Annotated in this window: 108 protein-coding genes and 1 pseudogene (2 of these 109 cut by a window edge); 55 read left to right on the top strand and 54 right to left on the bottom strand. The window is 60.8% G+C overall.

The features are described from left to right. The 6 genes from tusD to Q7C20_RS08515 all read left to right on the top strand — a co-directional run. Window positions 1–174 carry the end of a sulfurtransferase complex subunit TusD gene (gene tusD / locus Q7C20_RS08540; protein WP_375066746.1) on the top strand. Its footprint begins 219 nt before the window's first position, so 174 of the gene's 393 nt are visible here — the last part of the coding sequence; the start codon falls outside the window, past its left edge; its stop codon occupies window positions 172–174. Between the two features lies 1 nt (window position 175). After that, window positions 176–526, top strand: a complete 351-nt coding sequence (gene tusC, locus Q7C20_RS08535) for a sulfurtransferase complex subunit TusC (RefSeq protein ID WP_375066745.1) — start codon at window positions 176–178, stop codon at window positions 524–526. Beyond that, window positions 526–804 carry a sulfurtransferase complex subunit TusB gene (tusB, locus tag Q7C20_RS08530; protein ID WP_348058668.1) on the top strand — a complete coding sequence of 93 codons (279 nt, stop codon included), beginning with the start codon at window positions 526–528 and terminating at the stop codon, window positions 802–804. The genes tusC and tusB overlap by 1 nt, the downstream gene beginning before the upstream one ends. Further along, complete coding sequence (locus tag Q7C20_RS08525) at window positions 801–1,136, top strand: TusE/DsrC/DsvC family sulfur relay protein (RefSeq protein WP_375066744.1); 336 nt, start codon at window positions 801–803, stop codon at window positions 1,134–1,136. Before tusB ends, Q7C20_RS08525 begins: the two co-directional genes overlap by 4 nt. Further along, complete coding sequence (locus Q7C20_RS08520) at window positions 1,133–2,134, top strand: glycosyl transferase family protein (RefSeq protein ID WP_375066743.1); 1,002 nt, start codon at window positions 1,133–1,135, stop codon at window positions 2,132–2,134. Before Q7C20_RS08525 ends, Q7C20_RS08520 begins: the two co-directional genes overlap by 4 nt. Before the next feature lie 88 nt (window positions 2,135–2,222). After that, window positions 2,223–3,218 (top strand): glutathione S-transferase family protein, encoded by a 996-nt coding sequence (locus Q7C20_RS08515; protein WP_375066742.1) that lies wholly within the window; start codon window positions 2,223–2,225, stop codon window positions 3,216–3,218. 300 nt (window positions 3,219–3,518) lie between these two features. Here the strand turns inward: Q7C20_RS08515 and cysG are convergent, their stop codons facing one another. Genes cysG through Q7C20_RS08485 form a run of 6 tightly spaced genes read right to left on the bottom strand, consistent with a single transcriptional unit; the run spans window position 3,519 to window position 11,017 of the window. Beyond that, window positions 3,519–4,913, bottom strand: a complete 1,395-nt coding sequence (gene cysG / locus Q7C20_RS08510) for a siroheme synthase CysG (RefSeq protein ID WP_375066741.1) — start codon at window positions 4,911–4,913, stop codon at window positions 3,519–3,521. Then, entirely contained in the window at window positions 4,914–6,194 is a 1,281-nt protein-coding gene (gene serS / locus Q7C20_RS08505; protein ID WP_375066740.1) for a serine--tRNA ligase, read from the bottom strand. It lies immediately after the preceding gene. Window positions 6,195–6,209: 15 nt separating this feature from the next. Next, window positions 6,210–6,584, bottom strand: coding sequence for a fluoride efflux transporter CrcB (gene crcB, locus Q7C20_RS08500; protein WP_348058656.1), 375 nt, complete (start codon window positions 6,582–6,584; stop codon window positions 6,210–6,212). Continuing rightward, complete coding sequence (locus Q7C20_RS08495; protein WP_375066739.1) at window positions 6,584–7,906, bottom strand: replication-associated recombination protein A; 1,323 nt, start codon at window positions 7,904–7,906, stop codon at window positions 6,584–6,586. Before Q7C20_RS08495 ends, crcB begins: the two co-directional genes overlap by 1 nt. 27 nt (window positions 7,907–7,933) lie before the next feature. Next, window positions 7,934–8,557 (bottom strand): outer membrane lipoprotein chaperone LolA, encoded by a 624-nt coding sequence (gene lolA, locus Q7C20_RS08490; protein WP_375066738.1) that lies wholly within the window; start codon window positions 8,555–8,557, stop codon window positions 7,934–7,936. A gap of 54 nt (window positions 8,558–8,611) precedes the next feature. Then, window positions 8,612–11,017: a DNA translocase FtsK gene (locus tag Q7C20_RS08485; RefSeq protein ID WP_375066737.1), complete on the bottom strand. Its 2,406-nt coding sequence runs from the start codon at window positions 11,015–11,017 to the stop codon at window positions 8,612–8,614. 497 nt (window positions 11,018–11,514) lie between these two features. Between Q7C20_RS08485 and aat the strand changes: the two genes are divergently transcribed. From aat to infA, 3 genes are all read left to right on the top strand, one after another. Further along, the gene (gene aat, locus Q7C20_RS08480; protein ID WP_375066736.1) at window positions 11,515–12,195 is read left to right on the top strand and encodes a leucyl/phenylalanyl-tRNA--protein transferase; all 681 of its coding nucleotides are present in this window, start codon (window positions 11,515–11,517) and stop codon (window positions 12,193–12,195) included. Between the two features lie 56 nt (window positions 12,196–12,251). Then, window positions 12,252–12,959: an arginyltransferase gene (locus Q7C20_RS08475; RefSeq protein ID WP_348058645.1), complete on the top strand. Its 708-nt coding sequence runs from the start codon at window positions 12,252–12,254 to the stop codon at window positions 12,957–12,959. 100 nt (window positions 12,960–13,059) lie between these two features. Then, window positions 13,060–13,278, top strand: coding sequence for a translation initiation factor IF-1 (infA, locus tag Q7C20_RS08470; protein WP_002553999.1), 219 nt, complete (start codon window positions 13,060–13,062; stop codon window positions 13,276–13,278). Between the two features lie 272 nt (window positions 13,279–13,550). Here the strand turns inward: infA and clpA are convergent, their stop codons facing one another. Both clpA and clpS read right to left on the bottom strand, forming a co-directional pair. Further along, window positions 13,551–15,821, bottom strand: a complete 2,271-nt coding sequence (gene clpA, locus Q7C20_RS08465) for an ATP-dependent Clp protease ATP-binding subunit ClpA (RefSeq protein ID WP_375066732.1) — start codon at window positions 15,819–15,821, stop codon at window positions 13,551–13,553. 29 nt (window positions 15,822–15,850) lie between these two features. Beyond that, the gene (clpS, locus tag Q7C20_RS08460; protein WP_005789091.1) at window positions 15,851–16,219 is read right to left on the bottom strand and encodes an ATP-dependent Clp protease adapter ClpS; all 369 of its coding nucleotides are present in this window, start codon (window positions 16,217–16,219) and stop codon (window positions 15,851–15,853) included. A 224-nt stretch (window positions 16,220–16,443) separates the two neighbouring features. Between clpS and cspD the strand changes: the two genes are divergently transcribed. Next, window positions 16,444–16,707, top strand: a complete 264-nt coding sequence (cspD, locus tag Q7C20_RS08455; RefSeq protein ID WP_375066808.1) for a cold shock domain-containing protein CspD — start codon at window positions 16,444–16,446, stop codon at window positions 16,705–16,707. 76 nt (window positions 16,708–16,783) lie between these two features. On the opposite strand, the gene icd is transcribed toward cspD, so the two are convergent. Next, on the bottom strand, window positions 16,784–18,040 hold the full coding sequence (gene icd / locus Q7C20_RS08450; RefSeq protein WP_375066731.1) for an NADP-dependent isocitrate dehydrogenase: 1,257 nt from the start codon (window positions 18,038–18,040) through the stop codon (window positions 16,784–16,786). Window positions 18,041–18,532: 492 nt separating this feature from the next. Here icd and Q7C20_RS08445 point away from each other — a divergent pair, with 492 nt between their 5' ends. The 25 genes from Q7C20_RS08445 to Q7C20_RS08325 all read left to right on the top strand — a co-directional run bounded on the left by Q7C20_RS08445 (window position 18,533) and on the right by Q7C20_RS08325 (window position 46,543). Beyond that, the gene (locus Q7C20_RS08445) at window positions 18,533–20,758 is read left to right on the top strand and encodes an NADP-dependent isocitrate dehydrogenase (RefSeq protein WP_375066730.1); all 2,226 of its coding nucleotides are present in this window, start codon (window positions 18,533–18,535) and stop codon (window positions 20,756–20,758) included. Between the two features lie 203 nt (window positions 20,759–20,961). After that, window positions 20,962–21,408, top strand: a complete 447-nt coding sequence (locus Q7C20_RS08440; RefSeq protein ID WP_375066729.1) for an NUDIX hydrolase — start codon at window positions 20,962–20,964, stop codon at window positions 21,406–21,408. A 59-nt stretch (window positions 21,409–21,467) separates the two neighbouring features. Continuing rightward, window positions 21,468–22,592, top strand: coding sequence for a tRNA 2-thiouridine(34) synthase MnmA (mnmA, locus tag Q7C20_RS08435; RefSeq protein WP_375066728.1), 1,125 nt, complete (start codon window positions 21,468–21,470; stop codon window positions 22,590–22,592). Then, window positions 22,589–23,212 (top strand): high frequency lysogenization protein HflD, encoded by a 624-nt coding sequence (hflD, locus tag Q7C20_RS08430; RefSeq protein ID WP_046068637.1) that lies wholly within the window; start codon window positions 22,589–22,591, stop codon window positions 23,210–23,212. Before mnmA ends, hflD begins: the two co-directional genes overlap by 4 nt. 125 nt (window positions 23,213–23,337) lie before the next feature. Continuing rightward, window positions 23,338–24,708 carry an adenylosuccinate lyase gene (gene purB / locus Q7C20_RS08425; RefSeq protein ID WP_375066727.1) on the top strand — a complete coding sequence of 457 codons (1,371 nt, stop codon included), beginning with the start codon at window positions 23,338–23,340 and terminating at the stop codon, window positions 24,706–24,708. Between the two features lie 84 nt (window positions 24,709–24,792). Next, window positions 24,793–25,962: a JmjC domain-containing protein gene (locus Q7C20_RS08420; RefSeq protein WP_375066726.1), complete on the top strand. Its 1,170-nt coding sequence runs from the start codon at window positions 24,793–24,795 to the stop codon at window positions 25,960–25,962. Continuing rightward, window positions 25,955–26,377 (top strand): GNAT family N-acetyltransferase, encoded by a 423-nt coding sequence (locus Q7C20_RS08415; RefSeq protein WP_375066725.1) that lies wholly within the window; start codon window positions 25,955–25,957, stop codon window positions 26,375–26,377. The genes Q7C20_RS08420 and Q7C20_RS08415 overlap by 8 nt, the downstream gene beginning before the upstream one ends. A gap of 266 nt (window positions 26,378–26,643) precedes the next feature. Beyond that, window positions 26,644–27,381, top strand: a complete 738-nt coding sequence (locus Q7C20_RS08410; protein ID WP_375066724.1) for a secretin N-terminal domain-containing protein — start codon at window positions 26,644–26,646, stop codon at window positions 27,379–27,381. 479 nt (window positions 27,382–27,860) lie between these two features. Then, window positions 27,861–29,186, top strand: coding sequence for an isocitrate lyase (aceA, locus tag Q7C20_RS08405; RefSeq protein ID WP_375066723.1), 1,326 nt, complete (start codon window positions 27,861–27,863; stop codon window positions 29,184–29,186). Window positions 29,187–29,847: 661 nt separating this feature from the next. Further along, window positions 29,848–30,261, top strand: coding sequence for an NADH-quinone oxidoreductase subunit A (locus Q7C20_RS08400; RefSeq protein WP_003219575.1), 414 nt, complete (start codon window positions 29,848–29,850; stop codon window positions 30,259–30,261). Window positions 30,262–30,271: 10 nt separating this feature from the next. After that, window positions 30,272–30,946 carry an NADH-quinone oxidoreductase subunit B family protein gene (locus Q7C20_RS08395; RefSeq protein ID WP_012724951.1) on the top strand — a complete coding sequence of 225 codons (675 nt, stop codon included), beginning with the start codon at window positions 30,272–30,274 and terminating at the stop codon, window positions 30,944–30,946. 72 nt (window positions 30,947–31,018) lie between these two features. Continuing rightward, window positions 31,019–32,803, top strand: a complete 1,785-nt coding sequence (gene nuoC / locus Q7C20_RS08390; RefSeq protein ID WP_375066722.1) for an NADH-quinone oxidoreductase subunit C/D — start codon at window positions 31,019–31,021, stop codon at window positions 32,801–32,803. A 2-nt stretch (window positions 32,804–32,805) separates the two neighbouring features. Further along, window positions 32,806–33,303 carry an NADH-quinone oxidoreductase subunit NuoE gene (gene nuoE, locus Q7C20_RS08385; protein WP_049712670.1) on the top strand — a complete coding sequence of 166 codons (498 nt, stop codon included), beginning with the start codon at window positions 32,806–32,808 and terminating at the stop codon, window positions 33,301–33,303. Beyond that, a complete protein-coding gene (nuoF, locus tag Q7C20_RS08380) occupies window positions 33,300–34,658 on the top strand; it encodes an NADH-quinone oxidoreductase subunit NuoF (RefSeq protein ID WP_375066721.1) in 1,359 nt (452 codons plus the stop codon). Before nuoE ends, nuoF begins: the two co-directional genes overlap by 4 nt. Before the next feature lie 135 nt (window positions 34,659–34,793). Continuing rightward, on the top strand, window positions 34,794–37,508 hold the full coding sequence (nuoG, locus tag Q7C20_RS08375) for an NADH-quinone oxidoreductase subunit NuoG (protein ID WP_375066720.1): 2,715 nt from the start codon (window positions 34,794–34,796) through the stop codon (window positions 37,506–37,508). Then, the gene (gene nuoH / locus Q7C20_RS08370) at window positions 37,505–38,512 is read left to right on the top strand and encodes an NADH-quinone oxidoreductase subunit NuoH (RefSeq protein WP_375066719.1); all 1,008 of its coding nucleotides are present in this window, start codon (window positions 37,505–37,507) and stop codon (window positions 38,510–38,512) included. Before nuoG ends, nuoH begins: the two co-directional genes overlap by 4 nt. A gap of 11 nt (window positions 38,513–38,523) precedes the next feature. Next, window positions 38,524–39,072 carry an NADH-quinone oxidoreductase subunit NuoI gene (nuoI, locus tag Q7C20_RS08365; protein WP_003174725.1) on the top strand — a complete coding sequence of 183 codons (549 nt, stop codon included), beginning with the start codon at window positions 38,524–38,526 and terminating at the stop codon, window positions 39,070–39,072. A gap of 9 nt (window positions 39,073–39,081) precedes the next feature. Then, entirely contained in the window at window positions 39,082–39,585 is a 504-nt protein-coding gene (gene nuoJ / locus Q7C20_RS08360) for an NADH-quinone oxidoreductase subunit J (protein ID WP_016974946.1), read from the top strand. A 2-nt stretch (window positions 39,586–39,587) separates the two neighbouring features. Continuing rightward, window positions 39,588–39,896: an NADH-quinone oxidoreductase subunit NuoK gene (nuoK, locus tag Q7C20_RS08355; RefSeq protein ID WP_003174727.1), complete on the top strand. Its 309-nt coding sequence runs from the start codon at window positions 39,588–39,590 to the stop codon at window positions 39,894–39,896. After that, the gene (gene nuoL / locus Q7C20_RS08350; protein WP_375066718.1) at window positions 39,893–41,746 is read left to right on the top strand and encodes an NADH-quinone oxidoreductase subunit L; all 1,854 of its coding nucleotides are present in this window, start codon (window positions 39,893–39,895) and stop codon (window positions 41,744–41,746) included. Before nuoK ends, nuoL begins: the two co-directional genes overlap by 4 nt. A gap of 39 nt (window positions 41,747–41,785) precedes the next feature. Then, a complete protein-coding gene (nuoM, locus tag Q7C20_RS08345) occupies window positions 41,786–43,318 on the top strand; it encodes an NADH-quinone oxidoreductase subunit M (RefSeq protein ID WP_375066717.1) in 1,533 nt (510 codons plus the stop codon). A 7-nt stretch (window positions 43,319–43,325) separates the two neighbouring features. Then, the gene (gene nuoN / locus Q7C20_RS08340; protein ID WP_348058460.1) at window positions 43,326–44,789 is read left to right on the top strand and encodes an NADH-quinone oxidoreductase subunit NuoN; all 1,464 of its coding nucleotides are present in this window, start codon (window positions 43,326–43,328) and stop codon (window positions 44,787–44,789) included. 238 nt (window positions 44,790–45,027) lie between these two features. Continuing rightward, window positions 45,028–45,378 carry a toxin gene (locus Q7C20_RS08335; RefSeq protein ID WP_122719565.1) on the top strand — a complete coding sequence of 117 codons (351 nt, stop codon included), beginning with the start codon at window positions 45,028–45,030 and terminating at the stop codon, window positions 45,376–45,378. After that, window positions 45,368–45,682, top strand: a complete 315-nt coding sequence (locus tag Q7C20_RS08330) for a helix-turn-helix domain-containing protein (RefSeq protein WP_375066716.1) — start codon at window positions 45,368–45,370, stop codon at window positions 45,680–45,682. Before Q7C20_RS08335 ends, Q7C20_RS08330 begins: the two co-directional genes overlap by 11 nt. A 624-nt stretch (window positions 45,683–46,306) precedes the next feature. Then, window positions 46,307–46,543, top strand: coding sequence for a DUF6555 family protein (locus Q7C20_RS08325; RefSeq protein WP_078743344.1), 237 nt, complete (start codon window positions 46,307–46,309; stop codon window positions 46,541–46,543). A gap of 30 nt (window positions 46,544–46,573) precedes the next feature. Here the strand turns inward: Q7C20_RS08325 and Q7C20_RS08320 are convergent, their stop codons facing one another. Then, window positions 46,574–46,771 (bottom strand): DUF6021 family protein, encoded by a 198-nt coding sequence (locus tag Q7C20_RS08320; protein WP_375066715.1) that lies wholly within the window; start codon window positions 46,769–46,771, stop codon window positions 46,574–46,576. A gap of 14 nt (window positions 46,772–46,785) precedes the next feature. Then, on the bottom strand, window positions 46,786–46,962 hold the full coding sequence (locus Q7C20_RS08315) for a hypothetical protein (RefSeq protein ID WP_348058452.1): 177 nt from the start codon (window positions 46,960–46,962) through the stop codon (window positions 46,786–46,788). Between the two features lie 118 nt (window positions 46,963–47,080). Here Q7C20_RS08315 and Q7C20_RS08310 point away from each other — a divergent pair, with 118 nt between their 5' ends. After that, window positions 47,081–47,602 (top strand): DUF3087 domain-containing protein, encoded by a 522-nt coding sequence (locus Q7C20_RS08310; RefSeq protein ID WP_375066714.1) that lies wholly within the window; start codon window positions 47,081–47,083, stop codon window positions 47,600–47,602. Window positions 47,603–47,695: 93 nt separating this feature from the next. Here the strand turns inward: Q7C20_RS08310 and Q7C20_RS08305 are convergent, their stop codons facing one another. Then, entirely contained in the window at window positions 47,696–49,060 is a 1,365-nt protein-coding gene (locus Q7C20_RS08305) for an MFS transporter (RefSeq protein ID WP_375066713.1), read from the bottom strand. An 846-nt stretch (window positions 49,061–49,906) separates the two neighbouring features. Here Q7C20_RS08305 and Q7C20_RS08300 point away from each other — a divergent pair. Then, window positions 49,907–52,723, top strand: coding sequence for a winged helix-turn-helix domain-containing protein (locus tag Q7C20_RS08300; RefSeq protein ID WP_375066712.1), 2,817 nt, complete (start codon window positions 49,907–49,909; stop codon window positions 52,721–52,723). A 318-nt stretch (window positions 52,724–53,041) separates the two neighbouring features. Here Q7C20_RS08300 and Q7C20_RS08295 read toward each other — a convergent pair whose 3' ends face one another. The 13 genes from Q7C20_RS08295 to Q7C20_RS08235 form a co-directional block, all read right to left on the bottom strand. Next, entirely contained in the window at window positions 53,042–54,088 is a 1,047-nt protein-coding gene (locus Q7C20_RS08295; protein ID WP_375066711.1) for an EscU/YscU/HrcU family type III secretion system export apparatus switch protein, read from the bottom strand. Window positions 54,089–54,091: 3 nt separating this feature from the next. Further along, the gene (sctT, locus tag Q7C20_RS08290; RefSeq protein WP_375066710.1) at window positions 54,092–54,904 is read right to left on the bottom strand and encodes a type III secretion system export apparatus subunit SctT; all 813 of its coding nucleotides are present in this window, start codon (window positions 54,902–54,904) and stop codon (window positions 54,092–54,094) included. A 6-nt stretch (window positions 54,905–54,910) separates the two neighbouring features. After that, window positions 54,911–55,180 (bottom strand): type III secretion system export apparatus subunit SctS, encoded by a 270-nt coding sequence (gene sctS, locus Q7C20_RS08285; RefSeq protein ID WP_078743366.1) that lies wholly within the window; start codon window positions 55,178–55,180, stop codon window positions 54,911–54,913. 36 nt (window positions 55,181–55,216) lie between these two features. Then, on the bottom strand, window positions 55,217–55,873 hold the full coding sequence (sctR, locus tag Q7C20_RS08280) for a type III secretion system export apparatus subunit SctR (RefSeq protein WP_375066709.1): 657 nt from the start codon (window positions 55,871–55,873) through the stop codon (window positions 55,217–55,219). After that, entirely contained in the window at window positions 55,870–56,877 is a 1,008-nt protein-coding gene (sctQ, locus tag Q7C20_RS08275) for a type III secretion system cytoplasmic ring protein SctQ (RefSeq protein ID WP_375066708.1), read from the bottom strand. The genes sctR and sctQ overlap by 4 nt, the downstream gene beginning before the upstream one ends. Next, window positions 56,874–57,320 carry a hypothetical protein gene (locus tag Q7C20_RS08270; RefSeq protein WP_375066707.1) on the bottom strand — a complete coding sequence of 149 codons (447 nt, stop codon included), beginning with the start codon at window positions 57,318–57,320 and terminating at the stop codon, window positions 56,874–56,876. Before Q7C20_RS08270 ends, sctQ begins: the two co-directional genes overlap by 4 nt. 85 nt (window positions 57,321–57,405) lie before the next feature. Continuing rightward, window positions 57,406–58,728, bottom strand: coding sequence for a FliI/YscN family ATPase (locus Q7C20_RS08265; protein ID WP_375066706.1), 1,323 nt, complete (start codon window positions 58,726–58,728; stop codon window positions 57,406–57,408). After that, on the bottom strand, window positions 58,725–59,309 hold the full coding sequence (gene sctL, locus Q7C20_RS08260) for a type III secretion system stator protein SctL (RefSeq protein ID WP_375066705.1): 585 nt from the start codon (window positions 59,307–59,309) through the stop codon (window positions 58,725–58,727). The genes Q7C20_RS08265 and sctL overlap by 4 nt, the downstream gene beginning before the upstream one ends. After that, window positions 59,306–59,920 carry a type III secretion protein gene (locus Q7C20_RS08255; RefSeq protein WP_375066704.1) on the bottom strand — a complete coding sequence of 205 codons (615 nt, stop codon included), beginning with the start codon at window positions 59,918–59,920 and terminating at the stop codon, window positions 59,306–59,308. The genes sctL and Q7C20_RS08255 overlap by 4 nt, the downstream gene beginning before the upstream one ends. Further along, window positions 59,917–60,699, bottom strand: a complete 783-nt coding sequence (gene sctJ, locus Q7C20_RS08250; RefSeq protein WP_375066703.1) for a type III secretion system inner membrane ring lipoprotein SctJ — start codon at window positions 60,697–60,699, stop codon at window positions 59,917–59,919. The genes Q7C20_RS08255 and sctJ overlap by 4 nt, the downstream gene beginning before the upstream one ends. A 4-nt stretch (window positions 60,700–60,703) precedes the next feature. Next, a complete protein-coding gene (locus Q7C20_RS08245; RefSeq protein ID WP_348058426.1) occupies window positions 60,704–61,138 on the bottom strand; it encodes a hypothetical protein in 435 nt (144 codons plus the stop codon). 9 nt (window positions 61,139–61,147) lie between these two features. Then, window positions 61,148–61,381, bottom strand: coding sequence for a hypothetical protein (locus Q7C20_RS08240; RefSeq protein ID WP_078743373.1), 234 nt, complete (start codon window positions 61,379–61,381; stop codon window positions 61,148–61,150). A gap of 15 nt (window positions 61,382–61,396) precedes the next feature. Further along, the gene (locus tag Q7C20_RS08235; protein WP_375066702.1) at window positions 61,397–61,957 is read right to left on the bottom strand and encodes a type III secretion protein; all 561 of its coding nucleotides are present in this window, start codon (window positions 61,955–61,957) and stop codon (window positions 61,397–61,399) included. A gap of 48 nt (window positions 61,958–62,005) precedes the next feature. On the opposite strand from Q7C20_RS08235, the gene Q7C20_RS08230 reads away from it, so the two are divergent. After that, window positions 62,006–62,770, top strand: a complete 765-nt coding sequence (locus tag Q7C20_RS08230) for a tetratricopeptide repeat protein (RefSeq protein WP_375066701.1) — start codon at window positions 62,006–62,008, stop codon at window positions 62,768–62,770. A gap of 569 nt (window positions 62,771–63,339) precedes the next feature. On the opposite strand, the gene Q7C20_RS08225 is transcribed toward Q7C20_RS08230, so the two are convergent. The 7 genes from Q7C20_RS08225 to Q7C20_RS08195 all read right to left on the bottom strand — a co-directional run bounded on the left by Q7C20_RS08225 (window position 63,340) and on the right by Q7C20_RS08195 (window position 69,055). Next, window positions 63,340–63,720, bottom strand: coding sequence for a hypothetical protein (locus Q7C20_RS08225; RefSeq protein ID WP_375066700.1), 381 nt, complete (start codon window positions 63,718–63,720; stop codon window positions 63,340–63,342). A gap of 13 nt (window positions 63,721–63,733) precedes the next feature. Continuing rightward, window positions 63,734–65,014, bottom strand: a complete 1,281-nt coding sequence (locus tag Q7C20_RS08220) for a type II and III secretion system protein family protein (protein WP_375066699.1) — start codon at window positions 65,012–65,014, stop codon at window positions 63,734–63,736. Then, entirely contained in the window at window positions 65,011–67,149 is a 2,139-nt protein-coding gene (sctV, locus tag Q7C20_RS08215; protein ID WP_375066698.1) for a type III secretion system export apparatus subunit SctV, read from the bottom strand. The genes Q7C20_RS08220 and sctV overlap by 4 nt, the downstream gene beginning before the upstream one ends. Then, a complete protein-coding gene (locus tag Q7C20_RS08210; protein WP_375066697.1) occupies window positions 67,146–67,481 on the bottom strand; it encodes a tetratricopeptide repeat protein in 336 nt (111 codons plus the stop codon). The genes sctV and Q7C20_RS08210 overlap by 4 nt, the downstream gene beginning before the upstream one ends. After that, complete coding sequence (locus tag Q7C20_RS08205) at window positions 67,481–67,837, bottom strand: hypothetical protein (protein ID WP_348061942.1); 357 nt, start codon at window positions 67,835–67,837, stop codon at window positions 67,481–67,483. The genes Q7C20_RS08210 and Q7C20_RS08205 overlap by 1 nt, the downstream gene beginning before the upstream one ends. 26 nt (window positions 67,838–67,863) lie before the next feature. Continuing rightward, on the bottom strand, window positions 67,864–68,751 hold the full coding sequence (locus Q7C20_RS08200; RefSeq protein WP_348061941.1) for an FHA domain-containing protein: 888 nt from the start codon (window positions 68,749–68,751) through the stop codon (window positions 67,864–67,866). Window positions 68,752–68,893: 142 nt separating this feature from the next. Further along, window positions 68,894–69,055, bottom strand: a complete 162-nt coding sequence (locus Q7C20_RS08195) for a hypothetical protein (protein WP_016969018.1) — start codon at window positions 69,053–69,055, stop codon at window positions 68,894–68,896. A gap of 679 nt (window positions 69,056–69,734) precedes the next feature. Between Q7C20_RS08195 and Q7C20_RS08190 the strand changes: the two genes are divergently transcribed. Next, entirely contained in the window at window positions 69,735–70,211 is a 477-nt protein-coding gene (locus Q7C20_RS08190; protein ID WP_375066696.1) for a transcriptional regulator, read from the top strand. 102 nt (window positions 70,212–70,313) lie between these two features. Here the strand turns inward: Q7C20_RS08190 and Q7C20_RS08185 are convergent, their stop codons facing one another. Beyond that, on the bottom strand, window positions 70,314–71,189 hold the full coding sequence (locus Q7C20_RS08185; RefSeq protein ID WP_375066695.1) for a Dyp-type peroxidase: 876 nt from the start codon (window positions 71,187–71,189) through the stop codon (window positions 70,314–70,316). A 28-nt stretch (window positions 71,190–71,217) separates the two neighbouring features. Further along, window positions 71,218–71,934, bottom strand: a complete 717-nt coding sequence (locus Q7C20_RS08180) for an ArsR/SmtB family transcription factor (protein WP_375066694.1) — start codon at window positions 71,932–71,934, stop codon at window positions 71,218–71,220. A gap of 128 nt (window positions 71,935–72,062) precedes the next feature. Between Q7C20_RS08180 and Q7C20_RS08175 the strand changes: the two genes are divergently transcribed. The 3 genes from Q7C20_RS08175 to Q7C20_RS08165 all read left to right on the top strand — a co-directional run bounded on the left by Q7C20_RS08175 (window position 72,063) and on the right by Q7C20_RS08165 (window position 76,059). After that, on the top strand, window positions 72,063–73,142 hold the full coding sequence (locus tag Q7C20_RS08175; RefSeq protein ID WP_375066693.1) for an MFS transporter: 1,080 nt from the start codon (window positions 72,063–72,065) through the stop codon (window positions 73,140–73,142). 78 nt (window positions 73,143–73,220) lie between these two features. Further along, window positions 73,221–74,837 carry an NADP-dependent glyceraldehyde-3-phosphate dehydrogenase gene (locus Q7C20_RS08170; RefSeq protein ID WP_375066692.1) on the top strand — a complete coding sequence of 539 codons (1,617 nt, stop codon included), beginning with the start codon at window positions 73,221–73,223 and terminating at the stop codon, window positions 74,835–74,837. 160 nt (window positions 74,838–74,997) lie between these two features. Further along, on the top strand, window positions 74,998–76,059 hold the full coding sequence (locus Q7C20_RS08165) for an FUSC family protein (protein ID WP_375066807.1): 1,062 nt from the start codon (window positions 74,998–75,000) through the stop codon (window positions 76,057–76,059). A gap of 438 nt (window positions 76,060–76,497) precedes the next feature. On the opposite strand, the gene Q7C20_RS08160 is transcribed toward Q7C20_RS08165, so the two are convergent. The 6 genes and pseudogenes from Q7C20_RS08160 to Q7C20_RS08135 all read right to left on the bottom strand — a co-directional run bounded on the left by Q7C20_RS08160 (window position 76,498) and on the right by Q7C20_RS08135 (window position 81,937). After that, window positions 76,498–77,892 (bottom strand): FAD/NAD(P)-binding protein, encoded by a 1,395-nt coding sequence (locus tag Q7C20_RS08160; protein ID WP_375066691.1) that lies wholly within the window; start codon window positions 77,890–77,892, stop codon window positions 76,498–76,500. A 252-nt stretch (window positions 77,893–78,144) separates the two neighbouring features. Continuing rightward, window positions 78,145–78,234 (bottom strand): annotated as a pseudogene (locus Q7C20_RS08155) (ABC transporter ATP-binding protein); the annotation flags it as partial. Window positions 78,235–78,307: 73 nt separating this feature from the next. Beyond that, window positions 78,308–79,687, bottom strand: coding sequence for an LLM class flavin-dependent oxidoreductase (locus Q7C20_RS08150; RefSeq protein WP_375066690.1), 1,380 nt, complete (start codon window positions 79,685–79,687; stop codon window positions 78,308–78,310). Then, on the bottom strand, window positions 79,687–80,013 hold the full coding sequence (locus Q7C20_RS08145; protein WP_375066689.1) for an acyl-CoA dehydrogenase: 327 nt from the start codon (window positions 80,011–80,013) through the stop codon (window positions 79,687–79,689). The genes Q7C20_RS08150 and Q7C20_RS08145 overlap by 1 nt, the downstream gene beginning before the upstream one ends. Before the next feature lie 10 nt (window positions 80,014–80,023). After that, on the bottom strand, window positions 80,024–81,220 hold the full coding sequence (locus Q7C20_RS08140) for an SfnB family sulfur acquisition oxidoreductase (protein WP_375066688.1): 1,197 nt from the start codon (window positions 81,218–81,220) through the stop codon (window positions 80,024–80,026). A gap of 153 nt (window positions 81,221–81,373) precedes the next feature. After that, window positions 81,374–81,937, bottom strand: a complete 564-nt coding sequence (locus tag Q7C20_RS08135; RefSeq protein WP_375066687.1) for a helix-turn-helix domain-containing protein — start codon at window positions 81,935–81,937, stop codon at window positions 81,374–81,376. A 92-nt stretch (window positions 81,938–82,029) separates the two neighbouring features. On the opposite strand from Q7C20_RS08135, the gene Q7C20_RS08130 reads away from it, so the two are divergent. The 7 genes from Q7C20_RS08130 (at window position 82,030) to Q7C20_RS08100 (ending at window position 89,187) form a co-directional block, all read left to right on the top strand. Beyond that, window positions 82,030–82,959, top strand: a complete 930-nt coding sequence (locus Q7C20_RS08130) for a DMT family transporter (RefSeq protein ID WP_375066686.1) — start codon at window positions 82,030–82,032, stop codon at window positions 82,957–82,959. A gap of 188 nt (window positions 82,960–83,147) precedes the next feature. Beyond that, window positions 83,148–86,069: a monovalent cation/H+ antiporter subunit A gene (locus tag Q7C20_RS08125; RefSeq protein ID WP_375066685.1), complete on the top strand. Its 2,922-nt coding sequence runs from the start codon at window positions 83,148–83,150 to the stop codon at window positions 86,067–86,069. After that, window positions 86,069–86,413, top strand: a complete 345-nt coding sequence (locus Q7C20_RS08120; protein WP_003192163.1) for a Na+/H+ antiporter subunit C — start codon at window positions 86,069–86,071, stop codon at window positions 86,411–86,413. The genes Q7C20_RS08125 and Q7C20_RS08120 overlap by 1 nt, the downstream gene beginning before the upstream one ends. Further along, window positions 86,410–88,092 carry a monovalent cation/H+ antiporter subunit D gene (locus Q7C20_RS08115; protein ID WP_375066684.1) on the top strand — a complete coding sequence of 561 codons (1,683 nt, stop codon included), beginning with the start codon at window positions 86,410–86,412 and terminating at the stop codon, window positions 88,090–88,092. Before Q7C20_RS08120 ends, Q7C20_RS08115 begins: the two co-directional genes overlap by 4 nt. After that, window positions 88,089–88,577 (top strand): Na+/H+ antiporter subunit E, encoded by a 489-nt coding sequence (locus Q7C20_RS08110; RefSeq protein ID WP_375066683.1) that lies wholly within the window; start codon window positions 88,089–88,091, stop codon window positions 88,575–88,577. The genes Q7C20_RS08115 and Q7C20_RS08110 overlap by 4 nt, the downstream gene beginning before the upstream one ends. Further along, complete coding sequence (locus tag Q7C20_RS08105) at window positions 88,574–88,852, top strand: K+/H+ antiporter subunit F (protein ID WP_017527140.1); 279 nt, start codon at window positions 88,574–88,576, stop codon at window positions 88,850–88,852. The genes Q7C20_RS08110 and Q7C20_RS08105 overlap by 4 nt, the downstream gene beginning before the upstream one ends. Beyond that, window positions 88,849–89,187: a Na+/H+ antiporter subunit G gene (locus Q7C20_RS08100; RefSeq protein ID WP_375066682.1), complete on the top strand. Its 339-nt coding sequence runs from the start codon at window positions 88,849–88,851 to the stop codon at window positions 89,185–89,187. The genes Q7C20_RS08105 and Q7C20_RS08100 overlap by 4 nt, the downstream gene beginning before the upstream one ends. Before the next feature lie 125 nt (window positions 89,188–89,312). Here the strand turns inward: Q7C20_RS08100 and Q7C20_RS08095 are convergent, their stop codons facing one another. Together Q7C20_RS08095 and Q7C20_RS08090 are read right to left on the bottom strand one after the other, a co-directional pair. Beyond that, window positions 89,313–89,771 (bottom strand): HIT family protein, encoded by a 459-nt coding sequence (locus Q7C20_RS08095; RefSeq protein WP_375066681.1) that lies wholly within the window; start codon window positions 89,769–89,771, stop codon window positions 89,313–89,315. 205 nt (window positions 89,772–89,976) lie between these two features. Continuing rightward, window positions 89,977–90,579 (bottom strand): hypothetical protein, encoded by a 603-nt coding sequence (locus Q7C20_RS08090; RefSeq protein WP_348060420.1) that lies wholly within the window; start codon window positions 90,577–90,579, stop codon window positions 89,977–89,979. Between the two features lie 705 nt (window positions 90,580–91,284). Here Q7C20_RS08090 and Q7C20_RS08085 point away from each other — a divergent pair. Further along, a complete protein-coding gene (locus tag Q7C20_RS08085; protein ID WP_348060418.1) occupies window positions 91,285–91,614 on the top strand; it encodes a winged helix-turn-helix transcriptional regulator in 330 nt (109 codons plus the stop codon). On the opposite strand, the gene Q7C20_RS08080 is transcribed toward Q7C20_RS08085, so the two are convergent. Next, a complete protein-coding gene (locus Q7C20_RS08080) occupies window positions 91,611–92,393 on the bottom strand; it encodes an SDR family oxidoreductase (protein ID WP_348060416.1) in 783 nt (260 codons plus the stop codon). The two genes, Q7C20_RS08085 and Q7C20_RS08080, sit on opposite strands and share 4 nt — an antisense overlap. Beyond that, window positions 92,390–92,716 (bottom strand): nuclear transport factor 2 family protein, encoded by a 327-nt coding sequence (locus Q7C20_RS08075; RefSeq protein WP_348060414.1) that lies wholly within the window; start codon window positions 92,714–92,716, stop codon window positions 92,390–92,392. Before Q7C20_RS08075 ends, Q7C20_RS08080 begins: the two co-directional genes overlap by 4 nt. Before the next feature lie 598 nt (window positions 92,717–93,314). On the opposite strand from Q7C20_RS08075, the gene Q7C20_RS08070 reads away from it, so the two are divergent. Then, the gene (locus Q7C20_RS08070) at window positions 93,315–93,638 is read left to right on the top strand and encodes a DUF6124 family protein (protein ID WP_348060412.1); all 324 of its coding nucleotides are present in this window, start codon (window positions 93,315–93,317) and stop codon (window positions 93,636–93,638) included. Between the two features lie 190 nt (window positions 93,639–93,828). On the opposite strand, the gene cysS is transcribed toward Q7C20_RS08070, so the two are convergent. Both cysS and Q7C20_RS08060 read right to left on the bottom strand, forming a co-directional pair. Next, complete coding sequence (gene cysS / locus Q7C20_RS08065; RefSeq protein ID WP_375066680.1) at window positions 93,829–95,217, bottom strand: cysteine--tRNA ligase; 1,389 nt, start codon at window positions 95,215–95,217, stop codon at window positions 93,829–93,831. A 13-nt stretch (window positions 95,218–95,230) separates the two neighbouring features. Beyond that, a complete protein-coding gene (locus tag Q7C20_RS08060) occupies window positions 95,231–96,931 on the bottom strand; it encodes a glutamine--tRNA ligase/YqeY domain fusion protein (protein WP_375066679.1) in 1,701 nt (566 codons plus the stop codon). Between the two features lie 247 nt (window positions 96,932–97,178). Here Q7C20_RS08060 and Q7C20_RS08055 point away from each other — a divergent pair, with 247 nt between their 5' ends. Further along, the gene (locus tag Q7C20_RS08055; RefSeq protein ID WP_348062013.1) at window positions 97,179–97,682 is read left to right on the top strand and encodes a peptidylprolyl isomerase; all 504 of its coding nucleotides are present in this window, start codon (window positions 97,179–97,181) and stop codon (window positions 97,680–97,682) included. Continuing rightward, window positions 97,679–98,428 (top strand): UDP-2,3-diacylglucosamine diphosphatase, encoded by a 750-nt coding sequence (gene lpxH / locus Q7C20_RS08050; protein ID WP_375066678.1) that lies wholly within the window; start codon window positions 97,679–97,681, stop codon window positions 98,426–98,428. Before Q7C20_RS08055 ends, lpxH begins: the two co-directional genes overlap by 4 nt. Window positions 98,429–98,582: 154 nt before the next feature. On the opposite strand, the gene Q7C20_RS08045 is transcribed toward lpxH, so the two are convergent. From Q7C20_RS08045 to Q7C20_RS08015, 7 genes are all read right to left on the bottom strand, one after another. Then, window positions 98,583–100,112 (bottom strand): DHA2 family efflux MFS transporter permease subunit, encoded by a 1,530-nt coding sequence (locus Q7C20_RS08045; RefSeq protein WP_375066677.1) that lies wholly within the window; start codon window positions 100,110–100,112, stop codon window positions 98,583–98,585. Then, window positions 100,112–101,329: an efflux RND transporter periplasmic adaptor subunit gene (locus tag Q7C20_RS08040; protein ID WP_375066676.1), complete on the bottom strand. Its 1,218-nt coding sequence runs from the start codon at window positions 101,327–101,329 to the stop codon at window positions 100,112–100,114. The genes Q7C20_RS08045 and Q7C20_RS08040 overlap by 1 nt, the downstream gene beginning before the upstream one ends. A 15-nt stretch (window positions 101,330–101,344) precedes the next feature. Next, on the bottom strand, window positions 101,345–102,802 hold the full coding sequence (locus Q7C20_RS08035) for an efflux transporter outer membrane subunit (protein WP_375066675.1): 1,458 nt from the start codon (window positions 102,800–102,802) through the stop codon (window positions 101,345–101,347). After that, entirely contained in the window at window positions 102,799–103,272 is a 474-nt protein-coding gene (locus tag Q7C20_RS08030; RefSeq protein ID WP_375066674.1) for a MarR family winged helix-turn-helix transcriptional regulator, read from the bottom strand. The genes Q7C20_RS08035 and Q7C20_RS08030 overlap by 4 nt, the downstream gene beginning before the upstream one ends. A 1,001-nt stretch (window positions 103,273–104,273) precedes the next feature. After that, on the bottom strand, window positions 104,274–107,945 hold the full coding sequence (locus Q7C20_RS08025; RefSeq protein ID WP_375066673.1) for a translocation/assembly module TamB domain-containing protein: 3,672 nt from the start codon (window positions 107,943–107,945) through the stop codon (window positions 104,274–104,276). Continuing rightward, window positions 107,945–109,672 (bottom strand): autotransporter assembly complex family protein, encoded by a 1,728-nt coding sequence (locus tag Q7C20_RS08020; RefSeq protein ID WP_375066672.1) that lies wholly within the window; start codon window positions 109,670–109,672, stop codon window positions 107,945–107,947. Before Q7C20_RS08020 ends, Q7C20_RS08025 begins: the two co-directional genes overlap by 1 nt. A gap of 64 nt (window positions 109,673–109,736) precedes the next feature. Further along, window positions 109,737–110,387, bottom strand: coding sequence for a GNAT family N-acetyltransferase (locus Q7C20_RS08015; protein WP_348061980.1), 651 nt, complete (start codon window positions 110,385–110,387; stop codon window positions 109,737–109,739). Window positions 110,388–110,567: 180 nt separating this feature from the next. Here Q7C20_RS08015 and xthA point away from each other — a divergent pair, with 180 nt between their 5' ends. Then, entirely contained in the window at window positions 110,568–111,380 is an 813-nt protein-coding gene (gene xthA, locus Q7C20_RS08010; protein WP_348061979.1) for an exodeoxyribonuclease III, read from the top strand. A gap of 98 nt (window positions 111,381–111,478) precedes the next feature. Then, a complete protein-coding gene (locus tag Q7C20_RS08005) occupies window positions 111,479–112,810 on the top strand; it encodes a substrate-binding domain-containing protein (protein ID WP_375066671.1) in 1,332 nt (443 codons plus the stop codon). A 121-nt stretch (window positions 112,811–112,931) separates the two neighbouring features. Here Q7C20_RS08005 and Q7C20_RS08000 read toward each other — a convergent pair whose 3' ends face one another. Next, window positions 112,932–113,166 carry the 3' end of an acyl-CoA dehydrogenase gene (locus Q7C20_RS08000; RefSeq protein ID WP_375066670.1) on the bottom strand. The gene runs 995 nt beyond the window's last position, so 235 of the gene's 1,230 nt are visible here — the last part of the coding sequence; its start codon lies beyond the right edge, outside the window; the stop codon is at window positions 112,932–112,934.

Here is a 113,166-nt window from a genome sequence, read left to right as displayed (position 1 = left end):
GGCGTGGTGTGCATTGCCGCTGCCTTGCGCCGTGGCGTGCTGAACAGCGAAGAAGCCGCGCGTTATCAGCGCAGCGCGGTCAACCTCGACGCACCGTGGGCGCTGTCGGGCCTGGGGCAGTTGCACGACGCCGTGCAGGCCGCCGACCGCCTGATCTGCTTTGGAGGGCCGTAACATGTCCAAATCCTTATTGCTGATCAGCCGTCAGGCCCCGTGGTCCGGGCCGGGCGCACGGGAAGCACTGGATATCGTATTGGCTGGCGGCGCCTTTGATCTGCCGATCGGCCTGCTGTTTATGGACGACGGTGTGTTCCAGCTGGCACCCCATCAGCACGCCAGGGCCGTGCAGCAGAAAGACCTCAGCGCCAACTTGCAGGCGCTGGGACTGTTCGGTGTGGACGAAGTGTTCGCCTGCAGCCACAGCCTGACCGAACGTGGCCTCGCCCCGCCCGCCAGCGCCCAACCGCTGAGCAGCGACGAAATTTCCACGCTGATTGACCGTTACGACCAGGTGATGACCCTCTGATGTCGACTTTACATGTGGTGTCCCATTCCCCGTTTACCGACAGCCGTCTGGCCAGTTGCCTGCGCGTGTGCGGCGCTCAAGACGCAATCCTTCTGTGTGGCGACGGCGCCTACGGCCTTCACAACCCGGCCCTGCAACTCAAGGGCGTTAAAGTCTTTGTGCTGGCCGAAGACATGCAGGCGCGCAACCTGCCCTTGCCGGACTGGGCCGACAGCGTTGACTACCCCGGCTTTGTGCAACTGTCGATCGATTACGACAAGGTCAACAGTTGGCTATGAACACCTTGACCGTAGGCGAGCGCACCCTTGAGCTGGACAAGGACGGTTACCTGGTGGACCTGAATCAATGGTCCGCCGATGTCGCCAACGCCCTGGCCGCCGCCGAAGCGTTGGAACTGACGCCGGCCCACTGGGAAATCCTCGAACTGCTGCGCGGGTTCTACGCCGAATTCCAGCTGTCCCCCGCCACCCGCCCGCTGATCAAGTACACCGCCTTGAAGCTGGGCGTGGAAAAGGGCAACAGCCTGCACCTCAATAAACTGTTCAACGGCACTCCCGCCAAACTCGCCGCCAAACTGGCGGGCCTGCCCAGACCGACGAATTGCTTATGACCGATTTTGCCCCGCTGACCCTTGAAACCCCTGCCGAGCATCCCTTTGCTCAATTCGTGCGCATCCTCGGCAAAGGCAAGCGCGGCGCGCGCAACCTCACCCGTGAGGAAGCCCGCGAGGCCATGGGCATGTTGCTCGACGAAAAGGTCGAAGACACCCAGCTCGGGGCCTTCCTGATGCTGCTGCGCCACAAGGAAGAAAGCCCGGAAGAACTCGCCGGTTTCACTGAAGCCGTGCGTGAGCGCCTCAACGCTCCGGCGCTGAACGTGGACGTTGACTGGCCGACCTACGCCGGCAAAAAACGCCACCTGCCGTGGTATCTGCTGGCCGCCAAGTGCCTGGCGCAAAACGGTGTGCGCATCCTCATGCACGGTGGCGGCGCGCACACGGCCGGGCGGCTTTATACCGAGCAACTGCTGGAAGGTTTGCAGATTCCGCTGTGCCGCAACTGGCAACACGTAGAAACAGCTTTCGAGCACGGCAACCTGGCGTTTATCCCGCTGGGCGACTGGGCGCCGCAATTGCAGCGCATGATCGACTTGCGCAACACATTGGGCCTGCGCTCGCCGATTCACTCGCTGGCGCGCCTGCTTAACCCGCTCAATGCACGCCTTGGCCTGCAAAGCATTTTCCACCCGGGTTACCAGGGCGTACACCGCGATGCCAGCGGCCTGCTCGGCGACAACGTGATTGTGGTCAAGGGCGATGGCGGCGAAATCGAGATTAACCCGGACTCCCCGAGTCACCTGTACGGCACCACCGGCGGCCAAAGCTGGGATGAAGAGTGGCCCGCCCTTTCCGCCCAGCGCCACGTCAAACCGGCCAGCCTGGAGCCCGAGCATTTGAAGGCGCTGTGGCGTGGCGATGTTGAAGACAGCTACCCGCAACTGGCGCTGATCGCCACCATGGCGTTGGCCTTGCGCGGCCTCGGTCGCTCGCGGGAACAGGCGTTCGAACTGGCCCAACAGTATTGGGATGCGCGGGATAAATCGATTTAATCGATGATTAAACCCTGCTCTTTGCGCTTTTAGTTCGAACTCATCCCTTTAGACTGGGCTCCAACGCTTATTAGTTGAGGAGCCAGCCATGGGTTTGCTGATCGAAGGACACTGGAAAGACCAGTGGTACGAAAGTAGCGCTGATGGCGCATTCCAGCGCGAACAGGCACAACGCCGCCATTGGGTGACCGCCGACGGCAGCCCTGGCCCAAGCGGCGAAGGCGGCTTCAAGGCCGAAGCTGGCCGCTACCACCTCTACGTGTCCCTGGCCTGCCCGTGGGCTCATCGCACCTTGATCCTGCGCAAACTCAAGGGTCTGGAAAACCTGATCGATGTGTCCGTGGTCAGTTGGCTGATGCTGGAAAACGGCTGGACCTTCGACAAGGCCCACGGCTCTACCGGCGACGCTCTCGATGATTTCACCTTCATGCACCAGCGCTATACCGCTGACACTGCCGACTACACCGGGCGCGTCACCGTGCCGGTGCTGTGGGACAAAAAGCTCAACCGCATCGTGAGCAATGAATCGGCGGAGATCATCCGCATGTTCAACAGCGCGTTTGATGAATTGACCGGCAATACCCTGGACTTCTACCCCGAGGCCTTGCGCTCGACTATTGATGCGCTGAACGATCGCATCTACCCCGCCGTGAACAACGGCGTGTATCGCGCGGGTTTCGCGACGTCGCAGCAAGCGTATGAGAGCGCATTTGATGATGTGTTCGCCGAGCTGGATCACCTGGAACAGCATCTGGCTGACCATCGGTACCTGGCGGGCGAGTACCTGACCGAAGCCGATGTGCGGCTGTTCACCACGCTGATTCGTTTTGATGCGGTGTATTACAGCCACTTCAAATGCAATTTACGCAGAATCGCGGATTACCCGAACCTGTCGAACTGGTTAAGGGAGCTGTATCAGTGGCCAGGCGTGGCCGAGACGGTGGATTTCGCGCATATCAAGGGGCATTACTACGCGAGCCACCGCACGATCAATCCGACGGGAATTGTGCCCAAAGGCCCGTTGCAAGGGTTTGATGGACCGCATGATCGGGAGCGGTTGATCGGCGAGGGTGTGTGTAACTGATACCACTGTATCTCTGTGGCAAGTTGGCTTTCTGTGGCGAGCGGGCTTGCCCCGCGTTGGGCTGCGTAGCGGCCCCAATAAAAAACACCGCGTTCTGCCAGGCAAAACGCGGTGTTTGGTTTCAGGGCCGCTACGCAGCCCAACGCGGGGCAAGCCCGCTCGCCACAACAAGCCCACTCGCCACAGGGAGCTAACTTGCCACAAAGGCCCACTTGCCACAGTAAGCCAACTTGCCACAAAGGCCCGCTCGCCACAGGGCGCCCACTTGCCACAACAGGCGCACTCGTCATACCAGCCGTATTAGACCTGAGACTGCGCGCCTTCAAACCACTTGAGCTTCTCGCGCAGCAGCACCACTTCACCCACGATCACCAATGTAGGCGCATGCACTTCATGCTCCGCCACCATGCGCGGCAAGTCCGCCAAAGTACCGGTGAACACGCGCTGGTTGGACGTGGTGCCCTGCTGGATCAACGCCGCAGGGGTATCCGGCGAACGGCCGTGTTTGATCAGCTGTTCGCAGATGATCGGCAAGCCGATCAGGCCCATGTAAAACACCAGGGTTTGTGACGGCCCAACGAGGTCCCGCCAGGGCAGGTCCGAGGTTCCGTTTTTCAAATGCCCGGTGATAAAGCGCACCGACTGTGCATGGTCACGGTGTGTCAGCGGAATCCCGGCATACGCCGCGCAACCACTGGCCGCCGTTATGCCGGGCACCACCTGGAACGGGATGCCATGGGCCGCCAGTTCCTCGATCTCTTCGCCACCGCGCCCAAAGATAAATGGATCGCCGCCCTTGAGGCGCAGCACGCGCTTGCCTTGCTTGGCCAGGTCGACCAACTGCTGGTTGATCTGGTCCTGCGGCACGGCGTGCTCGGCGCGACGCTTGCCCACATACACGCGCTCGGCGTCTCGACGGCACAGTTCAAGAATTGCCGGGGCTACCAGGCGGTCATACAGCACCACGTCGGCTTGTTGCATCAGGCGCAAGGCGCGGAAGGTCAGCAGGTCCGGATCACCCGGGCCTGCACCCACCAGGTAGACCTCGCCCGGTGCATGAGGCGGCGCGCCGTTGACCTTTTCGATCAACAGGCGCTCGGCTTCAGCGCCCTGCCCGGCCAACTGGCGGTCGGCAATCGGGCCTTGAAACACCTCTTCCCAGAACGCACGACGTTGCTGCACATCCGGGTACAACCCTTTGACCTGGGCACGAAAACGCGCCGCCAACCCGGCCAATTGGCCGTAAGTGGACGGAATCCAGGTTTCCAGCTTGGCGCGGATCAAGCGTGCCAGCACTGGCGCATCGCCGCCGCTGGACACCGCAATCACCAGCGGTGAGCGGTCGACAATCGCCGGGAAGATCACGCTGCACAAGGCCGGTGCATCCACCACATTCACCGGCACGCAACGGCGCTTGGCCTCGCTGGACACTTGCGCGTTCAGTGGCTCGTCGTCGGTTGCCGCGATGATCAGGGTGCAACCGTCAAGGTCAGCCTCCTGATAACCGCGAAAAATCAGTTCTCCGCCACTGCCCAGCACCAGTTCACGCAACTGGTCTTCGATCTGGGGAGCAACTACCCGCAGCAACGCACCGGCATCGGCCAGCAGCCGGGATTTGCGCAAGGCAATCTCCCCGCCACCGACGACCAACACACGACTGCCGCGCAGGTTATGAAACAGCGGCAGAAATTCCATTTAACCGATGACCTCAACGCCCGCCATATAAGGCTTGAGCACCTCAGGTACGCGAATCGAACCGTCAGCCTGCTGGTAGTTTTCCAGCACGGCAACCAGCGTGCGGCCTACGGCCAAACCGGAACCGTTGAGCGTGTGCACCAGCTCCGGCTTGCCGGTTTCCGGGTTACGGAAACGCGCCTGCATGCGACGGGCCTGGAAATCACCGCAGTTGGAGCACGACGAAATCTCGCGGTACTTGTCCTGGCTCGGCACCCACACTTCGAGGTCGTAGGTCTTCACGGCGCTGAAACCCATGTCGCCTGTGCACAGGGCCAGTACGCGGTATGGCAACTCAAGCAGTTGCAGGACGCGCTCGGCGTTGGCGGTCAGGCCTTCCAGGGCTTGCATGGAGGTCGACGGCTCAACCACTTGCACCATCTCGACCTTGTCGAACTGGTGCTGGCGGATCATGCCGCGGGTGTCGCGGCCCGATGCGCCGGCTTCACTGCGAAAGCACGGGCTGTGGGCGACGAACTTGAGCGGCAGTTGCTTGGCGTCGAGGATCTCGCCGGCGACGATGTTGGTCAGCGACACTTCGGCGGTCGGGATCAGGTACAGGTCGGCTTCGCCGTCGCGGCTGATCTTGAACAGGTCTTCTTCGAACTTCGGCAGCTGGCTGGTGCCCATCAATGCCGGCGCCTGCACCAGGTACGGCGTGTAGGCTTCTTCGTAGCCGTGCTCGGCGGTGTGCAGGTTGATCATGAACTGCGCCAGGGCACGGTGCATGCGCGCGATCGGGCCGCGCAGCAAGGCAAAGCGTGCGCCGGACATTTTCGCTGCGGTTTCGAAATCCAGGCCGCCGGTCAATTCGCCCAAGGCGACGTGGTCCTTGATCTCGAAATCAAAGGCTTTTGGCGTGCCCCAGCGGCGCACTTCGACGTTGCCGTCTTCGTCTGCGCCAATCGGTACCGATTCGTGCGGCAGGTTGGGGATGCCCAGCAGGATCGAATCCAGCTCGGACTGAATTTTATCCAGCTCGACCTTGCCATCGGATAACTCGGTGCCCATGCGCTCAACGTCAGCCATCAACGGCGCGATGTCTTCGCCGCGCTGCTTGGCCTGACCGATGGATTTGGAACGTGCATTGCGCTCAGCCTGCAGTGCTTCGGTGCGGGTCTGGACGGTCTTGCGCTGTTCTTCCAGCGCTTCGATGCGCGCAACGTCCAGGGCAAAGCCACGGGATGCCAGGCGGTCCGCTACGTCCTGAAGGTTGCTACGTAACAGTTTGGAATCGAGCATGTCGGTCTCTCGTTATCAAAGTTTGGTCAAGGACAGGCCAGCCCAGGTGGCGAGCAGCCCGCCGAACACGCTGATGCCCAGGTACCCGAAAGCAACCAGGGCTTGCCCGCTCTCGAGCAGGCGCACCGTGTCCAGTGAAAAGGATGAAAAGGTCGTCAGACCGCCTACAAAGCCGACAATCAAGCCGGCGCGAATTTCAATCGGCACTTCCGGGCGCAACAGGAACCAGCCGTACAGCAAGCCGATGATCAAACAGCCCACCAGGTTGACCGCCAGGGTCGCCGTATAAAAATGCTTCGGCCAATTGGCGCTGACCCATGTACCGGTGGCGAAACGCAATAATGTACCAGCGATGCCGGCTACGGACACGGCAAGAATTGTCTTGAGCACTACTTTCTCCGCTGTTTGGGGCTGAGTCGATCGAGTTGCGCGAGATGGTTGAGCTTTTCACCGATCTTCAGCTCCAGGCCACGGGGCACCGGCTGGTAGAACGGCTGCGGCTCAAGGTCATCGGGAAAGTAGTCTTCACCGGCGGCATAGGCGTCCGGCTCATCATGGGCATAACGGTATTCGTCGCCATAGCCCAACTGTTTCATCAGCTTGGTCGGTGCGTTGCGCAGGTGCAGCGGCACTTCGAGCGAACCGTGTTCGGCTGCCGCGCGCAGTGCGGACTTGAAGCCCATGTACACCGCGTTGCTTTTCGGCGCGCAAGCCAGGTAGGTAATGGCCTGGGCCACCGCCAGTTCGCCTTCGGGGCTGCCGAGGCGTTCCTGCACTTCCCAGGCGGCAAGGCACAGGCTCAGGGCGCGCGGGTCGGCGTTGCCGATGTCTTCGCTGGCCATACGCACCACGCGGCGCGCGAGGTACAGCGGGTCGCAGCCGCCGTCGATCATCCGCGCGAACCAGTACAACGCGCCGTCCGGGTTGGAGCCACGCACGGATTTGTGCAGCGCGGAGATCTGGTCGTAGAAGGCTTCGCCGCCCTTGTCGAAGCGCCGGCGCGTGTCGCCGAGCAAGCTTTGCAGGAGGTCGACGCCGATCTCGCTGCTGTCTTCGGCCAGGTCGGAGGCGTTTTCCAGCAGGTTGAGGAAGCGGCGGCCGTCGCCGTCGGCGGCGCTCATCAGAATCTTGAAGCCTTCGTCGCCGAGGCTCAGTTGACGCTTGCCCAGGCCCTTGTCTTCGCTCAAGGCGCGCTGCAGCAGTTTGAGCATCGCCGCTTCGTCCAGGCTCTTGAGCACATAGACGCGCGCCCGCGACAGCAACGCATTATTGAGTTCAAACGAAGGGTTTTCAGTGGTGGCGCCGATAAAGATCAGCGTGCCGTCTTCCACATAAGGCAGAAACGCATCCTGCTGCGACTTGTTGAAGCGGTGCACTTCGTCGACGAACAGGATGGTGCGCTTGCCGTATTGCCCGGCCTGCTGCTTGGCCACTTCAACGGCCTGGCGAATTTCTTTGACCCCGGCGAGTACCGCCGAGACCGTTTCGAAGTGCGCATCCGAGACCTTTGCCAGCAACCGCGCGAGGGTGGTTTTACCCACCCCCGGCGGCCCCCAGAAAATCATCGAGTGCAGCGCGCCCTGCTCCAGGGCTTCGCGCAATGGCTTGCCGCGAGCGAGCAGGTGTTCTTGCCCGACGTACTCATCCAGATTGGTCGAACGCAAACGCGCCGCCAGGGGTTGAGAGATCGGGTCAGTTCGAAACAGGTCCATGGGCAGCGTTTGAAACCTCTAAGCGGGTTATTCCTGGATCACGTCGGCACCCTTGGGGATGACGAACTTGAACTTGGAGGCATCGACAACGCCGTTGGCCTTGACCCCGGAGAACAGGATGTCGGTGCGCTGACCGACGCTGTCGATCAGGCGCATGTTATTGATCACACCGTTGCCGAACGACAATTGCAGGCTGTCGAACAGCGTGTCCTTGGATTTCGGCTTGAGGGTGAACTCGATCACGTTGCTGGTTTGCTTGGAGGTGATGTCAAAGCTGTCGCTGATCTTCGACACATCGCCCGACAGCAGCAGCGCCGGGGTTTGGTTCAGGCGCGGGTCGAGCTTTTTGATGGTCGCCTGTTCCAGGTCCGGGTCCCAGAGGGTAACTTTCTGGCCGTCGGAAACGATGGTCTGCTCGTTCGGCGCGTCGGTTTTCCAGTAGAACAAACCTGGGCGTTGCACGGCCATTTCACCGGCCGTTTCCTGCAACTGAGTGCCGCCGCCGTCCAGGGTGAGCTGGGAGAAGCGCGCAGTCAGGGTCTTGGATTTGTCCAGCAGGTTGGTCAGGCTGGCAACGGAGGCCGGGTCGGCGTGCGCCGAAACAGCGGTCAGGGCCAGTGCCGGCAACAACAGCATGCGGATAAGACGCATGGGAGTCCTCATTGAGTTGTTTGGGCGCGCCGCGTGCAGTCACGCGGCACGGGCTCAGTCGCGCATCTGCCCGGGGGCGATGACTTCACGCGAGCCGTTGGTGTTCATCGCAGTCACGACGCCGGCGTTTTCCATGGATTCAATCATGCGAGCGGCGCGGTTGTAGCCGATTTTGAGTTTGCGTTGCACCGCAGAAATGGACGCGCGGCGGCTTTCCAGTACGAAGGCCACGGCCTCGTCGTACAGCGCATCGGTTTCAGCATCGTCATCACCGCTGCTACCGCCGTCGAAACCGCTGCCGGCCTCTTCAACGCCGGCGAGGATGTCGTCGTTGTATTCGGGCGCGCCACGCAGCTTCCAGGCCTCGACCACACGGTGAACCTCTTCATCGGAGACGAAGGCGCCGTGAACGCGGATCGGCAGGCTGGTGCCGGGCGGCATGTAGAGCATGTCGCCGTGGCCCAGCAGTTGCTCGGCGCCGCCCTGGTCGATGATGGTTCGCGAGTCGATCTTGCTCGACACCTGGAACGCCATCCGCGTCGGAATGTTGGCCTTGATCAGGCCAGTGATCACGTCCACAGATGGACGCTGGGTGGCGAGAATCAAGTGAATACCGGCGGCACGGGCTTTCTGGGCGATACGCGCGATCAGCTCTTCGACCTTCTTGCCGACGATCATCATCATGTCGGCAAATTCGTCGACCACCACCACGATGGTCGGCAGCTTGGTCAGCAGCGGCGCTTCGTCGTGAATGCTTTCGCGCTTGTACAGCGGATCGACCAGCGGCGTACCGGCGTCCTGGGCTTCCTTGACCTTGGCATTGAAGCCGGACAGGTTTCGCACGCCCATCTTCGCCATCAGTTTGTAGCGACGCTCCATCTCGGCCACGCTCCAGCGCAGGGCGTTGGCAGCGTCTTTCATGTCGGTGACGACCGGGCACAGCAGGTGTGGAATGCCTTCGTAGATCGACAATTCAAGCATCTTCGGGTCGATCATGATCAGCTTGGCGTCATCCGGGCCAGACTTGAACAGGATCGACAGGATCATCGCGTTCACGCCCACCGACTTACCGGAACCGGTGGTACCGGCGACCAGCAAGTGCGGCATTTTCGCCAGGTCTGTGATCACCGGCTTGCCGCCGATGTCGTGACCGAGGGCCAAGGTGACCGGCGATTTGAAGTTGTCGTATTCCGGCGTCGACAGCACTTCGGAGAAGCGCACGATCTGGCGGTCTTCGTTGGGAATCTCGATACCCACGGTGGTCTTGCCAGGGATGACTTCCACCACACGCACACTGGTCACGGCCAGGGAACGCGCCAAGTCCTTGGCCAGGTTGGAAATACGACTGACCTTCACACCAGCCGCCGGCTGGATTTCGTAACGGGTAATGACCGGGCCGGGGTGGATCGAGTCCACGGTCACTTCGACGCCGAATTCCTTGAGCTTGATTTCCAGCAAGTGGCCGACAGCCGCCAGCGACTCGGGGGAATAGTTGAGTTGTTTCTTTTCGGCCGGGTCGAGAATCGAGATCGGCGGCAAAGTGCCTTCGACGGCGCTGTCGACAAACAACGGCGCCTGTTTCTCTTTCTGCACGCGGGCACTCGGCTCGGGCGCTTTGGGCGGCGCCGGGGCGATGACTGGCGGCACCTGCTTCTCGCGGTCCGACATGTGCTTGCTCAGGGCCTGCTCGCGCTCGATCAAGCGCTCCTTGACCTTGGCCTGCTCGCGCCGGTCCGGCGTGCTCGGGGCTACCACTTCGTTGACGCGGGTGTCCACTTCACGCAACTGCGCAACCATGCGCTTGCGATCAACCCGGGCCGACCACCAGCGATTGGCAGCGCCCTGGAACAACTCCAGCAGGTCGAGCGTGATCTTGCCGGTCACGTCCATCACCTTGAACCACGAGAGGTCGGTGAACACGGTGAGGCCAAACAGGAACAGCGCGATGAACATCAGCGTGCTGCCCTGGATATTCAGGCTCTTGCGCGCCAAGTCGCCAAGGCTTTCGCCCAAAGCGCCGCCCGCGCCCGCTGGCAGGCCAGTAGGTGCGTGGAAATGGATATGTGCCAGCGCGGCGCCGGACAACACCAAAAAGACCAGGCCGATCAGGCGCCAGGAGAACAGCCAGCCGCTCCACTGCCACGGCTCGTGACGCTGGCGAAAGATCTGCCAGGTCTTGATCGCCAGCAACAGCGGGAAGATGTAAGCGAAGTAACCCAACACCATAAACAGGATGTCGGCACTGTAGGAGCCGGCAGGACCGCCGAAGTTCTGCACGTCTTCGATCTTGCTGTTGTGGCTCCAGCCCGGATCGTCCTTGCCATAGGTGAGCAAGGCCATCATCAGGAACAGGCACAGGGCGCCGATCGCGATCAGCGCGCCTTCCTTGAGTCGATAATGCAGGTGCTGGCGCCAGGCCGGCACGACTGCTGCTTTAGGTGTTGCGGCGGATTTCTTCAAAACGGGTCTATTCCTGCGCCTGTAGCGCGTCCATCTGTTGAATGACTGCAAATACTGCCCAATCCGAGCAGCTGAAAAATGAACGAGCGTCGTTGAATCTACTTTTAACACCGGATAATGGTTCGGCGAAATGGCGATTACGCCATAATGGCCGCATTGTACGGGTTTGCGTCCGCGATGCCACGTACTTGCCCTTCACCCGGCAGCCTAGACAATTGAGGTATCACAGCCTGTTCAATTTGAGCATGCATTGTCTTTGCTGACAAAGGCTTATGAGCTGTATTTACCAATCAGCGCAAGCTTGGCAAATGGCCTGCATGGTGCAGACCCGTTTACGACCACGCCTTCGGCACAGAGTTGCAGAAACACCCGTTCACGCTAAAGCTCGCCAATGCCCGATTCGGGCTGGCCCCACAGCGCTGCGTCGACAATAATCACTCCCTGTGCGGCAGGCGACAGTTCTGCCACTCCCCTCCCCTACCGTAAGCCTGGATGCCATGCTGACCTGGTTGCAACGCCACTCCCTGACATTTCCGCCACTGGCCAAGGCCATGCGCGAACCCAATGGCCTGCTGGCTGCCGGTGGCGACCTGTCGGCCGAACGTCTGATCCAGGCCTACCGTCACGGCTGCTTTCCGTGGTTTTCGGAGGGCCAGCCGATTCTGTGGTGGTCGCCCGACCCGCGCACGGTGATATTCCCCGACGAACTGCATGTGTCGCGCAGCCTCGGCAAACTCCTGCGTCAGCAGCGCTACACCGTCACCTTCGACAAAGACTTCGCGGCCGTCATCCAGGCCTGCGCGGCACCCCGTGCGTATGCCGACGGCACCTGGATCACCGAAAGCATCCAGAACGCCTACCTCGAGCTGCATCGGCGCGGCCATGCGCACTCAGTAGAGGTGTGGGACAACGACGAGCTGGTGGGCGGCCTGTATGGCCTGGCGATGGGCCACCTGTTTTTTGGCGAGTCCATGTTCAGCCGCGCCGACAACGCCTCCAAATTCGGCTTCGCCACACTCACCCGACAGCTGCAGGCCTGGGGCTTTGTGCTGATCGACTGCCAGATGCCCAACGACCACCTCCACAGCCTCGGCGCCCGCGCCATCCCACGGGATGACTTCGTGGGCTTTTTACACAACCATTTGGACCAACCAAGCTCTGGACCGTGGGTTTCCTAGGCGACTTCCTCGCACCTGGCTTACACTTATTTCAAAGCTTATCCCGAGGGTTGATCATGACCGAGCTGGCGCGATTGAAGTTTTATGCCACTCAAGCCCACGCTTGCAGCTATCTGCCCGAAGAGCAGGCCACCACGCTGTTCCTCGACCCCAGCCAGCCCATGGACGTGCATGTGTACGCCGACCTTTCGGAAATGGGTTTCCGGCGCAGCGGCGATCACCTTTACCGCCCGCACTGCCAGAACTGCAACGCCTGCGTTCCGGCACGCATCCCGGTTGCGCAGTTTTTGCCGGACCGCAACCAGAAGCGCATCCTCAAGCGCAACGCCGACTTGACGGTGACCGCAACCAAACCGCACTTCAGCGAAGAATATTTCGACCTGTACCAGCGCTATATCGAGCAACGCCACGCTGACGGCGACATGTTTCCACCGAGCCGCGATCAGTTTTCGACGTTTCTGGTACGCGACCTGCCGTTTTCGCGCTTCTATGAGTTTCGCCTTGAGGGTCGCCTGGTCGCGGTCGCCGTGACCGATTTGCTGCCCAACGGCCTGTCGGCGGTCTACACCTTCTATGAACCGGCCGAAGAGCGTCGCAGCCTGGGACGCTTCGCGATCCTGTGGCAAATCGGCGAAGCGATACGCCTGGAACTGGAGGCGGTGTACCTCGGTTACTGGATCAAAAACTGCAAAAAGATGAATTACAAGACCCAATATCGGCCCATAGAACTGCTGATTAATCAAAGATGGGTCACGCTTAACTAGAACCCCTTGGCTTAAACACCCTTTTTCGGGCACAATGCACGCCGCTTTTGCCTGGCGCAGTTGCACCGGGCCATTCACTGGATACCGAGGGCTTTACTGCATGTCGAAAGAAGACAGCTTCGAAATGGAAGGCACTGTCGTCGACACCCTGCCCAACACCATGTTTCGTGTGGAGTTGGAAAATGGGCACGTCGTAACCGCGCATATCTCCGGCAAGATGCGCAAGAACTACATTCGTATTCTTACCGGCGACAAAGTGCGCGTCGAGCTGACGCCCTATGACTTGAGCAAAGGGCGCATCACTTACCGCGCGCGTTAATCAAGTCAATACAAAACGCCCGGTTATGCCGGGCGTTTTTGTGTGTGCATGATTTAACAGCCACCCGTTAACTCTGCGGGAACTGGCTTGTGTGGGAGCGGGCTTGCTCGCGAAGGCGGTGGGTCAGCTAATAAATCTATTAACTGACCCACCGCCTTCGCGAGCAAGCCCGCTCCCACATTGGTTGTTCAGCGATCACAAGGCAGCGATCCCTCTGATCATGCAGACAGCAAAAAGGCGCCTTTCGGCGCCTTTGCTTTTTCAGCTGTCGATCAGGCCATTTCAGCCGTGGTCTCGAACTCGAAGGTCAGCTCGCCGTCCTTCAGGTCGATATGCACCACGCCGCCATGGTCGGAAAGCTCGCCAAACAGGATCTCTTCGGCCAATGGCCGCTTGATCTTGTCCTGGATCAGACGTGCCATTGGGCGGGCGCCCATTGCCGCGTCGTAACCCCCTTCGGCGATCCAGCTGCGCGCCGCTTCCGTCACTTCCAGCTGCACGCGCTTGTCTTCCAACTGCGCTTGAAGCTCGGTAAGGAACTTGTCCACCACGCTTTTGATGACCTCATGGCTGAGGCGACCAAACTGGATAATGGTGTCCAGACGGTTACGGAACTCTGGCGTAAAGCTCTTCTTGATCACTTCCATTGCATCGGAAGAGTGATCCTGATGAGTAAAGCCGATCGAGGCCCGCGCGGCCGTTTCGGCACCGGCGTTGGTGGTCATGATCACAATAACGTTGCGGAAGTCCGCCTTGCGCCCGTTGTTGTCGGTCAGCGTGCCGTGATCCATGACCTGCAGCAGCAGGTTGAAGACTTCCGGGTGCGCCTTCTCGATTTCATCGAGCAACAACACGCAATGCGGCTGCTTGGTGATCGCTTCGGTCAACAGGCCGCCCTGGTCGAAGCCGACATAGCCCGGCGGCGCACCGATCAGGCGCGACACGGTGTGGCGCTCCATGTATTCGGACATGTCGAAACGTACCAGCTCAATGCCCATGGCCTTGGCCAACTGGCGCGCTGCTTCGGTTTTGCCGACGCCGGTCGGGCCTGCGAACAGGAACGAACCCACTGGTTTGTCCGGCGACTTGAGGCCCGCACGCGAAAGCTTGATCGCGGTGGACAAGGCGTCGATGGCCGCATCCTGACCGAATACGGTCAGCTTGAGGTCGCGCTCCAGGTTACGAAGCAGCTCTTTATCGGAACTGTTGACGTGCTTAGGCGGAATACGCGCGATTTTCGCCACAATGTCCTCGACCTGAGGCACATCGATGCGTTTCACACGCTTCTCGACCGGCTGCAGGCGCTGGTAGGCGCCCGCCTCGTCGATCACGTCGATGGCTTTGTCCGGCATATGGCGATCGTTGATGTAGCGCGATGCCAGCTCAGCCGCCGCGCGCAACGCTTCATCGGTGTACTCGATGCCATGGTGCGCTTCAAAGCGCCCCTTGAGCCCGCGCAGGATGCTGATGGTGTCTTCAACCGAAGGCTCGGAGACGTCAACCTTCTGGAAGCGACGCGCCAGGGCACGGTCTTTCTCGAAGATGCCGCGAAATTCCTGGAACGTGGTCGAACCGATGCAGCGAATATCACCCGACGACAGCAATGGTTTGAGCAGGTTGGACGCATCCATCACGCCACCGGAGGCCGCACCGGCACCAATGATGGTGTGAATCTCGTCGATAAACAGGATCGCCTGCGGGCGCTTTTTCAGCTCGCCAAGCAACGCCTTGAAGCGCTTCTCGAAGTCGCCACGGTACTTGGTCCCGGCGAGCAACGCGCCCAAGTCAAGGGAGTAGACAACGCTGTTGGCCAGCAGGTCCGGGACCTGATTATCAACAATGCGCTTGGCCAGGCCTTCGGCAATCGCGGTTTTACCCACGCCCGCCTCACCCACCAGCAACGGGTTGTTTTTGCGACGACGCGCGAGGATCTGCGCTACGCGTTCAACCTCAAGCTCACGCCCCACCAGCGGATCGATCCGCCCCTGGCGCGCCAGCTCGTTCAGGTTACTGGCATAGGCATCCAGCGGGTTGCTGGAGGAAGAAGACTCACCGCCCTCTTCATCCTGCATATCCTGCTCACCTTCGGAATGATCGCCGTGCCCCGGCACCTTGGAGATACCGTGGGCGATGTAGTTGACGACATCGATACGGGCAACGCTCTGCTGTTTGAGCAGGAACACTGCCTGGCTTTCCTGTTCGCTGAAAATCGCCACAAGCACATTGGCGCCTGTGACTTCTCGCTTACCGGAGCTCTGCACATGGAAAACGGCACGCTGAAGCACCCGCTGAAAGCCCAGGGTTGGCTGGGTTTCACGGTCTTCATCGTGAACGGGAATAAGTGGCGTAGTGGAGTCGATAAACTCCTGCAGGTCATGCTTGAGTTTGTCGAGGTTGGCGCCGCACGCACGCAATACGGTGGCGGCAGCTTCGTTATCCAAAAGTGCCAGAAGCAGGTGCTCGACGGTCATGAATTCATGACGCTTCGAACGGGCCTCCTTGAAGGCAAGATTGAGGGTGACTTCGAGCTCGCGGTTTAACATAGCTTCACCTCATACCCAAGTGGTCGGCGTTAACCGTCCTTCTCGATTTCACAGAGTAGCGGATGCTGGCTTTCCCTGGCGTACTGGTTGACCTGCATGGCCTTTGTCTCGGCGATGTCGCGGGTAAACACTCCACATACTGCCCGTCCTTCTGTGTGAACGGCCAGCATTACCTTGGTCGCCAACTCGCGGTTCAGGTTAAAAAACACCTCGAGCACTTCGACGACGAAATCCATCGGTGTGTAGTCATCATTGAACAAAACCACCTTGTACATCGGCGGCGCCTGTAACGCAGGTTTGGCCTCCTGAACAGCAATGCCTGCAGAACCGTCGTCATCATGTTCCTGATCCGGGCGATCCTGATTGAATGTTAGTCGAATCTGGCTGTTTGCATGCATGGAAAGAATGGTTCGTCAGTGGTTCAAATTCAGTGATGGGGGCAACCTGTCAGAAATTCAACTCTGACTGACTGGTCACCTTGACTATCGGTAGAACGGTGTTACAACCAATAGAACCCACAGTGGGTAAAAAAGGTCCGCGCAGTCAACCTTATTTATTCGGGTTAGGACGGATAATCTGGATGATACTCCAGTGATGGAGTCTGGTGCTGAGGGATATGGCTATGGCAAGCGGGACGGTCAAGTGGTTTAACAATGCCAAGGGTTACGGCTTCATTATTGAAGACGGCAAGGACGAAGACCTGTTTGCGCATTTCTCACAGATTCAGATGGAAGGCTATAAAACGCTGAAGGCGTCCCAACCGGTGTGCTTTGATATTATTCAAGGGCCCAAGGGCAAGCACGCCGTCAATATCACTGCGCCCGCTTCAGGCGGCACAGCGAAAAAAGAAAAGCGCACGCGAGAATCAAAAGAACAACCGGCTTAATCAAGCACCGAGCGCCCACTCATAAAACGCCAGCCACCCCTATCCATAGGGGTGGCTGGCGTCTTATGTACCCATTCTACATATGCGAAATCAACGCATCCCCAAAGCCCGAAGACGTCACCAAGGTGGCGCCGTCCATCAGGCGCTCGAAGTCATAGGTCACAGTCTTGGCCGAAATCGCGCCATTGGTGCCCTTGATGATCAAGTCGGCCGCTTCGGTCCAACCCATGTGCCGCAACATCATTTCCGCCGACAGAATCAACGACCCCGGGTTTACCTGGTCCTTGCCTGCATATTTCGGTGCCGTGCCGTGGGTGGCTTCGAACATCGCCACGGTGTCGGACAAGTTGGCCCCCGGCGCAATACCGATACCGCCCACTTCTGCCGCCAGGGCATCGGAAAGGTAGTCGCCATTGAGGTTAAGGGTCGCGATCACGTCATATTCGGCCGGGCGCAGCAAAATTTGCTGGAGCATGGCGTCAGCAATTGCATCCTTGACCACCACATTCTTGCCGGTTTTTGGGTTTTTGAACTGCATCCACGGCCCGCCGTCGAGCAGGGTCGCGCCGAACTCCTTCTCGGCAATACCGTAGGCCCATTCTTTAAAGGCACCCTCGGTGAACTTCATGATGTTGCCTTTGTGCACGATGGTCAGCGAATCGCGGTCGTTATCCACTACATATTGCAGAGCCTTGCGCGCCAGACGCTCAGTGCCCTCTTTGGAGACCGGCTTCACGCCAATCCCGCAGTCCTGATCGAAGCGGATCTTGGTCACACCCATTTCTTCTTTCAGGAACTTGATGACCTTGATCGCTTCCGGCGAGCCGGCCTTCCACTCGATCCCGGCGTAAATATCTTCGGAGTTTTCACGAAAGATGGTCATGTCAACATCGCCGGGCTTTTTGACCGGGCTGGGCACGCCTTCAAACCAGCGCACCGGGCGCAGGCACACATACAGGTCGAGTTGCTGACGCAGGGCCACGTTCAGCGAACGGATACCGCCACCGACCGGGGTGGTCAACGGGCCCTTGATGGACACCACGTAATCCTTGACCGCATCCAGGGTTTCCTGGGGCAGCCACGTGTCCTGATCGTAAACCTGAGTGGCCTTTTCGCCGGCGTAAACCTCCATCCAGGAGATTTTTCGCTTACCGCTATAGGCCTTTTCAACAGCAGCATCGACAACCTTGATCATCACCGGGCTGATATCGACACCAATGCCGTCGCCTTCGATGTAGGGGATGATCGGGTTATCAGGAACATTAAGAGAGTGGTCTGGATTGACGGTGATTTTTGCGCCGACTGCCGGAACCTGAATCTTCTTGTATCCCATGTTGGACTCCATCTATGGATTGAACATCTGGCTGCGTTCGAGCCTACTCCACATAAATGACGACTGAAACCTCACGCCATGCTCATTTGCATCGAAAACAGCACGTTTAGTCGCCTATTGGCTTTATACAGACGGCAAAATCGCCAATCTTGAGCACATCGTGCCCGCGCTGGCAGCAACGGGCACCTGCGACCTTTAGACCAATGGACGACGCACCTTTTGTATGAAGGCTCGGCGTAAGCATAGTGACCTATGTATAATGCTGCCGCTGACCCAAGAGTCACGACGGCGGACCGCTCTAGAACCGAGCCCTCAGCCAGAAAGCAGGACTATTACAATAGTCCACCCGCTTGACGCTCGACTGATGCAACCCAACATCACCGCGAAGAACCTCGACATTTCGCTCATGGATGACTTTGAACGAACGCGCTCCACCCGGCGCATCTCGAGTTTCTGCGCACGCTTTCAGCAAAGAAGAGAGTTAATCCGAATATGCCCACCCGCTCGAAGATCATCTATACCTTCACTGACGAAGCCCCAGCCCTCGCCACCTATTCACTGCTGCCTATCGTAGAGGCCTTCACCGCTTCAGCTGATATTGCTGTGGAAACCCGCGACATCTCCCTTGCCGGGCGCATCCTCTCCAGTTTCCCCGAGCAACTGGGCGCCAAAGCCGTACCGGACCACCTCGCCGAACTGGGCGACCTGGCCGTCACGCCTGAAGCCAACATCATCAAACTGCCTAACATCAGTGCCTCGACCCCTCAGCTGCAAGCTGCGATCAAGGAACTGCAGGCCCTGGGCTACGCCCTGCCGGACTACCCGGAAACCGTAACCACCGACGCGGAAAAAGAAACCCGCGCACGTTACGACAAGGTCAAGGGCAGCGCCGTGAACCCGGTACTGCGCGAAGGCAACTCCGACCGTCGCGCACCGCTGTCGGTCAAGAACTACGCACGCAAGCACCCACACAAAATGGGCGCCTGGGCTGCAGACTCCAAGTCGCACATCGCGCACATGAGCAACGGCGACTTCTACGGCAGCGAAAAAGCCGTACAGATCGAAGCCGCTGACACTGTCAAAATCGAGCTTATCGCTCAAGACGGCACTGCGACCGTCCTGAAAGAAAAAACCTCGGTACAAGCCGGCGAAATCATCGACACCGCCACGCTGAGCAAAAAAGCCCTGCGTTCGTTCATTGCCGCTGAAATCGAAGACGCCAAGAAACAAGGCGTGCTGCTGTCGGTTCACTTGAAAGCCACCATGATGAAGGTCTCCGACCCGATCATGTTCGGCCAGATCGTTGCCGAGTTCTATAAAGACGCCCTGGCCAAGCACGCTGACGTGCTGGCACAGATCGGCTTTAACCTGAACAACGGCATCGGCGACCTGTACGCGCGCATCAAGGCCCTTCCGGCCGAGCAGCAAGCGCAGATCGAAGCTGACATTCAGGCGGTCTACGCCGCTCGCCCTTCGCTGGCGATGGTTAACTCCGACAAAGGCATCACCAACCTGCACGTGCCGAGCGACGTGATCGTCGACGCCTCGATGCCGGCCATGATCCGTGACTCCGGCAAAATGTGGGGCACCGACGGCCAACTGCACGACACCAAGGCCGTGATCCCGGATCGCTGCTACGCGACCATTTACCAGGCGGTCATCGAAGACTGCAAGGACCATGGCGCTTTCGACCCAACCACCATGGGCAGCGTGCCAAACGTTGGCCTGATGGCGAAAAAAGCCGAAGAGTACGGCTCCCACGACAAGACCTTCCAGATCAAGGCTGACGGCGTTGTTCGCGTCACCGACAGCAAGGGCAACCTGCTGATGGAACAGAAAGTCGAAGCCGGCGATATTTTCCGCATGTGCCAGACCAAAGACGCGCCGATCCAGGATTGGGTCAAACTGGCCGTCAACCGCGCCCGCGCCAGCGACACCCCGGCCATTTTCTGGCTGGACCCACAGCGCGCGCACGACGGCGTCGTGGTCGAGAAGGTTCAGGCTTATCTGAAAGACCACAACACCGAAGGTCTGGACATCCGCATCATGTCGCCTGTCGACGCGATGAAGTTCACCCTGGAACGCACCCGTAAGGGCCTGGACACCATCTCGGTGACCGGCAACGTGCTGCGCGACTACCTGACCGACCTGTTCCCGATCATGGAACTGGGCACCAGCGCCAAGATGCTGTCGATCGTGCCGCTGATGAACGGCGGTGGCCTGTTCGAAACCGGCGCCGGCGGTTCGGCTCCGAAACACGTGCAGCAACTGGTGGAAGAGAACTTCCTGCGCTGGGATTCCCTGGGCGAGTTCCTGGCCCTGGCCGCGTCCCTTGAGCATTTGGGTGTGAACTACAACAACCCGAAAGCCCTGGTACTGTCCAAGACCCTGGACCAGGCCACCGGCCAGTTCCTCGACAACAACAAGTCGCCTTCGCGCAAAGTCGGCAACATCGACAACCGCGGCAGCCACTTCTACCTGGCGCTGTACTGGGCTCAAGCCCTGGCCGCCCAGACCGAAGACGCTGCGCTGCAGGCGAGCTTCAGCAAACTGGCTGAAACCTTGACCGCGAACGAGGCAACCATCGTTGCCGAGCTCAATGCAGTACAAGGCAAGCCAGTGGACATCGGCGGCTACTACTCGCCGAACCCGGAGCTGACGAGCAAAGCCATGCGCCCAAGCAACACCCTCAACGCGGCGATTGCTGCGCTGGTGTAAGGTTGTAAGGATGCAAAGAAGCCCCGGCCCCGTGCCGGGGTTTTTGTTTTTACTCTTTAACTGAAAAAACCGGATCAAAATGTGGGAGCGGGCTTGCTCGCGAAGGCAGTGTGTCAGTCAACCTATCTATCAACTGACACACCGCCTTCGCGAGCAAGCCCGCTCCCACACTGACCGCGCCACCCTCTGAATCGAGATTTTAAATGACCTGGCAACCCCACATCACCGTCGCCACCATCGTCGAAGACGCCGGCCGCTTCCTGATGGTCGAAGAACTCAAGGGCGGCCGCGCCGTGCTCAACCAGCCTGCCGGCCACCTTGACCCGCACGAAACCCTGACCGACGCCGCCGTGCGCGAAACCCTTGAAGAGACCGGCTGGGACGTCGAAGCCACCGGCATCGTCGGCATCTACCTGTACACCGCCCCCAGCAACGGCGTGACCTACCAGCGCGTCTGCTTTATCGCCAAGGCGCTGAAACACCACCCGGACTATCAACTCGACGAAGGCATCATCCGCGCCCGCTGGCTGACCCGCGACGAGCTGATGGCCTTGCGCGGCGACTGGCGCAGCGAACTGATCATCCGCTGCATTGATGATTATTTGGCCGGCCAGTGCCACAGCCTCGAATTGATCCGCCCTTCTCTTTAGCCTTGAAGGCGCGAGCCTGATAGAATCGCGTCCTTTTTCAAGACACCCGTTGAAACCCTATGCGTGATCCAGCCCCTTCTGACACACAAAAGAAGCGCGTCATCGTCGGCATGTCCGGCGGCGTGGATTCTTCCGTTTCCGCCGTTCTGCTCATGGAGCAGGGTTATGAGGTGGAAGGCCTGTTCATGAAGAACTGGGAAGAAGACGATGGAACGGAATATTGCACCGCCATGGACGACCTGGCGGACGCTCAGGCCGTGTGTGACAAAATCGGCATCAAGCTGCACACCGCCAACTTCGCCGCCGAGTACTGGGACAACGTGTTCGAGCACTTCCTGGCCGAATACAAGGCCGGTCGCACGCCGAACCCGGACATCCTGTGTAACCGCGAAATCAAGTTCAAGGCGTTCCTCGACTACGCCATGATGCTTGGCGCCGACCTGATCGCCACTGGCCACTATGTGCGCCGTCGCGACGTCGATGGCCGCACCGAACTGCTCAAGGGCCTGGACCCGAACAAGGACCAGAGCTACTTCCTGCACGCCGTCGGCGGTGAACAAATCGCCAAGACGCTGTTCCCGGTCGGCGAGCTGGAAAAACCCGAAGTGCGCAGGATCGCCGAGCAACACGGCCTGGCCACCGCGAAGAAAAAGGATTCCACCGGGATCTGCTTTATTGGCGAGCGCCGCTTCAGCGACTTCCTCAAGCAATACCTGCCGGCACAACCGGGCGAAATCAAAACCACCGAAGGCGATGTCATCGGCCGCCACCATGGCCTGATGTACCACACCATCGGCCAGCGCCAGGGCCTGGGCATAGGCGGTTTGAAAGACGCTGGCGAAGAGCCGTGGTACGTGCTGATCAAGGACCTGGAGCACAACGAGCTGATCGTCGGCCAGGGCAATGAGCACCCGCTGCTGTTCTCCGGCGCCCTGCTTGCCTCGGACATCTACTGGGTCAACCCGATCGACCTGACGACCCCGCGCCGCCTTACCGCCAAAGTGCGCTATCGCCAGAGCGACCAGCCGTGCACCCTGGAACAAACCGCCAGCGGCTACCGCGCCACGTTTGATGACCCGCAACGCGCGGTCACGCCTGGCCAGTCCGTGGTGTTCTACGACGGCGAGATCTGCCTGGGCGGCGGCGTGATTGAAATCGCCGAAGCCTGGAGCAACCCGGCATGAGCCCGACTCAGGAGCAGTTGACGGCGCTCGGCGGGGTTTTCCTCGCCGCCGTACTGGTGGACAAGATCGCCAAGACCGGCCAGGTCACCGAAGCCGGCCTGACCTGCATGCTCGGCAGCCTGCTGATCCGCGACCCCAAGGACACCCTGGAAGTCTACGGCGGCGATGACCTGGCGCTGCGCGAAGGTTACCGCGCGCTGATCGGCGCCCTGGAGCGCGACCCCAGCACGTTGCAACGCGAGCCATTGCGCTACGCCTTGTCGATGCTGGGTCTTGAGCGCCAACTGGCCAAACGCGACGACATGCTCGAAACCATCGGCAAGCGCCTGCCGCAGATTCAGTCCCAGGTGGAACACTTCGGTCCGGCCCATGAAAACGTGATCGCAGCCTGTGGTGCGCTGTACCAGGACACCTTGAGCACCTTGCGCCAGCGCATTCAGGTGCACGGCGACATGCGCAACCTGCAACAACCGAACAACGCCTCGAAAATCCGCGCCCTGCTCCTGGCCGGTATTCGTTCGGCGCGGTTGTGGCGCCAATTGGGCGGTCATCGCTGGCAGCTGGTGATCAGCCGGCGCAAATTGCTTAAAGAACTTTACCCGTTGATGCGCAACGAATAAGTCGCATCGACTGCGCATTTTCAAGCCGTTACGCGTAATACGCCGGTCAGTTGGCAACGGACCGGCGAATTTTTTCATGTATGATACGCGCCCCATTTCGTTGCCCGACTGTCCGAGAACACCCCATGCAGCTCTCTTCGCTCACTGCGGTTTCCCCTGTTGACGGCCGCTACGCCGGCAAAACCCAGGCCCTGCGCCCTATTTTCAGCGAATACGGCCTGATCCGTGCTCGTGTACTGGTTGAAGTGCGCTGGCTCCAGCGCCTGGCCGCTCACCCTGCCATCAGCGAAGTGCCGGCGTTTTCTGCCGAAGCCAACGCTGTGTTGAACACTCTGGCGGAAAACTTCTCCCTGGAGCACGCCGAGCGTGTGAAAGAGATCGAGCGCACCACCAACCACGACGTAAAAGCCATCGAATACTTGCTCAAAGAGCAAGCGGCCAAGCTGCCGGAACTGGCCCAGGTCAGCGAGTTCATCCACTTTGCCTGCACCAGCGAGGACATCAACAACCTGTCCCACGCCCTGATGCTGCGCGAAGGCCGTGATGACGTGATGCTGCCGCTGATGCGCCAGACCGCCAACGCCATCCGCGAACTGGCGATCCGTTTTGCTGACGTGCCAATGCTGTCGCGCACCCACGGTCAGCCGGCTTCGCCGACCACCCTGGGTAAAGAACTGGCCAACGTGGTGTACCGCCTGGAGCGTCAAATCGCTCAAGTCGCCGCCGTACCGCTGCTGGGCAAGATCAACGGCGCCGTGGGCAACTACAACGCCCACCTCTCCGCCTACCCGGAAATCGATTGGGAAGAAAACGCCCGCGCCTTCATCGAAGACGAGCTGGGCCTGGGTTTCAACCCGTACACCACGCAGATCGAACCGCACGACTACATCGCCGAGCTGTTCGACGCGATTGCGCGCTTCAACACTATCCTGATCGACTTCGATCGCGATATCTGGGGCTACATCTCCCTGGGCTACTTCAAGCAGCGCACCATTGCCGGTGAAATCGGTTCGTCGACCATGCCGCACAAGGTCAACCCGATCGACTTCGAAAACTCCGAAGGCAACCTCGGCATCGCCAACGCCCTGTTCCAGCACCTGGCCAGCAAGTTGCCGATCTCCCGCTGGCAGCGCGACCTGACCGACTCCACCGTATTGCGCAACCTTGGCGTGGGCTTCGCTCACAGCGTGATCGCGTACGAAGCCAGCCTCAAAGGCATCAGCAAGCTGGAGCTCAACGCGCAGAAAATCGCCGCTGACCTGGACGCGTGCTGGGAAGTGTTGGCTGAGCCGATCCAGACCGTAATGCGCCGCTACAACATCGAAAACCCCTACGAGAAGCTCAAAGAGTTGACGCGCGGCAAGGGCATTACCTCCGAAGCGCTGCAAACTTTCATCGACGGCCTGGACATGCCAGCCGCCGCCAAGGCCGAGCTGAAACTGCTCACCCCGGCCAACTACATCGGCAACGCTGTAGAGCAAGCCAAGCGCATCTGATCAGCGCAAGCCCCTTTGAGACGCCCGGCAGCGCCGGGCGTTTTTATTCCAGTCTGAAAAGTACTTTTTTTCAATAGGTTACACATGAATCCTGATATCCCTCTTCAACTTCTGGGCGGCATCACGGCACGGGAATTCCTGCGCGACTACTGGCAGAAAAAACCCTTGCTGATCCGTCAGGCCATCCCTGATTTCGAAAGCCCGATCGACGCCGACGAACTGGCCGGCCTGGCGCTGGAAGAAGAAGTCGAATCGCGCCTGGTAATCGAGCACGGCGAGCGCCCTTGGGAACTGCGTCGCGGCCCGTTCGCTGAAGATGCCTTCAGCACCCTGCCCGAGCGTGAGTGGACCCTGCTGGTACAGGCCGTCGACCAGTTCGTGCCGGAAGTCGCCGAGCTGCTGGAGCAGTTCCGCTTCCTGCCGAGCTGGCGTATCGATGACGTGATGATCAGCTTTGCCGCACCCGGCGGCAGCGTGGGCCCACACTTCGATAACTATGACGTGTTCCTGCTGCAAGCCCAGGGCAAGCGCAACTGGAAAATCGGCCAGATGTGCAGCTCCGAAAGCCCGCTGCTGCAACACGCCGACCTGCGCATCCTCGCCGACTTTGAAGAGAGCGCTGAATGGGTACTGGAACCGGGCGACATGCTTTACCTGCCACCACGCCTGGCGCATTTCGGCATTGCCGAAGATGATTGCATGACCTATTCGGTCGGCTTCCGCGCACCGAGCGCCGCTGAGGTGCTGACCCACTTCACCGACTTCCTCAGCCAATACCTGACGGACGAAGAGCGTTACACCGACGCCGACGCCCAGCCGGTCAGCGACCCGCACCAGATTCAGAGCGATGCCCTCGGCCGCCTGAAAAGCCTGCTGGCCGAGCACATGAGCGACGAGCGCATGCTGCTGACCTGGTTCGGCCAGTTCATGACCGAGCCGCGCTACCCGGAACTGGTGGCCGGCCCGGAAGAACTGCAGGAAGCGGACGTAGTCGCCAGCCTGGAAGACGGCGCCGTACTGATCCGCAACCCAAGCGCACGCCTGGCGTGGTCTGAAGTCGACGACGACGTGTTGCTGTTCGCCAGCGGCCAGAGCCGTTACCTGCCAGGCAAGCTGCGCGAGCTGTTGAAACTGATTTGCGCCGCCGACGCCTTGCACAGCGACAACCTCGGCGAATGGCTCGCCGATGAAGACGGCCGCGACCTGCTGTGCGAATTGGTCAAGCAAGGAAGCCTGGGATTTGCTGATGAATAAACTTCACGTAAGTGTCGCGGACTGGCGAAAGGATATCGACGAGATTCGGCGCATTCGTGAGGCGGTATTTATCGCTGAACAATCGGTTCCACCCGAGCTGGAATGGGATGCCGAAGACGCAGGCGCGGTGCATTTCCTCGCGTTTGAAGGCGACTTCCCGATTGGGACCGCGCGGTTGCTGCCCACCGGCGAGATTGGTCGCGTGTCGGTCCTCAAGGACTGGCGCGGGCTACATGTCGGCGACAAGCTGATGGAAGCCGTGATCGGAGTGGCCGAGAAGCGCGGGCAAACCACGCAGTTTCTCAGCGCGCAGGTGTATGCGGCGCCGTTTTATGAGCGGCTGGGATTCAAGATTGTCAGCGATGAGTTTCTTGAAGTCGGCATCCCGCATGTAGACATGGTGCGCGAGGGCTGACCTGACTCGCTGTGGCTGTGGCTGAGGCTGTGGCGAGCGGGCTTGCCCCGCGTTGGGCTGCGCAGCAGCCCCAAACTGAGACGCCGCGTTCTTTCTGAAAGAACGCGGCGTTTTTTTATGGGGCTGCTGCGCAGCCCAACGCGGGGCAAGCCCGCTCGCCACAACAAACCCGCTCACTACAACAAGTCCGCTCGCCACTAAACTTGCGACATGCCAGGCCGACAAACTGGCACTATCACGCTAAATGACTCGCAGAGATAACGGACATGTCCCTACGCACCCTGCTCACCGCCCTCCTCCTGACCGCCAGCGCCTCAGCCATGGCCGACACTGAAGTCGTCAACCTGAGCAACCGCACCAGCACCGACTTGCTGCCGGTGGCGCAGAATTTTATTGGCAAGGACGGCACCGTCAGCGCCTATGGCAATCAGCTGATCGTGAATGCCGACCCCGGCAAGATCCAGGACCTGCGCGCACTGCTTTCTCAGCTCGACACGCCCGCCAAGCGCCTGCTGATCACCGTCGACACCAACGAGAACAATCAGCAAAACACCGGCGACAGCCAAACCCGCATCATCAGCTACGGTACCACCAGCCGTGACGGCGGCGTGCAGCAGATCCAGGCCAGCGAAGGTGTGCCGGCATTGATTCAGGTCGGTCAGAGCGTGCCGCTCACCACCACGCAGCCTGACGCCTACGGTCGCCCGCAAAATCAGACCCAGTACCGCAACGTAACCCAAGGCTTCTACGTCACCGCCAGTGTCACCGGCGAGACCGTTCACCTGGCTATCAGTACCAACCGTGACCGCATGAGCCAGGAACGTCCCGATGTAGTGAACGTTCAAAGTACCGACACAACGGTCAGCGGGCGCTTGGGTGAATGGATTCCTCTGGCCGGCATCAATCGCGAGACCCAGGCCGATAAATCCTCTACAACCCGCAGCTACTCTACTCAGGGCCGTGATGACCTGACGTTGCGGGTCAAGGTCGACACCCTGAACTGAAGCACCAAAAACTGACTGGCGGGTCGTATTAGACTAAAGATGTAGTGCTTCAAAAAAAGCACTACAAAACGTTTGACGATCGAAAAAAGCATGGGCATGATGGCCTCGCTCCCGCTAATCAGGGGCCCTGGCAAGGGCCTTCGGATCGTCGCTCTAAGCTACCCACCTGAGCCGATTCGTGTCTGTACCGCCCACAAGGTGTGTTTGACGAGGTTGCGACTGGAACGAAGTTGTCCCGAGGGACGGAAGCTATCCAGGTAACCCGGCTACACACTGACGAATACCCGAGGGCCCACGATGCCCGAAGACTGTTCTCGGTGTGCCTGCTACCTGCTCCCCTCTCGCAACACGTTCATCCCGTCGCATTCCCCGCCAAACCCGACATGACCGCCTAAGCTTCTGGTAAGCGAGCAGCCCCGCCCACGCATTGAATGCACGGCTGGAAAACGGATCTTCTAAACGCGACGAGGTTTATCTCCATGGCACTGACACGCGAACAGCAAATTGCAGCCCTTGAAAAAGACTGGGCTGAAAACCCACGCTGGAAAGGCGTGACCCGCGCTTATTCCGCTGCTGACGTCGTCCGCCTGCGTGGCTCGGTTCAACCTGAGCACACCTTTGCAAAACTCGGCGCCGAGAAGCTGTGGAACCTGGTGACCCAAGGTGCCAAGCCTTCCTTCCGTCCCGACAAAGATTTCGTCAACTGCATGGGCGCCCTCACTGGCGGCCAGGCAGTGCAACAGGTGAAAGCCGGTATCCAGGCGATCTACCTCTCCGGCTGGCAAGTGGCAGCGGACAACAACTCCGCTGAATCCATGTACCCCGACCAATCGCTGTACCCGGTGGACTCGGTTCCAACCGTGGTCAAGCGCATCAACAACGCGTTCCGCCGTGCCGACCAGATCCAGTGGAAAGCCGGTAAAGGTCCGGGCGATGAAGGCTACATCGACTACTTCGCACCGATCGTGGCCGACGCGGAAGCCGGTTTCGGCGGCGTACTCAACGCCTACGAGCTGATGAAAAGCATGATCGAGGCAGGCGCTGCCGGCGTGCACTTCGAAGACCAACTGGCGTCGGTGAAAAAATGCGGCCACATGGGCGGCAAGGTACTGGTGCCCACCCAGGAAGCCGTACAAAAGCTGACCGCTGCCCGCCTGGCCGCTGACGTTGCCGGTACGCCGACCATCATTCTGGCGCGTACCGATGCCAACGCGGCAGACCTGCTGACTTCGGATTGCGACCCGTACGACCAGCCGTTCGTGACGGGCGAGCGTACTCAGGAAGGTTTCTACAAAGTGCGCGCCGGTCTCGACCAGGCTATCGCCCGCGGCCTGGCCTACGCGCCGTACGCCGACCTGATCTGGTGCGAAACCGCCAAGCCGGACCTGGACGAAGCGCGTCGCTTTGCTGAAGCGATCAAGAAGGAATACCCGGACCAGTTGCTGTCCTACAACTGCTCGCCTTCCTTCAACTGGAAGAAGAACCTGGACGACGCGACCATCGCCAAGTTCCAGCGTGAATTGTCTGCCATGGGTTACAAGCACCAGTTCATCACCCTGGCTGGCATTCACAACATGTGGCACAGCATGTTCAACCTGGCGCACGACTACGCCCGCAACGACATGACGGCTTACGTGAAGCTGCAGGAGCAGGAGTTCGCTGACGCTTCCAAGGGTTACACCTTTGTGGCGCACCAGCAGGAAGTGGGCACTGGCTACTTTGACGACATGACTACCGTGATTCAGGGCGGGTCTTCTTCGGTGACTGCACTGAAGGGTTCGACTGAAGAAGAGCAGTTTCACTGAGTAATCGCGAGTACACGGCCACTGCGGCCTCAGGGAAGACCTAACCGCAGTGCCGCACAACCATCACGCCCCGACTTGTTCGGGGCGTTTTTTTGCGCCAAGGAAAGACCGCCCTGACACAATGCAGATCAAAATGTGGGAGCGGGCTTGCTCGCGAAAGCGCTGGTTCAGACACTGATGTGCTGACCGCCCCACCGCTTTCGCGAGCAAGCCCGCTCCCACAAGGGGAATGCACTCAACCTGAGAGTTTTGTGCAAAACATTGATCCAGAGCGGTATTCCCACCGATCAAATCGGTTAAAAGATCTGTTCCAGCAACTAGCGGCAATCGAGCAAGTAACAACAACTTCCCCCGCCACACGAGAAACATTCGCTTAAACCCCACGCAAACAACATTCATTATCATTTAGCCCATGAAAACTTCGTTACCGCTCAAACAAAACAGAATTGGCCAAATGCCCGCTAATCCCCGCCCCGCAAGGGCCGCAGCCCCAAGAAGGTGCACTATGTGGTTATTCCACGGAATAATTTCGCTATAGGAATTTTACTTGCCCGGTGTTTAGCCATAAAATCACCGCGATTGATTGCAGTGCGACATATCGTCACTGCATCGTTACTTTTTCGAGCTCAGAGACCTTTGCTCTCTGTTAAGGATTTCCAGCATGACCGAAGCGACAGGACTCATGGCCCACAACTGGGGCTTTGCCATTTTCCTCCTCGGTGTTGTCGGCCTTTGTGCCTTCATGCTCGGTGTCTCCAGCCTCCTCGGGTCAAAAGCCTGGGGCCGCAGCAAAAATGAACCGTTCGAGTCCGGCATGCTGCCTACAGGTGGCGCCCGCTTGCGGCTCTCAGCCAAATTCTATCTGGTCGCGATGCTCTTCGTGATCTTCGATATCGAAGCCCTTTTTCTCTTTGCCTGGTCTGTGTCCGTCCGCGAAAGCGGCTGGACCGGATTCGTCGAAGCTCTCGTTTTCATAGCAATTCTGTTGGCAGGCCTTGTCTACCTATTTCGAGTGGGCGCCCTTGACTGGGCTCCGGAAGCTCGTCGTAAGCGGCAAGCGAAGCTGAAACAATGAGGCTTTGGCGATGCAATACAATCTCACCAGGATCGACCCGGATGCTCCTAACGATCAGTACCCTATCGGCGAACGCGAAACCGTTTCCGATCCGTTAGAAGATCAAGTCCACAAAAACATCTACATGGGCAAGCTCGAAGACGTGCTGAGTGGCGCGGTCAACTGGGGGCGTAAAAACTCCCTGTGGCCTTACAACTTCGGTCTGTCGTGCTGCTACGTGGAAATGACCACCGCTTTCACGGCGCCCCACGACATCGCGCGCTTTGGCGCCGAAGTTATCCGGGCATCACCGCGTCAGGCGGATTTCATGGTTATCGCCGGTACCTGCTTTATCAAGATGGCGCCGATCATTCAGCGTCTCTACGAGCAAATGCTCGAACCAAAGTGGGTTATCTCCATGGGTTCGTGCGCCAACTCCGGTGGCATGTACGACATCTACTCCGTCGTTCAAGGGGTGGACAAGTTCCTGCCCGTGGACGTCTACGTGCCTGGCTGCCCGCCTCGCCCTGAAGCATTCCTGCAAGGCTTGATGCTGTTGCAGGAATCGATTGGCAAGGAGCGTCGTCCGCTTTCCTGGGTCGTCGGCGATCAAGGCGTGTACCGCGCCGAGATGCCTTCGCAAAAGGAACAGCGCCGCGAACAGCGTATCGCAGTCACCAACCTGCGCAGCCCCGACGAAGTCTGATCCAGCCCCGCTTCTTTTATAGAACGAAAACCTGGCTTCATTCTTTACGTTGACCGAAAGCGATAAAAAACCATGACTACAGGCAGTGCTCTGTATATCCCGCCTTACAAGGCAGACGACCAGGATGTGGTTGTCGAACTCAATAACCGTTTTGGCCCTGACGCCTTCACCGCCCAGGCCACACGCACCGGTATGCCGGTGCTGTGGGTGGCGCGTGCCAGGCTTGTCGAAGTCCTGACCTTCCTGCGCAACCTGCCCAAGCCGTACGTCATGCTCTATGACTTGCATGGCGTGGACGAGCGTCTGCGCACCAAGCGCCAGGGCCTGCCAAGCGGCGCCGATTTCACCGTGTTCTACCACCTGATGTCGCTGGAACGTAACAGCGACGTGATGATCAAGGTGGCGCTCTCCGAGAGCGACCTGAGCATTCCGACCGTGACCGGTATCTGGCCGAACGCCAACTGGTACGAGCGTGAAGTGTGGGACATGTTCGGCATCGACTTCCCGGGCCACCCGCACCTGACGCGCATCATGTTGCCGCCGACCTGGGAAGGTCACCCGCTGCGCAAGGACTTCCCTGCGCGCGCCACCGAATTCGACCCGTTCAGCCTCAACCTCGCCAAGCAACAGCTTGAAGAAGAGGCTGCACGCTTCCGTCCGGAAGACTGGGGCATGAAGCGCTCCGGCACCAATGAGGACTACATGTTCCTCAACCTGGGCCCGAACCACCCTTCGGCTCACGGTGCCTTCCGCATCATCCTGCAACTGGACGGCGAAGAAATCGTCGACTGCGTGCCCGACGTCGGTTACCACCACCGTGGTGCCGAGAAGATGGCCGAGCGTCAGTCGTGGCACAGTTTCATCCCGTACACCGACCGTATCGACTACCTTGGCGGCGTGATGAACAACCTGCCGTACGTGCTTTCGGTGGAGAAGCTTGCCGGCATCAAGGTACCGGATCGCGTCGACACCATCCGCATCATGATGGCCGAGTTCTTCCGCATCACCAGCCACCTGCTGTTCCTGGGTACTTACATCCAGGACGTCGGCGCCATGACCCCGGTGTTCTTCACCTTCACCGACCGTCAGCGCGCCTACAAGGTGATCGAAGCCATCACCGGTTTCCGCCTGCACCCGGCCTGGTACCGCATCGGCGGCGTAGCACACGACTTGCCGAACGGCTGGGAGCGTCTGGTCAAAGAGTTCATCGACTGGATGCCCAAGCGTCTGGACGAGTACCAGAAAGCCGCGCTCGACAACAGCATCCTCAAGGGCCGCACCATTGGCGTTGCGCAGTACAACACCAAGGAAGCCTTGGAATGGGGTGTCACCGGTGCTGGCCTGCGTTCGACCGGTTGCGATTTCGACCTGCGTAAAGCGCGCCCATACTCCGGCTACGAGAACTTCGAGTTCGAAGTGCCGCTGGCGGCCAACGGCGATGCCTACGACCGTTGCATCGTGCGCGTCGAAGAAATGCGCCAGAGCCTGAAGATCATCGAGCAGTGCATGCGCAACATGCCGGCAGGTCCGTACAAGGCGGATCACCCGCTGACCACGCCGCCGCCCAAAGAGCGCACGCTGCAGCACATCGAAACCCTGATCACGCACTTCCTGCAAGTTTCGTGGGGCCCGGTCATGCCGGCCAACGAATCCTTCCAGATGATTGAAGCGACCAAGGGTATCAACAGTTATTACCTGACGAGCGATGGCGGCACCATGAGCTACCGCACTCGGATTCGCACCCCAAGCTTCCCGCACTTGCAGCAGATCCCTTCGGTGATCAAAGGCGAGATGGTCGCGGACTTGATTGCGTACCTGGGTAGTATCGATTTCGTTATGGCCGACGTGGACCGCTAAGCATGAATAGCACGCTTATCCAGACAGACCGTTTCACCTTGAGTGAAACCGAACGCTCGGCCATTGAGCACGAGCTGCATCACTACGAAGACCCGCGCGCGGCGTCGATCGAAGCCTTGAAGATCGTCCAGAAGGAACGTGGCTGGGTGCCCGACGGCGCCCTCTACGCCATCGGCGAGATGCTCGGTATTCCCGCCAGCGACGTTGAAGGCGTGGCCACGTTCTACAGCCAGATCTTCCGCCAGCCGGTAGGCCGTCACATCATTCGCGTGTGCGACAGCATGGTCTGCTACATCGGTGGCCACGAGTCCGTGGTCAGCGAGATTCAGAACAAGCTGGGCATTGGCCTTGGCCAAACCACTCCGGACGGCCGCTTCACGCTGCTGCCGGTGTGCTGCCTGGGCAACTGTGACAAGGCGCCGGCGTTGATGATCGACGACGACACATTCGGTGACGTGCAGCCTGCTGGCGTCACCCAATTGCTCGAGGGCTACCCATGACCCTTACATCTTTCGGCCCGGCCAACCTGATCAAGCGTTCGCCAGAGACTCACCCGCTGACCTGGCGTCTGCGTGACGACGGCGAGGCGGTGTGGCTCGACGAGTACCAGGCCAAAAACGGTTACGCGGCGGCGCGTAAAGCCTTCGCCGACATGGCCCAGGACGACATCGTCCAGACCGTGAAAGACGCAGGCCTTAAAGGTCGCGGCGGTGCAGGCTTCCCCACGGGCGTTAAGTGGGGCCTGATGCCCAAAGACGAATCCATCAACATCCGCTACCTGCTGTGCAACGCGGATGAAATGGAGCCGAACACCTGGAAAGACCGCATGCTGATGGAGCAACTGCCCCATCTGCTGATCGAAGGCATGCTGATCAGCGCCCGCGCGCTGAAAACCTACCGTGGCTATATCTTCCTGCGTGGCGAGTACACCACCGCCGCCAAGCACCTCACCCGTGCCGTGGAAGAAGCCAAGGCCGCTGGCCTGTTGGGCAAGAACATTCTTGGTTCGGGTTTTGACTTCGAACTGTTCGTGCACACCGGCGCCGGGCGTTACATCTGCGGTGAAGAAACCGCACTGATCAACTCCCTCGAAGGCCGCCGCGCCAACCCGCGTTCCAAGCCGCCCTTCCCTGCCGCCGTGGGCGTGTGGGGCAAGCCGACCTGCGTGAACAACGTTGAAACCCTGTGCAACGTGCCGGCGATCATTGGCGACGGCGTTGACTGGTACAAATCGTTGGCCCGCGAAGGCAGTGAAGACATGGGCACCAAGCTCATGGGCTTCTCCGGCAAGGTCAAGAACCCTGGCCTGTGGGAACTGCCGTTCGGCGTGACCGCACGCGAGCTGTTCGAGGACTACGCCGGCGGCATGCGCGACGGCTACACCTTGAAAGCCTGGCAACCAGGCGGCGCCGGTACTGGCTTCCTGCTGCCCGAGCACCTTGACGCACAAATGTACGCCGGCGGCATCGGCAAGGTCGGCACCCGCATGGGTACTGGCCTGGCGATGGCGGTGGACAACACCGTGAACATGGTCTCGCTGCTGCGCAACATGGAGCAGTTCTTCTCCCGTGAGTCCTGCGGCTTCTGCACCCCATGCCGTGACGGTTTGCCGTGGAGCGTGAAGCTCTTGATGGCGATCGAGAAAGGCGAAGGCCAGCCCGGCGACATCGAGACCCTGCTGGGTCTGGTCGGTTTCCTCGGTCCTGGCAAGACCTTCTGTGCTCACGCACCGGGCGCCGTGGAGCCATTGGGCAGCGCAATCAAATACTTCCGCTCTGAATTCGAGGCAGGCATCGCGCCAACCCGCGCGGGCGATCTCAATCAGGTGGCATCACCGACCATGGTCGGCGCGTAACGCTTAAAAAGGCGAAGGGTCCGTGCCCCTCGCTTTCTCATGTGCTGACGCCTTGATGGCTGTGTAGATGCACATGAATAACAAGATTCCATTAGCCACGCCCGCTGACAACGGGCCAACGAAGAACTTTGAACCATGGCCACTATCCACGTAGACGGCAAAGCGCTCGAAGTCGATGGGGCAGACAACCTGTTACAGGCATGTCTCTCATTAGGCCTCGACATCCCGTATTTCTGCTGGCACCCCGCGCTTGGTAGCGTCGGTGCCTGTCGCCAGTGTGCGGTCAAGCAATACACCGACGAGAACGACACCCGTGGTCGTATCGTCATGTCCTGCATGACGCCCGCCACTGACAACACCTGGATCTCCATCGAAGATGAAGAATCCAAGGCGTTCCGCGCCAGTGTTGTTGAATGGCTGATGACCAACCACCCCCACGACTGCCCGGTCTGTGAGGAAGGCGGTCACTGCCACCTGCAAGACATGACGGTGATGACCGGCCACAACGAGCGGCGTTATCGCTTCACCAAGCGCACCCACCAGAACCAGCAACTGGGCCCGTTCATTTCCCACGAAATGAACCGCTGCATCGCTTGCTACCGCTGCGTGCGCTTCTATAAAGACTACGCCGGCGGCACTGACCTGGGCGTCTTCGGCGCCCACGACAACGTGTACTTCGGTCGCGTTGAAGACGGCGTGCTCGAAAGCGAATTCTCCGGCAACCTCACCGAGGTCTGCCCGACCGGTGTGTTCACCGACAAGACGCACTCCGAGCGTTACAACCGCAAGTGGGACATGCAGTTCTCGCCGAGCATCTGCCATGGCTGCTCCAGCGGTTGCAACATCTCGCCGGGCGAACGCTACGGCGAACTGCGTCGCATCGAAAACCGCTTCAACGGTTCGGTGAACCAGTACTTCCTGTGCGACCGTGGCCGTTTCGGCTATGGCTACGTCAACCGCGAAGACCGCCCACGCCAGCCGTTGCTGGCCGGTGGCGCCAAGCTGAGCCTGGACGACGCGCTGGATAAAGCCGCCGACCTGCTGCGCGGCCGCAACATCGTGGGTATCGGTTCGCCGCGTGCCAGCCTCGAAAGCAACTACGCGTTGCGCGAACTGGTTGGCGCCGAGCACTTCTACTGCGGTATCGAAGCCGCTGAGCTGGAGCGCATCCGTCTGGTCCTGCAAGTGCTGAACGACAGCCCGCTGCCGGTTCCGAACATGCGCGACATCGAAGACCACGACGCGATCTTCGTCCTTGGCGAAGACCTGACCCAGACCGCTGCGCGTATCGCCCTGTCGCTGCGCCAGTCGGTCAAAGGCAAGGCTGAAGACATGGCCGACGCCATGCGCGTACAGCCTTGGCTCGACGCCGCCGTGAAGAACATCGGCCAACACGCGCTGAACCCGCTGTTTATCGCAAGCCTGGCAGAAACCAAGCTCGACGACATCGCCGAAGAATGTGTGCACGCCGCACCGGACGACCTGGCTCGCCTCGGTTTCGCCGTGGCCCACGCCCTCGACGCCAGCGCGCCTGCCGTCGAAGGCCTGGACGCTGAAGCGGTGGAACTGGCCCAGCGCATCGCCGACGCCCTGCTGGCCGCCAAGCGCCCATTGATCATTGCCGGTACCTCACTGGGTTCCAAGGCGCTGATCGAAGCCGCTGCCAACATCGCCAAAGCCTTGAAGCTGCGTGACAAGAACGGCTCCATCAGCCTGGTCGTGCCGGAAGCCAACAGCCTCGGCCTGGCCATGCTCGGTGGCGAGTCACTGGACGCAGCCCTGCAAGCGGTGATCGACGGCAAAGCCGACGCAATCGTGGTACTGGAAAACGACCTGTACACCCGCACGGATTCGGCCAAGGTCGACGCAGCGCTAGACGCCGCCAAAGTCCTGATCGTCGCCGACCACCAGAAAACCGCCACCAGCGAACGCGCCGACCTGGTCCTGCCAGCCGCCACTTTCGCCGAAGGCGACGGTACCCTGGTCAGCCAGGAAGGCCGCGCCCAGCGCTTCTTCCAGGTGTTCGATCCGAAGTACATGGACGCCAGCATCCTGGTTCACGAAGGCTGGCGCTGGCTGCATGCCCTGCGCGCGACCCTGCTGAATCAGCCGATCGACTGGACCCAGCTCGACCACGTCACCGCCGCCGTTGCCGCCAGTGCACCGCAGCTGGCGCGTATCGTCGATGCTGCACCGTCCGCCGCGTTCCGCATCAAGGGCTTGAAACTGGCCCGTGAACCGCTGCGTTACTCCGGTCGTACCGCCATGCGCGCCAACATCAGCGTGCATGAACCGCGCACGCCGCAGGACATCGACACCGCATTCAACTTCTCCATGGAAGGTTATTCAGGTTCGGCCGAGCCGCGTCAGCAGGTGCCGTTTGCCTGGTCGCCGGGCTGGAACTCGCCGCAGGCCTGGAACAAGTTCCAGGACGAAGTCGGTGGTCATATCCGCGCTGGCGACCCGGGCACCCGCCTGATCGAAAGCACCGGTGATTCGCTGAACTGGTTCGCCGCCGTACCGCGTCCGTTCAACCCGGCTCAGGGCACCTGGCAGGTTGTGCCGTTCTTCCACCTGTTCGGCAGTGAAGAGACTTCTTCCAAAGCCGCGCCGGTTCAGGAACGCATCCCGGCGGCTTATGTGTCCGTAGCCAAGTCCGAAGCCGATCGCCTGGGCGTCAATGACGGTGCCCTGCTCAGCCTGACCGTAGCCGGCCAGACCCTGCGTCTGCCGCTGCGCATCAACAATGAGTTGGGTGCCGGCCTGGTCGCGCTGCCTAAAGGCATCGCCGGTATTCCAGCGGCCATCTTTGGCAAAACCGTTGACGGTCTGCAGGAGGCAGCGCAATGACCTGGTTCACCCCTGAAGTGATCGACGTGATCATCTCGGTCGTCAAGGCCATCGTGATCCTGTTGGCCGTGGTCGTTGCGGGCGCCCTGCTCAGCTTCGTCGAACGTCGCCTGCTGGGCTGGTGGCAGGACCGTTACGGTCCGAACCGCGTTGGCCCGTTCGGCATGTTCCAGATCGCTGCCGACATGCTGAAAATGTTCTTCAAGGAAGACTGGACCCCGCCGTTTGCCGACAAGGTGATTTTCACCCTGGCACCGGTCGTGGCCATGAGCGCCTTGCTGATCGCCTTTGCGGTCATCCCGATCACCCCGACCTGGGGCGTGGCGGACCTGAACATCGGCTTGCTGTTCTTCTTCGCCATGGCCGGTCTGTCGGTCTACGCGGTGCTGTTCGCCGGTTGGTCGAGTAACAACAAGTTCGCCCTGCTGGGCAGCTTGCGGGCTTCGGCCCAGACCGTGTCCTACGAAGTGTTCATGGGCCTGGCGCTGATGGGCATCGTGGTGCAGGTCGGCTCGTTCAACATGCGCGACATCGTCGAGTACCAGGCGCAGAACCTGTGGTTCATCATTCCGCAGTTCTTCGGTTTCTGTACCTTCTTCATCGCTGGCGTCGCCGTGACTCACCGTCACCCGTTCGACCAGCCGGAAGCAGAACAGGAACTGGCTGACGGTTACCACATTGAATACGCCGGCATGAAATGGGGCATGTTCTTCGTTGGCGAATACATCGGCATCATCTTGATCTCGGCCCTGCTGGTCACGCTGTTCTTCGGCGGCTGGCATGGCCCGTTCAACATCCTGCCGCAACTGGCGTTCTTCTGGTTCTTCTTGAAGACGGCGTTCTTCATCATGCTGTTCATCCTGCTGCGCGCCTCTATTCCGCGCCCGCGCTATGACCAGGTGATGGATTTCAGCTGGAGATTCTGCCTGCCGCTGACCCTGATCAATTTGCTGGTGACTGCTGCCGTTGTGTTGTTGAACACGCCAGCGGTCGCGGTTCAGTGAGGATTTGACCCATGTTCAAATATATTGGCGACATCGTTAAGGGTACCGGTACCCAGTTGCGAAGCCTGGTGATGGTGTTCGGTCACGGCTTTCGCAAACGCGACACCCTGCAATACCCGGAAGAAGCGGTGTACCTGCCGCCGCGCTATCGCGGCCGCATCGTACTGACTCGCGACCCCGATGGCGAAGAGCGTTGCGTAGCCTGCAACCTCTGCGCCGTGGCGTGCCCGGTGGGTTGCATCTCCCTGCAGAAAGCTGAAACCGAAGACGGTCGCTGGTACCCGGACTTCTTCCGCATCAACTTCTCGCGCTGCATTTTCTGCGGCCTCTGCGAGGAAGCTTGCCCGACCACCGCAATCCAGCTGACACCGGATTTCGAGATGGCCGAGTTCAAACGTCAGGACCTGGTGTACGAGAAAGAAGATCTTTTGATCTCTGGTCCCGGTAAAAACCCTGATTACAACTTCTATCGTGTTGCAGGTATGGCCGTTGCCGGTAAGCCCAAAGGCGCCGCACAAAACGAAGCCGAGCCGATCAACGTGAAGAGCTTGCTGCCTTAAGGAAGAAAGATGGAATTCGCTTTCTATTTCGCGTCCGGTATTGCAGTAGTGTCCACGCTTCGCGTGATCACCAACACCAATCCTGTGCACGCCCTGCTCTACCTGATCATTTCGTTGATCGCCGTGGCCATGACCTTTTTCGCTCTCGGCGCACCGTTCGCCGGTGTGCTGGAAGTGATCGCCTACGCCGGCGCCATCATGGTGCTGTTCGTGTTTGTGGTGATGATGCTCAACCTCGGGCCGGCTTCGGTCGCCCAGGAACGCGTCTGGCTCAAACCCGGCATCTGGCTCGGCCCGGTAATCCTGGCAGCCCTGCTGCTGGGTGAACTGCTGTATGTGCTGTTCGCTCACCAGAGCGGCCAGGCCATCGGCCACACCACCGTAGACGCGAAGGCCGTGGGCATCAGCCTGTTCGGCCCGTACCTGCTGGTGGTCGAACTGGCTTCGATGCTGCTGCTCGCTGCAGCCATCACCGCCTTCCACTTGGGCCGCAACGAAGCCAAGGAGCAATGACGATGCCTGCTATCCCTTTGGAGCATGGTCTGGCGGTTGCCGGCATCCTGTTCTGCCTTGGCCTGGTCGGCCTGATGGTTCGCCGTAACATTTTGTTCGTGTTGATGAGCCTGGAAATCATGATGAACGCCGCGGCATTGGCGTTCATTGTGGCGGGTGCACGTTGGGGCCAGCCGGATGGACAAGTCATGTTCATCCTGGTGATCAGCCTGGCAGCCGCCGAGGCCAGTATTGGCCTGGCGATCCTGCTGCAACTGTATCGTCGCTTCCACACGCTTGATATCGACGCTGCCAGTGAGATGCGCGGATGAACATGATCTTTCTGACTTTCGTATTTCCCCTGATCGGTTTCCTGCTGCTGTCGTTCTCTCGCGGCCGCTTCTCGGAAAACCTCTCGGCGCTGATCGGCGTCGGCTCGATTGGCCTGTCGGCGATTGTTGCCGCCTATGTCATCTGGCAATTCAACGTGGCGCCACCGGAAGGCGGCCACTACACCCTGGTGCTGTGGCAGTGGATGTCGGTGGAGGGCTTCAAGCCCAACTTCGCCCTCTACGTCGACGGCCTGTCGATCACCATGCTTGGCGTGGTCGTCGGTGTGGGCTTCCTGATCCACCTGTTCGCGTCCTGGTACATGCGCGGTGAGGCCGGTTACTCGCGCTTCTTCGCCTACACCAACCTGTTTATCGCAAGCATGCTGTTTCTGGTGCTCGGCGATAACCTGTTGTTCCTGTACTTCGGCTGGGAAGGCGTGGGCCTGTGCTCGTACCTGTTGATCGGTTTCTACTACAGCAACCGCAACAACGGTAACGCGGCACTCAAGGCCTTTATCGTCACCCGCATCGGCGACGTGTTCATGGCCATCGGCCTGTTCATCCTGTTTCAACAGGTGGGCACGCTGAACATCCAGGAACTGCTGGTGCTGGCACCGCAGAAATTCCAGGTCGGCGACTTCTGGATCACCCTGGCCACCCTGATGCTGCTGGGCGGCGCTGTCGGTAAATCGGCGCAACTGCCACTGCAAACCTGGCTGGCGGATGCGATGGCCGGCCCTACCCCGGTTTCCGCACTGATTCACGCGGCAACCATGGTAACGGCCGGTGTCTACCTGATCGCACGGACCCACGGCCTGTTCACCCTGGCACCGGACATCCTGCACCTTGTAGGCATCGTCGGTGGCGTGACCCTGGTGCTGGCCGGTTTTGCTGCGCTGGTACAGACCGACATCAAGCGGATCCTCGCCTACTCGACCATGAGCCAGATCGGCTACATGTTCCTGGCCCTGGGCGTTGGCGCCTGGGACGCGGCGATCTTCCACCTGATGACCCACGCCTTCTTCAAGGCCCTGCTGTTCCTCGCGTCCGGTGCGGTGATCGTTGCCTGCCACCACGAGCAGAACATCTTCAAGATGGGCGGCCTGTGGAAAAAACTGCCGCTGGCCTACGCCAGCTTCATCGTCGGTGGTGCCGCGCTGGCAGCCTTGCCGTTGGTGACCGCAGGTTTCTACTCCAAGGACGAAATCCTCTGGGAAGCTTTTGCCAGCGGTAACCAGAACCTGCTCTACGCAGGGCTGGTGGGCGCGTTCATGACCTCGCTGTACACCTTCCGTTTGATCTTCATCACGTTCCACGGTGAAGCCAAGACCGAAGCGCACGCAGGCCATGGCATCTCGCACTGGTTGCCATTGTCGGTGCTGATCATCCTGTCGACCTTCATTGGCGCCATGATCACTCCACCACTGGCTGGCGTGCTGCCGGAGAGCGTCGGTCACGCCGGTGGCGCAGACAAGCACAGCCTGGAAATCGCCTCGGGTGCCATTGCCCTGGCCGGGATCCTGCTGGCAGCGCTGCTGTTCCTCGGCAAACGTCGCTTCGTTACGGGTGTTGCCAACAGCGGCATCGGCCGTTTCCTTTCGGCCTGGTGGTTCGCTGCCTGGGGCTTCGACTGGATCTACGACAAACTGTTCGTCAAACCCTACCTTGCCATCAGCCATGTACTGCGCAAAGACCCGCTCGACCAGACCATCGGTTTGATCCCGCGTGCCGCCAAGGCCGGTCACACCGCCTTGAGCCGCAGCGAGACCGGCCAATTGCGCTGGTATGCAGCTTCCATGGCCGTGGGTGCCGTGCTGGTGATCGGCGCCATCGTAGTGGTAGCAGTCTGATATGAACTTTGCGAACTTGCGAAAGGAAACGAGCCCGTCATGATTCTGCCCTGGCTAATCCTGATCCCCTTTATCGGCGGCCTGCTCTGCTGGATGGGTGAACGCTTCGGCGCCACCCTGCCCCGCTGGATTGCGTTGCTGACCATGTCCCTGGAACTCGCACTCGGCCTCTGGCTGTGGGCCCATGGTGACTATTCATTCGCGCCGGCACCGGGTGCCGATCCCACCTTCGCGCTTGAATTCAAGCACGTGTGGATCGAGCGCTTCGGCATCAACGTGCACCTGGCCCTCGACGGCCTGTCGCTGTTGATGATCCTGCTCACCGGCCTGCTGGGTATCCTCTCGGTACTCTGCTCCTGGAAAGAAATTCAGCGTCACGTGGGCTTCTTCCACCTGAACCTGATGTGGATTTTGGGCGGCGTAGTCGGCGTGTTCCTTGCGCTGGACCTGTTCATGTTCTTCTTCTTCTGGGAAATGATGCTGGTGCCGATGTACTTCCTCATCGCGCTCTGGGGTCACAGTTCTTCGGACGGCAAGAAAACCCGGATCTACGCGGCGACCAAGTTCTTCATCTTCACCCAGGCTTCCGGCCTGATCATGTTGGTGGCGATCGTCGGCCTGGTACTGGTCAACTTCAACAGCACCGGCGTGATCACGTTCAACTACGCCGACCTGCTGAAAACCAAGATGTCGCTCACCACTGAGTACATCCTGATGCTCGGTTTCTTCATCGCCTTCGCGGTGAAGCTGCCAGTCGTACCGTTCCACTCCTGGCTGCCGGATGCTCACGCCCAGGCGCCAACAGCAGGTTCGGTCGACTTGGCCGGTATCCTGTTGAAGACCGCTGCGTATGGTTTGTTGCGTTTCGCCCTGCCGCTGTTCCCGAACGCCTCGGCCGAGTTCGCGCCGATCGCCATGACCCTGGGTCTGATCGGGATCTTCTACGGTGCGTTCCTGGCGTTCGCGCAAACCGACATCAAGCGTCTGATCGCCTTCTCGTCCGTTTCCCACATGGGTTTCGTACTGATCGGTATCTACTCCGGCAGCCAGCTGGCGTTGCAAGGCGCCGTGATCCAGATGTTGGCCCACGGTGTTTCGGCTGCGGCCCTGTTTATCCTGAGTGGTCAGTTGTACGAGCGTCTGCACACCCGTGACATGCGTGAAATGGGTGGCGTGTGGTCGCGCATCGCGTACCTGCCGGCGATCAGCCTGTTCTTCGCCGCCGCATCCCTGGGCTTGCCGGGCACCGGTAACTTCATTGGCGAGTTCCTGATCCTGATGGGTGCCTTCGTGCAAACACCGTGGATCAGCGCCATTGCTACCTCCGGCCTGGTGTTTGGTTCGGTTTACTCGCTGATCATGATCCACCGCGCCTACTTCGGCCCGGCCAAGTCCGACACCGTCCTGCAAGGGATGGATGCTCGCGAACTGATCATGGTGCTCGGCCTTGCGGTACTGCTGATTTACATCGGCGTGTACCCGCAACCGTTCCTGGACACTTCTGCCGCGACGATGCATGGCGTGCAGCAGTGGTTCGGCACCGCCTTCTCTCAACTCGCTTCGGCCCGGTAAGAGCGCTATGGAATTCACGATCCAACACTTTATCGCGCTTGCGCCGCTGCTGATTACCAGCCTCACCGTTGTGGCGGTGATGCTGGCAATCGCCTGGCGCCGCAATCACTCACAAACGTTCCTGCTGTCGTGTGCCGGTTTGAACCTGGCCCTGCTGTCGATCATTCCGGCCCTCAAGGTCGCGCCACTGGCGGTGACGCCATTGATGATGATCGATGACTTCGCGCTGCTGTACATCGCGTTGATCCTCGTGGCGACACTGGCCTGCGTCACCCTCGCCCACGCCTACCTCGGCGAAGGCGGCACCGGCTACCCGGGCAACAAGGAAGAGCTGTACCTGCTGATTCTGCTGGCTGCGGCCGGCGGCATCGTGCTGGTCAGCGCACAGCACCTGGCCGGATTGTTTATCGGCCTGGAACTGCTGTCGATCCCGACCTACGGCCTGGTGGCTTACGCCTTCTTCAACAAGCGCTCGCTGGAAGCCGGCATCAAGTACATGGTGCTGTCGGCTGCCGGTTCCGCGTTCCTGTTGTTTGGTATGGCCCTGCTCTACGCAGAAGCCGGCAGCCTGAGCTTCACCGGTATCGGTCACGCCCTGGCGGCTACCGGCATGCCTGCGCCCATCGCCCAACTGGGCCTGGCCATGATGCTGATCGGCCTGGCGTTCAAGCTCTCGCTGGTGCCGTTCCACTTGTGGACCCCTGACGTGTACGAAGGCGCTCCGGCGCCAGTCGCCGCGTTCCTGGCGACCGCGTCGAAAGTGGCTGTGTTTGCGGTAATGGTGCGTCTGTTCCAGATCTCGCCTGCCGCCAACACCGGCGTGCTGAGCGACGTGCTGACGGTGATCGCGATTGCGTCGATCCTGTTCGGTAACCTGCTGGCCCTGACCCAGAACAACCTCAAGCGTCTGCTCGGTTATTCCTCCATCGCTCACTTCGGCTACCTGCTGATCGCCCTGGTGGCGAGCAAAGGCCTGGCCGTGGAAGCCATGGGCGTGTACCTGGTCACCTACGTGATCACCAGCCTTGGCGCGTTTGGCGTGATCACGCTGATGTCCTCGCCGTTCAAAGGCCGTGACGCCGATGCCCTGTACGAGTACCGCGGCCTGTTCTGGCGCCGTCCGTACCTGACCGCCGTACTCACCGTGATGATGCTGTCCCTGGCAGGCATTCCGCTGACGGCGGGCTTTATCGGCAAGTTCTACATCGTCGCTACAGGTGTTGAAGCCCACGAATGGTGGCTGGTTGCGTCCCTGGTGCTGGGTAGCGCGATTGGCGTGTTCTACTACCTGCGCGTGATGGTGACCCTGTACCTGATCGAGCCAAACCTGCGCCGTGTGGATGCCGAGTTGCACTGGGAACAGAAAGCTGGCGGCGTAATGCTGCTGGCCATCGCCCTGCTCGCGTTCTTCCTGGGTGTGTACCCACAACCGTTGCTCACCCTGGTGCAGCACGCGGTGTTGGGCGTTTGATCGCTTAGCAAAACGTAGTAAACACAACGGCGCCCTCGGGCGCCGTTTTGCGTTTAAGCGGCCGCTGCTTTTACCCTCCCCGACTCACGGAAATTTCCTCCTCGGTCTGACTCCTTATCTGGCATCCACCCGATAAAGGCCGCCGTATGGTGTTTGTGTTTTAGGAAAGTTCCCACAACACGGTCACTTGACCTCAGGTGCGTGGGCCCACAAAATATACGCAGGCTACGTACAGAACATGGATGCTCTATTTATCGAACTGCCGGCCTTCGAGCGGCATCGCAAGGACTATCTGAGCGACGAGCTTTTCCACGGTTTTCAGCAGGAGCTGATGAAAAACCCGGAAGCTGGCGACGTGATCGAAGGAACAGGCGGGCTGCGAAAGGTTCGCTTCGTTGATGAACGACGAAACAAAGGCAAGCGCGGTGGCCTGCGGGTCATTTACTACTGGTGGTCAGGAGGCACGCAGTTCTGGTTATTCACCCTGTACGGCAAGCATGAACAGGACGACCTGGCGCCACACCACAAAAAAGCGCTTAAACACATGCTGGACAGGGAAATCAAAGCGAGAACACATCATGAAACGTGAAATCTTTTCCGAGCTGGTCGAAGGCTTCGACGCCCTGGCGGACGCACGCCAGGGAAAAATCACCCTGCGGACCCACAAAGTTCATCTCAACAAACTGGAGCCGCTCACCGCCGAGGAAGTCGTCGCGGTGCGCCAACAACTCAACCTCTCGCGGTCGGTGTTCGCCATGTACCTGCGCACCAATACACGCACCCTGGAGAATTGGGAGCAAGGCCGCGCCAAACCCAATGCCCAGGCCGTCACCTTGATCCGGCTGGTGGCGCAGTTTCCGGAAACCGTTGCACAACTGGCAGCCTTGAGCTGAAAAACAATGCACGAGCTGTGAGCGGGCCTGCTGTGATGAGCGGTACTTCCTGTGGCAAGCGGTGCTTCCTGTGGCGAGCGGGCTGTTGTGGCGAGCGGGCTTGCCCCGCGTTGGAGTGCGCAGCGCTCCCGCTCTTTTTGGGGCCGCTACGCAGCCCAACGCGGGGCAAGCCCGCTCGCCACAGCGGCCTATCGTGCGCAAAAGATTCGAACCACTCTGCATCGCCCTGGAAAAAACTTGCCAAAGCTTCTGACTCAACGCTCCTGAACATTAGCCACGATTAAGCCATCCAGCGTCTCGCGAAGCCACGGATGCATCGGCACGCAAATGCCAAACGTAGCTTGCAGCAAGGTCAGCAACTCGTCGGCACTCTCGATGACACGCTTGTCACTCGGCCGGTCCAACCAGTGAGTCGCGTAGCTGGCACCGTTCAAAGTATGCCGTTCACCTGGGCCCACAAGGTGTACGTACCTTCGTAGAAGGTCAGCCGAGACGGTTCGTGGGCCGTGGCCTTGGGCGCGTGGCGAGAACGTGACTATGCCGCGCTCGCCGGGGATTTGTCATTTTTGGAATGAACCTTTTTAAGCGCCAACCTATCCATCTATAACAAGACAGGGAGGCAATATGAGTACCGCAAAAATCTACACCATTAACTATCAGCTGCACGGTCAACCAAAAACATTCGTGGTGCGCGCCGAAGTGATGAACAACGCCGAGGCCTGGCACTGGGCGGCCGTTGACGCCGACATTGCGCACGTCAGCCGTATCGGCCGCGTGGGTCACGAACAAGTGAAGAAAACCACCCGGCCCTGGGCGGAGAAGTTCGGTATTACCGACGTCACCTGGATTGCACCCAAATAAACAAAGCCCCGCACATGGGCGGGGCTCAGATCATTTCTTTAAGTCGCCCAACGGATCGTAGGGCGGCTTTTTTTCTTTCTTATCCTTATCCTTGTCCAGCGGCGCGATAGCAGCGCCGATGGGGTCGACCTGCGGGTCGGCCACATCCGGTGAATCCGGGTCGAAGCCCAGCTCATCCTTCCCGCTGCCATGCTCGCCTGAACGCGGGCCTTCTGGTGGATTACTCACGGCGATCTCCTCGGTTACAAAGGGCGGGCTTTGTCGTGCAGGTTTTCCAGGTCTTCTTCGACTCGTTCCACATCATCGTCATGACGCTCTGCCGGGTCGTTGGGGCGCAACGCATCGTTGTCGCGCTCCTCTTCACCGGGTGTACGGTCAGGATTCGGGGTGCCGGGCGGCGGCTGCTTGTATTCACTCATGATGGTTCACCTCAATGGGTCTACACAGATTTAGAGAAACCGCCGTGAGCCATCGTTCAACTTGATTGCCACAAGCATGCGAAGATGCCACCCCGCCCCACGCTGAGACCAGACCCGGATGTTCGAGCTCAAACCCTGTGACCCCGTCACCTTTCGCCAGCAGACCCGCCGCAGCACCCTCATCGTCGCCGCACTGTTTATCGCCCTGGCCATGCTGCTGTCGAGCCTGGCGGTGCTGCTGTTCGGTGAGCCCGGCGGTGACAATTTTCGCTTTAATGTCGGCGGCGTGTTTGCCGGGGTGTTGATCACGCTCGCCCTGGTGCGTGGCCCGTTCTGGACGCAGCCGTGGTTCGCGCCGGCGGTGTATGGCTGGCAGCTCAAGCGCAGCCTGATGAGCGTGACGAATGTGATGCACAAGGTCACCGAACGGGTACAGGCCAACGACCCGACCGCCATCAAGGTGCTGCGTTTTTACCATTTGGGATTGACGCAAATGCATGCGCTGGACGCCAATTCCAGTGCCCAGGCGCAACTGGTCGGCGAAATCGAGGCGCACCAGACGAAGATGCAGGCATTGGGGATCGACACCGAGCAAACCCGGCTCGACCCCGCCTGGCTGGAAAGCCTTAAAAGCGTTTAAGCGACCCCGCCTGCGAGGTTTTCTTGATGGGGCACACGCGACCTGATGTCCATCAGTTGGAAACCTTCCCGAGCAAGGTTTTACACCGATCAATCACGCCTTTTTGCCGTAGGGCAACAGACGCAACACACTGGCCACGGCGCCCACCAGCGCGAACCCGCAACCCAGCCACAGCGCGTACTCCGGGCCGCTGCCCAACGACAGGTGGAAACAGAACGCCACCAACGACGCCCCCAGCGTCTGCCCCAGCAGGCGCGAAATCGCCACGATGCCGCTGGCGCCGCCACTGCGGGCCAACGGTGCACTGGTCATGATGGCTTTGAGGTTGGGCGACTGGAAAAAACCGAAACCGGCGCCACACAGCGCCATGCGCCAGCCGATATCAAAGGCCGAGGCGTCATTGCCCAGGCTCGCCAGCGCGGCCATGCCAATGCTGAGCATCAACAGCCCGATGCCGCACAACATGCCCAGCGACAGCCGATCCGCCAGGCGCCCGGCCACCAGCGCCATGACCGCAACAACTGCCGGCCACGGCGTCATCAGAAAACCGGTTTCCACTTGGCTGTGCCCCAGCACTGCCTGCAACAGGAACGGCAACGACACAAACGCCAGCCCTTGAGCACTGAAGGCGCAGATAGCGGTGAGGGAAGACAGCGCAAACACCGGGCGCTTGAACAGGTCCACGGCGAGCATCGGCGCCGGGTGCCCGGCCTCGCGGCGCAACAACAGAGCGCCGCAAACCAGCGCAGCGGCGATCAACCCGAGGGTCAGCGCACCTTGCGCACCATGCACTGCCGTGCCCAGGCCCAACACCAGCGCGGCAAACAACCCGGCACACAACACAGCCGAGAGACGGTCGAAGGCATGCCCGGTTATTGGCAGTATTGGCAACGCACGCACGCCCAGGCCCAGCGCCAACAGCCCCAGCGGCACATTGATCAGGTACAGCCAATGCCAGGTCGCAACCGACAGGATCGCCGACGCGGCGGTCGGCCCGAGCGTAAACGCCAACCCCACCACCAGCGAGTTATAGCCAAGCCCCCGCCCAAGCATTTTCGAGGGGTAGATATGCCGCAGCAACGCCGTGTTGACGCTCATCAGTGCCGCCGCGCCAAGCCCTTGAGCGACGCGCGCGGCCGTCAAGGTCAACAGCGACCCGGCCAGCCCACAGAGCAGCGACGAGACAATAAACAGCAGCAACCCACCGAGGTACACCCGACGGTGCCCCAGCACGTCACTCAAAGAAGCAAACGGCAGCACCGTGGCGATAATCGCCAACTGATAGGCGTTGACCACCCAAATCACCGAGGCCGAATCGGTGCCAATGCCTTCGGCCAGGGTCGGCAACGCCGTGTTGACGATGGCCGTGTCCAGCGTGGCCATGCCGATCCCCAAAGACAGGGCGATCACCGCAGGCCAGCGTTTATTGGAGGGCAACCCATCGGCAACAGAAGACATGAACAATCCACGCAAATAACGAAGGCCACTAGAGTACGGGCAGACGAAATTTTTTTCAGTGGCCTATTGCCTGGCTGTCAATATTTTCATGTTCACCTGGGAGCACATCTCCCCCTGTGGTGATCAGGCCTGCTGTGGCGAGCGGGCTTGCTGTGGTGAACGGGCTTGTTGTGGCGAGCGGGCTTGCCCCGCGTTGGAGTGCGCAGCGCTCCCACTCCAGTCACCTCAGTTTCCTGAAAATGCCTGGGGCCGCTTCGCAGCCCAACGCGGGGCAAGCCCGCTCGCCACCAAAAACTCACCCAACCCAACCCAACCCAGTTCGGCCAACACGTCCAATGCAACCGCCACAGCGTTAAACGCCGGGCATGTATCCGGTTTGTGTCGCAAACACGACAGAACGTCATGCACGTGCATCAGGCTGGTGCGGGGTTACAGTCCGTCCCCCAGCCAATAAAACCACGCCAAATCACCGCCGTTTTATTCGGCATCCCGAACGACACAATTGGAAATATTCGCCTTTCCGAACGACTACCTGTTCTGGCCTCCCAGGACCACAAAAATCACCATGAATTTCATGCGGTTGTTATCAAGTTCGTTACATGCCAACTGGCATACATTCTGCTTTATCCATGTTTCTAGTAATAAAATGTTTCAGGTTTGAGACAGTCTCATCCACTGAAACCTGATGCGCGTTACCCCAATAAAAACGACATGCCCCAAAGAAGGGCAGGCTCTTCGACACTTTGATCGACATCAACTTTCCAAGACTGCTGCTGCACATCTGCACCCAAAAGGGCGAATGGCGTGATTGCCAATAACAAGCCCGACTATAAAAAGGACGAACTGATGAGCTCAAGCAAGCACCATGCTGTGTCCTCCATGGACGCAGACCATTCAACCCTGGCCTTGGCCGAGAGCGCTATCGCTTTCGGCCCCTTTTTGTTACTGGCACGCCAGCACGTGTTGCTGCGCAATGGCGAGCCCGTCACCCTGGGGAGCCGCGCCCTCTACCTGCTGATCGCCCTGGTCAGCCGTGCCGGCGAGTTGCTGGAGAAAGCCGAACTGATTTCCTTTGCCTGGCCCAAAGTGGTCGTGGAGGAATGCAACCTGCGGGCGCAGATCGTCGCCCTGCGCCGGGCCCTGGGCGACGATGGCAACTTCAGCTACATCGTCACCGTGCCGGGTCGGGGTTACCGCTTTGTGGCGCCAATCACCGTGCAGGCCGTGGGCGAAGAGAGCGTGCCGCTGCCCATTGCGAAGCTTGAAGAACCGAGCCTTCCGGCGCCTGCCGGCGAAGTGATCGGCCGTGACCCGTTGATCGCCCAACTTGCCGGCCAAGTCATCAGCCAGCGCTTCGTGACCATCACCGGCCCCGGCGGCATCGGCAAGACCACTGTGGCCATGGCCGTGGCGCATCACCTGGCCAATGAGTTCAACCTCGACACCTGCTTCGTTGACATGGCCCCCGCCACCGGCGGGCAATGGGTCGCCCATATGCTCGCCAGCGCCCTGGGCATTCAGGCCATCAGCGAAGACCCGCTGCACAGCATTGCCGCCACCCTGGCCGAGCGCCGCCTGCTGCTGGTGCTCGACAACTGCGAACACGTGCTGCCCGCCACCGCCGACGCCGTGGAAACCCTGCTGCGCAGCGCACCGCATTGCTGCGTGCTGACCACCAGCCGTGAACCGCTGCGCGCCGACGGCGAACGCGTGCACGACCTGGCGCCGCTGCAAGTGCCGGACGAAGACGCCAGCCTCAGTGCCTGCGAAGCCCTGGCCTGGTCCGGCGTGCGCCTGTTTGTGGAGCGCGTTCGCGCCCTCGATCCCGACTTCGTATTCAACGACGCCGACGTGACGGCGGTCTGCGCCATTTGCCGCAAACTCGACAGTAACGCGCTGGCCATCGAAATCGCCGCCGCGCGCGTGCGCACCTTTGGCATCCAGGACCTGGTCGGCCTGCTCGACGGCAGCTTTCGTCTGCAAATGACTGGCCGACGCACCGCCCTCGCCCGCCATCGCTCCCTCAGTGCCACACTGGACTGGACCTATGGAATGCTCAGCGACGATGAGCAGGCGATGCTGCGCCAATTGGCGGTGTTCACCGGCTCCTTCACCCTCGACGCGGTCAAGGCCATGACCGCCAGCAGCACCCTCGACCCGCGCAACGCCCTGCCCTTGCTCGAAAGCCTGATGGACAAATCGCTGCTGATCGCCGGTGAATCGCAATTGCTCAAGCGCTATCGCCTGCTGGAAACCACCCGCGCCTATGCCCTGGAAAAACTCAACGAGCACGGTGAGGCCAATTCCACCGCGCAGCGTCACGCCCACTACGCCCTCGGTGTATTGCAGGAAGCCGGCGATACCCTCGACGGCCTCTCCCCGGAAACCTGGATCGCCCTCTACGGCCCCGAAAGCAACACCATTCGCTCGGCATTGGAGTGGGCCTATTCGCCCACCGGCAATCTGCCCGTTGCCATTGAACTGACCCTGGGCGGCGTACCGTTGTGGTTGCGCCTGTCACTGGTCAGTGAGTGCCGCACGTGGGTCGATAAAGGCCTGGCGAGCGACGCCGAAACCCCGTTACCGGTGCGGCAGCGCATGCTGTTGCAGACCGCCTTGGCCAGCGTGCTGATGCTGACCTACGGCACCGGCGGCCCGATGCGCGAAGCCTGGCGCCAGGTGCGCGAAGACGCCTGCGACATCGGTGACGCCGAGCACAAATTGCGCGCGTTGTGGGGCTTGTGGACCGACCGCTGCGGCTGCAACCAATACACCGAAGCGCTGGAACTGGCCGAGCGTTACATTGCCCTGAGCAACAGCGGTAACCAGCAATTGCTCGGCAAACGCATGCGCGCCGTGGCCTTGTTCCATATGGGTGACCTGGCCGGCGCCCGGCAGAATATCGATGAAGCCCTCGGCGCACCGTCGGCGCCCCGCTCGCACATCATTGACGTGCATTTCGACCAACGCATCGCCGCGCGCTGCCTCAAGGCCAAGGTCCTGCTGCTGGAGGGCGACGTCGACCCGGCGTTGCGCCTGATCGGCAACTGCGTGGATGAAGCCATCTCACTCGATCATCCGGCAACCCTCTGGTACACCCTGTGCCTGGGCGCCATTCCCCTTGCATTACTGGCCTCGAACCTGCCCAAAGCTCGCCATTACCTGGGGCTGCTACAAGACAGCACGACTGGCCAGGACCTGCATATCTGGCGGCAGTTTCGCCGGTGCTTTGAAAGCATTTTGCTGATTCGCGAAGGGTCGCCGGAGGAAGGCGTACCGCAACTGGGTGAGGCACTGCACCAGTTGCAGGGCCAGGGTGACAGCCAGCTCTATAGCATGCTGCGGTGTGAATATGCGCTGGGTTTGGCGCGCCTTGGCCTGGAGAAACTGGCGCTTGAAATGTTGGAAGACACGCTGCAATTGGCCCTTGGGCGGCACGAGCGGTGGTTTGGGCCGCAGATGTTGCGGATCAAGGCGCAGCTGACGTTGCGTCAGGGGCATTATGGGTCGGTGGACAAGGCCAAGGTATTGTTGCGTCAGGCCTGGGTGGATGCGCAGTTGGCAGGGGCGCACTTTTGGCGGGCGCAGATTGCTACGGATCTGGCGCGGTTGCAGGAGCCCAAGTTGAGGATTGCTTCGCTTCCTCGGTTTCAGCATCGCTGAGTGCCTATCCGTGGTTCAGGTAACGGCTGAAATCGGTTCCGCTCTTACAGCCGTCCCTTTCAAGGTCTTTAGGCAGAACAGGCGATAAGTACCTTGTGGCGAGCGGGCTTGCCCCGCGTTGGGCTGCGCAGCGGCCCCAAAACCAGCGGCCGAGGAGTGTCTGACTCACCGCATTCTTCCTTTCCAGGGTCGCTTCGCAACCCAACGCGGGGCAAGCCCGCTCGCCACAGAGACAGTGTTCGCACTATCAGACAGATTTCCAAAGACCTTGAAAGGGGTGGCTCTTACAGCCGGCCCCACGATTTCAATGTGGTTGAATCAGATCAAGCGTGCGGCGACGAGCCAATCTGCCACGGCCTGGAACGAGGCATCCGGCACGGGGTCGCCGGGTACGGTCCGGCGGGCAATTTCTGCCGCCAACGTTTTATCCGGCGCATGGGGAATGCCGAGGTCGTAGGCTTCCTGGAGCATCAACAACGCCTCCTCGGGTGACGCTCGACAGACAATCACCGGCACCGGTGTCTCCCCGCGCACGTAGCGCACGCCAATCACCCAGCCATCGGTGGTGCCGATCATCATCGAGGCGCGACCCAAGCCGAGCTTGGTGGCCAGGGCCTGCATTTCATTGCGCTGGCGGCGGCGTTCGCTCTTGATCAGCGGGTCGCCGTCGATGTCTTTGCGTTCGCGCTTGGTTTCACTGCGGGTCATTTTCATGTCGCAGCCAAACAGCCAGCGCTGCATGATCACGTCCACCGCGCCCACCAGGATGAACGCGCACAGCACGGTGAACACCAGCGGCTTGAGCACCAGAAAAAACGTCGACTCCATGCATTCGGCACCACAGCGCGACGATTCCATCAGTGCCTGCAATGCGTGTTTGCCAATCACGTAAAACGCGATCGCCAGCACATGCACCTTGATCAAACCCTTGATGAACTCCACCAGGTTGCGCAGGGCAAAGATCTTCTTCATGCCCTCCGCCGGGTTGATGCGTTTGAACTCGGGTTTGATCGGGTCCACCGAGAACACAAAGCCGCGCATGGTGATGATGTTGGTCAGAATCACCACGCCGGTGGTCACCGCCATCACCGGCAGGGTGATGCCTATCACCAGTTGCTCGGCATGGTCGAGCACGCGCGGCCACACGGTGGCGAACGGTTCGACATAGATTTGCGCGGTGAGGTCGATCAGCGCCGTGACCTGGGCCTTGGCCCGCGGCGCGAGGATGGAAATGCACAGGGTGCAGAACAGAATCACCATGCCCGACACCAGGTCCTGGCTCTTGGCGACCTGGCCTTTCTGGCGCGCGTCCTTGAGCTTTTTGTCCGTGGCCGGCTGGGATTTCTCTTCGCTGGTATCGGCCATGGGCTACTCCATGCCTGCCAGGGTTTTGAGCAGCTCGACGGTGCCGCGAAATTCTGCCAATTGATCAAGCATCAACGGGATCAAAAAGCCGATGTAGATCACCATCAGGATGCTGAAAAACAGGTTCTTCACCGGCAGTGACAGGTCAAAAATATGCAGGTTCGGCGCCATCCGCGACAGGTACGCCAACATCAGGTCAGTGATCAGCAACGCAATCAGCAACGGCGACACCATCAGCACACCGACGCGCATGATCTGGTCGAGGATCGACAGCACCGCCAGCAGCGCAGAGCTGGCAAATACCGGAGTAAACGAGGTCACCGGCCATAGCTGGTAGCTGTGGTAATAGCCGTCGACCATCAGGATAAAACCGCCGGACATGAAGAACAGTGTGATCAGCATCACCGTCAGCAAGGTCGCCATCACGCTGGACTCCCCGGACGACAACGGGTCCACCAGTTGCGCCATGGTCGAGCCGCGTTGCAGGTCGATCAACTCCCCCGCCACCTCGGCGGCCCAGAACGGAATACCGAACAGCAGCCCAATCAAAATACCGATCAAAAACTCCTTGATCAGCAACCCGGCAATAAACACGCTGCCGTGTTCGGGCATGGCGGTCAGCGCTTCGAACACCGGAAAGAACATCGGAATGGAAATGGCCACGGCCACACAGCCGCGAATCATCCCGGTAAGGCCCAAACGGTTGAACGCCGGGGTGATCACCACCACGCCCATGGCGCGGCAGGCGGCGAGCGAAGCCGAGCTGATCACCGGGTAGGCGACTTCCAGAAACTGCGCGGTCAGGCTGGCATCCATGGGCGGTCAGCGCGTCCACATCGGGAAGTTATCCAGCACCTGGCTGCCGAGTTCGGCGACCTGCCCGGCAAGCACCGGGCCGAGGAATACGATGGTCAGCAGCACCGCCACCAGCTTCACCACCTGGGGCAACGTCTGATCCTGAATCTGTGTGAGTGCCTGGAACAGACCCACGCTCAAGCCCACGATAATCGCCACGCCCAGCGCCGGGGCGGAGAGCATCAGCACCGTCATCAGCGCCTGTTTCATCAACGATAAGAAAACGTCCTGGCCCATCACTCACCCCTTCAATGCACACTCACCCTGCAGGGTTCAGCCGCCGTAACTCAGAATCAAACCGTGCATCAGGCGCGACCAGCCACTTAACGACACGAATAAAAAGATCTTCAGCGGGATAGAGATCAGGTTCGGCGAGACCATCGACATGCCCATCGCCATCAGCACGTTGGACACCAGCAAATCCACCACCAAAAACGGGATATAGAGCAGGAAGCCAATCTCGAACGCGCGGGTCAGTTCCGAGCTGACAAACGCCGGGATCAGCACCACCAGGTCATCGTCACGCAGGTCGGCGCGGGCTTGCGGCGACCAGATGGTCTCGGTGGCCTGCACAAAAAAGCCGCGCTCGGATTCATTCGCGAAGCGCTTCAGGTGCGCCTGCAACGGTGGCCGCAGCGCATCACCCAAATCCTTGAGCTGCTCCACATGCTCGATGTTGAGGTCGCGGCCCTCCACTTGCCGGTACATGTCGCCAATCAACGGCGTGGTCACGTACACCGACAGGATCAATGCGATGCCGTACAGCACCAGGTTCGGCGGCGTCTGTTGCACGCCAAGGGCGTTGCGGATCAGGAACAGCACCACCGAGATCTTCATGAAACCGGTGAGCGTCACAACCGCCAACGGGATCAGACCGATCGTCGCAACAACCAGGATGATCTCGATCAGGTTCGGCTGATAACCGGTCATGGAGTGGCAAAACTCAGCAGGCGCACACCCAGGCCGTCACCGATTTTTACCAGTTGGCCCTGGCCGACGCGGCGGCCGTTGACCATCAGGTCGACGTTATCGACGCCGTGGCTGTTGAGCTGCAACAGACTGCCGGCGCCCAGCTCGCGCAATTGCGCGAGGGTCAGTTCCAGGCTGCCCACCTGACACACCAGTTTCAGCGGCAAGTCATCCAGGGCCGCACTCGCATCAACGTCAGTCATCGTGTTCTCCATGTCCAAAAGGGGCGCTTTCAATTCTTCCAGCAGGCGCAACGCGTCACTTTGGTGTTCGCAGCGGGCCTGCAAGCGGCCGTCCAGGTCGAGCAGCAAGCCCGAGCCTTGTTCCAGCATCAGCACATCACCGGGGCGCAGGCTGCGCAGTTCGCCGAGGCTCAGCCACTGCCGCCCCGCTACCACGGCCAGGGTCTGGCGCAGCGCGGGCAGCGGGTCGGGTTCAATTTCGCCGTAGTGCGCGAGCAGCTGCGCCACCAGCACGGCGGCACCTTCGCTCAGGTCCAGTTGCGCGCTCATGGCAGGCCCGTTGCCGAAGCTCAATTGCAGGGCCAGGTGCACGGCAAAGGGCCGTTGTTCCAGACCTTCGGTGGCTTCGAGCAATTGCACCGGGTGGCCGAGCAGCGGCTCCAGGGTCTCGATCAGGTCGAGTAGCGCCAGCTCCAGCAGCAACGAGCGCGGCAACGACGGCAGTTGCTGCGCATCGAACTGCAACGCCAGCGGCACCATCACCTGTTCAAGGGCGGCCGCCGACACGCGCAGGCGCACCGGGGCGCGGCCGAGCAACAACAGCACATCGCGCGGCGCATTCAGGCTGTGCGACTCGGCGGCCCAGCTCACGCGCAGGTCCTGCCCGGCGCAACGGCCCTGCCAGGCGCGACGGCGGCGGTGCAGCTGGTTATGCAGCGCCAGCAACGCCGGATCGTAGTGGGTCAGCCACGGCGACAGTGAGTCGGCAAGGGCTGCGATCATGTGCCAACGCCTTCATCGCGCAACTCACCGATGCGGCGCTCATCGCTTTCGCGGCCTTCGACCAGGCTTTGCCAGGCGTCGGACTGGCGCTGGCGGCTGAGGCGCTCCTGACGAAACAGGTCACGCTCGCGCTCCTGGCTTTGCAGGGTGGTGGACACGTGGGTGACGTCGTTTTCCAGCACTTGCTGGTCATCCGACAGCCCGCGCAGGCGGTCTTGCGCGGCCTGCCAACTGGCCACCGACAACCCTTCGGTGAGGGACGCATACACCTGACGCGCTTCCTCGGCGATGGCTTCGCGGTGCAGGCGCAGTTGCTCCTTGGCGTCGGTGAGTACGCCGTGGGTTTGCTCGCAGCGCTGTTGCTGGGCTGCCAACTGGCTGGCGGCGCGTTGTTCGCGCAGCACCCGCAGGGTTTGCAGGGTGCGCAATTCACTGGTTTTCATTGGATTAGCTCCTTCTTCATGCCGGCACAACAATTCTGTAAACCCATGCAGCTCCCACAAAGGGTCGAGGTACATCCCTGGGGTCTCATGCCAACACCTGGCGCATGCGGATCAGGGTCTGTTCCAGACTGCTCGGCTCGCCGGCGTTCTGGCGCAAAAAGGCTTCGATAGCCCCATGGCGGGTGATGGCTTCGTCGGCCAACGGGTCGCTGCCGGCGGAGTATTCACCCACGCGGATCAGCATCTCGATCTCGCCATAACGCGCCATCAGTTCACGGATGCGCATGGCCAGGCGTTTGTGTTCTTCACCGGCAACCTGCTCCATCAAGCGGCTACGGCTGCGCAGCACGTCGACCGCCGGAAAGTAGTTGCGCTGGGCCAATTCAGCGCTGAGGGCGATGTGCCCGTCGAGGATCGACCGCGCCTCTTCAGCCACTGGGTCACTGGCGGCATCGCCTTCGGTGAGCACGGTGTACAGCGCAGTGATGCTGCCGGTGGGGCCAGGGCCGGCGCGCTCCAGCAGGCGCGGTAAGGCCGAAAAGAACGACGGCGGGTAACCGCGCCGCGTTGGCGGTTCGCCCACTGCCAGGCCGATTTCCCGCTGGGCGCGGGCGAAACGGGTCAGGCTGTCCATCAGCAGCAGCACATTGCGCCCCTGATCGCGGTGGTATTCGGCAAGCGTGGTGGCAACAAACGCGGCCCGCACGCGCTCGGCCGCCGGACGGTCCGACGTGGCGACCACCGCCACGGTGCGCGCGCGGGCCTGGGCGTCGAGTTGCACGTCGAGCAGCTCGCGCACTTCCCTGCCCCGCTCGCCGATCAGGCCGATCACGATCACGTCGGCTTCGCTGTTGCGGATGATGCTGGCGAGCAATGAGGATTTGCCCACGCCGGGCTCGCCAAAGATGCCCATGCGTTGGCCCTGGGCCAGGGTCAGCAAGCCATCGATGGAGCGGATGCCCAACGCCATCGAACGCACGATTAACTGCCGCGAAAACGGCGCAGGCGGTTCGGCGTGCAACGGGTAGCGCTGCAAGGCCACGGTCGGTGGAGTGCCGTCGCCATCGAGGAAATCGCCCATGGGGCTGATCACCCGCCCGAGCTGCGCATCGCCGACCGCCACACCCAGGGTCTCGCCGGTGGCGGTGATTTGCGTGCGGGTCGACAGGCCTTCCATGGAACCGATGGGCGACAGGATTGCTTCGTCGCCATCAAAGCCGATCACCTCGGCGCTGAGGCTGCGACCACTGCCCGGGTCGCGCAGCTGGCACAACTCACCGATGCTCGCGCCGGCCACACTGGCGCGCAGCAACACGCCGCGAATGCTCAATACCGTGCCGTGCATCGGCCGCAGCCGCGCCTGAGCCAGGCGCTCATTCAAGCGCGGCAGCAACTGCTCAAGGTTCATGCCACACCCTCTTCGGCGAACGGCAACAGGCTGCGGCGCAGGGTTTGCAACTGCGCTTCAACGCCCAGTTCGACGGAACCGGCGGCGCTGCTCAGTCGCGCCTGACCGGCGCTCAACTGTTCATCGGCGTCCACGGCGATGGCCAGGCCTTCGAGCTTGAGACGCTGGCGCAAGGCGTCCACTTCAGCGGGCGCAACCCACAGGGTCAATGCCTGGTCCTGACGAAACGCGCTCAACGCCTGACGCGTGCAGCGCACCACGCGGTCGGCATTGTCCAGTTCACCGAGCACCTCGCGCACGATGCCCAAGGCCAGGTCGGCCAGTGACGTTTCCAGGCTGCTCAAGTAGTGCTGCACCTGGGATTGAGTCTGCACGAGCAATTGCGCAACCTGCTCGGCGCCCTCTTGCCGTGCGCTCTCAAACCCTTCGGCGCGGGCGGCTTGCAGCCATTCGTCGCTGTCGGCCTTGACCTGCGCGGCCTGGTCTTTGGCCGCTTGCAGAAAGGCAAAACCCTCCGTCCACAGCGCGGCGTCTTCAGCGCGCAAGATGCGCGCGGTCGGGCGGCTCGGTAACTCACTCATCGGGCAATGTCCTCGGCGGCAAGGCACGCGGCAGCGGCCTGAACGATCTCCAGGTCGCGGGGCAGGCGTGCGCTGTGGCCCTGGGGAAAATCGAAACGCAAACGCAGCCAGCCCTGAAAATCGGCGTGCTGAGCCTGCAGCCAGGCGGCGACACAGCCTTGACCGTCGCGGTCGATGGCTTCGATCAGCTCGGCGGGGTCGCGCAGCAAATCCGCCGCGCCACCCAGCTGCCGCAGCGCCAGGGCTTGACTGAATACCTCGGCGCCGAGGCCTGCGCGCAACTCGTTGACCACATCACGACGGATCTCGCGGCTCAAGGTCGAGGCATGCCAGATGGCACCGCACAACCTCGGCAGGCGGGCAAACTGCGCGTGCGACAGCAGCAACACCGGCAAGTCAGCGGCCAATGGTGAAACAAGCCGCTCCAGCGGCGCCAACTGGTAATGGCTGACCAGCAATTTTTCCAGGCGCTGGCGAAACCGTGGCTGGGCCTGCATGGCCTGCAGTGCCTCATCCGGCAGGTCATAGGCAAAACACGCGCCCAGGCTCGACCCGCGCACAAACTTCAAGGGCTCGGCGATCAGCCCTCGCCAGCGTTCAAAAGGGCTCATTCACCCTCCTTGAGCACATACAGCGCCTGGGATTGGCGCCGCGCCCAGTGCTGGCGAGCCAACACGCCCAGTGCGCCAAGGGCGATCAGCAACAAGCCACCAAACATGAAGCGCGCCTGGGGCACATTGTCTTCCAGCATCCACAGGCCCATAAAGCGTGCGAGTCGCGGCTGCGCGGGGTTCTGGCTGATGGCAACGGCGGCCTTGATCGCCGTCACCGAGACGCCGTCGTAGCTCAAGCCGGAGATGCCGTTGGCCACCAGCGTCTTGATTTGCGGGATCAGCGTATTGATATCGGTGCCGGGGTCGTAGCGCACCAACACCGAGGCCGACGACGGCGAAATCACGCGTTTGAGCAAGTCATTGTCTGGCAGCACCACGTGCACACGGGCGGCGACGATGCCGTCGATCTGCGACACCGAGTGCGACAGTTCTTCGCTCAGGGCATAGATCATCTGCGCCCGCTCCTGCACTGGCGACGACACCAGGCCATTGCCCTTGAACACCTCGCCCATGTTGGAAAAACTTTGCTGCGGCAGGCCAGCGTTGTCGAGCAGGGTCATGGCCTCGGCGAAGCGCTCCTCATCGACCACGACCTTGAGCTGGCCGTTGTCCTGGGTCTTGCGCTCCGCCGGAATGCCGCCGCGCAGCAGCACTGCGACCATGGCGTTGGCGTCGCGCTCACTGAGGTTGGTGTAGAGGTCGGTGTTGCACGCCTGCAACAGGCTGGCGAGCAAGCCAATCAGCAACAGGCGCAGGGCACGGTTTTGGCTTGGCATGGCGTTATTGACCCTTGAGCAACGTGTTGGCGGAACCGGAAATCTGCGTCGCACCGCGCACCACCATCTGGGTTTCGATGGAGTAGTCGAACATCTTGCCCAGGGAATGGACGATCTGATCGACCTGTTGCTCGCCGACTTTTTTTCCCGGTTCAGCTTGCGGCGAAGCACTCGCCGTACGAATTTCCGCGGAGGCCGGTGGTGGCGCCGACGGGTTGTTGGTGAGCACATCGGCGCGCTCGGAAAACGCCCGCGTGCGGTCGATAAAACTGTTCATGCGCTCCATCAAGCCTGAGCCGATCTGGTGCGGGCTCGCGCCTTCGGGCATGCCCTTGGCGGTATTGGCCATGTGCTCGAACAGATTCTGCGAGGCCCCGGCGGGCCCCGCGCCGGCGGACGGCGGCAAGGCCGAGGCGCCAGCGGCGAGACTGATAGTCATGGGCGTTTCCTACTCTTCGTCGTCATCGGACATGGCGTCGTTCAGCAGTTCCTGCATCTTCGGCATGATGATGAACTGGCCACCGATGGTGACGGCCTGGGTGATCAATGCATCGTTGAATTCCGCGTCCGTGGTTTCCGTCGGTTTGTCGGCAGCCTTGGCGTTATCCACCGCGGCATTGAACTTGGCTTCAGGGCTGGCGCCACCCGGGGCGAGGTTGCTGTCTACGGCCGTTACAGACATGGTGCTGCTCCTTTATCAGTTGGGGGTTTCAGTACTGACTTGCGCACCGCGAAACACCCGCACACCCTGCACGCGCGCCACCGGGGCGGCCACGCGTGTGGGTTGCAGGTGATCCACGTGCTGTTGCACCAACGCCAGATACGGCGGTGGTCCGGACACGAATACTTCATCGCCCTCCGGGCCATTGCGCATGGACAACTGCTGGCCGAACACATCGAGGTTGTTCAGGTAGGCCTGCAAATGATCCAGGTTCAAGGCACTGGACTTGAACAACTTGGTGGTGATTTCGTCGCTGGTATTGAGGTACAGCAGGTTGCCGTCGAAGTACCAGGTCAGGCCGTTGGTGCTGCACAGGGTTTGCAGAAACTCACCGGCGGTGGCCGCGCGAACGGTGCTGCGCGCCTTACCGCGCACCTTCTCCGAAAGCACCAGCGGCACCTCGAGGTTGTGGCCGAATTCTTCCAGGGCGCTGCGCACATCCTGGTCCACCAGCACGTAGGCGTAGGGTTGCGAAAACCACGCGGGCTCTTCGGCGGCGTTGGCCAAACGTGTTCCGACCAGGCATAGGACGGCCATCAAAAATATGCTTACATGGCCTCCGCCTTCGCCAGACGAGTTGTGACGATGTCCAAGAATTTTCTGCTTGCCAGTACCCTGCTTCTCGCCGCCTGCTCCAGCAAACCGGCGAGCGATTCCGACAAGTCCCTGCAACTGGCAGATGACCTGAGCAAACGCGGCGACTACGCCAGCGCGGCCGCGCTGTACGAGCGCGCCACCCAGCAACCGGGAGCCAGCCTCGACCTGTGGCTCAAGCTCGGCCAAGCCAGGCTCGACGCCAAAGACGCGCTCGGCGCCGAACGCGCCTTCCAGCAAGCCCTTGGCGTTGACGCCCACAGCGCCGACGCCCTGCTCGGCCTCGGCACTGCCCAACTGCAACTGGGCAAGACCCAACGCGCCGTCACCGCTCTGGGCCAGGCGGCCGAGATCAACCACCTGCCCGTCGCCTACACCCGCCTGGGGGTCGCGCAAATCCTCAACGGCCAGGCCGCTGCAGCCCAAACCGCCTTCGCCAAAAGCCTGAGCCTCAAACCCGACGACCTCGACAACCGCTGCAACCTCGCCCTGGCCTACGCCCTCGGCGGGCAATCGCAACAAGCCCTCGACACCATCGCCCCCGTCACCCAATCGCCCCGTGCGCTGCCAAGGCATCAGCGTAATGAACTGCTGGTGATGGTGCTGGCCGGTTACGAAAAACGGGTTGCCGGCCTGCCGCTGGACGACATCCCAGCGGCCGAGCGCGAACGGCTGATGACGGAAGCAAAGCGCATCAAGGCCATCAGCGACCCGGTGGCGCAAGCCAAGGAACTGGGTTTGGTTGACCCGCGTTGACAAACCGCTCTCCCGCTTTTGATTTGGCTGTTGATCTGCTTTGGATCTCAGTCGCCCCGTAAAACCACGCTGGCCGAACGCAGGCTTGAATCCGTGGGCAACCCGGCAGGACGCCGGGTTAGCCGCGCTGGGCCAAGGATGGCCCATCGCGGCGGCCCACGGATTCAAGCCGGAGTGAGGGCACACCGAGCCTAAGCGAGGTGCCGAGTGGTGGGGCGAGGACCTTTTGGTTACTTTTGGGTCCTTCCAAAAGTGACCCGCTGTAAGAGCGGAACCATAGGTGGCCGTTACCACAACAATGGATATGTACTCCGCCCCAAAAAATGTATCGCCTAACACATAGCTTTCGCGAGCAAGCCCGCTCCCACATTTTGATTGTGGGGCATCAGGTAGATATGGGTTGGCTGGGAGGGCGCTATCGCAGGCAAGCCAGCTCCCACAGTTGGACTGTGGGGCATCAGGTAGATATGGCTTGGCTGAGAGCCAGCTCCCACAGTTTGATTGGGGAGTGCCAGGTAGATTTGGGGCGGCTGGGAGCCAGCTCCCACCGGAGATCAGTGTAGAACGGGTCATTGCTGACCTCCGGTAGCGCCCGCCTTGGCCTCTTGCTGATCCTTACGCCGCTGCAACTGCTCCCGATCAAACCCCTCGATATACACCTGCGCCGCCCGCCCCACCGGCGCCGCCATCGCAGGCCCCGTGGCGCGGCCCTGGGCCAGGTCCTGCTTACGCTCCACCATCTGCATCAAATTCAAATTATTCGCACAGCCCAACGCCAGAGTCGGCTTGAAATCCTCGCCCAACCCAATCGTGTCAGTCGCAGGCGGCTGCTGACACTGAGTCGGCACACCATCGGCGCGAAACTCGGAGGAGTAATACACCGGCGCCAAGTGAGTCTGGCAACCCATCAGCGCCAGAGGGAGCAGCATCAACACACGCAAAACAGTCATCGCAAGCCCCTCCTCAATTCATGTAGAAACCGAACGCCCCGCCGCTGCGCGGTCCGGTGGCTGCTGCGGTAACCGGTGGCGCGTCCAATGGCGTGGCGAGGGTGCGAGCGCGCACCGGCTCCACCAGATAAGGCGTAATCAGAATCACCAGTTCAGTCTCATTGCGCTGAAAACGCTTGGAGCGAAACAGGTTGCCAAGGATCGGCAAGTCGCCCAGCAGCGGCAGTTTTTCGATGTCCTGGCTGCTTTCACGCTGGAACAGGCCCGCGATGGCGAAGGTCTGCCCGCTGCCGACTTCCACCCGCGTGTCGGCGCGGCGCACGCTGAAGGACGGCACATGGAAGTTGCCGAAATCCACGGTGCCGCCGCTGACCACGCTGCTGACTTCAGGGCGCACTTGCAGGGCGATGCGGCCGTTGGGCAAAAGGGTCGGGTTGAACAGCAGCGACACACCAAACGACTTGTATTCGATGCCCACCAGGTCACGGTTGACCGGCACCGGAATCGCCACTTCGCCGCCAGCGAGGAAGCTCGCGGTCTGGCCGGTCATGGCCGTGATGTTCGGCTCGGCAAGAATCTGCAGTACGCCGTTGGCCTGCAACGCATCCAGCATGCCGTCGATGTTCACGTTGCCGGAGCCGGTGCCTGCGGTGGCCAGGCCGCCGGCTGTCGCTGCCGCCAAGCCGCCACCGGTAATCAGACCAAACGAGAACGTGCCGTTGCTGAACATCGCATTCCAGTTCACGCCGTAGTGCAGCAGTTCGGAACGCGACACTTCGGCGAAGCGCACGCGCAGGTTCACTTGGGCGGAGCCTGTGTATTCAGTGGTGTTGATCGCACTTTGAAAGCCTTGGCCCTGAGGGTTGAGCAGCGCATTCAGGTCTGTCGCTTCAGCCACCGAGCCGACGCTGCCCTTGGCAATCAGGCGGTTGCCCGCGCCGGTGATCTGCGCGCGGTTACCCGGATGCAGTTCCTGCATCGGCGCGCTCACGCCTTGGGTAGCGCTGCTGACAGACAGGTTCAAGCTCGCCAGTTGCTTACCGTTTTCGCCCAGGGCGATCAGGCTGGTCGCGCCCGGCGCCTTGCCGAAGATATAAATCGTGCCCGGCGACACCACTTGCAGGTCGGCCACGTTAGGCTCGGCCACCAGCACCGACTCCACCGGCGCGACAAAATGCAGGATGCGCCCTTCGCCGGACGCCAAGTTGATCGAGCCACCGGCACCGGCGGCAATCTCCTGAGCCTGGCACACGCACGCAAACAGACTCAGCAACAGCACACAAAAACGCATCATGAGGCAGACGCCAGGGGGGTGACGGAAGCCGCGGCAGGCGCGCGGCGGTTGGAGATATCGGTGAGGCTGATGGTCACCAGCGCTTGCAGGTTGTACTCGGTGGCCAGCTCGCGGAACGACAGCACTGCCAATTCCAGCTCGCCGCGCAGCACCAGGCGACGCAGGCTGCGGCGCAGTTCCGGGTGGACCAGCAACACGGCGCTGTTGGCCTCGCGGGTGTTCTCACAGGCTTGACGCAGTTGAACGAGCAACGCGCGGCTGACGTCTTCCGGGATCAATTCACGTTGGGGTTCCTGGCGACGCAACGAGGCGCGCAATTGGTCTTCCAGGCCCGGAGCCAACACCAACGCACCAATCACCCGGTTGCGGTCGGCGTATTGATGGCTGATCTGGCGCGCCAACGCTGCGCGCAAGTGTTCGGCCAAACGCCCGGCATCGGTTTCACGGGCGCCCCACTCCACCATGGCTTCGAGCAAGGCGCGCTGGTTGCGGATGGAGACGCCTTCGCCGACCAACAGGCGGAAAGTTTCGGCGACGCGTTGCAGCGGCACCAAGCGCAAGGCTTCTTTGACCAGTTCGCCGTAGGTGGCTTCGGTGCGCTCGAGCAACAAGCGGGTTTCCTGAATACCGAGGAAGTCGGCGGCATAGCGGCGCAGGCTGCGCTCCAGCACGCCGCGCAGCACTTCATCGGGCAACAGGAAACCGATGCCGGCGTTGCGCAAGGTCTCTTCGTGTTGACGTTCAATCCAGTGGGCGCTGCGGCCATTGAGCGGCGAATCGAATTGCAGCGTGGCGATGTCGAGCAACTGCACGTGCACCGGGTCGTCCTGCAACAGCAGGCAGTTGACCGGCATCTCGCCTTCACTCACCGGCACGCCTTCCAGGGACACGCGAAAACCACCCGGCGGCGCCTTGGTTTCCATATAGATGCCCGGCACCGGCACCTCCACGCCCAGTTCGGTACGGATGTCGTGACACAAGGCTTCAATCCGCTGACGCAGCAATTGACGCGGCGCACTCTGGGACACGCCATTGCCGATGGTCAGCAACACGCGGGTGTCGGGCAACAGGTTGTCGTCCAGTTCAGCCTGAACGTCCGCCACCGGTTCCGGCACTTCAGCCAACACCTCCATCTCACCCTCAGGCTGACGGGTGTGGCGGCGATACATCACAAAGGCGGCACTGCCAAAGGCCAGGGACAACCCGAGGAAAACCCATGTGGGAAAGCCCGGCAGCAGGCCCACGCCGATCATAATCAAGGCCGTCAAGCCGAGCGCGCGGTAGCTGGCGCCCAGTTGCTTGATGATTTCACTGCCCAGGTCGCCGGCTTCGCCATCGCTGTTCACGCGCGTCACTACAGTGCCCGCCGCCACCGAAATCAACAGCGCCGGGATCTGTGCGATCAGGCCGTCACCCACGGTCAGCAGCGAGTAGGTGTGCACCGCCACGCCGAACGGCATGTCGCGCTCGATCATGCCGATCATCATGCCGCCGAGCAGGTTGACCGCCAGAATCACCAGACCGGCGATGGCGTCGCCCTTCACAAACTTCATGGCGCCGTCCATCGCGCCAAACATCTGGCTTTCACGCTCCAGGCGCGAGCGACGGCGACGGGCTTCGGCCTGGTCGATATCGCCGTTGCGCAGGTCGTTATCGATGCTCATCTGCTTGCCGGGCATGGCATCCAGGGTAAAACGCGCGGCCACTTCCGCCACGCGCTCGGCACCTTTGGTGATGACCACGAACTGCGCCACGGTGATGATCAGGAACACCACCATGCCCACCACCACTTGCCCTGCGATCACGAAGTCACCGAAGGCCTTGACGATGTGGCCGGCGTCGCCGTGCAGCAGGATCAAACGGGTGGTGGTGATCGACAGCGACAAGCGAAACAACGTGCTGAGCAGAATCAGCGGCGGCAGCGCGGAGAATTCCACGGAGTGGCCGATGTAGAACGCGACGATCAGGATAAGGATACTCAGGGCGATGTTGAGACCGATCAGCGCATCCACCAAATAGGTGGGCAGCGGGATGATCATCATCACAATCGCCATCAGCATGAACGCGACGATGATCACGTCCGTGCGCTGCGCGGCCATGCGCGCCAGGTTGTTCAGGCGGTTGAGCAAGGTCATGCGTTGGCCCTGCGTGCAGTCAAATAGCGTTTGAAGCACTGACGCGCTTCGTCTTTGCGCTCGCCGTACCACAACGCGCGGGCGCGCAGCAGCAACAGGCTGGCGGACTCGCCTTCCAGCGCCACCAAACGGTCGAGGGCGCCGAGGGCGCGGGTGGCGTCACCGCTGTCGGTAAACGCCAGCACCAGCGAACGCAGCAAAACGCCGTCGCGCGGCGCGACGCTCACGGCGATCAGCAGCATCACCAGCGCGCGCTGGGACTGGCCATTGCGACGGTACAGTTCGCCGATGCCCTTGAGCAGTTGCACGGCGTCGTGGTTCTCGCGGGCCATCAGGCATGTACCTCCGAGCGTTGCTGTTCGAGGTTGCGCCGGGCTTCGATCTCTTCACTGATCAAGGCATGCGCCAACGCTTTGATTTCCGGCTCGGCGTCGAGCGTCGGCAGGATGTGTTCCATCACATGCTCCAGCAGCTCCAGGGAACGGGCGCTGCCAAACAGCAACGAGTCCACGCCAGCGGCGCTGGTGAGTTCTTCGAGGTCACTGCGCAGGGAGCGGCGGCTTTGGGTCTTGCGGGTTTTCAGCACCGCTTCGAAGGCGGTAGCCTGGCGCGAGTTGACCGGGCGAACGGCTTCGACCGGTGCGCTGCGCACATCACTGGGAATTAACGGGCGGGGTTCGACTTTCATCCCAGGGCCTTAGCTAAAAAGCGTGGTCATAACGTGAAAGTGAAGCGCTCCTCGCCTCGGGCGAGAATCACTTGGTTGTTCTCGATGCGCTCCAGCACCCAGTTGTCCGCCAGGGCCGCGCCGGGGTACAGGCGCTTGCCGCTGTCGTTGATCACGTAAGGGTTGGTGCCGAACCACACGGCCTGGAAACGCACGCGCGGGTTCGCGGCATCGGCGCGCACGGCCACCTTGGGGTTGAGTACGATTTGCTGGCCGTAGCGCTGGTCAAAGGCTTGTTGCAAGGCCAGCCATTGCGGTTTTTGTGATTGTTCAAAACTGCCGACGGCGCTGAGCTGGCCGTTGCTGTTGCTGACTTTTACTGCGTCCAGGTGAGCGGCCTGAAGTTGTTGCTCCAGCCAGGCCTTGGCCTGCTCACGGGAGGTCTTTTTTACGGGTGCTGCATCGACGGCGGCGGCGACTGGGCTTGGCGGTGGGTCGTTGCGAAAGGCCAACGCACCCGCACACATGAACAGCAACACGGTCGCGACAATCCAGGGGGTGTATTTACGCGGGGCATCCGACGGTTTTTCAGCACCTTCGGGCAAGGCCAGGCTCACACTGGCCGAGCCAATGCGCAGTTGCAATGGCAGCCGCGCGCGATGGCCGCTGCCTTGGGGAATACGCACGTTGCCACCGAGCAGCACGTCGCCGCCCAGGGCCTCAACGGCCACGTGGCCGCCCTCAAAAAACCGCAGGCGCAGGTGAGCACCGGCAATGCCTGGATCGCTGAGCACAAGATCAGCCGCGAGGTCCGCGCCGATGGTGTAGACAGGCCGGTCGAGCATCAGGGAACTGCCCTGATGCAAACCGCCGGTCACAGTCAGGGTCGGTGCGCCAATACCGGCGACCGGGCCCAAGGAAATCAAGGCTGTCATGTTTGGGTTTGCCCCCTTGAGAATCACAGGCCGCATGCACGCCTGCGTGGATCAACAACGGTGCAACGTTTTTTATAGTTCGGTTTTTTTGAAACGAAAACGATGGGTAAACGGGCAGCGCCGGCGCCGCCCGTTTGGCAAATCAGTTCTGCGGACGCTGTTTGGTAGCGTCAAGCTCAGCTTTTTTCGCGGTGCTGATTTCGGTGATCTTGGCCGACTTCTCGATAGCCATGTTGAAGGTCGCTTCCATCTTCGCGATAGCGTCGTCGGCGCCGCCTGCTTTTACTGGTGGGACATCAGCCATGTTCATCTCCTTGCATCGATAGGGAAGTTATTCAGTTGCGCAACAGCACGCTGAAAGTATGCAAACCGGTGAATGCCCAACACGTCAGACAGTGAGCCTTCGAACCGTTGCTGGTTTGCATGGGATCCATACTACTCACGATCAAAACGGCTTCGTTGTGAAAGCTTGTGAAACGTTTCAGATACAAGGCGTGAAAAGTGTTGCTCAACCTAGCGTTGAGAAAAACTCCTCTCGTTGAAGGCGTTGAACTTTTATCAAAAAAACAAAACACGGCAAAACCCAATGTTTACTGGCTCTTGATACCGCAACGGACAGCAAACTTGCAGGATGATGTCAGATGTTGAGGGGTATCCGGATCGCCCTGCGCACCATTTTTCGTGTCGAGTTCACATTTTTCACTAATAGCCTTTTGCCTAACTTCCCAGATATTTCCATTTGTAACAAAAGCGACTTAATCATCGCGTTTGATAGCACGGCGCGAACGACCTTAATGACTTCGAGCAACTAATTTCAAACAACCGATTAGTGCAGTTGCACTAATAGCCGGAACTGTTAGTTCGCACGCGCTTATATAGGAAGGCACCTTGAGCTTACTCAGCGACATTTTCATCCTCTCTGGCAGCCTGGCCCAAAAGGGAGCGCGCCACGCTGTTTTTCCAACGAGAAAAGGTTTAATCACATGACGTACTCGACTCGCAGCCACCTCACCGATGACGCTTCTCTTGAGATTCACTTCGGCCCGTTCCGCCTGCTGCCACAACGTCGTCTGCTGCTCAAGCACGGGCAACCCGTGGCCCTGGGCAATCGCGCCCTGACCCTGCTCTTGGCACTCGCCTCGCGGCCCGGCGAGCTGATGGGCAAAACCGAGTTGCTCGACATTGCCTGGCCCAAACGGGTGGTGGAAGAATGCAACTTACGCGCGCAGATCAGGGCGATCCGACGCGCCTTGGGCGACGATGACGCGTTCTACATCGCCACGGCCGCAGGCCAGGGCTACCGGTTCGTCGCGCCGACCTGGTTTGAGCGTGCGCCGGAGCCGGCGGTGAGAGAGCCAGTGTTGCTCGGCGTGTATGGCTGCCGACACTGCCGCGACGCCGCCATGATGCCGCTGCTTGCGCCCATGCAGCCGGTGCGGATGGATATGCAAAACAGCTGATCTGCCTGGGATATTGGGCGGCGGTGAGCGCCTGGTGTGGGGGGGGTGATCTAACAGCCAACCTCAATCAAATAGGGGAGCTGGTTGCCAGCTCCCACAGTTTTAGAGTGTTGGTGTAACAGCAATAGCGCTCAAATCCAGATGCCCATCCTTCAGTGGCGGGCACCAGTAATACCCACCGGTCAACGGTTTGCTGATGCGATATAACCCGTCAACAATCCCATCCTCCAACCCGCTCATGCGCCGCAACTGCGCTTCAAACGCATCAAACGAATGGCCAAACGCAAGAAACATCAACCCCGCCTGACCATTCTCCGCCCACGGCATGGAACGTCGAACCACGAAGGCTTCCGGGGTAAAGCTTTCCTGGGCCGTTCGCTTGGTGTGCGCGGACTCAGGCGCGTCGTCCAACTCTTCGTTATCGCCATGGCGACGACCAATGATGTGGTCGCGCTCGTGGGCGGGCAACGCGGCAAAACCATCAAGGTCATGCTGCCATTGCTGGATCGCGGCGAAGCTGGCGCCGCTGTCGGTCAACGCGGCGTCCACGGCGGCACTGTCGTGGGGGTTCTCGGTGCCGTCTTCGTAATCGGTCAGGTCAAAGCCGGTCTTGTAGCGAAAGCCTTCGGTCATCTGTACCAGGCGAAACGCCGGCGCCAGAGCCTTTTCAACTGTGCGGCTGCGCAACAGCAGCTCACCACGATCCACACCGTGCAGCCACACCCACAACGCCTGCTGAGTCGACGGGTTGTGCGCGCCCGGCGCACTCACGGCGGGGAATGCACGCAGCCCGTCAACCTGCGCGCCCAATGCGTTTACCAGCGGCTCACCCAAACCCACCACTGCGGCCGAATCCGTCAGGTGCACCAGCGCGTCCAACGCAGCGGGGACAGCTGCGAGCACATCAACGGCGAAAAACAGATGGCGTGCCTGCAACGGCACCGGTGCGGCAAGAATGCCCGGCTGGTAGTGACTCATGTGAACTCCTTCAAGAAAGCCGCGCAGTTTACCCGGCGCACGCGCGCTTGTGCTCGGGGTTTTCCAGATCACGCGGCGTCAGGCCCAATTGCGTCTTGAACTGCGCCCACCCTTTGGGCGTGACAGAGACTGCGCGGGAGTCTTTCGAGCGGCGTAGCCAATCGGCTGCGCACAGAGCATTGAGCAGTTGCACCCCCAATGGCCCAGCCAAATGGTGGGTGCGCTCGGTCCAGTCCAGGCATTGACGCGCCGGCTGCAAGGCACCCGTTTCGATACCCAGCGAGTGAAACCAGGTGGCCCCGTCGGGGAACACCTCAAAGTGCTTATCGCCGATGGCGCGCACGTAGCCATTTTTTTCCAGCGCCTGGGTCACTGCAACGCCCAGTTGCCCAGCGAGGTGGTTGTAGCAGCAGCGCGCAAAGCGCAGCCCCTCGGCCTGACGGTTCGCGGGCTTGGCCGCGATGGTCGGCAACGGCGCGATGGCGCTGAGGTATTCGATGGCCTGGGCCACGTGCGCGCCGGCCAATCGGTAATAACGATGACGGCCCTGTGTTTCGCAGGCGAGCAACCCACCGGCGACCAGTTTGGACAGATGCGTACTCGCGGTTTGCGGCGTCACCCTGGCAGCAAACGCCAGCTCGCCAGCGGGCAGCGCGCGCCCGTCGAACAGCGCCAACAGGATCGCGGCGCGGGCGGGCTCAGCGATCAAACCGGCTATTTCGGTGAAGGTGAGTGGGGTCGACATGGCGCATCTCCGGCAAGTGCCACCGAGTATAAACGCGTCGGACAGCCGCATGCTTCGGCCTGTATCGAAGCATCGGCGCATGCCCTCGCGTTAGATTCGCCACCTGCCTCTTTCAAGGATGACCCGCGATGCTTTCCCCTTTCGTGACGCAACGGCGCGTCCTGGCCGCCACGTCCCTCAGTTACGTGCTGGTGATCCTCGACACGTCCATCGTCAACGTTGCGTTGGCACCCATCGCCAACACATTGCACAGCGACATCACCGAGCTGCAATGGGTGGTCGGCGCCTACACCTTGAGTTTTGCCGGTTTATTGCTCGGCGGTGGCGCCCTGGCAGATCGATTTGGCGCACGCAGGCTGTATCTCATCGGCTTGCTGCTGTTTACCTTCGCGTCGTTGCTGTGTGGCCTCGCCGTTGACGCCGTCACACTCGTGGCCGCACGGGTGCTGCAAGGGGTCGGCGCGGCGTTGCTGGTGCCGGCTTCATTGGCGCTGATCAACGCTGCCTACCTCCACAACCCGGCCGGGCGCGTGTCGGCCATCGGTGTGTGGGCCGGCTGTGGCGGCATCGCCATGGCGACCGGGCCGCTGGTGGGCGGTGTGCTGATTGAGGCCTTGGGCTGGCGCAGTATTTTTTTCGCCAACCTGCCCTTGGGGCTGCTCGCGATCGCCCTCACCGCGCGCCTTGCGGCCAGCCCTCCACACCCCCGTGCACGAGGTTGGAGCGCTCTGCGGTTGTTCGGTAACCCGGTATTCAACGCGTGCCTGGCAGTGTCCCTGGTGTCGGCACTGTTGCTGTACGGCCTGATGTTTTTACTGGGCCTGTATTTCCAGCGAACCTTGGGCTTTAGCCCTTTATGGACCGGCCTCGCATTCCTGCCGCTGACGGTGTCAGTCAGCATTGGCAGCCTGCTGGCGGGGCGCCTGGTTCGCGCGTGGGGCAGTGGACGGCTGATCGGTGGCGCGCTGGTGTTATACCTGGCGGGCTTCGGCCTGCTGCTGGCGACGGCGGCAACGCCCTCGCGCTTCACAATCATCATGGCAATGCCGATGATCGGCCTCGCCGCAGGCCTGATCACCCCCGCCGCCACCGCCACGCTGATGAGCGTGGTCGCGCAAAAACACGCAGGGATCGCCGCCGGCATGCTCAATACCGCCCGGCAACTGGGCGCTGCGCTGGGTGTGGCCCTGGCCGGCGGGCTGCTGTGATGCGTCTGGCGCTTGCCATTCGGCCCTCTGATAGGTGACTCTCTAGTCATGTTTTGCAACTATTCTTGGGGTAGCGACATGACCACCAGCGACCTGCTCGCCCAGCTGTTTCCCACCTGCGCCGCCGACATTCCCGAACAGTTCCGCCTGGCAGCGCCTATTGAACAGCGTGATTACCTGGTCGATGGCCAGTTGCAGGTGTGGAACGGCCCACTGGCCACCGTGCAAAGCCCGGTGCAACTGGGTGATGAACGCGTGCACATCGGCAGCACGCCGCTGCTGGATGCCGAGACGGCGCTCACTGCCCTCGACGCCGCCGTGCGCGCCTACGACCGGGGCCAGGGTGAGTGGCCGACGATGCGCGTGGCCGACCGCATCCAGCACGTGGAAGCCTTTTTGCGGCGCATGCGCGAACAACGCGATGCGGTGGTCAAGCTGCTGATGTGGGAGATTGGCAAGAACCTCAAGGACTCGCAGAAAGAATTCGACCGCACCTGCGACTACATCACCGACACCATCAATGCCCTCAAGGAACTCGACCGCCGCTCCAGCCGCTTCGAGCTGGAGCAGGACACCCTCGGCCAAATCCGCCGCGTACCGCTGGGCGTGGCGCTGTGCATGGGCCCTTACAACTACCCGCTGAACGAGACCTTCACCACACTGATCCCGGCATTGATCATGGGCAACACGGTGGTGTTCAAGCCGGCCAAGCTCGGCGTGTTGTTGATTCGCCCGTTGCTGGAAGCGTTCCGCGACAGCTTTCCGGCAGGCGTGATCAACGTAATTTACGGCAGCGGCCGTGAAACCGTCAGCGCGCTGATGGCCAGCGGCAAGATTGATATTTTTGCGTTTATCGGCACCAACAAGGCCGCCAGCGACCTGAAAAAACTGCATCCAAAACCCCATCGCCTGCGCGCAGCGCTCGGTCTGGACGCGAAAAACCCTGGCATCGTGTTGCCCGAAGTCGATCTGGACAATGCCGTGAGCGAAGCTGTGACCGGCTCGCTGTCATTCAACGGCCAGCGCTGCACCGCGCTGAAAATCCTGTTTGTGCATGAAGACGTGGTCGAAAGCTTCATTGAGAAATTCAACGCCAGGCTCGCCACGTTGAAACCCGGTATGCCTTGGGAAGACGGCGTGTCGCTGACCCCGCTGCCGGAAATCGGCAAAGTGGATTACCTCAACGCGCTGGTGGCCGATGCAGCGCTACACGGCGCCAAGGTGGTGAATGCCCATGGCGGCACCAGTCGCGGTTCGTTCTTCTACCCGGCGGTGCTGTACCCGGTGAACCCGCAAATGCGCGTGTACCACGAGGAACAGTTCGGCCCGGTGGTGCCGATCGTGCCCTACCGTGAGCTGGAGAAGGTGATCGACTACGTGCTGGACTCGGATTTCGGCCAGCAACTGAGCATCTTCGGCACCAATGCCGTGGAAGTTGGGCGGCTGGTGGATACGTTTGCCAACCAGGTCGGCCGCATCAACATCAACGCCCAGTGCCAGCGCGGGCCGGACACGTTCCCGTTCAACGGGCGCAAGAACTCCGCCGAAGGCACGCTGTCAGTGCATGACGCCTTGCGCGTGTTCTCGATCCGCACACTCGTGGCGACCAAGTTCCAGGAAAGCAACAAAGCGCTGGTCAGCGACATATTGCGCAACCGCGATTCGAGCTTTTTGACGACCGATTACATTTTCTAAAAATGACGCTGATCAAAAAATGTGGGAGGGGGCTTGCTCCCGATAGCGGTCAATCAGAAACCAATCAGTTGACTGACACACCGCCATCGGGAGCAAGCCCCCTCCCACACCTGGACCGCGTTCGCCCCTGACTACCGAGGCCGCCTAAATACCGATGAACCTGCACCTGCCCCTCTTCGCCCGGCGCCTTTTGCGCCCGCTACTCGATCCCTACCGCCGCTACCGCAACGCCAAGCTGATCCACGCCGTGCGCGTGTCCATCGGCTTGCTGGCCACCATCCTGCTCACCACCGGCATCAACCTGCCCCACGGTGAGTGGGCCTCGGTGACTATGCTGATCGTGATCGGCGGCTTACAACACCACGGCAACATCGGCAAAAAAGCCGTGGAGCGCGCCTACGGCACACTGATCGGCGCCAGCGTCGGCCTGGCGATCGTGGCGCAACAGGCCTACCTGGGCCAACCGCTGGTGACCTATTTACTGATGTCCATCGTGTGCGGGTTTTTCTCCTATCACGCCATCGGCAAAGGCGGCTACATCGCGCTGCTGTCGGCGATCACCGTGTTTATCGTCGCGGGCCACGGCGACAACCCGCTATCGGACGGCTTGTGGCGCACCGTCGACATTCTCATCGGCATCGCCCTGGCCCTGGCCTTCTCGTTCGCCCTGCCGCTGTATGCCGTGTACTCGTGGCGCTACAACCTGGCCAGCGCCTTGCGCGACTGCGCGGCGATTTACAGCCGCATCATCAGCGGCCAGTCAGTCACCGACGATGAACACCTCAAGCAGCTCAACCGACTGAACGCGGCCATGGTGCAATTGCGTTCGTTAATGCCGTCGGTGTCCAAGGAAGTGAGGATTTCCATGACTGAGCTGGATGCTATCCAGCGGCATTTGAGGATGTGCATCAGCACGCTGGAGATTCTGGGCAATACACGGCCGGACCCACGGGATGAGCAGGCGATGGCAAGGATGCAGATGATGTTGAAGGCTGAGCACCGGCAGATTCGGGTGCAACTGGTCGGGATGGCGCGGGCGTTGAAGTCTGGGGTGACGGAGCGGTTGGAGCGGCCGAGCGCAGTGGGAACGGGTGAGCCAACCCTGGATACGCCGGTTTACAGCGCTCTGGATGGGTATCGGTTGTTGACGCTACAGCTGGCAGCGAATGTGGAAGGTATGCGCCAGCGACTGGCCAAAAGTGCCGGACATTGGAAGATCTAGGAGATGGCCTTTCGCCGCGTTTACACCCGTCGTTACTTTCATAGTTTCTCTTACATATTTTTCACGCTTTATTCACATTCAGAGACGTAGGGTAGAGCCTCATCCGTTACAAACGTTGCACATCAAGCCCGCCGCCCCAGCGGGCTTTTTTTTGCCTGGGGTTTAAGGCCTGAAGATCGGCGGGCGGCCTCTGTGGCTAGCTGGCTTGTTGTGGCGAGCGGGGCTGTTGTGGCGAGCGGGCTTGCCCCGCGTTGGGGTGCGCAGCGCCCCCAGTGAAGACGAATGCGGTGTGTCAGGGACTCTTTGGCGGCGGGTTTTGGGGCTGCTGCGCAGCCCAACGCGGGGCAAGCCCGCTCGCCACAACAGCCCCGCTCGCCACAACAAGCCCGCTCGCCACAAGGAAGTCTGCATGCCACGAGAGTTCGGACGTTGCATCAGCTAGAGGTGTGCAAGTTTGGCGGCCAGCGCTTTGGCTTGAATCGCCACATCTGTCACCGCGGTACTTTCCCACCATACCCCGCGCAACGGCGGGCCCATGGCAAACAACCGATGACTCACCCGACCTTGAGCATCCACCACCGCCCCCGATGTATCTGCCGCAATCCCCAACGCCAGCGGCCCAGGCTGGATCAGCCCGCGCTTGAGCAACTGCTGCGGCAACGGCTTGGCGACGCGGCGCCAGTCGTACTCAATGCCGCTCGAGTTGATCAGCGCCGCGCCCGACACCTCAACCATCGCCTGCTCGCCGCGATGACGCAGACGGATACGTACACCCTCCTGCGAAGGCACCAAGCCCTTGAACGACGCCGCCTGAACCCGCAACCGCCCTTCACCCTGCAAGCGCGCCACCAGCTGCGCGCTCAACGGCGGCGAGCGATGGTGATGGCTTTCCCACCACGGCCGCACATGGCGCACGAACTGGCGCTGTTCACGCTCACTGGCCTGGCTCCACAAGCGCCCAATGTGCGCCCGCACGGTGTCCAGCGGTGCTTGCCAATCGATGCCCTGCGCCTGCGCGAACCGGCATTGCCGACGCACTTCACGCAACAGTTGCCGAGGGCTGCGCACGCTGTGGTCCTCGGCCAGAAAATCCACCCAGCTCGGCGGCTGCCGTCGCACGTGGGGCAGCAAGCCGTGGCGTGAAAAAATCTCGATCGGCCCGCGATGGCCCGCTTGTTCCAGGGACACCACGGCATCCACCATGGTCAGCCCGGAACCGATGATCAGCACGGTCGCCTGTGGGTCGATATGGGCCATGGCCTTGACGTCCCACGGGTCCACCGCCGCCGCGTTCAAGCCGCTGGATTCGGTCTGTGGCGTGCGCGCCGCCGGGAACATACCGGTGGCCAATACCGCGTAAGCGCCACGCAATTGCTCGCCGTTATCAAGTGTCAGAAACGTGGACGTCTTGTCCACCTGCAGGTCAACCACCTCGGCGCGCACATGCTCGACGGTGGACGCGGATAACGCTTTGGCTTGCGCCAAACGCTGCTGGGCATACACACCAAAAATCCCGCGCGGCGGGAACAGTTCGCTGATCGGCACAGGTTGCTCGAAAGACTCGGGCCAACCGCCAGCGCCGATGTAGTCGGTGAGCCATTGGGTCAGGTCGTCGGCGTTGTCCGGGTCAACGCTCATGCGCGCGGCGTTGCCGTTCAAAGTGTGGCCCAGTTCGACCGCGCTGTAGGCCTCGCCACGGCCAAGCTCGGCGCGCGGTTCGATCACCAGGATATGCCGCTGCCCAGGCAGGCGCAGCAATTGCACCGCCAGCATCGTGCCGCTCAGGCCGCCGCCGATGATCAGCACATCAGCGTTGCGGATGGATTCAGTCATGCAGGTTCGCCCTTACTGTCAGCCGTTTCAAGGTCTTTGGAAATCTATCTGATAGGGCGAACACTATCCCTGTGGCGAGCGGGCTTGTCCCGCGTTGGGCTGCGAAGCGGCCCCAAAAACAGCGGCCGAGGAGTATCTGACTCAACGCATTCTTCCTTTTTAGGGCTGCTGCGCATCCCAACGCGGGACAAGCCCGCTCGCCACAGGGTACTTATCGCCTGTTATAGCTGAAGACCTTGAAAGGGCTGGCCCTTACTGTTTACCCAGGTAAATATCATGCAGATCGCCCCGCGCCAACGGTTCAGCGGCGCTTCCACTCAAGGCCACTCGCCCAGTATCCAGCGTAAGGCGGTCCGCTGGCGGGATTATTTGGATCAGCACACGGCCAGCTCCCACAGTGACCGAGGTGTTTCAGTTAGAGCGTGGTGGCCTTGAGGTCGCGGTAGCTCGCACCGGGGTGATGTGCGCCCAAGCGTGCGCCGTCGCCAAACAGCTTCTCGCGCAACGTGCCCTGGGCGTATTCGGTCTTGTACACGCCACGCTTTTGCAGCTCGGGCACCAGCAGGTCAACGGCGTCGATAAAGGTTTCATGGGTCAGCGCGTAGGCCAGGTTGAAACCGTCCACGTCGGTCTCTTCGACCCACTCCTGCAATAGATCCGCCACGGTTTGCGGGCCGCCAACGAACAGCGGCCCAAAGCCGCCGATGCCCACCCAATCGGCCAGTTCGTTCGGCGTCCAGACCTTGTTCGGATCGGCCGTGGAGAACGCTTCCACCGCCGATTGGATGGCGTTGGTGTGCACGTGTTTGAGCGGCTCATCCGGCTTGAACTGGCTGAAATCGATACCGGTCCAGCCGGAGATCAGCGCCATCGCGCCTTCGTAGCTGACGTAGGATTTGTAGTCGTCGAACTTGGCTTTGGCCTGTGCGTCGGTCTCGCCGACGATCACCGTCTGCAAGTTGAAAATCAGGATTTTCCTCGGATCACGCCCGGCCTCGGCGGCGCGGCGGCGGATGTCGGCGACGGTCTTTTTCAACAGCACCTTGGACGGGGCGGCAACGAACACGCACTCGGCCTGCTCGGCGGCGAATTGCTTGCCACGGCTGGATGCACCGGCCTGATACAGCACTGGCGTGCGCTGCGGCGAAGGCTCGCACAGGTGAATGCCGGGCACCTGGAAGTGTTTGCCGACGTGGCGGATCTCATGGATTTTGCTCGGGTCGCTGAAGATCCGGCGTTCACGGTCGCGCAGCACGGCGCCCTCTTCCCAGCTGCCTTCCCAAAGTTTGTAGCACACCTCCAGGTATTCCTCGGCGTAGTCATAGCGCGCGTCGTGTTCGGTCTGGGCTTTCTGGCCGAGGTTCTTGGCACCGCTTTCCAGGTAGGAGGTGACGATGTTCCAGCCGATGCGGCCCTTGGTCAGGTGATCGAGGGTCGAGAGACGACGCGCGAACGGATACGGATGTTCGAATGACAATGAAGCCGTCAGGCCAAACCCCAGGTGTTCGGTGACCAGCGCCATCGGCGCGATCAGGGACAGCGGGTCGTTGACCGGCACTTGCGTAGCCTGGCGAATCGCCGCGTCACCGTTGCCGTTGTACACGTCGTAGATGCCCAGCACGTCGGCGATAAACAGGCCGTCGAACTTGCCGCGCTCAAGGATTTTAGCCAGGTCGGTCCAGTATTCCAGGTCCTTGTACTGCCACGAACGGTCGCGCGGGTGCGCCCACAAGCCGGGAGATTGGTGGCCGACACAGTTCATGTCGAAGGCATTCAAGCGGATTTCACGGGACATCAAATCACTCCGTTGAGGTGGTAGTTGCCGACAACCCTGTATTTGTGGCGCAGCGGGTCATCCAGCGTCGGCGGCAGCGCGGTGCGCTGGCCGGTCAATTCGAATTCGGTGGCACTGGCAAACAGCAAGGCTTCGGCAGCGGCAATCTGCGCTTCGGTGGCGGCGACGGGGCTGGGGTGGGTTTCGGCGCGTTCCAGCAAGGCGGCGGCTACATCGACGCGGATCTGCCAATCGCCGAAGCGGCTGATCACGTAAGGGTCGTCGCTGTTCTCGACGTGGCGTCGGGTGCTGTCCAGCAGTTGGCGCGCTAGGTTCAGTGCAGTCATGGCAAGCTCCTCAGTTCCAGGCGTGGCGCGCAGGCTTCACGCCGTTGAGCACGAAGTTGCCGATCAGGTGGTATTTCCAGCGGGCCGGGTCGTGCAGGGTGTGGGTGCGCGCGTTGCGCCAGAAACGGTCGAGGTTGTGTTTGCCGGTGACCGAGCGGGTACCGGCCAGTTCGAACAGTTTGCTGCTGGCGAGCAACGCGGTTTCGGCGGACAACACTTTGGCCTGGGCGACGACAAAGGACGCGTTGGCCACCGTGTCTTCATTCGGCTCGGCGAGGGCCAGGTCCACGGCCTTGCCGGCTTTGGCGAGGATGGCTTCGGTGCCGTGCACGCGCCACTGCAGGTCGCCAATCGCGGCGATGGTGAACGGGTCTTGCCAGCCGTGATCCTGTTGGCTGTCGATCCATGGGCGCGCCTGGCGGGCGTAGATCTTGGCCTGTTCAAGGGCGCCGACGGCGATGCCGGTGTCGACCGCCGCCTGGATGATTTGCGAGATCGGACCATTGGCGGTGGGCTGGTCGAACGCCTGGTGCGCAGGGATCACCGCGCTCAGGGGCACGCTGACGCCGTCGAGGGTCACGCCGCCGCTGGCGGTGGTGCGCTGGCCAAAGCCGTCCCAGCTGTCGATCACGTTGAGGCCCGGAGCATCGCGTTCGACGAAGGCGATAAACGCCTGGCCGTTTTCGTTATTACCGACAGTGGGCACGATATGGGCGAACAGCGCGCCGGTGCAGTAGAACTTCTCGCCATTGATTTGCGCGGTGTCGCCGTGGACGCGAATTTGCGTGTCGAAGGTGCCGGCGTTTTTGCTTTTGGCTTCGGAGAAGGCGTTGCCGAACCGGTAGCCTTGCAGGACCTTGCCGAAGTAATCCTGCTTTTGCTGCTCCGTCGCGGTCTGCAGGAGGATGTCCACCACGCCGAGATGGTTTTGCGGAATTTGCCCTAGAGACGGGTCGGCGGCGGAGATCAATTTGATCACCTCGGCCACGGTCACGTAAGACACCTCGGCGCCGCCGTAGGCTTTGGGAACGGTGATGCCCCACAGGCCACTGGCGGAAAATTCGTCGAGTTCAGCCACCGGCAGGCGGCGCTCGCGGTCGCGCACGCTGGCGTCGAGGGCAAAGCGCGCGGCTAACCGCGTGGCAACCTCGATGGCTTCGGCGTCCGAGCGGATGATATGGGCAGGGTGTTGAGGGTGGGCTGACATGGACCGACTCCAGGCTCCGAATGAGATAACGGAGGATTGCAGGAGTCGTGCCCGATTTTAATAAGCAATAAAATCAGAGGGTTCGGTGAATACCGGGCGGTTATTCGCGTGTTAAACCAGCAAAGTGTCGATCCACTGTTGCCGGGCGAACAGTTAGATCACCACATTGCGCACGAAGCGCACGGCCACCTCGCCGTCATTGCGATAGCCGTGGGCGTGAAGGCTGGCGAACATAAAGAACTCACCGGCGGCGACGTGTTTTTCGTCGCCATCGACGATCAGGGTCAGGCTGCCTTCGAACACAAACAGCTGCACGCTCCAGCCTACCGGGTCCGGCTCGGGGCTGTAGCGATCACCCGGCTCCAGGCGCATTTCCCACAATTCTACTTCCCGCCTGGCATTGGCTCTGGCCAGCAATACGGCTTTGCTGCCGGGAATATCACCAGCCCACGCCAGTTCGTTGATGCGGCTGTGATCGGGCGCGTCCGGGGCCTGGATCAGGTCGCTGAACGCCACGTCCAGAGCTTCGGCAACGCGGTCCAGGGTGGACAGGCTGACGTTTTTCTCGCCCGCCTCGATGGCCACCAGCATGCGCCGGCTGACGCCGGATTTTTCCGATAGCGCGGTTTGGCTCAGGTCCGCAGCATGGCGCAGCCGACGGACATTCTGGCTGACGTGTTGCAGGACCGAAGCCCGTTGTGGATTTTCTTTGTGCACTATATTGCTCAATGGGTGGGTGTGCGCAGTATACTGCCCAGCGTGCGGCGCATTGTGCGGTCCGTGCCTTTCCCTTGCAAGACCGAGCCGCCATGACTGCCCCGAACTCCCCTTCGCGTTTCAACCGTTTCAGCAAAGCCGAATGCATTCTGGTGGTGATCACCATGATCTGGGGCGGCACCTTTTTGCTGGTGCAGCACGCCATGACCGTCAGCGGGCCGATGTTTTTTGTGGGCCTGCGGTTTGCCGCAGCGGCGATTGTGGTGGGCTTCTTTTCCTTGCGCACCCTGCGTGACCTGACGCTGTTTGAATTGAAGGCCGGCGTGTTTATCGGCGTGGCGATCATGTTTGGTTATGGCCTGCAGACGATTGGCTTGCAAACCATCTTGAGCAGCCAGTCGGCGTTTATTACCGCGCTCTACGTGCCGTTCGTGCCTCTGCTGCAATGGATGGTGCTGGGCCGTCGCCCGGGGTTGATGCCGAGCATTGGCATCATGCTGGCGTTTGCCGGGCTAATGCTGTTGACCGGGCCTGCGGGCGCCTCGCTGAATTTCAGTCCCGGCGAAATCGCTACGTTGATCGGCGCAATCGCCATTGCCGCCGAGATTATTTTGATCAGTGCATTTGCCGGGCAGGTCGATGTGCGCCGGGTGACGGTGGTGCAACTGGCCACGGCGTCGGTGTTGTCGTTCATGATGGTGGTGCCGATGGGCGAGCGGTTGCCGGGGTTCTCATGGCTGCTATTGTTCAGCGCGGTGGGCCTGGGCTTGACCAGTGCGGTGATTCAGGTGGCGATGAATTGGGCGCAGCAGAGTGTTTCGCCAACGCGCGCTACGTTGATTTATGCCGGGGAGCCGGTGTGGGCTGGCGTGGTCGGGCGGATTGCCGGCGAGCGCTTCCCGCCGATTGCGATGCTGGGGGCGGCGTTGATTGTGGCGGCGGTGATTGTGAGTGAGATGAAGACCAAGGCGCAGAAGGCTGTCGAGCTGCAGGATGCGTTGGAACAGGAGCGTCAGGGCTGAGGTCCGAGTGCTGTGGCGCCGGTTGGATGGCTATCGCGGGCAAGGCTCCCACAGGGAACGATCAGGTTTGAAACACTTCCATATAGGAAGTTTCGACCTACCTTGTAGGATCCTGCCACATCTTGCCGTTTGGTGATCGAGAAAGCGGCACGTATGATGCATCCCAAACTCCCGCAGATTAGAAGCCTATGTCCCTGATAGTTCTACTGCTTCTGCCTTTTATCGGCAGCTGTCTGGCGGCCTTGCTGCCGCACAATGCACGTAACACCGAATCGCTGCTGGCGGGCCTTGTAGCGCTGATCGGCACCGTTCAAGTCGCCTTGCTCTACCCCCAGATCGCCCACGGTGGCGTGATCCGCGAAGAATTCATGTGGTTGCCCAGCCTTGGGCTGAATTTCGTGTTGCGCATGGACGGGTTCGCCTGGCTGTTCTCGATGCTGGTGCTCGGCATCGGTACGCTGGTGGCACTGTATGCGCGCTATTACATGTCGCCGGACGACCCGGTGCCGCGCTTCTTTGCGTTTTTCCTGGCCTTCATGGGCGCCATGCTCGGGCTAGTGATCTCCGGCAACCTGATCCAGATCGTGTTCTTCTGGGAACTGACCAGCCTGTTTTCATTCCTGCTGATCGGCTATTGGCACCACCGCGCCGATGCGCGGCGCGGCGCGTATATGGCCCTGATGGTCACCGGCGCCGGGGGCTTGTGCCTGCTGGCGGGCGTGATGCTGCTGGGGCATATCGTCGGCAGCTATGACCTCGACCAAGTGCTGGCGGCGGGCGATCAGATTCGCGCGCACTCGCTGTACCCGGTGATGCTGGCGTTGGTGCTGATCGGCGCCTTGAGCAAAAGTGCGCAGTTCCCGTTCCATTTCTGGCTCCCCCACGCAATGGCGGCGCCGACCCCGGTTTCAGCCTATTTGCACTCGGCCACAATGGTGAAGGCCGGCGTGTTCCTGCTGGCCCGCCTGTGGCCGTCGCTGTCCGGCAGCGAAGAATGGTTCTGGATCGTCGGCGGCGCCGGCGCCATTACCCTCCTCCTCGGCGCTTACTGCGCCATGTTCCAGAACGATCTAAAGGGCCTGCTGGCCTACTCCACCATCAGCCACCTTGGCCTGATCACCTTACTGCTGGGCCTGAATAGCCCGCTGGCCGCCGTCGCTGCGGTGTTCCATATCCTCAACCACGCCACCTTTAAAGCCTCCTTGTTCATGGCGGCGGGCATCATCGACCACGAGAGCGGCACGCGGGATATCCGCAAGCTCAGCGGTCTGGTGCGGTTGATCCCGTTTACGGCGACGTTGGCGATGGTTGCCAGCGCCTCGATGGCGGGCGTGCCATTGCTCAACGGCTTCCTGTCCAAAGAGATGTTTTTCGCCGAAACCGTGTTTATTTCGTCGACAGCCTGGGTAGAAATCGCCCTGCCCGCCATTGCGACCATCGCTGGCACGTTCAGCGTGGCCTACGCGCTGCGCTTTACCGTCGATGTGTTCTTTGGCCCCGCCGCCACTGACTTGCCGCACACCCCGCATGAGCCGCCGCGCTGGATGCGTGCGCCGGTTGAATTGCTGGTGTTCACCTGCCTGCTGGTGGGGATTTTCCCGGCCCAGGTGGTCGGTTCAATCCTCGCCGCTGCCGCCTTGCCGGTGGTGGGCGGCGTGCTGCCCGAATACAGCCTGGCCATTTGGCACGGCTGGAACGCGCCGATGATCATGAGCCTGGTGGCCATGTGTGGCGGCGTGGTGCTGTACCTGATGCTGCGCAAGCAACTCAAGCGCGGCCGCTTCAAATACCCGCCGATCATCAGCTACTTCAATGGCAAGCGCATGTTCGAGCGCAGCCTGGTGGTGATGATGCGCGGCGTGCGCAAGATCGAAAAACGCATGAGCACCAAGCGCCTGCAAACCCAGTTGTTCCTGCTGGTACTGGCAGCGGTGATCGCCGGGTTGATCCCCATGCTCAACAGCGGCCTCAGTTGGGGCGACCGGCCGAAGATTCCGGGCTCCATCGTGTTCGTGACCCTGTGGGTGCTGGCAATCGCATGCGCCCTCGGCGCCGCCTGGCAAGCCAAGTACCACCGGCTGGCAGCCCTGACCATGGTCAGCGTGTGCGGCCTGATGACCTGTATCACCTTTGTGTGGTTCTCGGCGCCGGACCTGGCGCTCACGCAATTGGTGGTCGAAGTGGTCACCACCGTGCTGATCCTGCTGGGCCTGCGCTGGCTGCCACGGCGCATCGAAGAAGTCTCGCCATTGCCGGGCTCGCTGCGCAAGGCGCGAATTCGCCGCCTGCGTGACTTCCTGCTGTCCACCGTGGTCGGCGGCGGCATGGCGTTGCTCTCTTACGCGATGCTGACGCGCCAGACGCCCAACGACATTTCCTCGTTCTACCTGAGCCGCGCGCTGCCCGAAGGCGGCGGCAGCAATGTGGTGAACGTGATGTTGGTGGACTTCCGGGGCTTCGACACCCTCGGCGAAATTACCGTGCTCGGCGCCGTGGCGCTGACCGTATACGCCTTGCTGCGACGCTTCCGCCCGTCCAGGGAAAGCATGCAACTGCCCGCACAACAGCGCCAACTGGCGCAGGACGTGGCGACCGATTTGGTCAACCCGCGCCAGGCCAGCGATACCGCGCTGGGCTTCATGATGGTACCGGCGGTGCTGGTGCGCCTGCTGCTGCCGATTGCGCTGGTGGTGTCGTTCTACCTGTTTATGCGCGGCCATAACCAACCGGGCGGTGGTTTTGTCGCCGGACTGGTGATGTCGGTGGCGTTTATCCTGCAATACATGGTCGCCGGTACGCAGTGGGTCGAGGCGCAGATGAGCCTGCGGCCGATGCGCTGGATGGGCTTCGGCCTGCTTTCAGCCACGCTGACCGGGCTCGGCGCGTTGTTCGCCGGGTACCCGTTCCTCACCACCCATACCTGGCATTTCAGCCTGCCGGTGCTGGGTGACATCCATATCGCCAGCGCCTTGTTCTTCGACGTCGGCGTGTACGCCATGGTCGTCGGCTCGACGCTGCTGATGCTCACCGCCCTCGGTCACCAATCCGTGCGGGCGCACAAACCGAGCAACCAGGCCAAAGCCGTTGCCGCTACGGAAGGAGCCGCCTGATGGAAGAAGTCATCGCAATTGCCATTGGGGTCCTGGCGGCCTCCGGCGTCTGGTTGATCCTGCGGCCACGGACCTTCCAGGTCGTGATGGGCCTGTGCCTGTTGTCGTACGGGGTCAACCTGTTCATTTTCAGCATGGGCAGCCTGTTCATCGGCAAAGAGCCGATCATCAAGGACGGCGTGCCGCAAGACTTGCTCAACTACACCGACCCCTTGCCCCAAGCCCTGGTGCTGACGGCCATCGTGATCAGCTTTGCCATGACCGCCTTGTTTCTGGTGGTGCTGCTGGCCTCCCGTGGCCTGACCGGCACCGACCATGTAGACGGCCGGGAGCCCAAGGAATGAATTGGGTCAACCAACTGATCGTCGCGCCAATCCTGCTGCCGCTGCTGACCGCCGGCCTGATGCTGATGCTGGGCGAAAAGCGCCGGCCGCTTAAGGCTCAGATCAATCTGGTTTCGAGCATGCTTGGCCTGGGCATCGCGATTCTGCTGCTGTACTGGACGCAAAAAGGTGGCCCCGGCTCGATTGGCGTGTACCTGCCCGGTAACTGGCAAGTGCCGTTCGGCATTGTGCTGGTGGTCGACCAATTGTCGGCGCTGATGCTGGTGCTGACCGGCGTCATCGGCGTGAGCGCGCTGCTGTTTGCCATGGCGCGCTGGGACCGTGCGGGCACTAGTTTTCACGCGTTGTTTCAGATTCAGATGATGGGGTTGTACGGCGCTTTCTTGACCGCTGACCTGTTCAACCTGTTCGTGTTCTTCGAAGTGCTGCTGGCGGCGTCCTATGGCTTGATGCTGCACGGTTCGGGCCGCGCGCGGGTGTCGTCGGGGCTGCATTACATCGCGATCAACCTGCTGGCCTCGTCGCTGTTTCTGATTGGCGCGGCGATGATCTACGGCGTGACCGGCACACTGAACTTTGCTGACCTGGCACTGAAAATCCCGCTGGTGCCTGAGGCCGATCGCGGCCTGTTGCACGCCGGTGCGGCGATTCTGGCCACGGCGTTCCTGGCCAAAGCCGGCATGTGGCCGCTGAACTTCTGGCTGGCGCCCGCCTATTCCTCGGCCAGCGCGCCGGTGGCGGCGATGTTTGCGATCATGACCAAGGTCGGCGTGTACACCGTGCTGCGCCTGTGGACGCTGCTGTTCTCCGGCCAGGCCGGTGCCTCGGCGTTGTTCGGCGGCGATTGGCTGGTGTACGGCGGCATGGCGACGATTATTTGCGCGGCACTGGCGATGATCGCAGCCCAGAGGCTGGAGCGTATGGCCAGCCTGAGCATTCTGGTCTCGGCCGGAATTTTGCTGTCTTCCGTCGGTTTTGCTCAACCGAGCCTCACCGCTGGCGCGTTGTTCTATCTGGTCAGTTCCACCCTGGCATTGAGCGCGTTGTTCCTGTTGGCCGAGCTGATCGAGCGTTCGCGCTCGGCCAACGATTTGCCGCTGGATGAGGAAATCGATGCGCTGCCCAAAGCCATGGAATCCCTGCACCCGCGTCCCGGCGTGAACCTTGATGACGAACAGAAAGCCGTCGTCGGCCAGGTGATTCCGTGGACCATGGCGTTCCTCGGCTTGAGCTTTGTGGCCTGTGCGCTGCTGATTATCGGCATGCCGCCGTTGTCCGGGTTTATCGGCAAGCTCAGCCTGTTGAGTGCGCTGGTCAACCCGATGGGCCTGGGCAATGCGGTGGATGAGCCGATTCGCCCTGCCGCGTGGGGCCTTGTGGCGCTGCTGATCCTCTCCGGGCTGGCCTCGCTGATCGCCTTCGCGCGCCTTGGGATCCAGCGTTTCTGGACCCCGGAAGAGCGCCCATCGCCCCTGCTGCGCCGTTATGAGTGCGTGCCGATCTTCTTCCTGCTCGGCCTCAGCGTGCTGCTGACGTTCAAGGCCGAACCGTTGATGCGCTACACCCAGGGCGCCGCCCAGAGCCTGAACAACCCCGAGAACTACGTGATGGCCGTCATGGCGACACGCCCGGTGCCAAGCCCTGAAGCCAAGGCCGCCGCGCTGGAGGTGCAGCCATGAAGCGCCTGTTTCCTGCCCCATGGTTGTCGCTGGCGTTGTGGCTATTGTGGCTGGTGCTGAACCTGTCCATGAGCCCCGGCAACCTGTTGCTCGGTGCCCTGCTGGGCTTGCTCGCGCCGCTGCTGATGGCGCCGCTGCGTCCGTTGCCGATCCGCATTCGTCGCCCTGGGGTGATCATTCGTCTGTTCTTCCGGGTGGGGCGTGACGTGATCATCTCCAACCTCGCCGTGGCCTGGGGCATCCTGACCTGCGGCGCGCGGCCGCCACATTCGGGCTTTATCAGAATTCCCCTGGACCTGCGCGACGCCAACGGGCTGGCCGTGCTGGCGATGATCACCAGCGTCACGCCTGGCACGGTCTGGTCGGAACTGGCGCTGGACCGCAGCATCCTGTTGCTGCACGTGTTCGACCTGGAGGATGAAGCGCGCTTTATCCAGCACTTCAAACACGACTACGAACGGCCCCTGATGGAGATCTTCGAATGAGCGCCCTGCTCGCCAATGCGATCCTGTTCAGCCTGTTCCTGTTCTCCCTGGCCATGGTGCTGACGCTGGTGCGCCTGTTCAAAGGCCCTTCGGCCCAGGACCGGGTACTCGCGCTGGACTACCTGTACATCCTGGCGATGCTGATGATGCTGGTGCTCGGCATTCGTTACGCCAGTGACACCTACTTTGAAGCGGCGCTGCTGATTGCGCTGTTTGGCTTCGTGGGCTCGTTTGCCCTGGCGAAATTCCTGCTGCGTGGCGAGGTGATTGAATGATGCCGTTATGGGTGGAAGTGATGGTGGCGGTGCTGCTGCTACTGAGCAGCGTATTCGCGCTGATTGGTGCGATCGGGTTGTTGCGGATGAAGGACTTTTTCCAGCGCATGCACCCGCCCGCACTAGCCTCGACATTGGGCGCGTGGTGCGTGGCGCTGGCGTCGATTATTTACTTTTCCACGCTCAAGTCCGGCCCGGTGTTGCACGGCTGGCTGATTCCGATTTTGCTGTCGATCACCGTGCCGGTGACCACATTGCTGTTGGCGCGTACGGCGCTGTTCCGCAAGCGCATGGCCGGTGACGATGTACCCGCCGAAGTCAGCAGCCGCCGCTGATTTCTCAGGCGAATACAGTAAAAAATGTGGGAGCGGGCTTGCTCGCGAATGCGGTGTATCAGAAACACACACAGTGACTGACGCCCCGCTTTCGCGAGCAAGCCCGCTCCCACATTTGGTTCTCGCTAGGCAAAAGATCTGATGTGCTTCGCCAATTCCGCCAGCGCCGCATCATCCGCCCGCACATGATCATGGGACGAAATATAGCCTTCATAAGCCTCGAAAAACTTGTCCACCTTCGAACTCAACGGCTTGAACGCACTGTCCGAACCCGTCCCATGCATGGGAAACAGCTTCGCATGCAGGTGATCCACCCCGTACCCCTCCAGCATCATCCCTGTACGCGCCACATCGGGAAACGCGCGGTCAATCTGCAGCGCGGTTTTCTTGGCCGCCACCGCAAGCCCGGCGAGCACTTCATCCGACTGTGCAAACGCGTAGCTGCCGTAGTGTTGCTTGGGGATTACCACGCTGAAACCCGGGGTGTTGGGGAAGATCGAGAGGAAAGCCATGTGCTGGTCGTCTTCCCACAGGATGTGGGCTGGGGAGGTCTTTTGAACAATGCTGCAGAAAATACAATCCATTTAAATTACCGCCAGTTTCATCATGACTTAGGTCGTGGCGACCATCTAAAGCTACGATTCGCGCTGCGTCAAAATAATTGGGTATTTTGGGTAGTGTTCGCCCTTCATAAATCAAGAAAAAGAATTTGCATCGTGAACATCACGCGCTCCGTCTTGATAAACGCCCCGAACCGGCCGGGGCGTAAACGGTCAGGCTAATCCGCTATCAAATCAACGCCAATGCATTTGCGTAAATGTTGGTTGGCGGATGGCCGCCTTGCCTGCCCCACACTTCTTCGCGCCCATTAATCACGGCGAGGGAATGCCCCACCATCTGGCCGTTGACGGGAACGCCGTGAGTCACAACGCCCAATTGGCCCCTCGCAAGGTTTGCGACACTGGTTATCTGAATGTGAGCTTTGAGACCCAGGCGCAGTAACCCATTCGCTCGATCGGGTTCGCTGTCGTTGATGCTGTATAACGCATGGCCAAAGCTCTTTCTGGCATAACCGTCGTTATTTTCCCATTGCGCCCGTTTGGCGCTGGCGGCATACAGAAAATGCGCATCAGCCAGCATCGCCGCGTCGCCCCCCTCGAATTCAGATACGTTTGCGGCCTGCGCCAACTCGCTTTTGGACAGGTGAAGCCGGAAACCATCGCGCATTTCTACGTCGTAGCCATCCCCCGCCACCCTCACCTGATTGAAAATGTCGGCAGGTTTCTGGCCAAACTTCATCATCGCAGCCTTTATGGCCGCAACCGTGATGCAGTTCTCCTTGGTCGGCCCCTGACTGAATCCACTCCAGATATTGCCGGCTTCGATGCCCACACCGGGTCTCCTGCCAGGACTGCTCTGGGTGGTGAAGTAGTCATGTTGGCTGACAGGTTGAGTGGGTGCCGGGTTATACGTACGCCCTGGATTCTGAAATGTGTGCCGGTTGAGCGTACGACCATGGTGAGCACCGCGCGAATGACCTTGATCGTGCACCTGTTACGTCAGGGTGTGACGGCTAGCGGCGTGAGATGCTATTGATTCGTCCAGGGCACGAATCAGTTTATTCAGTTCATTCCTGGAGGAGCCGCCATCCATCTTCTCCCTGAGCAATTTCAACCGGCCGGACAAGTGTTGAGCCGTTTGCGTACTGGAGCCTGGCCTCGCGTGAGATAGCTCATTCACCAGCTGTTTCACTGCAGCAACATCGGCCGCAAGCGTGGCAGGCGCCGGCGCCGGTTGCGCCTTGACTGGCGCGTAAAACGCGCCTCCACTCACCGCCACTCCTGGATTCCACATCTTCAACACTCTCCACTGATTGACGAAGCCCACAGGGCCCTGACTCGCTCAGTGGTAAAGCAGACGCGGAACGTTCCATACTTTGTGTAGGCTCATAGCTGTCTCAGTCGCGGGAGTTTTTCCCGACACATCAAACTTCAAGCTGAAATAACATCCAGAAACATCCGCCAGATCGTTCCGACGCCCCGCGAGCGAAGGATCAAAATAAATGGCAACTTTCTAAAATACCCAAGGATGTACCCGATGAGCAAAACCTACACCCCTCTCGCAGCAGCCGCTGACGTCGAAACAACGCTTAACTGGCTCGATGGCCGCTGGAAGCTGATCATTCTGTTCCACCTGTTCGGCGGCCAGGTGCAGCGCTATTCAGACCTTGAGCGGTTGATCCCGGATATCTCTCAGAAAATGCTGGCACAGCAACTGCGCCAGCTTGAAGCCGATGGCTTGGTGCATCGCACGGTTTACCCGGTGGTGCCGCCAAAGGTGGAGTACCGAATGACCGAGTGGGGCCAGAGCCTGTGCCCGGTGCTGGACGGCCTGCTCAAGTGGCACACCGCCAAGCCCGTGAACTAGACCGTGGGGACGGTGCCACCGTCGATCACATATTCAGTGCCACTGATCGAAGCGGCGCGCGGCGATACCAGGAAGGCGATCAAGTCGGCGACTTCCTCTGGCTTGGCGGGACGCCCGAGAGGAATGCCTCCCAGCGACTTCATGATGATCTGTTTGCCACCCTCGTAATCAGTGCCTGCCTCCTGCGCCAGGCGTTCCGCCAGTGCAACCGCCGAGTCGGTTTCCACCCAACCTGGGGAGACGCGCACCACCCGCACACCTTTGGGCGTGACTTCTTTCGACAAGCTCTTGCTGTAGGTTGCCAACGCGGCCTTGGCAGCGGCATACGCCGTGGTCGACTCCGGCAACGGCAATTCGCGCTGAATTGAGGTGACATGAATAATCACCCCTGCCCCACGCGCCAGCATCCCCGGCAACAACGCCCGGTCCACTCGCACCGCTGCCAGCAGGTTCTGGTTCAGCGCACTCGACCACTGCTCATCGTCCAGCGCCGCAAACCCGCCGCCTGGCGCGCTGGAGCCGCCGAGCACGTTGACGATGATATCGACACCACCGAAATCAGCCTGGATGGCGTCGGTCGCACGTGTGCAACCGTCCGCCGTACCCAAGTCAGCCGCGATAAAGTGCACACCGTGAGGCGCTGAGTCCGCCGCCGAGCGCGCGACTGATATCACCTGCACGCCCTGGTCATGCAACACGGCCACCACCGCAGCGCCGATGCCTTTGGTACCGCCTGTCACCAATGCGCGAAGGCCTTTTAGGCCGAGGTCAAAGCTCATACCAGAATCTCCAGTGAAGCGATCTTGTCGCCTTCCAGACCAAAGAAAAAACGCAGGTCCAGCGGGCTGCCGGGGAAGTCACCCACCAAATGGCTGGTGACCAATATCCTGGCGTCTATTACTTCGCAGGCAAACGGCTCGCTGGTGTAGGTGTACTGGTTGACAGTGCCGGCCTTCCAGGCCCGAATCGCGGACAAACCGGTGTAGGTATGGCCCTCGTCCTTGACCACGGCGTTCGGGGTAAAGCATTGAGCCAAGTCGGCGCCCTCCGTGGCGTCTGCGGCAAAGTAACGGGTGATGGGCGCGGGGAGCGTGAGGGTCATGAGCGGTGTTCCTGAATGATCGGTAGGTACTCAGGATAGGAACGGCGCGGACAGCCCACAAGAACGCACGAAAAGGTTATGGGCTTACTGAAAAGTAAGTGCTTGAATTCAGCGGGCTGGCTGCAGATCGACAATGCGAAGATTTTTTCGGCATTTTAAAACGAGCAGTACATAAGCGAGCCCGTTCCCACATGTGGATGTGATCTCTGAGACGAGACTCAAGCCCTGCGCAGGGGTGACGCGGAGCGTCATGGATGCATTCCCACGCAGAGCATGGGAAAGGTCAATGTTAAAGCATTGATTCCCTGAAATTTCCGACAGTATTTTAGGGTTGCCCGTCGGAAGATGGCCCCTTAATCTTCGGCGGTCGCTGCAAATTCAGCGACCGGGTTTCGCAGCCCGGTTAAACTCTAGACGCACAGCGTCCACCTAAAGATAGCGGGCGCTTTTTTATGCCTGATGTTATGGCGGCTGTGCGCGGGATACCTTCGGGTATGCCGGGTGCCTAGAGTCCCGGTCTGCGAACCTGCGTACAGCTGCCACCCGGGTATCGTTTCGCAGCGATGGGTAGTGGCTCCATGACTCTAGGAGCTTTGCCATGATTAAAGACAGTCCGAATCCGCCGCCGGATTCATCCTCGCTTCACGCCGCAGCTCATCGAGCGATCAACCACTATCTGAATCCATCCGAGAAACCAGAGCCGTCAGCTGAGGACCACGGTGTGTTTACCGTGCGTGAAGGATTAGACGTAGAGACACTGTTGGTCAACGCGTCAGAGGATCTTGCATCCGTACAAGCGCTGGCGAGCCATTTGGCTTTTGAGATTGACGGCAATCCTCGCAGCGTGGCGCTGGGGATTTCCCGAATGCTGGAGGGGATCCAGTTATTGGTCGAGAAGGCACTGACCCTCAATCAGGCCTGAAGGCGAACACGGTAAAAAAATGTGGGAGCTGGCTTGCCTGCGATAGCGGTCTATCAGCCAGCCTTTTGGTGACTTGCACACCGCTATCGCAGGCAAGCCAGCTCCCACAGTGGATAGAGTGAGCCGTTAAAGCGGTGCACAAAAAAACGCCCCGAACCAGTCGGGGCGTTTTTTATTCAGCGTTTACCGATCAGGCTTGATCAGCCAACCGCCACGTCGTCCCACCCTTCCCGTCTTCCAACACCACACCCATCGCGGTCAGTTGGTCACGAATCCGGTCAGACTCCGCCCAGTCCTTGTTCGCCCGAGCAGTCAAACGCGCCTGAATCAACGCATCCACCTCAGCCGCATCCACACGCCCTTCAGCGCCGGCTTGCAGGAAGTCATCGGCTTCCATCTGCAACACGCCCAGCACGCTGGCCAGTTCTTTCAAGCGGGCAGCAAGGCCAGCGGCCGCGTCGACATCACTCTCACGCAACCGGTTGATCTCACGCACCATCTCGAACAGCACCGCGCAGGCTTCCGGCGTACCGAAGTCGTCGTTCATCACCTGGGTAAAGCGCTCAACAAACGCTTCACCGCCCGCCGGCGCCACGGATGGCAGGCCTTTCAACGCATGGTAGAACCGCTCCAGAGCGCCTTTGGCGTCCTTGAGGTTATCTTCCGAATAGTTGATGGCGCTGCGATAGTGGCTCGACACCAACAAATACCGCACCACTTCCGGGTGGTACTTTTCCAGCACGTCGCGAATGGTGAAGAAGTTGTTCAAGGACTTGGACATCTTCTCGCCATTGATGCGGATCATGCCGCAGTGCATCCAGGCGTTGGCGTAGGTCTTGCCGGTGGCGGCTTCGCTTTGGGCGATTTCGTTTTCGTGGTGCGGGAACTCAAGGTCGCTGCCGCCGCCATGAATGTCGAAGGTCTCGCCCAGGCAGCACGTGGACATCACCGAGCATTCGATGTGCCAGCCCGGACGCCCGGCGCCCCAGGGCGACTCCCAGCTCGGCTCGCCGGGCTTGGTGCCTTTCCACAGCACAAAATCCAGCGGGTCTTGCTTGGCTTCGTCGACTTCGATGCGTGCGCCGATGCGCAGGTCTTCGATTTTCTTGCGCGACAGCTTTCCGTAGCCCATGAACTTGGCGACGCGGTAGTACACGTCGCCATTGCCCGGTGCGTAGGCGTAACCCTTGTCGATCAGGGTCTGGATCATCGCGTGCATGCCCGGGATGTGGTCCGTGGCGCGCGGTTCCATGTCGGGCTTGAGGATGTTGAGGCGCGCCTCGTCCTCGTGCATCGCCGCAATCATGCGCTCGGTCAGCGCGTCGAACGACTCGCCGTTTTCGTTGGCGCGATTGATGATCTTGTCGTCGATGTCGGTGATGTTGCGCACATAGGTCAGGTCATAGCCGCTGAAACGCAACCAGCGGGTCACCAGGTCGAAGGCAACCATGCTGCGGCCGTGGCCGATGTGGCAGTAGTCGTACACGGTCATGCCGCACACGTACATGCGCACCTTGTTGCCATCCAGCGGTTTGAAGACCTCTTTGGTCTTGCTGAGTGTGTTGTAGATCGTTAGCACGAGAGTTCCTTAATCACTGGCCCCACGAATCACGCAAGGTCACGGTACGGTTGAATACCGGATGACCGGGTTTGGAGTCCTTGATATCCGCGCAGAAGTAACCTTCGCGCTCGAACTGGAAACGGTCTTCCGGCTGTGCGTCGCCAAGCGATGGCTCGGCACGACAACCAGTGAGCACTTGCAGGGAGTCAGGGTTGATGTTGTCGAGGAAACTCGCGCTGTCTTCGGCCTTCTCGGGGTTGGCCGAACGGAACAGGCGATCGTACAAGCGCACTTCGCACTCGATGCTGGCCGCAGCCGGCACCCAGTGAACCACGCCTTTGACCTTGCGGCCTTCAGGGTTCTTGCCGAGGGTTTCCGGGTCGTAGGAGCAACGCAGTTCGACGATGTTGCCATCGGCGTCCTTGATCGCTTCGTCGGCGCGGATCACGTAGCTGCCACGCAGGCGCACTTCGCCGTTCGGCTCCAGGCGCTTGTAGCCCTTTGGCGGCTCTTCCATGAAGTCATCACGGTCGATGTAGATTTCACGGGCGAACGGCAGCTTGCGCACGCCGAGTTCTTCTTTCTGCGGATGACGCGGCAGCTCGAGGTTTTCGACCTGGCCTTCCGGGTAGTTGGTGATCACGACTTTCAACGGGCGCAGCACGCACATGGCGCGCGGGGCGTTTGCGTCGAGGTCCTGACGGATGCTGAATTCGAGCATGCCGAAGTCAACCACGCCGTCGGAACGGTTGGTGCCGACCATGTCGCAGAAGTTGCGGATCGACGCCGGGGTGTAGCCGCGACGGCGGAAGCCCGACAGCGTCGACATGCGTGGGTCGTCCCAGCCGTGCACGTGCTTCTCATCCACCAGTTGCTTGAGTTTGCGCTTGCTGGTGATGGTGTAGTTCAGGTTCAGGCGGCTGAATTCGTACTGACGCGGGTGCGCCGGTACCGGCAGGCTGTCGAGGAACCATTCGTACAGCGGGCGATGGCTTTCAAACTCCAGGGTGCAGATGGAGTGGGTGATGCCTTCGATGGCGTCCGACTGACCGTGGGTGAAGTCGTAGTTCGGGTAGATGCACCACGTGTCACCGGTTTGATGGTGATGGGCGTGGCGGATGCGGTACATGATCGGGTCGCGCAGGTTCATGTTCGGCGAGGCCATATCGATTTTGGCACGCAGTACACGGGCGCCGTCCTGGAACTCGCCGGCCTTCATGCGGGCGAACAGGTCGAGGTTCTCTTCAACCGAACGGTCGCGAAACGGGCTGTTCTTGCCAGGCTCGGTCAGGGTGCCACGGTATTCCCTGGCTTGCTCAGGGCTCAGGTCATCCACGTATGCCTTGCCGGCCTTGATCAGCTCGACGGCCCAGTCGAACAACTGGTCGAAATACTTGGACGCATAGCGCACTTCACCGGACCATTCGAAGCCCAGCCATTTGATGTCGCTTTCGATGGCGTCGATGTATTCCTGGTCTTCCTTGGCCGGGTTGGTGTCGTCGAAACGCAGGTGCGTGACGCCACCGAATTCCTGGGCCAGACCGAAGTTCACACAGATCGACTTGGCGTGACCGATGTGCAGGTAGCCGTTGGGCTCTGGCGGGAAGCGGGTGACGATCTGCGTGTGCTTGCCCGAATCTAGGTCCGCCTGGATGATCGGGCGCAGGAAATTGACCGGGACAGCAGGTCCGGCCTTGGAATTCGAGGTAGGGTCGACAGTGGGCTTGCTCATAGGATCCTTGAACAGACAGGTTCGTGGCCGGGTCAGGCCAGACAAAACAAAGGCGATATCATAGCTGATGCTGTCAAGCCGCTGACAGAGCGAGGCCGAAAACTGCTGCATTTAATGCACCGGCGGTAAAAAACCACCTCGAAATTCCTGCCGGGCACGCTAAACTGCGCCCCTTGGCCGCTGTTTAGCCAATCAGGTGAGGCGCGCAGGCGTCCAAACCCACGAATTCCCTGAAAGAGAAACGACCATGACTCAAGTCAAACTGACCACCAACCACGGTGACATCGTCATCGAGCTGAACGCCGAGAAAGCGCCTATCACCGTCGCCAACTTCATCGAGTACGTTAACGCCGGCCACTACGAAAACACTGTTTTTCACCGTGTGATCGGTAACTTCATGGTCCAGGGCGGCGGTTTCGAGCCTGGCATGAAAGAAAAGAAAGACAAGCGCCCAAGCATCCAGAACGAAGCGGACAACGGCCTTTCCAACGACAAGTACACCGTCGCCATGGCCCGTACCATGGAGCCGCATTCGGCCTCCGCGCAGTTCTTCATCAACGTCGCCGACAACGCCTTCCTCAACCACACTGGCAAGAACACCCAGGGTTGGGGTTACGCGGTATTCGGTAAAGTCACCGAAGGCCAGGACGTCGTTGACAAGATCAAAGGCGTGCAGACCACCGGTAAAGCCGGTCACCAGGACGTTCCGGTAGAAGACGTTATCGTCGAGAAAGCCGAGATCGTTGGGTGATATTACTGATTTCAGATTTGCATCTGGAAGAGGAGCGCCCGGACATCACCCGGGCGTTTCTGGATTTGCTCCACGGCCGCGCCCGTGGCGCCCAGGCGTTGTACATTCTGGGGGACTTTTTTGAAGCCTGGATTGGCGATGATGGGATGACGCCTTTCCAGCGTTCGATTGGCGAGGCTCTGCGCGAGCTGAGCGACAGCGGCACCCCGATTTTTATCATGCACGGCAACCGCGATTTCCTGATCGGCAAAGCGTTCTGCAAAGCAGCAGGCGCCACCTTGCTGAATGACCCGAGTGTCGTGCAGTTTTACGGCGAACCTGTGCTCTTGATGCACGGCGACAGCCTCTGCACCCGCGACGTCGGCTATATGAAGCTGCGGCGCACTCTGCGCAACCCGCTTGTGCTGTTTATTCTGCGCCATCTGCCCTTGCGTACCCGCCATAAACTGGCGCGCAAACTGCGCAGTGAAAGCCGCGCGCAGACGCGCATGAAGGCCAACGACATTGTTGATGTAACGCCCGAGGAAGTGCCGCGGGTGATGCAGCAGTTCGGCGTGCGCACCCTGGTCCACGGCCACACGCACCGCCCGGCGATCCATAAGCTGCAGATTGGTGAGCAAGCGGCCAAGCGCATTGTGCTGGGGGATTGGGACAAGCAGGGCTGGGCATTGCAGGTGGATGAGCAAGGGTTTCAATTGGCGGCGTTTGACTTTGTAAACCCGCAGCTGGCACTGCCTGGCGCCTGAACCTCAGACTCCACTGATCCACTGTGAACATAGAGCCAAATGTGGGAGCGGGCTTGCTCGCGAAGGCGGAGGTTCAGTCGATATATAAGTTGACTGATACACCGTCTTCGCGAGCAAGCCCGCTCCCACATTTTTGACCGCGTACACCCCATGATCAGTGGCCGGAGGCCTCAGGCCCGGCCTTGGCGCCGAACGGTGGCTTCGCAAGCCATACCAGCAACATCAGCCCCATGAACATCCACCCCAGCAGCGTGAAGTAATCCACGGTGGACATCATGTACGCCTGGCTGGTGAGGATTTGATCCAGCTGCGCATACGCCTTCTGCCCCGCACCACCCAGCGCCTGCAAGGCGTCGCGGGTCGCCGAGTCGTAGGTGGTCATGTTCTCGCTCATATACGCATGGTGCTGGTCCGCCCGGCGAATCCAGATCCAGGTGGTCAGCGACGCCGCAAAGCTACCGCCCAGGGTCCGCAGGAAGGTGGCCAGGCCCGCGCCATCGGCAATCTGGCTCGGCGGCAAATCGGACATCAGGATGGTCAAGGTCGGCATAAAGAACAGCGCCACGCCGATCCCCATGAACAACTGCACCATCGCGATGTGCTGGAAGTCCACCTCATTGGTGAAGCCCGCTCGCATAAAGCAGCTCAAACCAATCGCCAGGAAGGCCAGGCCTGCCAGCAGGCGCAGGTCGAACTTGTGCGCGTACTTGCCGACAAACGGCGACATCAGCACCGGCAAAATGCCGATCGGCGCCACTGCAAGGCCTGCCCAGGTTGCGGTGTAGCCCATCTGGGTTTGCAGCCATTGCGGCAGGATCAGGTTGATGCCGAAAAAGCCCGCGTAGCCGAGAATCAACACAATGGTGCCGATGCGGAAGTTGCGATACGCAAACAGCCGCAGGTTGACCACCGGGTGTTTGTCGGTCATTTCCCAGATAACAAACACCGCCAGGGCAACCACCGAAATCGCCGCACCAATGATGATGAAATTGGATTCAAACCAATCGAGGTCGTTACCCTTGTCGAGGATGATTTGCAGAGCGCCAACACCAACGATCAAGCTAAGCAAGCCGACGTAATCCATTGGCTGGTAACTGGTGACCACCGGGCGCTTCTTCAATTGCGAGCGCACCACTATCACCGCAAAGATGCCGATGGGCACGTTAATGAAGAAGATCCACGGCCAGCTGTAGCTGTCGGTGATCCACCCACCCAGAATCGGTCCGGCAATCGGCGCCACCACCGTGACCATGGCGAGTAACGCCAAGGCCATGCCGCGTTTTGCCGGTGGGTAGACCGCAATCAGCAGGGTCTGGGTCATCGGGTACAACGGCCCCGCCACCAAGCCTTGCAGCACGCGAAAGCCGATCAGCTCGGGCATCGAGGTGGAAATACCACACAGGAACGACGCCAGCACAAACAGCAGGGTCGCCCAAAGAAACAGCTTCACCTCGCCAAACCGGCGGCTTAACCAGCCGGTCAGCGGCAAGGCAATCGCGTTACTCACCGCAAACGAGGTGATCACCCAGGTGCCTTGCTCCGAACTTACGCCCAGGTTGCCGGAAATGGTCGGCAACGCCACGTTGGCGATGGTGGTGTCGAGCACCTGCATAAAGGTCGCCAGCGACAGGCCAATAGTGGCCATCAACAGGCTGGGTGGCGTGAAGGAGGCGTTATTGCTCATTAGCGTTGCGCAGCCTTGGGAGCCGCGGCACTGCTGTTGTCATGAATCAACTGCGTGATCATGGCGTCGGCTTCGGCCAGTTGGCGGTCATACACGTTAGTGGTGAACGAGGCCTTCTGCGGCGCCTGTTGCGCCAGCACCGGGCCGCTGGTGTCGTGCAGGTCCACCGTGACCACCGTGCTCAAGCCCACGCGCAATGGGTTCTTGGCCAATTCTTCGGCATTCACGTGGATGCGCACCGGTACCCGTTGCACGATCTTGATCCAGTTACCCGTGGCGTTCTGCGCAGGCAGCAGGGCAAACGCGCTGCCGGTGCCGGCGCCGAGGCTGTCGACAGTGCCGCTGTACTTCACGTCGCTGCCGTAGATATCCGTTTCGATATCCACCGGTTGGCCGATACGCATGTCGCGCAGTTGGGTTTCCTTGAAGTTGGCGTCGATCCACAGCTGATTCAGCGGAATCACTGCCATCAGTGCAGTGCCCGGCTGGACCCGCTGCCCCAATTGCACGGTGCGCTTGGCGACATAACCGGTGACCGGCGCAATCAACGTGCTACGCGCATTGGTCAGGTAGGCCTGACGCAATTGCGCGGCGGCGGCCTGCACATCCGGGTGCGACGAAATCACGGTGTCGTCGACCAGCGCGTTGCTGGTCTTGAGTTGTTGCTCAAGGTTAGTCAGCGCGTTTTTCGCCGCCGTCAGGCTGTCGCGGGCATGGGACAGCTCTTCCTGAGAAATCGCCCCGCCCTGGGCCAGGGTCTTACGACGGTTATAGTTGTCCTGAGCGGTTTGCACGTCGGCTTTCTGTGCATTGACCTGGGCTTTCATCCCATCGACGTTGCTGTACAAACCACGCACCTGGCGCACGGTGTGGGCCAGGTTGGCCTGGGCACTTTGCAGGCCGACGGCGGCGTCGTTCGGGTCGAAGTTGATCAGCACCTGGCCTTCATGAACCAGGTCGCCGTCGTCAGCGCCAATGCTTACCACGGTGCCGGTAACCAGCGGGGTGATTTCCACCACGTTGCCGTTTACATAAGCGTCGTCGGTGCTTTCGCTGAAGCGCCCGTAGAATTCATACCAGCCCCAGACGCCGACGCCGCAGAGAATGACGATCAGCACCAGGCCGATCAGCAAGACTTTGCGTTTGCGCGGGTTGCTGTCTTCTTTGGGTTGTTCTTCAAGTTGTTCGTTTGTGTTGTTGCTGTCGGCAGTGGCCATGACAAATACCTCAAATTATTCCGTACGGGTGGCGGGACGGGTTGTGGCCGCGGCCACGTTATCGGCGTTAAACCCGCCACCCAGGGCTTGCATCAATTGAATCGACAGATCGATTTGCGAGGCATTCAGCGTCGCGAGCTGACTCTGGGCCTGCAGCAATTGCTGCTCGATGGTGAGCACGTCCACGTAGCTACCGATACCTGAGCTGTAACGCTGAACGGCGGTGTCGTAAGACTGCTGGGCGATGTCTGCGGCGTGTTGTTGCGCCTGGATCTGCCGCCCGGTTTCGCGCAACTGCACCAGGCCGTTGCCGATATCGCCCAAGGCTTGCACCAGAGTTTTGTTGTACTGCGCCACGGCCAGGTCGTAATCGGCATCGCGGGCATCGAGGTCGGCACGCAGGCGGCCGCCGTCGAAAATCGGCAGCGAGATGGTCGGCGCAATGCTGAAGAAGCGGCTGGCCGAACCGAACATCGCGTCACCCAACAACGATTGCGCCCCGGCGCTCGCGCTCAGGTTGAGGTTGGGGTAGAAGCTGGTTTTGCTCGCGGCGACGTTTTTGCTCGCTGCCTCGACGCGCCAGCGTGCGGCGATCAGGTCCGGGCGACGGCCGAGCAACTCAGCGGGCAGCACCGAGGGCACGGCCACCGCGCTGGGTTTCAGCACGTTCGGGCGCGCCAGCTCACTGCCCCGGTCGGGGCCTTTGCCGAGTAATACGGCCAAGCTGATCTTGGCACTCTGCAGTTGTTTTTCCGCATCGATCAGTTGCGACTGGGAGCTGGCTTCGAGGCTTTCGGTTTGTTGGTACTGGAACTGACTGTCGATGCCGGAATTGAGGCGACGCTGGCCCAATTCGAGCATCTGGCGAGTGCGCTTGAGGTCGTCATTCGCCAGGTCACGCACGATGTGCGCCTGGCCCAAATCGCTGTAAGCCTTGGCCACGTTGGCGGCCAGGGTCAGGCGCGCGGCCTGTTGATCAACTTCGGCAGCACGGGCTTCGCCCAACGCGGCTTCCCAGGCGGCGCGCTGGCCACCCCAGAGGTCGAAGTTGTAATTGAAGCTGGCGCCGATGTTACGCACGGTGGAGTAGGCATCGCCCTCGCCCCGCGGGTCCTGGTCCCTGGCCAGGCGCGAACGGTTCACGCCGGCGCTGGCATCCAGGGTCGGCAGGCGTGCGGCGTTGGCGGCATAGGCTGCGGCTTCGGCCTGGTGGGCGCGGGCGCTGGCGACTTGCATGTCGGGGCTGTTTTGCAAGGCTTCAGCGATCAGCCCGTCGAGCTGTGGGTCGCCGAGGCTTTTCCACCAGTCGGCACTTGGCCAGGCGGCGCTTGAGAGGGTTACGCCGCTCAGGGTCTTGCCGGTTTGCAGGGTGTTGGCGTCGAGACGTTTGCCCTGGGTGTCGAGGCCGCTGAAGTTGGCGCAACCCGCCATACTCATAGCCACCAGCACCAGGCTCAGTGCGCGTGTGTTCATTGTTTACCTACCCGCTGGATGACGATGGCGTCACCGGCTGCTATGAGAATTTTTGTGAGGATGGCTTCCAGGGTTTGCAACTCGCCCGGCGCCAACGCGCCGGCCAATTCGTTCATCGCCTGCGCTCCGATGTGCGGCAGCATGTCTGCCAGGCGTTGGCCGTCTTCGGTGAGCACCACCTGCACCTGGCGCCGGTCGAGTTCGGAACGCTTGCGCGCGATCAGGGCTTTTTGCTCGAGGCGGTCGAGCATGCGGGTCATGGAGCCGCTGTCCAGGGACAGGTTGCGGCACAGCTCGGCCGGGGTGTTGATGTCGAATTGGGCGATGATGATCAACACTTTGAACTGCGCGGCGGTGACGCCGTGGGGTTCCATGTGGGTGTCGATGATGCGGTCCTTGAGCAGCGCAGCACGGGCCAGTAGCAGGCCTAGATGGCAGTTGCGGAAGCTGTCAGGGGTGTAGTGGGTCATCGGAAGTCACCTTATTACTGCCTAGGCAGTGAATGTATGACAAGATGTTACTGCTTAGGCAGCGAATGTCAAATGGAATTATTAGCTTGCTTGGTATTTGTGCGACAGATGGGGGGTGGGGGTGGTTTTTTTGGGTGCGGGGTGAGTGCATATCCGTTGCTGCGGTAACGGCTGCTTAGGGTTCCGCTCTTACAGCGGCTCACTTTTGGAAAGACCCAAAAGTAAGCAAAAGGTCTTCGCCCCACCACTTGGTGCCTCGCTTAGGCTCGGCATGCCCGCACTCCGGCTTGAATCCGTGGGCCGCCGCGATGGGCCATCCTTGGCCCAGCGCGGCTAACCCGGCGTCCTGCCGGGTTACCCACGGATTCAAGCCTGCGTGCGGCCATCGTGGTTAACGGGCGCCTTAGATCAAAATCAAAATCAAAATCTAAAGCACGGCGGCCTGAGAGCCGACCTGAGTGGTTGAATCAAAGGCGCTTTTTTTTAGAGCAGACTGTGTTCTCCCAGACCGAATGGAGATCCACTGTGGGAGCGGGCTTGCTCGCGAATGCGGTGTATCAGCCAATAAATTCATCAACTGACCCACCGCATTCGCGAGCAAGCCCGCTCCCACAGTTTTGACCGAGTAAGACTTCACCATATTCATACACAAACCAGCTCCCACAAAAGCCAGTTCAAACACTGAATTGCGCTTTTGATTTTGATCTGGCTTTTGACTTTGATCTCAGACGCCCCGTTAACCACGATGGCCGAACGCAGGCTTGAAACCGTGGGTAACCCGGCAGGACGCCGGGTTAGCCGTGCTGGGCCAAGGATGGCCCATCACGGCGGCCCACGGATTCAAGCCGGAGTGAGGGCACACCGAGCCTTAGCGAGGTGCCGAGTGGTGGGGCGAGGACCTTTTGGTTACTTTTGGGTCCTTCCAAAAGTGACCCGCTGTAAGAGCGGAACCATAAGCGGCCATCACATAAATAACGGATATACACCCACCACCAAAAAAACTAAAAGTCCCGCTTATAAAAGATATCCAGCGAACTCGCAACGCCACTGGCCACTTCCAGATACACCTTCTTGCTCAACAAATAGCGCAAGGCAATCGTATTGGCCGGCTCAAACACCCCCACCCCATACCGCAAGCTAAGCTTCTCGGTAATCTTGCCACTGGCCACCACCGCGGTGCTGTTCCCGCTGCCCTGGGTATCAAGGTCAAAATCCCGAATCCCTAACTTGCTGGCAATGTCGGAAGTCACCCCCGAACTGCCCATCAGCCCAAGGCCCAACGCCGCCTGGGCGAGCATGTTGTTGTCCTCTCCCGTCGTACTCAACGGGCGCCCCAGCACCAGATAGGACAAGGCCTGCTCCTGGCTCATGGCCGGCTCGGAAAAGATCTGCGTCGTCGGCTGCTCGGCACTGCCACTCAGGCGAATGCCCGCAGTGACGTCGTCAGTCTTGCGCACCGCTTCAATGTCCAGATAAGGCTGATCAAGCGGGCCGGCAAACAGCAGGCGTGCACGGCGTACATCGAGGCGCTGGCCGTAGGCACGGTAGCGGCCGTCGTTGAGCCACAACTCGCCACGGGTGTCCATGTTGTCGCCGATGTGCACCTGGCCCTGCACCTTGGCGGTCAGGCCGAAGCCTGTGAAGTTAAGCTGGTCTTCGCCCACCACCACGTTGATGTCCATGGCCATCGCCATCGGCGGCTTGCCCTCTTCGGTCTGGCTGCCGACGATCACCGTGTCATCCGAGACCTTGACCGTCGACGGCGGCAGTTCACGCACGGTGATGTCACCGCGCGGGATGTGCACTTTGCCGGCGATCGCAAGTTTGTCGTTCTTCAGGCTGATCTTCAGGTCAGGCGCCACTTCCAGCACCGCATAGGGCTCCACCGTGACCGGCAGTTGCGAACCTTGCAGGTTTAAGTCCACCACCAGCGCCTGGCCCCAATCGACCTGGCCCTTGAGGCTGCCCTGCCCGGCTTTGCCGCTGTGCCAGGCGCCATTCAATTGCACGCTCTCGCCGGCAATCAACGCCTGCACATTCAAGCCTTCGAGGCTGACCGGCAACTCACTGCCGGACACTTCACCGTCAACCAGATTCACGCTGCCGTTGACCTGCGGCGCCAGCAGCCCACCGGAGATCCGGCCGTTGCCATTGAGCTTGCCGTTGAGTTTTTCCACCATCGGCACAAACGGTCGCGCTACGGCGAGGTCGAGACCACTGAGGGTGAACGTGCCGGTGATTGGCTTGTTCTGCGGCAGCGGATTGATCTGCGCTTGCACCAGCAACTCGCCAAGTTTGCCGCCACGGAAGTTCAGCTGAGTGTCGATGCGCTTGGGGTTCAGAGTGGTTTCCAGCTTCAAGGTGTCGTAGGGGAAATCCAGCCACTGGGTTTTGTCTCTCACGCGCAGGGTACCGCCGCTGGCGTCCACAGAGACCACGCCTTTAGGGCCACTGCTCGGCAGGTCGAGCTGAATGTCGGCATTGAGCTTGCCCTGCCAGGCGAAATCCTTGGGCAAAAACGCCGCCAGGCTGTCGATGGGGAACTGCTTGAGGTGGTAACGCAGCTTGGGTTCCGGCATCAGGCGCTGGTCTTCACCGCACAGGCTGGCGGGGCCGGATACCCAGCAATGCGCAGCAAACGTGAGCTTGCCGTCGGCCAGGCGTTCGATCTTCGCCGGGGCTTGCAGCCTCCAGTCCTGACCACCGGCTTGCACATCACCGCTGGCAAGGCGGCCGCGCCAGTTGCCTTTGTCGAGGTTGCCGTCCAATGCCAGGGCCAGCTTGACCAAAGGCCCTGCCAGGTCCAGCTGGACTTTCTGGTTTTTGATATCGCCTTGAGCGCTGGCGGTCAGGGTGCCGACCTGGGTCTCACCGGCTTGAATGCCGCTGCCCTTGAGGTCGATCTTCGCGCGCTGGGCGCTATCCAGCGTGGCATCAAGAGTGAGGTTTTGCAGGCGGTTATCCGCGAATGCCAGCTGCTGGCCTTTCAGGTCGAGTTTGCCTTGGGGCGCTTTCAGGCTGCCGGCCACGTCGAGACGGCCATTGATTTGCCCGCGCAACTGGGGCCACAACTGGGCCAGACGCGCGAGTTTGATATCGATTTGCCCAGCCAGGCGTTGTTGCAGGCTGCCACTGCCATTGATGCGGTTGTCGCCCAGGCGGATATCCAGATTGGCGAGGGTCCACTGGTCGCCCGCGCCTTCGGCCTTGGCTGCCAGCACCGCCGTTTGGCCGCGCAAACGGCCCTTGAGGTCGAGGTCGGCGTTGAGCTTGAGCTGCTCGTTTTTGAACTCGCCTTTGCTGCGCAACGGTCCGGCCAGCGTGCCGGGCAACTCAGCGACCCAAAATGCCGGGTTCAGCGCGGACAGGTCCAGGGCCGTGTCCCACGCGATGCCGTCAGCAAATTGCACGTTCAGATGGCCTTCGGCCTTGCCTTGGCCGGCGGTGAGTTTCAGCTCGGGCAGGAAGATTTGCTTGAGGTCGCCGCTGAACGGTGTGACCACGTTGAACTTGCCGGCCGGGCCGTCGAGGTCGGCATTGAGGTTGCCAAGATAGTTGCCGTCTTTGTAGGAGATTTCACCATTGAAAGTGCGCAAGGTTACTTGCGGCTCGTCGATCAACGGGTAAAGGCGATGCCAGGGAAAATCCCGCCAGGCAATGTTGGCATCGGCGCTGAAGCCTTGCTGCCAGTCGAGGTTGGCGCTGAGCTTGAGGCTTTGCTTGTCACCGGCATTCAGGTCCAGGCCGGCGATCTGTGCGCCCTTGGCGTCGACTTTGCCTTGCAGCAGTAAATCCACCGGGCCTTTTTCCGCCGGCAACACGGCTTTGCCGAGCAGTTGGTAACCGTTTTTCAGGTCGCCCTTGGCGGTTAGGTCCAGCCCGTTGAGCTGCAAGGTGTCGGGCAAATCGGCGCTGGGCTTGAAGCTATCGGCGGTGATGCGCAATTGCGCAGGCAGGTTCTCAACCAGCGGTTGCAGCTCGCCGCTGAGTTTGGCGGGCAGATAGCCGCTGCTGTCGGCGTCGAGTTTGAGGGTCTTGAGCAAATCGCCGTCGACCTTGAGCGCAAGCTTCCACGGCACGCCGCCGGGCGCATACGGCAAGCTCAGGTCGCCGGTGGCATTCAGCGGCCAGTCGCCGCTGGGTTGCAACAGGCCATTGAGGTCCAGCACCAGGCCGTCACGCTGCAGGTGCACCGAGTCGATCTGCATGCCGGCCGCAGTCCAGTGCGCCGCCAGTTGCAGGCCTTTGAGTTCTTCGCTGCCGTTAAACAGCAGGCTACCGACGCGAACGTCGCCCAACTGGATGGCCACCGGCAGTTTTAAGTTCGGCAGCTGGATCGGCCCGCTGCTCTCTTCGGTGCCTGGCGGAAACTGCAGGCTGACTTGCTCCACATCCAGTTTATTGATGCACACCGTCATGCGCAGCAGGCAAGCAGGAGACCAATCCAGCGTGGGCGCGTTTAGCTCGACCCGGCTGGTGTCTTGCTGCCACAGCAGGTGATCGGCACTCCACTGCCCCCCCAAACGGCCCTGAAAATTCTCCACGCTCAATCCCGGCACTTGGCCCAAGGCCCAGCGGCTGCCCGCCTGGGTGCCAAGCACTGCCCACAGCGCCAGTACCACGAGGGCGAGGACCGCCACCACGGCCAGCCCCGCTATTTTCAAACCACGCATCACAGCTCAGGCCCCATGGAAAAGTGCAGTCGAATGCCGCCCGGGTCTTCCAGGGCGTGGGCCAGGTCCAGACGAATCGGTCCTACCGGCGAAACCCAGCGGACGCCCACGCCCACGCCGGTTTTCAGGCTGGGCATGTTCAGGTTGTTGAAGGAGTTGCCCTGGTCGATAAAGGTCGCGATTCGCCATTTTTCGGCGATGGAGTATTGATACTCGGCACTCAAGGCCACCATGTAGCGGCCACCGATACGGTCGCCGCGATCGTTTTCCGGTGACAAGGTCTGGTACTCGTAACCGCGCACGCTTTGGTCGCCACCGGCAAAAAAGCGCAGCGAAGGCGGTACGGACTGGTAACCGTTAGTGGCGCTGCCGCCAATCTGTGCGCGGCCGAGAAAGCGGTGGTTATCCCACAAGGTAGTCAAACCCTTGATGGTTGCTGTGCCGTAAAGCAGGTTGGTGTCCGAACCCAGGCCTTCCTTGGCGACCTTGGCGTCGAACGCCAGGCGATAGCCATTGTGCGGGTCGATGCGGTTGTCACTGCGCAGGTAGGAATAGTTGATACCCGGCATCACCAGGTTACTCAGGCCGGAGTCATTGCCCAGCTTGTATTCTTCGCGCTGGTACTTGAGCGAGATGATCCGCGTCCAGCCGCTGGGCAGTTTGCTGTGCCATTCGGGGCCGAGGGTGAGCAATTTACTCACGGTGTCGGTGTTGGCCAGGTCTTCATTCTGATAGCCCGCCGCGAAGCGCAGTTTGTCGGTGAGCGGCGGGTCGAGGGGAATGTCGTACCACAGCCCGACGTTTTGCCGCGGCGCCGACAGCTCGGCTTCCCAGCCATAGCTGTGGCCCTGTGGGTTGACCCAGTGGCGGGTCCAGTTGGCTTTGCCACGCGGGCCGACGTCGGTCGAGTAACCCAGGCCAAGGCCCATGGTGCGGGGCTTGCGCGTCTCCAGTTGCACGGTCACCGGGATCACATCGTTGGCCGACGCGGCTGGCGCGGCGTCCACGCGCACGCCTTCGAAAAAGCCACTGCCTTGCAGGTTCTGGTTGAGTTCGGCGATCAGTTCGGAATCGTAAGGCGTGCCGCTCTTGAACGGGACCATGCGTTGCAGCAAGTCTTCATCAAACGGAGTGTCGCCGGTAAAGCTGACGTTGCCCATGGTGTAGCGCGGGCCGCTGTCATAGATAAGCTCGATATCGGCCACACCGGCTTTGGGGTCGACCGACAGCTTCTGGCGGGTAAAGCGCCCGCTGAAAAAGCCATAGCGCGAGGCCTGGTTCTGGATCAAACGTTTGGCGTCTTCGTAATGGCCGTGGTTAAGCACGGCGCCGGACTTGAGGTCGTCGCCGGCGGGCACGCGAAAGGCTTTGAGGCTGGCGGCCTGGCCGTCGACCCGAATGGTTACATCGCGCAAATGCACCGGCTCGCCGGGGTCGATGGTGAGGATCAGGCGCGGGTTCTTGCCGCCCTTCACATCGCTTTCGATCAGTGGCTGATAGAAACCCAAGGCCTGGGCGGCTTTACGCGCCTGCTCCTCGGCGCCACGGCTGAACCGCAGCAAGGCTTCTTCGTCACGATCGCCTACCCCGCCGATGTAGCCTTCGATGTTGGCTTTGAGCGCGTCGTTTGAGGGTTTGATGCGCACGTCCAATTCGCTTTGCGCCAAGGCGCCACAGCTCGTGAACAGCAGCATCAAGCCGCTGGTAAATCTTCCTGGAAACTTCATAGGCGCGGATGCTACACGAGCAAGGGAGGCTCTTTGAACCCGGAAATGTCTGAATAATTCTGTCTCAAGCCGTTGCAGCGTGTAACGACTGGGGGTTGGGATGAAAAAACACGTGCTCCAGGATAGGTCCTACAGCAACTTCACCGATTTCCTCATAGCCCTGACGCTTATAGAACTCCAGGTAACGCGAGTTTCCGGTGTCGAGCACCACGCCGGAAGAATGCGGGTCTTCGGCGCACCAGTTATGCACCGCCTCCAACAGTTGCTCGCCGTAGTGTTTGCCCTGAAATTGCGGGTGAATACCCAACAGCGGCAGCACATGCACCGACTCGGTCGGCAGGCACGCCAGCACAGCGTGATGGTAGTCCAGATAACGCCGCGTACCGCGCACGCCGGTGCTCAGAAACATGCGAATCTGCCAGGCCCAGCTCTCGGTGATTCCCAGGCGCCGCTGCGGCGGCGCGATCAGGGCGATGCCGATCAAGCGGTCGTTGACGAACAGGCCGATGGCGGGAAGCTTCTGAAAAAAGTGCTGCTTGACCAATTCGCGTACGGTAGCGCGCACCCGTTGCTCATAGCCGGGGCGCTCCGCTTCGAAGATGTAGGCGAACGTCGGCTCATGCCGGTAAGCCTGGTAGAGCAGCGAGCGGGCTTCGCGGGAATAGCCGCTGTTGAGCAGGCGGATTTCGGCAGGGGCAGTCGGCGTGTCAAGCATGCGGTGAATCTCCTTGGACGCCACTCAAAGAGGGCGTTCTTTATAGACGAGCTTATAGCTACGAACCCACGCGGCCCCCGTCGTTCCCAGACATTAGCAGCGCACCTCATCTACCGCCACGCTGGCCCCCGCCTGACATGTCGGCTAGCATCGCCCTTTTGCCAGACTGGACTGCCGACCATGAAAATCGTCTCCTTCAATATCAACGGGCTGCGCGCGCGCCCTCATCAGCTGGCGGCGCTGATCGAAAAACACCAGCCGGATGTGATCGGCCTGCAGGAAACCAAGGTCCACGACGACCAGTTCCCGCTGGCCGACGTAGAGGCCTTGGGCTATCACGTTTACTACCACGGCCAAAAAGGTCACTACGGTGTGGCCCTGCTCTCGCGCAAGCCGGCGCTGAGCCTGCACAAAGGTTTTGCCAGCGACGAAGAAGACGCCCAGCGCCGCTTTATCTGGGGCGCCTTCGCGGATGAAAACGGCAACCCGGTCACCATCATGAACGGCTACTTCCCTCAGGGTGAAAGCCGCGACCACCCGACCAAATTCCCGGCCAAGAAACGTTTTTACGAAGATTTGCAGCACCTGCTCGAAAGCCAGTTCAGCAACGATCAGGCATTGGTGGTGATGGGCGACATCAACATTTCGCCGGAAGACATCGACATTGGCATTGGCGCCGACAATGCCAAGCGCTGGTTGAAGACCGGCAAGTGCAGCTTCCTGCCGGAGGAGCGCGAGTGGATGGCGCGGTTGAAGAACTGGGGGTTGGTGGACAGCTTCCGGCACTTGAACCCGACAGTGGCCGACCGCTTCAGCTGGTTCGACTACCGCAGTCGCGGGTTTGAAGATGAGCCCAAGCGTGGGCTGCGCATTGATGTGATTCTGACGTCCAACGGGTTGGTGTCGCGGGTCAAGGATGCCGGTGTGGATTACGAGTTGCGTGGGCTGGAAAAGCCTTCGGACCATGCGCCGATCTGGCTGGAGCTGAGCTGATCTCAAGGCTGATGAAACACAAATGTGGGGCAGTCACACTACTGACATGCAACTGACTTAATCTCCCGGCACTCCCTTTGGCTTGAGAAGGTGCCGGCATGAGGCTGCGCGTTCTGTTCCTGCTGACCCTGATTCCCTTCTACGCTGTTTGCGCTCCACTACCCATTCCCGAGCAAGGCCCCGCATTGCGCATCCAGGGCTCGAACACGATTGGCGCGGCGTTGGGGCCGGCCTTGGTCAAAGGCTTGATGGAGCACGAGGGCCTGCAAGGTGTGCACAGTGAACCGGCTCAAGGCGCGAACGAGCAACGAGTGGTTGGCAAAACCCGCCAGGGCAAGGCCGTGACCGTCGAAGTGGCGGCCCACGGCTCGAGCACAGGGTTTGCCGCGCTGAAAAAATCTACGGCTGACCTGGCGGCTTCATCACGGCCGATCAAGGACAGCGAGCTGGTCGATCTTGAAACGCTGGGCGACTTGAAAACCCCCGAAGCCGAACAGGTGATCGCCATCGACGGCCTGGCGATCATTCTTAACCCACTCAACCCGCTGGACACGCTGAACACCGAGCAACTGGCGCAGATTTTCAACGGCGAAGTCAGCACCTGGGAGCAACTGGGCGGCATCGGCGGCACGATTCATCTGTATGCGCGGGATGATCAGTCCGGCACCTACGACACCTTCAAGGAATTGGTGCTGCGCCTGCGCGGCAAGCCTCTCGCTGCCTCTGCCAAGCGATTCGAATCCAGCGAGGCATTGTCCGATGCAGTCAGCCACGACCCCCAAGGCATTGGCTTTATCGGGCTGCCCTATGTCCGCCAGGCCAAGGCCGTGGCGATTGTCGACGGCGACTCGCAACCGATGTTGCCGTTGAACAGCCTGATTGCCACCGAGGACTACCCGCTGTCGCGCCGGCTGTTCTTTTACCTGCCACCGTCGAGCCGCAATCCATGGGCCAAGGCGCTGGTGGACTTTGCCCAAAGCAGCAAGGGCCAGGCGATTGTGGCGGCGAACGGCTTCATTGCGCAGCAGGTACAAGCGATAGGTGTGGAGCCGCGTGCGTCAATGCCGGAGGACTATCAGGCCATCGCTCGTGACGCGCAGCGCTTGACGGTGAATTTTCGTTTCGAAGAAGGCAGCGCCAGCCTGGACAACAAGGCACGTCAGGATTTGCAGCGGGTGGTGGCGTACTTGAGAAACCATGACAAGCTCGATAAGCAGGTGACGCTGGTGGGGTTTGGCGATGCCAAGAATGACCCGCAGCGGGCGGCGTTGCTCTCGAAGTTGCGGGCGATGGCGGTGCGTCGGGAGCTGGTCAAGAGCGGCGTGGTGCTGAGGGACATTCGCGGGTTTGGCGCGCAGATGCCGGTGGCGGCGAATACGGCGGATGAGGGGCGGATCAAGAATCGGCGGGTGGAGGTTTGGGTGTACTGAGTTCAAGGATGTGTGTTGTTCATACTGGCCTTATCGCGGGCAAGCCCGCTCCCACATTTGAGCGCATTTTCATGCTGGAACTCGGTCGAGTGTGGGAGCCGGGCTTGCCCGCGATGCGGTTTTACTGGCCGCTGCGCATCAGCTCTTTAGGCACATACTTGCCGATCTCAAACTTGCCGATCGCCGCGCGGTGCACTTCGTCCGGGCCGTCGGCCAGGCGCAGGGTGCGTTGCATGGCGTACATGTAGGCCAGCGGGAAATCGTTGGAAACCCCCGCGCCGCCGTGCATCTGGATTGCGCGGTCGATCACCTTCAATGCCACGTTTGGCGCCACGACTTTGATCTGAGCGATTTCG

It is taken from the genome of Pseudomonas sp. AMR01, assembly GCF_041946035.1.
In the GTDB taxonomy this organism is placed as follows: domain Bacteria; phylum Pseudomonadota; class Gammaproteobacteria; order Pseudomonadales; family Pseudomonadaceae; genus Aquipseudomonas; species Aquipseudomonas antarctica_B.
Note: the sequence above shows the minus strand (reverse complement) of the source record. Positions and strands in the feature narration are given on the sequence as shown.

Excerpts from the sequence above, each read along its gene's own strand:
- Q7C20_RS08105 (WP_017527140.1), top strand. The coding sequence starts at position 88,574 with ATGAGCGCCCTGCTCGCCAATGCGATCCTGTTCAGCCTGTTCCTGTTC.
- Q7C20_RS08120 (WP_003192163.1), top strand. The coding sequence starts at position 86,069 with ATGGAAGAAGTCATCGCAATTGCCATTGGGGTCCTGGCGGCCTCCGGC.
- Q7C20_RS08195 (WP_016969018.1), bottom strand. The coding sequence starts at position 69,055 with ATGGCTGATGTCCCACCAGTAAAAGCAGGCGGCGCCGACGACGCTATC.
- sctQ (WP_375066708.1), bottom strand. The coding sequence starts at position 56,877 with ATGATCGCAGCCCTTGCCGACTCACTGTCGCCGTGGCTGACCCACTAC.
- sctL (WP_375066705.1), bottom strand. The coding sequence starts at position 59,309 with ATGAGTGAGTTACCGAGCCGCCCGACCGCGCGCATCTTGCGCGCTGAA.
- Q7C20_RS08495 (WP_375066739.1), bottom strand. The coding sequence starts at position 7,906 with ATGGACCTGTTTCGAACTGACCCGATCTCTCAACCCCTGGCGGCGCGT.
- Q7C20_RS08040 (WP_375066676.1), bottom strand. The coding sequence starts at position 101,329 with ATGGCCACTGCCGACAGCAACAACACAAACGAACAACTTGAAGAACAA.
- Q7C20_RS08445 (WP_375066730.1), top strand. The coding sequence starts at position 18,533 with ATGCCCACCCGCTCGAAGATCATCTATACCTTCACTGACGAAGCCCCA.
- Q7C20_RS08110 (WP_375066683.1), top strand. The coding sequence starts at position 88,089 with ATGAAGCGCCTGTTTCCTGCCCCATGGTTGTCGCTGGCGTTGTGGCTA.
- Q7C20_RS08020 (WP_375066672.1), bottom strand. The coding sequence starts at position 109,672 with ATGAAGTTTCCAGGAAGATTTACCAGCGGCTTGATGCTGCTGTTCACG.
- aat (WP_375066736.1), top strand. The coding sequence starts at position 11,515 with ATGCTGACCTGGTTGCAACGCCACTCCCTGACATTTCCGCCACTGGCC.
- Q7C20_RS08070 (WP_348060412.1), top strand. The coding sequence starts at position 93,315 with ATGATTAAAGACAGTCCGAATCCGCCGCCGGATTCATCCTCGCTTCAC.
- Q7C20_RS08210 (WP_375066697.1), bottom strand. The coding sequence starts at position 67,481 with ATGGCCCGCGAGAACCACGACGCCGTGCAACTGCTCAAGGGCATCGGC.
- Q7C20_RS08235 (WP_375066702.1), bottom strand. The coding sequence starts at position 61,957 with ATGGCCGTCCTATGCCTGGTCGGAACACGTTTGGCCAACGCCGCCGAA.
- Q7C20_RS08225 (WP_375066700.1), bottom strand. The coding sequence starts at position 63,720 with ATGACTGTTTTGCGTGTGTTGATGCTGCTCCCTCTGGCGCTGATGGGT.
- Q7C20_RS08175 (WP_375066693.1), top strand. The coding sequence starts at position 72,063 with ATGCTTTCCCCTTTCGTGACGCAACGGCGCGTCCTGGCCGCCACGTCC.
- Q7C20_RS08030 (WP_375066674.1), bottom strand. The coding sequence starts at position 103,272 with ATGACCCACTACACCCCTGACAGCTTCCGCAACTGCCATCTAGGCCTG.
- Q7C20_RS08180 (WP_375066694.1), bottom strand. The coding sequence starts at position 71,934 with ATGTCGACCCCACTCACCTTCACCGAAATAGCCGGTTTGATCGCTGAG.
- lolA (WP_375066738.1), bottom strand. The coding sequence starts at position 8,557 with ATGCGTCTTATCCGCATGCTGTTGTTGCCGGCACTGGCCCTGACCGCT.
- Q7C20_RS08145 (WP_375066689.1), bottom strand. The coding sequence starts at position 80,013 with ATGACTGCACTGAACCTAGCGCGCCAACTGCTGGACAGCACCCGACGC.
- Q7C20_RS08200 (WP_348061941.1), bottom strand. The coding sequence starts at position 68,751 with ATGACAGCCTTGATTTCCTTGGGCCCGGTCGCCGGTATTGGCGCACCG.
- nuoI (WP_003174725.1), top strand. The coding sequence starts at position 38,524 with ATGTTCAAATATATTGGCGACATCGTTAAGGGTACCGGTACCCAGTTG.
- Q7C20_RS08125 (WP_375066685.1), top strand. The coding sequence starts at position 83,148 with ATGTCCCTGATAGTTCTACTGCTTCTGCCTTTTATCGGCAGCTGTCTG.
- purB (WP_375066727.1), top strand. The coding sequence starts at position 23,338 with ATGCAGCTCTCTTCGCTCACTGCGGTTTCCCCTGTTGACGGCCGCTAC.
- sctT (WP_375066710.1), bottom strand. The coding sequence starts at position 54,904 with ATGGATGCCAGCCTGACCGCGCAGTTTCTGGAAGTCGCCTACCCGGTG.
- nuoF (WP_375066721.1), top strand. The coding sequence starts at position 33,300 with ATGACCCTTACATCTTTCGGCCCGGCCAACCTGATCAAGCGTTCGCCA.
- Q7C20_RS08325 (WP_078743344.1), top strand. The coding sequence starts at position 46,307 with ATGAGTACCGCAAAAATCTACACCATTAACTATCAGCTGCACGGTCAA.
- Q7C20_RS08015 (WP_348061980.1), bottom strand. The coding sequence starts at position 110,387 with ATGCTTGACACGCCGACTGCCCCTGCCGAAATCCGCCTGCTCAACAGC.
- hflD (WP_046068637.1), top strand. The coding sequence starts at position 22,589 with ATGAGCCCGACTCAGGAGCAGTTGACGGCGCTCGGCGGGGTTTTCCTC.
- nuoL (WP_375066718.1), top strand. The coding sequence starts at position 39,893 with ATGAACATGATCTTTCTGACTTTCGTATTTCCCCTGATCGGTTTCCTG.
- Q7C20_RS08420 (WP_375066726.1), top strand. The coding sequence starts at position 24,793 with ATGAATCCTGATATCCCTCTTCAACTTCTGGGCGGCATCACGGCACGG.
- clpS (WP_005789091.1), bottom strand. The coding sequence starts at position 16,219 with ATGCATGCAAACAGCCAGATTCGACTAACATTCAATCAGGATCGCCCG.
- Q7C20_RS08150 (WP_375066690.1), bottom strand. The coding sequence starts at position 79,687 with ATGTCCCGTGAAATCCGCTTGAATGCCTTCGACATGAACTGTGTCGGC.
- Q7C20_RS08160 (WP_375066691.1), bottom strand. The coding sequence starts at position 77,892 with ATGACTGAATCCATCCGCAACGCTGATGTGCTGATCATCGGCGGCGGC.
- Q7C20_RS08520 (WP_375066743.1), top strand. The coding sequence starts at position 1,133 with ATGACCGATTTTGCCCCGCTGACCCTTGAAACCCCTGCCGAGCATCCC.
- Q7C20_RS08265 (WP_375066706.1), bottom strand. The coding sequence starts at position 58,728 with ATGAACCTTGAGCAGTTGCTGCCGCGCTTGAATGAGCGCCTGGCTCAG.
- clpA (WP_375066732.1), bottom strand. The coding sequence starts at position 15,821 with ATGTTAAACCGCGAGCTCGAAGTCACCCTCAATCTTGCCTTCAAGGAG.
- Q7C20_RS08335 (WP_122719565.1), top strand. The coding sequence starts at position 45,028 with ATGGATGCTCTATTTATCGAACTGCCGGCCTTCGAGCGGCATCGCAAG.
- tusB (WP_348058668.1), top strand. The coding sequence starts at position 526 with ATGTCGACTTTACATGTGGTGTCCCATTCCCCGTTTACCGACAGCCGT.
- Q7C20_RS08055 (WP_348062013.1), top strand. The coding sequence starts at position 97,179 with ATGACTCAAGTCAAACTGACCACCAACCACGGTGACATCGTCATCGAG.
- cspD (WP_375066808.1), top strand. The coding sequence starts at position 16,444 with ATGGCAAGCGGGACGGTCAAGTGGTTTAACAATGCCAAGGGTTACGGC.
- Q7C20_RS08115 (WP_375066684.1), top strand. The coding sequence starts at position 86,410 with ATGAATTGGGTCAACCAACTGATCGTCGCGCCAATCCTGCTGCCGCTG.
- Q7C20_RS08245 (WP_348058426.1), bottom strand. The coding sequence starts at position 61,138 with ATGACTATCAGTCTCGCCGCTGGCGCCTCGGCCTTGCCGCCGTCCGCC.
- Q7C20_RS08230 (WP_375066701.1), top strand. The coding sequence starts at position 62,006 with ATGTCCAAGAATTTTCTGCTTGCCAGTACCCTGCTTCTCGCCGCCTGC.
- Q7C20_RS08330 (WP_375066716.1), top strand. The coding sequence starts at position 45,368 with ATGAAACGTGAAATCTTTTCCGAGCTGGTCGAAGGCTTCGACGCCCTG.
- Q7C20_RS08270 (WP_375066707.1), bottom strand. The coding sequence starts at position 57,320 with ATGAAAACCAGTGAATTGCGCACCCTGCAAACCCTGCGGGTGCTGCGC.
- nuoN (WP_348058460.1), top strand. The coding sequence starts at position 43,326 with ATGGAATTCACGATCCAACACTTTATCGCGCTTGCGCCGCTGCTGATT.
- sctR (WP_375066709.1), bottom strand. The coding sequence starts at position 55,873 with ATGACCGGTTATCAGCCGAACCTGATCGAGATCATCCTGGTTGTTGCG.
- nuoM (WP_375066717.1), top strand. The coding sequence starts at position 41,786 with ATGATTCTGCCCTGGCTAATCCTGATCCCCTTTATCGGCGGCCTGCTC.
- aceA (WP_375066723.1), top strand. The coding sequence starts at position 27,861 with ATGGCACTGACACGCGAACAGCAAATTGCAGCCCTTGAAAAAGACTGG.
- Q7C20_RS08170 (WP_375066692.1), top strand. The coding sequence starts at position 73,221 with ATGACCACCAGCGACCTGCTCGCCCAGCTGTTTCCCACCTGCGCCGCC.
- icd (WP_375066731.1), bottom strand. The coding sequence starts at position 18,040 with ATGGGATACAAGAAGATTCAGGTTCCGGCAGTCGGCGCAAAAATCACC.
- nuoE (WP_049712670.1), top strand. The coding sequence starts at position 32,806 with ATGAATAGCACGCTTATCCAGACAGACCGTTTCACCTTGAGTGAAACC.
- Q7C20_RS08085 (WP_348060418.1), top strand. The coding sequence starts at position 91,285 with ATGAGCAAAACCTACACCCCTCTCGCAGCAGCCGCTGACGTCGAAACA.
- Q7C20_RS08025 (WP_375066673.1), bottom strand. The coding sequence starts at position 107,945 with ATGCGTGGTTTGAAAATAGCGGGGCTGGCCGTGGTGGCGGTCCTCGCC.
- Q7C20_RS08045 (WP_375066677.1), bottom strand. The coding sequence starts at position 100,112 with ATGAGCAATAACGCCTCCTTCACGCCACCCAGCCTGTTGATGGCCACT.
- Q7C20_RS08305 (WP_375066713.1), bottom strand. The coding sequence starts at position 49,060 with ATGTCTTCTGTTGCCGATGGGTTGCCCTCCAATAAACGCTGGCCTGCG.
- Q7C20_RS08140 (WP_375066688.1), bottom strand. The coding sequence starts at position 81,220 with ATGTCAGCCCACCCTCAACACCCTGCCCATATCATCCGCTCGGACGCC.
- Q7C20_RS08185 (WP_375066695.1), bottom strand. The coding sequence starts at position 71,189 with ATGAGTCACTACCAGCCGGGCATTCTTGCCGCACCGGTGCCGTTGCAG.
- Q7C20_RS08475 (WP_348058645.1), top strand. The coding sequence starts at position 12,252 with ATGACCGAGCTGGCGCGATTGAAGTTTTATGCCACTCAAGCCCACGCT.
- sctS (WP_078743366.1), bottom strand. The coding sequence starts at position 55,180 with ATGGGCCAGGACGTTTTCTTATCGTTGATGAAACAGGCGCTGATGACG.
- Q7C20_RS08525 (WP_375066744.1), top strand. The coding sequence starts at position 801 with ATGAACACCTTGACCGTAGGCGAGCGCACCCTTGAGCTGGACAAGGAC.
- nuoH (WP_375066719.1), top strand. The coding sequence starts at position 37,505 with ATGACCTGGTTCACCCCTGAAGTGATCGACGTGATCATCTCGGTCGTC.
- Q7C20_RS08130 (WP_375066686.1), top strand. The coding sequence starts at position 82,030 with ATGACTGCCCCGAACTCCCCTTCGCGTTTCAACCGTTTCAGCAAAGCC.
- Q7C20_RS08440 (WP_375066729.1), top strand. The coding sequence starts at position 20,962 with ATGACCTGGCAACCCCACATCACCGTCGCCACCATCGTCGAAGACGCC.
- infA (WP_002553999.1), top strand. The coding sequence starts at position 13,060 with ATGTCGAAAGAAGACAGCTTCGAAATGGAAGGCACTGTCGTCGACACC.
- sctV (WP_375066698.1), bottom strand. The coding sequence starts at position 67,149 with ATGACCTTGCTCAACCGCCTGAACAACCTGGCGCGCATGGCCGCGCAG.
- Q7C20_RS08515 (WP_375066742.1), top strand. The coding sequence starts at position 2,223 with ATGGGTTTGCTGATCGAAGGACACTGGAAAGACCAGTGGTACGAAAGT.
- nuoK (WP_003174727.1), top strand. The coding sequence starts at position 39,588 with ATGCCTGCTATCCCTTTGGAGCATGGTCTGGCGGTTGCCGGCATCCTG.
- Q7C20_RS08205 (WP_348061942.1), bottom strand. The coding sequence starts at position 67,837 with ATGAAAGTCGAACCCCGCCCGTTAATTCCCAGTGATGTGCGCAGCGCA.
- mnmA (WP_375066728.1), top strand. The coding sequence starts at position 21,468 with ATGCGTGATCCAGCCCCTTCTGACACACAAAAGAAGCGCGTCATCGTC.
- Q7C20_RS08310 (WP_375066714.1), top strand. The coding sequence starts at position 47,081 with ATGTTCGAGCTCAAACCCTGTGACCCCGTCACCTTTCGCCAGCAGACC.
- cysG (WP_375066741.1), bottom strand. The coding sequence starts at position 4,913 with ATGGAATTTCTGCCGCTGTTTCATAACCTGCGCGGCAGTCGTGTGTTG.
- Q7C20_RS08005 (WP_375066671.1), top strand. The coding sequence starts at position 111,479 with ATGAGGCTGCGCGTTCTGTTCCTGCTGACCCTGATTCCCTTCTACGCT.
- Q7C20_RS08190 (WP_375066696.1), top strand. The coding sequence starts at position 69,735 with ATGACGTACTCGACTCGCAGCCACCTCACCGATGACGCTTCTCTTGAG.
- nuoC (WP_375066722.1), top strand. The coding sequence starts at position 31,019 with ATGACTACAGGCAGTGCTCTGTATATCCCGCCTTACAAGGCAGACGAC.
- xthA (WP_348061979.1), top strand. The coding sequence starts at position 110,568 with ATGAAAATCGTCTCCTTCAATATCAACGGGCTGCGCGCGCGCCCTCAT.
- Q7C20_RS08410 (WP_375066724.1), top strand. The coding sequence starts at position 26,644 with ATGTCCCTACGCACCCTGCTCACCGCCCTCCTCCTGACCGCCAGCGCC.
- Q7C20_RS08060 (WP_375066679.1), bottom strand. The coding sequence starts at position 96,931 with ATGAGCAAGCCCACTGTCGACCCTACCTCGAATTCCAAGGCCGGACCT.
- nuoG (WP_375066720.1), top strand. The coding sequence starts at position 34,794 with ATGGCCACTATCCACGTAGACGGCAAAGCGCTCGAAGTCGATGGGGCA.
- Q7C20_RS08035 (WP_375066675.1), bottom strand. The coding sequence starts at position 102,802 with ATGAACACACGCGCACTGAGCCTGGTGCTGGTGGCTATGAGTATGGCG.
- sctJ (WP_375066703.1), bottom strand. The coding sequence starts at position 60,699 with ATGCCAAGCCAAAACCGTGCCCTGCGCCTGTTGCTGATTGGCTTGCTC.
- Q7C20_RS08400 (WP_003219575.1), top strand. The coding sequence starts at position 29,848 with ATGACCGAAGCGACAGGACTCATGGCCCACAACTGGGGCTTTGCCATT.
- Q7C20_RS08255 (WP_375066704.1), bottom strand. The coding sequence starts at position 59,920 with ATGAGCCCTTTTGAACGCTGGCGAGGGCTGATCGCCGAGCCCTTGAAG.
- Q7C20_RS08095 (WP_375066681.1), bottom strand. The coding sequence starts at position 89,771 with ATGGATTGTATTTTCTGCAGCATTGTTCAAAAGACCTCCCCAGCCCAC.
- nuoJ (WP_016974946.1), top strand. The coding sequence starts at position 39,082 with ATGGAATTCGCTTTCTATTTCGCGTCCGGTATTGCAGTAGTGTCCACG.
- Q7C20_RS08315 (WP_348058452.1), bottom strand. The coding sequence starts at position 46,962 with ATGAGTGAATACAAGCAGCCGCCGCCCGGCACCCCGAATCCTGACCGT.
- Q7C20_RS08220 (WP_375066699.1), bottom strand. The coding sequence starts at position 65,014 with ATGATGCGTTTTTGTGTGCTGTTGCTGAGTCTGTTTGCGTGCGTGTGC.
- Q7C20_RS08395 (WP_012724951.1), top strand. The coding sequence starts at position 30,272 with ATGCAATACAATCTCACCAGGATCGACCCGGATGCTCCTAACGATCAG.
- Q7C20_RS08240 (WP_078743373.1), bottom strand. The coding sequence starts at position 61,381 with ATGTCTGTAACGGCCGTAGACAGCAACCTCGCCCCGGGTGGCGCCAGC.
- tusC (WP_375066745.1), top strand. The coding sequence starts at position 176 with ATGTCCAAATCCTTATTGCTGATCAGCCGTCAGGCCCCGTGGTCCGGG.
- Q7C20_RS08080 (WP_348060416.1), bottom strand. The coding sequence starts at position 92,393 with ATGAGCTTTGACCTCGGCCTAAAAGGCCTTCGCGCATTGGTGACAGGC.
- Q7C20_RS08295 (WP_375066711.1), bottom strand. The coding sequence starts at position 54,088 with ATGGCCGATACCAGCGAAGAGAAATCCCAGCCGGCCACGGACAAAAAG.
- serS (WP_375066740.1), bottom strand. The coding sequence starts at position 6,194 with ATGCTCGATTCCAAACTGTTACGTAGCAACCTTCAGGACGTAGCGGAC.
- Q7C20_RS08300 (WP_375066712.1), top strand. The coding sequence starts at position 49,907 with ATGAGCTCAAGCAAGCACCATGCTGTGTCCTCCATGGACGCAGACCAT.
- Q7C20_RS08415 (WP_375066725.1), top strand. The coding sequence starts at position 25,955 with ATGAATAAACTTCACGTAAGTGTCGCGGACTGGCGAAAGGATATCGAC.
- Q7C20_RS08075 (WP_348060414.1), bottom strand. The coding sequence starts at position 92,716 with ATGACCCTCACGCTCCCCGCGCCCATCACCCGTTACTTTGCCGCAGAC.
- Q7C20_RS08100 (WP_375066682.1), top strand. The coding sequence starts at position 88,849 with ATGATGCCGTTATGGGTGGAAGTGATGGTGGCGGTGCTGCTGCTACTG.